At 37.3% G+C, this 115343-nt stretch carries 109 protein-coding genes, 1 pseudogene and 3 other annotated features (2 of these 113 only partly in view); of the genes and pseudogenes, 29 read left to right on the top strand and 81 right to left on the bottom strand.

Annotation, left to right across the window (positions count from 1 at the left end; genetic code table 11):
* The 8 genes from metG to IGL13_RS03405 all read right to left on the bottom strand — a co-directional run.
* Nucleotides 1–723, bottom strand: partial view of a methionine--tRNA ligase gene (gene metG, locus IGL13_RS03440; RefSeq protein WP_002373542.1) — the beginning only. 1287 nt of this gene lie to the left of the window's left edge; 723 of the gene's 2010 nt are visible here — the first part of the coding sequence; its start codon is at nucleotides 721–723; its stop codon lies beyond the left edge, outside the window.
* Nucleotides 724–910: 187 nt separating this feature from the next.
* Nucleotides 911–2302 carry an amino acid permease gene (locus IGL13_RS03435; RefSeq protein ID WP_002378102.1) on the bottom strand — a complete coding sequence of 464 codons (1392 nt, stop codon included), beginning with the start codon at nucleotides 2300–2302 and terminating at the stop codon, nucleotides 911–913.
* A gap of 40 nt (nucleotides 2303–2342) precedes the next feature.
* Nucleotides 2343–3206 (bottom strand): GRP family sugar transporter, encoded by an 864-nt coding sequence (locus IGL13_RS03430; RefSeq protein ID WP_002355811.1) that lies wholly within the window; start codon nucleotides 3204–3206, stop codon nucleotides 2343–2345.
* Between the two features lie 147 nt (nucleotides 3207–3353).
* Nucleotides 3354–4379, bottom strand: a complete 1026-nt coding sequence (gene sapS, locus IGL13_RS03425; RefSeq protein ID WP_002358842.1) for a two-component system sensor histidine kinase SapS — start codon at nucleotides 4377–4379, stop codon at nucleotides 3354–3356.
* Nucleotides 4380–4392: 13 nt separating this feature from the next.
* Nucleotides 4393–5067, bottom strand: coding sequence for a two-component system response regulator SapR (sapR, locus tag IGL13_RS03420; protein WP_002355809.1), 675 nt, complete (start codon nucleotides 5065–5067; stop codon nucleotides 4393–4395).
* A gap of 88 nt (nucleotides 5068–5155) precedes the next feature.
* Nucleotides 5156–5380: a hypothetical protein gene (locus IGL13_RS03415; RefSeq protein ID WP_002355808.1), complete on the bottom strand. Its 225-nt coding sequence runs from the start codon at nucleotides 5378–5380 to the stop codon at nucleotides 5156–5158.
* A gap of 274 nt (nucleotides 5381–5654) precedes the next feature.
* On the bottom strand, nucleotides 5655–6527 hold the full coding sequence (locus IGL13_RS03410) for a VOC family protein (protein WP_002378100.1): 873 nt from the start codon (nucleotides 6525–6527) through the stop codon (nucleotides 5655–5657).
* A 64-nt stretch (nucleotides 6528–6591) separates the two neighbouring features.
* Nucleotides 6592–7422 (bottom strand): LysR family transcriptional regulator, encoded by an 831-nt coding sequence (locus IGL13_RS03405; protein ID WP_002378099.1) that lies wholly within the window; start codon nucleotides 7420–7422, stop codon nucleotides 6592–6594.
* A 112-nt stretch (nucleotides 7423–7534) separates the two neighbouring features.
* On the opposite strand from IGL13_RS03405, the gene IGL13_RS03400 reads away from it, so the two are divergent.
* Both IGL13_RS03400 and IGL13_RS03395 read left to right on the top strand, forming a co-directional pair.
* A complete protein-coding gene (locus IGL13_RS03400; RefSeq protein ID WP_002378098.1) occupies nucleotides 7535–8563 on the top strand; it encodes a YeiH family protein in 1029 nt (342 codons plus the stop codon).
* A gap of 93 nt (nucleotides 8564–8656) precedes the next feature.
* Nucleotides 8657–9832, top strand: a complete 1176-nt coding sequence (locus tag IGL13_RS03395) for a SulP family inorganic anion transporter (RefSeq protein ID WP_002378096.1) — start codon at nucleotides 8657–8659, stop codon at nucleotides 9830–9832.
* Between the two features lie 15 nt (nucleotides 9833–9847).
* Here IGL13_RS03395 and IGL13_RS03390 read toward each other — a convergent pair whose 3' ends face one another.
* From IGL13_RS03390 to IGL13_RS03380, 3 genes are all read right to left on the bottom strand, one after another.
* Nucleotides 9848–10363, bottom strand: a complete 516-nt coding sequence (locus IGL13_RS03390) for a GrpB family protein (protein ID WP_002378095.1) — start codon at nucleotides 10361–10363, stop codon at nucleotides 9848–9850.
* Between the two features lie 17 nt (nucleotides 10364–10380).
* Nucleotides 10381–10875: a GNAT family N-acetyltransferase gene (locus IGL13_RS03385; RefSeq protein WP_002368164.1), complete on the bottom strand. Its 495-nt coding sequence runs from the start codon at nucleotides 10873–10875 to the stop codon at nucleotides 10381–10383.
* 67 nt (nucleotides 10876–10942) lie between these two features.
* Nucleotides 10943–11302 carry a DUF1304 domain-containing protein gene (locus IGL13_RS03380; RefSeq protein WP_002361363.1) on the bottom strand — a complete coding sequence of 120 codons (360 nt, stop codon included), beginning with the start codon at nucleotides 11300–11302 and terminating at the stop codon, nucleotides 10943–10945.
* A gap of 67 nt (nucleotides 11303–11369) precedes the next feature.
* Between IGL13_RS03380 and IGL13_RS03375 the strand changes: the two genes are divergently transcribed.
* Nucleotides 11370–11750, top strand: coding sequence for an MmcQ/YjbR family DNA-binding protein (locus tag IGL13_RS03375; protein ID WP_002393469.1), 381 nt, complete (start codon nucleotides 11370–11372; stop codon nucleotides 11748–11750).
* 46 nt (nucleotides 11751–11796) lie between these two features.
* Here IGL13_RS03375 and rplT read toward each other — a convergent pair whose 3' ends face one another.
* The 8 genes from rplT to opp1B all read right to left on the bottom strand — a co-directional run bounded on the left by rplT (nucleotide 11797) and on the right by opp1B (nucleotide 18580).
* Nucleotides 11797–12156 carry a 50S ribosomal protein L20 gene (gene rplT / locus IGL13_RS03370; RefSeq protein WP_002355799.1) on the bottom strand — a complete coding sequence of 120 codons (360 nt, stop codon included), beginning with the start codon at nucleotides 12154–12156 and terminating at the stop codon, nucleotides 11797–11799.
* A gap of 60 nt (nucleotides 12157–12216) precedes the next feature.
* Nucleotides 12217–12417, bottom strand: coding sequence for a 50S ribosomal protein L35 (gene rpmI / locus IGL13_RS03365; RefSeq protein ID WP_002355798.1), 201 nt, complete (start codon nucleotides 12415–12417; stop codon nucleotides 12217–12219).
* 113 nt (nucleotides 12418–12530) lie between these two features.
* Nucleotides 12531–13052 carry a translation initiation factor IF-3 gene (infC, locus tag IGL13_RS03360; RefSeq protein WP_002355797.1) on the bottom strand — a complete coding sequence of 174 codons (522 nt, stop codon included), beginning with the start codon at nucleotides 13050–13052 and terminating at the stop codon, nucleotides 12531–12533.
* 54 nt (nucleotides 13053–13106) lie between these two features.
* Nucleotides 13107–13238 (bottom strand) — a sequence feature (ribosomal protein L20 leader region).
* A 213-nt stretch (nucleotides 13239–13451) separates the two neighbouring features.
* Nucleotides 13452–14522, bottom strand: a complete 1071-nt coding sequence (locus tag IGL13_RS03355; RefSeq protein ID WP_194180220.1) for an RNA-guided endonuclease TnpB family protein — start codon at nucleotides 14520–14522, stop codon at nucleotides 13452–13454.
* Nucleotides 14523–14562: 40 nt separating this feature from the next.
* Nucleotides 14563–15519, bottom strand: a complete 957-nt coding sequence (gene opp1F / locus IGL13_RS03350) for an oligopeptide ABC transporter ATP-binding protein Opp1F (RefSeq protein WP_002361357.1) — start codon at nucleotides 15517–15519, stop codon at nucleotides 14563–14565.
* Nucleotides 15519–16577, bottom strand: coding sequence for an oligopeptide ABC transporter ATP-binding protein Opp1D (opp1D, locus tag IGL13_RS03345; RefSeq protein WP_002355794.1), 1059 nt, complete (start codon nucleotides 16575–16577; stop codon nucleotides 15519–15521). Before opp1D ends, opp1F begins: the two co-directional genes overlap by 1 nt.
* A gap of 9 nt (nucleotides 16578–16586) precedes the next feature.
* Nucleotides 16587–17639 (bottom strand): oligopeptide ABC transporter permease Opp1C, encoded by a 1053-nt coding sequence (gene opp1C, locus IGL13_RS03340; protein ID WP_002355787.1) that lies wholly within the window; start codon nucleotides 17637–17639, stop codon nucleotides 16587–16589.
* On the bottom strand, nucleotides 17639–18580 hold the full coding sequence (gene opp1B / locus IGL13_RS03335; RefSeq protein WP_002381304.1) for an oligopeptide ABC transporter permease Opp1B: 942 nt from the start codon (nucleotides 18578–18580) through the stop codon (nucleotides 17639–17641). The genes opp1C and opp1B overlap by 1 nt, the downstream gene beginning before the upstream one ends.
* Before the next feature lie 90 nt (nucleotides 18581–18670).
* Between opp1B and IGL13_RS03330 the strand changes: the two genes are divergently transcribed.
* A complete protein-coding gene (locus tag IGL13_RS03330) occupies nucleotides 18671–19021 on the top strand; it encodes a DUF3899 domain-containing protein (protein ID WP_002355784.1) in 351 nt (116 codons plus the stop codon).
* A gap of 78 nt (nucleotides 19022–19099) precedes the next feature.
* On the opposite strand, the gene opp1A is transcribed toward IGL13_RS03330, so the two are convergent.
* Entirely contained in the window at nucleotides 19100–20770 is a 1671-nt protein-coding gene (gene opp1A / locus IGL13_RS03325; RefSeq protein ID WP_002381303.1) for an oligopeptide ABC transporter substrate-binding protein Opp1A, read from the bottom strand.
* A 243-nt stretch (nucleotides 20771–21013) separates the two neighbouring features.
* Here opp1A and IGL13_RS03320 point away from each other — a divergent pair, with 243 nt between their 5' ends.
* The 6 genes from IGL13_RS03320 to fni all read left to right on the top strand — a co-directional run bounded on the left by IGL13_RS03320 (nucleotide 21014) and on the right by fni (nucleotide 27064).
* Entirely contained in the window at nucleotides 21014–22087 is a 1074-nt protein-coding gene (locus IGL13_RS03320; RefSeq protein ID WP_002370726.1) for an FUSC family protein, read from the top strand.
* Nucleotides 22084–22719: a pentapeptide repeat-containing protein gene (locus IGL13_RS03315; protein WP_002358824.1), complete on the top strand. Its 636-nt coding sequence runs from the start codon at nucleotides 22084–22086 to the stop codon at nucleotides 22717–22719. Before IGL13_RS03320 ends, IGL13_RS03315 begins: the two co-directional genes overlap by 4 nt.
* 269 nt (nucleotides 22720–22988) lie before the next feature.
* Entirely contained in the window at nucleotides 22989–23933 is a 945-nt protein-coding gene (mvk, locus tag IGL13_RS03310; protein WP_002355780.1) for a mevalonate kinase, read from the top strand.
* On the top strand, nucleotides 23933–24928 hold the full coding sequence (gene mvaD / locus IGL13_RS03305; protein ID WP_002355778.1) for a diphosphomevalonate decarboxylase: 996 nt from the start codon (nucleotides 23933–23935) through the stop codon (nucleotides 24926–24928). Before mvk ends, mvaD begins: the two co-directional genes overlap by 1 nt.
* A 2-nt stretch (nucleotides 24929–24930) precedes the next feature.
* A complete protein-coding gene (locus IGL13_RS03300; RefSeq protein ID WP_002355777.1) occupies nucleotides 24931–26037 on the top strand; it encodes a phosphomevalonate kinase in 1107 nt (368 codons plus the stop codon).
* Complete coding sequence (gene fni / locus IGL13_RS03295; RefSeq protein WP_002381302.1) at nucleotides 26021–27064, top strand: type 2 isopentenyl-diphosphate Delta-isomerase; 1044 nt, start codon at nucleotides 26021–26023, stop codon at nucleotides 27062–27064. The genes IGL13_RS03300 and fni overlap by 17 nt, the downstream gene beginning before the upstream one ends.
* A 44-nt stretch (nucleotides 27065–27108) precedes the next feature.
* Here the strand turns inward: fni and adhE are convergent, their stop codons facing one another.
* The 5 genes from adhE to IGL13_RS03270 all read right to left on the bottom strand — a co-directional run bounded on the left by adhE (nucleotide 27109) and on the right by IGL13_RS03270 (nucleotide 33299).
* The gene (adhE, locus tag IGL13_RS03290) at nucleotides 27109–29706 is read right to left on the bottom strand and encodes a bifunctional acetaldehyde-CoA/alcohol dehydrogenase (protein WP_010710153.1); all 2598 of its coding nucleotides are present in this window, start codon (nucleotides 29704–29706) and stop codon (nucleotides 27109–27111) included.
* A gap of 156 nt (nucleotides 29707–29862) precedes the next feature.
* Nucleotides 29863–30168 (bottom strand): post-transcriptional regulator, encoded by a 306-nt coding sequence (locus IGL13_RS03285; RefSeq protein ID WP_002355774.1) that lies wholly within the window; start codon nucleotides 30166–30168, stop codon nucleotides 29863–29865.
* A gap of 261 nt (nucleotides 30169–30429) precedes the next feature.
* Nucleotides 30430–30828 carry a preprotein translocase subunit YajC gene (gene yajC, locus IGL13_RS03280; RefSeq protein WP_002383336.1) on the bottom strand — a complete coding sequence of 133 codons (399 nt, stop codon included), beginning with the start codon at nucleotides 30826–30828 and terminating at the stop codon, nucleotides 30430–30432.
* Between the two features lie 60 nt (nucleotides 30829–30888).
* A complete protein-coding gene (tgt, locus tag IGL13_RS03275) occupies nucleotides 30889–32034 on the bottom strand; it encodes a tRNA guanosine(34) transglycosylase Tgt (RefSeq protein ID WP_002355772.1) in 1146 nt (381 codons plus the stop codon).
* Nucleotides 32035–32192: 158 nt separating this feature from the next.
* Entirely contained in the window at nucleotides 32193–33299 is a 1107-nt protein-coding gene (locus IGL13_RS03270; protein ID WP_002358821.1) for an iron-containing alcohol dehydrogenase family protein, read from the bottom strand.
* 170 nt (nucleotides 33300–33469) lie between these two features.
* Here IGL13_RS03270 and IGL13_RS03265 point away from each other — a divergent pair, with 170 nt between their 5' ends.
* The 3 genes from IGL13_RS03265 to IGL13_RS03255 are packed head-to-tail and all read left to right on the top strand — an operon-like array spanning nucleotide 33470 to nucleotide 36818.
* On the top strand, nucleotides 33470–34933 hold the full coding sequence (locus IGL13_RS03265; RefSeq protein ID WP_002358820.1) for an ABC transporter permease subunit: 1464 nt from the start codon (nucleotides 33470–33472) through the stop codon (nucleotides 34931–34933).
* Nucleotides 34926–35648, top strand: coding sequence for an amino acid ABC transporter ATP-binding protein (locus tag IGL13_RS03260; RefSeq protein WP_002355769.1), 723 nt, complete (start codon nucleotides 34926–34928; stop codon nucleotides 35646–35648). The genes IGL13_RS03265 and IGL13_RS03260 overlap by 8 nt, the downstream gene beginning before the upstream one ends.
* 15 nt (nucleotides 35649–35663) lie before the next feature.
* Entirely contained in the window at nucleotides 35664–36818 is a 1155-nt protein-coding gene (locus IGL13_RS03255; RefSeq protein ID WP_002355768.1) for a pyridoxal phosphate-dependent aminotransferase, read from the top strand.
* 47 nt (nucleotides 36819–36865) lie between these two features.
* On the opposite strand, the gene IGL13_RS03250 is transcribed toward IGL13_RS03255, so the two are convergent.
* The 16 genes and pseudogenes from IGL13_RS03250 to IGL13_RS03175 all read right to left on the bottom strand — a co-directional run bounded on the left by IGL13_RS03250 (nucleotide 36866) and on the right by IGL13_RS03175 (nucleotide 57842).
* Nucleotides 36866–37177, bottom strand: coding sequence for a hypothetical protein (locus IGL13_RS03250; RefSeq protein ID WP_002378091.1), 312 nt, complete (start codon nucleotides 37175–37177; stop codon nucleotides 36866–36868).
* Between the two features lie 15 nt (nucleotides 37178–37192).
* Complete coding sequence (locus tag IGL13_RS03245) at nucleotides 37193–38053, bottom strand: hypothetical protein (RefSeq protein WP_002385041.1); 861 nt, start codon at nucleotides 38051–38053, stop codon at nucleotides 37193–37195.
* A complete protein-coding gene (locus IGL13_RS03240; protein WP_016626968.1) occupies nucleotides 38043–40109 on the bottom strand; it encodes a cellulose biosynthesis cyclic di-GMP-binding regulatory protein BcsB in 2067 nt (688 codons plus the stop codon). The genes IGL13_RS03245 and IGL13_RS03240 overlap by 11 nt, the downstream gene beginning before the upstream one ends.
* A gap of 14 nt (nucleotides 40110–40123) precedes the next feature.
* Nucleotides 40124–41386, bottom strand: a pseudogene (locus IGL13_RS03235) (glycosyltransferase).
* The gene (locus tag IGL13_RS03230; protein ID WP_194180198.1) at nucleotides 41383–42966 is read right to left on the bottom strand and encodes a hypothetical protein; all 1584 of its coding nucleotides are present in this window, start codon (nucleotides 42964–42966) and stop codon (nucleotides 41383–41385) included. Before IGL13_RS03230 ends, IGL13_RS03235 begins: the two are co-directional and overlap by 4 nt.
* Nucleotides 42956–44476 (bottom strand): membrane protein, encoded by a 1521-nt coding sequence (locus tag IGL13_RS03225; RefSeq protein ID WP_002385037.1) that lies wholly within the window; start codon nucleotides 44474–44476, stop codon nucleotides 42956–42958. Before IGL13_RS03225 ends, IGL13_RS03230 begins: the two co-directional genes overlap by 11 nt.
* Before the next feature lie 13 nt (nucleotides 44477–44489).
* Nucleotides 44490–45698 (bottom strand): hypothetical protein, encoded by a 1209-nt coding sequence (locus IGL13_RS03220; protein WP_002385036.1) that lies wholly within the window; start codon nucleotides 45696–45698, stop codon nucleotides 44490–44492.
* 81 nt (nucleotides 45699–45779) lie between these two features.
* Complete coding sequence (dnaI, locus tag IGL13_RS03215) at nucleotides 45780–46709, bottom strand: primosomal protein DnaI (protein WP_002355760.1); 930 nt, start codon at nucleotides 46707–46709, stop codon at nucleotides 45780–45782.
* Nucleotides 46709–48118 carry a replication initiation and membrane attachment family protein gene (locus IGL13_RS03210; protein ID WP_010818291.1) on the bottom strand — a complete coding sequence of 470 codons (1410 nt, stop codon included), beginning with the start codon at nucleotides 48116–48118 and terminating at the stop codon, nucleotides 46709–46711. The genes dnaI and IGL13_RS03210 overlap by 1 nt, the downstream gene beginning before the upstream one ends.
* A gap of 15 nt (nucleotides 48119–48133) precedes the next feature.
* On the bottom strand, nucleotides 48134–48616 hold the full coding sequence (gene nrdR, locus IGL13_RS03205; protein ID WP_002381296.1) for a transcriptional regulator NrdR: 483 nt from the start codon (nucleotides 48614–48616) through the stop codon (nucleotides 48134–48136).
* A 179-nt stretch (nucleotides 48617–48795) separates the two neighbouring features.
* A complete protein-coding gene (gene coaE / locus IGL13_RS03200) occupies nucleotides 48796–49395 on the bottom strand; it encodes a dephospho-CoA kinase (RefSeq protein ID WP_010819276.1) in 600 nt (199 codons plus the stop codon).
* Complete coding sequence (gene mutM, locus IGL13_RS03195; RefSeq protein ID WP_002407686.1) at nucleotides 49392–50234, bottom strand: DNA-formamidopyrimidine glycosylase; 843 nt, start codon at nucleotides 50232–50234, stop codon at nucleotides 49392–49394. The genes coaE and mutM overlap by 4 nt, the downstream gene beginning before the upstream one ends.
* A gap of 99 nt (nucleotides 50235–50333) precedes the next feature.
* On the bottom strand, nucleotides 50334–52982 hold the full coding sequence (gene polA / locus IGL13_RS03190; protein WP_002355755.1) for a DNA polymerase I: 2649 nt from the start codon (nucleotides 52980–52982) through the stop codon (nucleotides 50334–50336).
* 187 nt (nucleotides 52983–53169) lie between these two features.
* On the bottom strand, nucleotides 53170–54081 hold the full coding sequence (locus IGL13_RS03185; RefSeq protein WP_002355754.1) for an aldo/keto reductase: 912 nt from the start codon (nucleotides 54079–54081) through the stop codon (nucleotides 53170–53172).
* Nucleotides 54082–54149: 68 nt separating this feature from the next.
* Nucleotides 54150–55574, bottom strand: a complete 1425-nt coding sequence (locus IGL13_RS03180; RefSeq protein ID WP_194180199.1) for a helix-turn-helix domain-containing protein — start codon at nucleotides 55572–55574, stop codon at nucleotides 54150–54152.
* A gap of 123 nt (nucleotides 55575–55697) precedes the next feature.
* Nucleotides 55698–57842, bottom strand: a complete 2145-nt coding sequence (locus IGL13_RS03175; protein ID WP_033592696.1) for a heavy metal translocating P-type ATPase — start codon at nucleotides 57840–57842, stop codon at nucleotides 55698–55700.
* Nucleotides 57843–57967: 125 nt separating this feature from the next.
* On the opposite strand from IGL13_RS03175, the gene IGL13_RS03170 reads away from it, so the two are divergent.
* Complete coding sequence (locus IGL13_RS03170) at nucleotides 57968–58666, top strand: helix-turn-helix domain-containing protein (RefSeq protein WP_002381295.1); 699 nt, start codon at nucleotides 57968–57970, stop codon at nucleotides 58664–58666.
* 69 nt (nucleotides 58667–58735) lie between these two features.
* On the opposite strand, the gene IGL13_RS03165 is transcribed toward IGL13_RS03170, so the two are convergent.
* Both IGL13_RS03165 and IGL13_RS03160 read right to left on the bottom strand, forming a co-directional pair.
* On the bottom strand, nucleotides 58736–60742 hold the full coding sequence (locus IGL13_RS03165; RefSeq protein WP_002381294.1) for a KUP/HAK/KT family potassium transporter: 2007 nt from the start codon (nucleotides 60740–60742) through the stop codon (nucleotides 58736–58738).
* A 333-nt stretch (nucleotides 60743–61075) separates the two neighbouring features.
* Complete coding sequence (locus IGL13_RS03160; protein WP_002355749.1) at nucleotides 61076–63721, bottom strand: calcium-translocating P-type ATPase, PMCA-type; 2646 nt, start codon at nucleotides 63719–63721, stop codon at nucleotides 61076–61078.
* 822 nt (nucleotides 63722–64543) lie between these two features.
* Between IGL13_RS03160 and IGL13_RS03155 the strand changes: the two genes are divergently transcribed.
* Nucleotides 64544–64849: a helix-turn-helix transcriptional regulator gene (locus IGL13_RS03155; RefSeq protein ID WP_002355748.1), complete on the top strand. Its 306-nt coding sequence runs from the start codon at nucleotides 64544–64546 to the stop codon at nucleotides 64847–64849.
* A gap of 345 nt (nucleotides 64850–65194) precedes the next feature.
* Here the strand turns inward: IGL13_RS03155 and queA are convergent, their stop codons facing one another.
* The gene (gene queA, locus IGL13_RS03150) at nucleotides 65195–66226 is read right to left on the bottom strand and encodes a tRNA preQ1(34) S-adenosylmethionine ribosyltransferase-isomerase QueA (RefSeq protein ID WP_002355747.1); all 1032 of its coding nucleotides are present in this window, start codon (nucleotides 66224–66226) and stop codon (nucleotides 65195–65197) included.
* Between the two features lie 165 nt (nucleotides 66227–66391).
* On the opposite strand from queA, the gene IGL13_RS03145 reads away from it, so the two are divergent.
* From IGL13_RS03145 to IGL13_RS03120, 6 genes are all read left to right on the top strand, one after another.
* Nucleotides 66392–67282 carry a ring-cleaving dioxygenase gene (locus tag IGL13_RS03145; RefSeq protein ID WP_002355746.1) on the top strand — a complete coding sequence of 297 codons (891 nt, stop codon included), beginning with the start codon at nucleotides 66392–66394 and terminating at the stop codon, nucleotides 67280–67282.
* Nucleotides 67283–67908: 626 nt separating this feature from the next.
* Nucleotides 67909–69102, top strand: a complete 1194-nt coding sequence (locus tag IGL13_RS03140; protein WP_002355745.1) for a betaine/proline/choline family ABC transporter ATP-binding protein — start codon at nucleotides 67909–67911, stop codon at nucleotides 69100–69102.
* Nucleotides 69103–69105: 3 nt separating this feature from the next.
* Nucleotides 69106–69741 (top strand): ABC transporter permease, encoded by a 636-nt coding sequence (locus IGL13_RS03135; RefSeq protein WP_002355744.1) that lies wholly within the window; start codon nucleotides 69106–69108, stop codon nucleotides 69739–69741.
* A gap of 2 nt (nucleotides 69742–69743) precedes the next feature.
* Entirely contained in the window at nucleotides 69744–70664 is a 921-nt protein-coding gene (locus IGL13_RS03130) for an osmoprotectant ABC transporter substrate-binding protein (RefSeq protein WP_002355743.1), read from the top strand.
* A gap of 3 nt (nucleotides 70665–70667) precedes the next feature.
* Nucleotides 70668–71330, top strand: a complete 663-nt coding sequence (locus IGL13_RS03125; protein ID WP_002363261.1) for an ABC transporter permease — start codon at nucleotides 70668–70670, stop codon at nucleotides 71328–71330.
* 71 nt (nucleotides 71331–71401) lie between these two features.
* Nucleotides 71402–71866 carry a GNAT family N-acetyltransferase gene (locus tag IGL13_RS03120; RefSeq protein WP_002378077.1) on the top strand — a complete coding sequence of 155 codons (465 nt, stop codon included), beginning with the start codon at nucleotides 71402–71404 and terminating at the stop codon, nucleotides 71864–71866.
* Nucleotides 71867–71901: 35 nt separating this feature from the next.
* Here the strand turns inward: IGL13_RS03120 and IGL13_RS03115 are convergent, their stop codons facing one another.
* The 5 genes from IGL13_RS03115 to IGL13_RS03095 form a co-directional block, all read right to left on the bottom strand.
* Nucleotides 71902–73725, bottom strand: coding sequence for an APC family permease (locus IGL13_RS03115; RefSeq protein ID WP_002379167.1), 1824 nt, complete (start codon nucleotides 73723–73725; stop codon nucleotides 71902–71904).
* A gap of 297 nt (nucleotides 73726–74022) precedes the next feature.
* Nucleotides 74023–75192: a cation diffusion facilitator family transporter gene (locus tag IGL13_RS03110; RefSeq protein WP_002401539.1), complete on the bottom strand. Its 1170-nt coding sequence runs from the start codon at nucleotides 75190–75192 to the stop codon at nucleotides 74023–74025.
* 220 nt (nucleotides 75193–75412) lie between these two features.
* Nucleotides 75413–78118 (bottom strand): YhgE/Pip domain-containing protein, encoded by a 2706-nt coding sequence (locus tag IGL13_RS03105; protein ID WP_002364738.1) that lies wholly within the window; start codon nucleotides 78116–78118, stop codon nucleotides 75413–75415.
* Between the two features lie 120 nt (nucleotides 78119–78238).
* A complete protein-coding gene (locus tag IGL13_RS03100) occupies nucleotides 78239–78469 on the bottom strand; it encodes a hypothetical protein (protein ID WP_002355737.1) in 231 nt (76 codons plus the stop codon).
* Nucleotides 78470–78547: 78 nt separating this feature from the next.
* Nucleotides 78548–79300, bottom strand: coding sequence for a tyrosine-protein phosphatase (locus tag IGL13_RS03095; RefSeq protein ID WP_002363253.1), 753 nt, complete (start codon nucleotides 79298–79300; stop codon nucleotides 78548–78550).
* Between the two features lie 173 nt (nucleotides 79301–79473).
* On the opposite strand from IGL13_RS03095, the gene IGL13_RS03090 reads away from it, so the two are divergent.
* Nucleotides 79474–80952: a helix-turn-helix domain-containing protein gene (locus IGL13_RS03090; protein WP_002355735.1), complete on the top strand. Its 1479-nt coding sequence runs from the start codon at nucleotides 79474–79476 to the stop codon at nucleotides 80950–80952.
* Nucleotides 80953–81006: 54 nt separating this feature from the next.
* On the opposite strand, the gene lepB is transcribed toward IGL13_RS03090, so the two are convergent.
* From lepB to acpS, 7 genes are all read right to left on the bottom strand, one after another.
* The gene (gene lepB / locus IGL13_RS03085) at nucleotides 81007–81756 is read right to left on the bottom strand and encodes a signal peptidase I (protein WP_002401538.1); all 750 of its coding nucleotides are present in this window, start codon (nucleotides 81754–81756) and stop codon (nucleotides 81007–81009) included.
* Between the two features lie 57 nt (nucleotides 81757–81813).
* On the bottom strand, nucleotides 81814–82140 hold the full coding sequence (locus IGL13_RS03080) for a hypothetical protein (RefSeq protein ID WP_002378073.1): 327 nt from the start codon (nucleotides 82138–82140) through the stop codon (nucleotides 81814–81816).
* Complete coding sequence (locus tag IGL13_RS03075) at nucleotides 82121–83416, bottom strand: hypothetical protein (RefSeq protein ID WP_002355731.1); 1296 nt, start codon at nucleotides 83414–83416, stop codon at nucleotides 82121–82123. Before IGL13_RS03075 ends, IGL13_RS03080 begins: the two co-directional genes overlap by 20 nt.
* A 24-nt stretch (nucleotides 83417–83440) precedes the next feature.
* The gene (locus IGL13_RS03070) at nucleotides 83441–84136 is read right to left on the bottom strand and encodes a hypothetical protein (RefSeq protein ID WP_002378072.1); all 696 of its coding nucleotides are present in this window, start codon (nucleotides 84134–84136) and stop codon (nucleotides 83441–83443) included.
* 318 nt (nucleotides 84137–84454) lie between these two features.
* The gene (locus IGL13_RS03065; RefSeq protein ID WP_002355729.1) at nucleotides 84455–84832 is read right to left on the bottom strand and encodes a type II toxin-antitoxin system PemK/MazF family toxin; all 378 of its coding nucleotides are present in this window, start codon (nucleotides 84830–84832) and stop codon (nucleotides 84455–84457) included.
* Between the two features lie 15 nt (nucleotides 84833–84847).
* Nucleotides 84848–85963: an alanine racemase gene (alr, locus tag IGL13_RS03060; protein WP_002355728.1), complete on the bottom strand. Its 1116-nt coding sequence runs from the start codon at nucleotides 85961–85963 to the stop codon at nucleotides 84848–84850.
* A gap of 29 nt (nucleotides 85964–85992) precedes the next feature.
* Nucleotides 85993–86346, bottom strand: a complete 354-nt coding sequence (gene acpS / locus IGL13_RS03055; RefSeq protein WP_002355727.1) for a holo-ACP synthase — start codon at nucleotides 86344–86346, stop codon at nucleotides 85993–85995.
* A gap of 303 nt (nucleotides 86347–86649) precedes the next feature.
* Here acpS and IGL13_RS03050 point away from each other — a divergent pair, with 303 nt between their 5' ends.
* Nucleotides 86650–86916: a hypothetical protein gene (locus tag IGL13_RS03050; RefSeq protein WP_002401537.1), complete on the top strand. Its 267-nt coding sequence runs from the start codon at nucleotides 86650–86652 to the stop codon at nucleotides 86914–86916.
* Between the two features lie 60 nt (nucleotides 86917–86976).
* On the opposite strand, the gene cshA is transcribed toward IGL13_RS03050, so the two are convergent.
* The 21 genes from cshA to udk form a co-directional block, all read right to left on the bottom strand.
* Nucleotides 86977–88524: a degradosome RNA helicase CshA gene (cshA, locus tag IGL13_RS03045; RefSeq protein ID WP_002355724.1), complete on the bottom strand. Its 1548-nt coding sequence runs from the start codon at nucleotides 88522–88524 to the stop codon at nucleotides 86977–86979.
* Between the two features lie 302 nt (nucleotides 88525–88826).
* Complete coding sequence (locus IGL13_RS03040) at nucleotides 88827–90200, bottom strand: UDP-N-acetylmuramoyl-tripeptide--D-alanyl-D-alanine ligase (protein WP_002355722.1); 1374 nt, start codon at nucleotides 90198–90200, stop codon at nucleotides 88827–88829.
* Nucleotides 90201–90278: 78 nt separating this feature from the next.
* The gene (locus tag IGL13_RS03035; RefSeq protein ID WP_002379157.1) at nucleotides 90279–91349 is read right to left on the bottom strand and encodes a D-alanine--D-alanine ligase; all 1071 of its coding nucleotides are present in this window, start codon (nucleotides 91347–91349) and stop codon (nucleotides 90279–90281) included.
* 140 nt (nucleotides 91350–91489) lie between these two features.
* The gene (locus IGL13_RS03030; RefSeq protein ID WP_010775653.1) at nucleotides 91490–91936 is read right to left on the bottom strand and encodes a YaiI/YqxD family protein; all 447 of its coding nucleotides are present in this window, start codon (nucleotides 91934–91936) and stop codon (nucleotides 91490–91492) included.
* Entirely contained in the window at nucleotides 91933–92961 is a 1029-nt protein-coding gene (locus IGL13_RS03025) for a hypothetical protein (protein ID WP_002378065.1), read from the bottom strand. The genes IGL13_RS03030 and IGL13_RS03025 overlap by 4 nt, the downstream gene beginning before the upstream one ends.
* Nucleotides 92962–93054: 93 nt before the next feature.
* Entirely contained in the window at nucleotides 93055–94065 is a 1011-nt protein-coding gene (locus IGL13_RS03020) for a sugar kinase (protein WP_430604621.1), read from the bottom strand.
* Between the two features lie 9 nt (nucleotides 94066–94074).
* Entirely contained in the window at nucleotides 94075–94818 is a 744-nt protein-coding gene (dagF, locus tag IGL13_RS03015) for a 2-dehydro-3-deoxy-phosphogluconate aldolase (RefSeq protein WP_002361094.1), read from the bottom strand.
* Nucleotides 94819–94821: 3 nt separating this feature from the next.
* Nucleotides 94822–95928, bottom strand: a complete 1107-nt coding sequence (locus IGL13_RS03010; RefSeq protein ID WP_194180202.1) for a DgaE family pyridoxal phosphate-dependent ammonia lyase — start codon at nucleotides 95926–95928, stop codon at nucleotides 94822–94824.
* Nucleotides 95918–97027 (bottom strand): amidohydrolase/deacetylase family metallohydrolase, encoded by a 1110-nt coding sequence (locus tag IGL13_RS03005; protein ID WP_002355715.1) that lies wholly within the window; start codon nucleotides 97025–97027, stop codon nucleotides 95918–95920. Before IGL13_RS03005 ends, IGL13_RS03010 begins: the two co-directional genes overlap by 11 nt.
* An 8-nt stretch (nucleotides 97028–97035) precedes the next feature.
* Nucleotides 97036–98124 carry a DUF871 domain-containing protein gene (locus tag IGL13_RS03000; RefSeq protein ID WP_194180203.1) on the bottom strand — a complete coding sequence of 363 codons (1089 nt, stop codon included), beginning with the start codon at nucleotides 98122–98124 and terminating at the stop codon, nucleotides 97036–97038.
* Nucleotides 98125–98132: 8 nt separating this feature from the next.
* Nucleotides 98133–98432: a hypothetical protein gene (locus tag IGL13_RS02995; protein ID WP_002363233.1), complete on the bottom strand. Its 300-nt coding sequence runs from the start codon at nucleotides 98430–98432 to the stop codon at nucleotides 98133–98135.
* 25 nt (nucleotides 98433–98457) lie between these two features.
* Entirely contained in the window at nucleotides 98458–99771 is a 1314-nt protein-coding gene (locus tag IGL13_RS02990; protein ID WP_002358780.1) for a PTS sugar transporter subunit IIC, read from the bottom strand.
* Nucleotides 99772–99901: 130 nt separating this feature from the next.
* Entirely contained in the window at nucleotides 99902–100597 is a 696-nt protein-coding gene (locus IGL13_RS02985) for a DUF4310 family protein (RefSeq protein WP_002361314.1), read from the bottom strand.
* Between the two features lie 19 nt (nucleotides 100598–100616).
* Nucleotides 100617–101396 carry a DUF4311 domain-containing protein gene (locus tag IGL13_RS02980; protein WP_002355709.1) on the bottom strand — a complete coding sequence of 260 codons (780 nt, stop codon included), beginning with the start codon at nucleotides 101394–101396 and terminating at the stop codon, nucleotides 100617–100619.
* Between the two features lie 15 nt (nucleotides 101397–101411).
* Nucleotides 101412–101768, bottom strand: coding sequence for a DUF4312 family protein (locus tag IGL13_RS02975; RefSeq protein ID WP_002355708.1), 357 nt, complete (start codon nucleotides 101766–101768; stop codon nucleotides 101412–101414).
* Between the two features lie 30 nt (nucleotides 101769–101798).
* On the bottom strand, nucleotides 101799–102155 hold the full coding sequence (locus IGL13_RS02970; protein ID WP_002355707.1) for a glycine-rich SFCGS family protein: 357 nt from the start codon (nucleotides 102153–102155) through the stop codon (nucleotides 101799–101801).
* 14 nt (nucleotides 102156–102169) lie between these two features.
* Nucleotides 102170–102493, bottom strand: coding sequence for a PRD domain-containing protein (locus tag IGL13_RS02965; protein WP_002386165.1), 324 nt, complete (start codon nucleotides 102491–102493; stop codon nucleotides 102170–102172).
* Nucleotides 102459–104378 (bottom strand): BglG family transcription antiterminator, encoded by a 1920-nt coding sequence (locus tag IGL13_RS02960; protein WP_002388793.1) that lies wholly within the window; start codon nucleotides 104376–104378, stop codon nucleotides 102459–102461. Before IGL13_RS02960 ends, IGL13_RS02965 begins: the two co-directional genes overlap by 35 nt.
* A 369-nt stretch (nucleotides 104379–104747) precedes the next feature.
* Nucleotides 104748–105713, bottom strand: coding sequence for a Gfo/Idh/MocA family protein (locus IGL13_RS02955; RefSeq protein WP_002364750.1), 966 nt, complete (start codon nucleotides 105711–105713; stop codon nucleotides 104748–104750).
* Between the two features lie 103 nt (nucleotides 105714–105816).
* Nucleotides 105817–106158, bottom strand: a complete 342-nt coding sequence (locus IGL13_RS02950; protein WP_002355703.1) for a type II toxin-antitoxin system PemK/MazF family toxin — start codon at nucleotides 106156–106158, stop codon at nucleotides 105817–105819.
* 168 nt (nucleotides 106159–106326) lie between these two features.
* Nucleotides 106327–106956 carry a uridine kinase gene (gene udk / locus IGL13_RS02945; RefSeq protein WP_002378058.1) on the bottom strand — a complete coding sequence of 210 codons (630 nt, stop codon included), beginning with the start codon at nucleotides 106954–106956 and terminating at the stop codon, nucleotides 106327–106329.
* A 174-nt stretch (nucleotides 106957–107130) separates the two neighbouring features.
* On the opposite strand from udk, the gene IGL13_RS02940 reads away from it, so the two are divergent.
* The gene (locus IGL13_RS02940) at nucleotides 107131–107586 is read left to right on the top strand and encodes a GNAT family N-acetyltransferase (RefSeq protein ID WP_002378057.1); all 456 of its coding nucleotides are present in this window, start codon (nucleotides 107131–107133) and stop codon (nucleotides 107584–107586) included.
* 34 nt (nucleotides 107587–107620) lie between these two features.
* Here the strand turns inward: IGL13_RS02940 and IGL13_RS02935 are convergent, their stop codons facing one another.
* A complete protein-coding gene (locus IGL13_RS02935; protein ID WP_002378056.1) occupies nucleotides 107621–108301 on the bottom strand; it encodes a YjjG family noncanonical pyrimidine nucleotidase in 681 nt (226 codons plus the stop codon).
* Complete coding sequence (locus IGL13_RS02930; RefSeq protein WP_002361308.1) at nucleotides 108298–109080, bottom strand: pseudouridine synthase; 783 nt, start codon at nucleotides 109078–109080, stop codon at nucleotides 108298–108300. Before IGL13_RS02930 ends, IGL13_RS02935 begins: the two co-directional genes overlap by 4 nt.
* A 330-nt stretch (nucleotides 109081–109410) precedes the next feature.
* Between IGL13_RS02930 and IGL13_RS02925 the strand changes: the two genes are divergently transcribed.
* Complete coding sequence (locus IGL13_RS02925) at nucleotides 109411–110019, top strand: 50S ribosomal protein L25/general stress protein Ctc (protein WP_002358773.1); 609 nt, start codon at nucleotides 109411–109413, stop codon at nucleotides 110017–110019.
* Nucleotides 110020–110270: 251 nt separating this feature from the next.
* On the top strand, nucleotides 110271–110594 hold the full coding sequence (locus IGL13_RS02920; protein WP_002355697.1) for a DUF960 domain-containing protein: 324 nt from the start codon (nucleotides 110271–110273) through the stop codon (nucleotides 110592–110594).
* A gap of 65 nt (nucleotides 110595–110659) precedes the next feature.
* Here IGL13_RS02920 and IGL13_RS02915 read toward each other — a convergent pair whose 3' ends face one another.
* Together IGL13_RS02915 and IGL13_RS02910 are read right to left on the bottom strand one after the other, a co-directional pair.
* Complete coding sequence (locus IGL13_RS02915; protein ID WP_002355684.1) at nucleotides 110660–110908, bottom strand: GlsB/YeaQ/YmgE family stress response membrane protein; 249 nt, start codon at nucleotides 110906–110908, stop codon at nucleotides 110660–110662.
* Between the two features lie 106 nt (nucleotides 110909–111014).
* Complete coding sequence (locus IGL13_RS02910; RefSeq protein ID WP_002401462.1) at nucleotides 111015–112646, bottom strand: peptide ABC transporter substrate-binding protein; 1632 nt, start codon at nucleotides 112644–112646, stop codon at nucleotides 111015–111017.
* A 147-nt stretch (nucleotides 112647–112793) separates the two neighbouring features.
* Nucleotides 112794–113026, top strand: a binding site (T-box leader).
* A 155-nt stretch (nucleotides 113027–113181) separates the two neighbouring features.
* Nucleotides 113182–113424, top strand: a binding site (T-box leader).
* Nucleotides 113425–113477: 53 nt separating this feature from the next.
* On the opposite strand from IGL13_RS02910, the gene IGL13_RS02905 reads away from it, so the two are divergent.
* The 3 genes in view from IGL13_RS02905 to IGL13_RS02895 are tightly spaced (at most 12 nt apart) and all read left to right on the top strand, a layout consistent with a single transcriptional unit that may run on beyond the window.
* Entirely contained in the window at nucleotides 113478–114122 is a 645-nt protein-coding gene (locus tag IGL13_RS02905; protein ID WP_002383057.1) for an amino acid ABC transporter permease, read from the top strand.
* A 12-nt stretch (nucleotides 114123–114134) separates the two neighbouring features.
* Nucleotides 114135–114770 (top strand): amino acid ABC transporter ATP-binding protein, encoded by a 636-nt coding sequence (locus IGL13_RS02900; protein ID WP_002358764.1) that lies wholly within the window; start codon nucleotides 114135–114137, stop codon nucleotides 114768–114770.
* Between the two features lie 10 nt (nucleotides 114771–114780).
* A protein-coding gene (locus tag IGL13_RS02895; RefSeq protein ID WP_002355679.1) for an amino acid ABC transporter substrate-binding protein crosses the window boundary here: on the top strand, nucleotides 114781–115343 show its 5' portion. The gene runs 271 nt beyond the window's last position; only the first 563 of its 834 coding nucleotides appear in the window; the start codon lies at nucleotides 114781–114783; its stop codon lies beyond the right edge, outside the window.

Genomic DNA, 115343 nt, shown 5'->3' with positions numbered 1-115343 from the left:
CGCATCAATCCATACGTAAACCACATGTTTTGGATCATTTTTTAATGGAATTCCCCAAGAGAAAGTCGTTCTTGAAACGGCTAAATCTTCCAATCCTGGTTTGATGAAGTTATTTAGCATCTCATTTTTACGAGATTCTGGTTGAATAAATTCTGGATGTTCTTCGTAATATTCTACCAAGCGATCCGCATATTTACTCATGCGGAAGAAGTAGGATTCTTCTTTAACTAATTCGACTTCGTGACCACTTGGTGCTTTCCCACCAATGACATTGCCTTCATCGTCACGATATACTTCAGCTAATTGTGTTTCAGTGAAAAATTCTTCATCAGAAACTGAATACCAACCTTCATATTCTCCAAGGTAGATATCTCCTTGTTCTACTAAACGATCAAAAATTTGTTGCACGGCTGCCATGTGATAATCATCCGTTGTCCGAATAAATTTATCATAGCTGATATCTAATGTTTTCCATAATTTTTGAACATCTGCTGCCATTTTATCAACGTACTCTTTTGGTGTCACATTCAACTCAGCAGCTTTTTTTTCAATTTTTTGGCCATGTTCATCCACACCTGTTAAATAAAATACATCAAAACCCATTAAACGCTTGTAACGGGCCATTGCATCGCAGGCGATTGTTGTATATGAATTCCCAATATGTAACTTCCCACTTGGGTAATAAATTGGGGTGGTAATATAAAATGTTTCTTTCTGTGACATACAGAAAAAACCTCCTTTAGTCATTTTCCTAAACCCTCAGGATTTACTCCTAAACAGTATACCATAATTAGACATTATTAAACTATATTTCTTGTCGGTTTTCTCTTGAAAATGAAGAAAATGCCAGAAAGAAAAGAGAGAAACACCTGTCTATTTGACAAGTATTCCTCTCTTTTTTCGTTCATTTTTATTCTTTTGTCTCGAAACGAACGATACTATGGTGTCGTCCATAAAAGAAATAAATAGCCAAACCAATCACTACGGCTACGCCAAATACTTGCCAAGTAGCTAAAGATAATTGGAACATCAAAGCCGCGCAAACCACGATTGAAATTAATGGTAGAACCGGCACAAGCGGCACTTTAAATTCACCTGCTTGCGGTTCTCCTTTCATTGTCCGTAATTTGATAATTCCTAAAGCGAGAAACATCAGATAAAAGAGTGTCACGATATTTGTAAGTTCAGCCAGCATCTCCATTGGAACAATCCCAGCAAAAACCATTGCTAAAAATCCAGCTACATAGGTTGCATTCTTAGGTGTGTGCCGCTTCTCATCGATTTTGCTCATAAACTGCGGCAATAATCCATCTTTACTAATCGCATAAATCACACGGGCTAAACTGTACATCATCGCAATCGTCACTGTTAATAAGGTTAAAATAGCACCAACTGAAATGATTGTCGCAATTGCGCCATGATTAATGAAGCGCATCGCAAAAGCCACCGGATCCTTGACCCCTAAATCCGTAAATGGAACAATTCCAGTTAAAACTAACGTAACAACAATATATAACAATGTTGAAATAACAATGGAACCAATAATCCCTTTTGGAATATCTTTTTTCGGATTCTTCACTTCCTCCGCGGCCATGCTGACCGCATCAAACCCTAGAAAGGCAAAGAAAACTAAAGCAGCACCACTGAAAACGCCTGAAAAACCATAAGGAATAAATGGTTGCCAGTTCGTTGGTTTTACATAAAAGATCCCAACGAGAACAAATAATAAAATAATCCCAAACTTCACGAAAACCATTAAGTTATTTAAACGTAACGCTGTTTTCGCTTCTAAGGATACCCAAAAAGTTACAGCTACAACGACCAACATGGCAATCAAATCAATATATGTACCATTTGTTGGATTATAAGCGCCACTTAACGCTTGCGGCAAAGAAAAACCTAAGCTATCCAAAAAGCCATGGACATAGCCTGACCAACCTGAAGCAACGGATGAAACCGCCAAGAAAAACTCACAAATAATCATCCAACCAGTCATCCAAGCCACAATTTCTCCAAAGACCACATACATGTAGGCATACGGCCCACCAATGACCGGAATACGTGATGCAAATTCTGCATAGCATAAACCAGATAAAATAATCGCGGCTGCTGCTACCAGAAATGATAAGACGAGCCCTGGACCTGCATAGCGTTCCGCTGCGACACCTGTCACAACAAAAATCCCTGTTCCTACTACAGCCCCAATTCCTAGAAAAATTAAGTCCATCGTCTTAAGATTTTTTTTCATCCCACCACTGTCATTGACAGGCACAGTGATTTCTTTTTTTCTGAAAATAGACATGTGTTTACCCCCGTAAAAAAAATAAGCGTAAATAAACTATTTACGCTTTCATATACCCTAAAAGAATACCACCTAGAATAACAAAAATGCAACCAAAAATAACATAAAACATTTCTTTTTTTGATTTTCTTTCGCCTAAAAGGAAGATGCCCCCAAGAGTCGAAATAATAATCCCCATTTGTGATAAAGAGAAGCTAATAGCTAAGCCAATTTCACGCATGGTTAATAACATACAAATATTTCCTAAGCCCCAAAGCAGACCCGTCGTCATATTCATCCAAACAAAACGATCAACTTTGACTTTTTTGAAGGCAAAGAAACTAGCCCCCACTAACATACCAATACTTTGTGGCAAAATAATTCCCCACGGATCTAAACCAGTGGCATTAATAATGATGGTATAGACGCCATACCCAACTGTTGAGAAAATCAAGGCCCGAATCCCTTTATTAAAATCTAACATACTGTTTGAGGTTTTCGGTTGACTGTCATCATCTTGTCGAGCTGTTAAATACACCCCAAAAACTAAAAAGGCCAAAGCGATAAAGCCCACAACAAAGTCTTTTGTTTTTGTCCATTCATGGAAAAAAACAGCCCCTGCAACGGTATTAACAACTAACTGCATCCCAGTTGAAATTGGTAAGCCAACTGAAACGCCCATATATTTCATGCTATGAAATTGTTGATTCTGTCCCAAACTCCAGAATAAACCAGATATAAATCCAACAATTAATGTGGCTGTCGTCAACGTAGGCTGGATGACAAAAAAGACAACAATTGAAAATAGTAATGCGCCGATTGTCATACCTAACGTTTGTTGATTGGCGCTTCCACCAATTTTACCGCTGACTAAACCAATACTGCCCCACGCAATCATGGGCACTAAAGCGATAAGTAAACTCATAATATTCTCCTAACAAATTTATTTCATTTCATTCTAACAATAAAAACGTTTTCTAAACAACTAAGAAGAGTAAGAGAAGTTAGCAAGAAAGTTTTAATAAATAAAAAAAGGCCTATCACCTCTTTAGTTTGCTGATAGACCTACTTTTTATTTCACTTCATTATAATAACTGAGGGAAGGGAAAAACAATGTCATCGTCGTACCTTGCCCTTCTGTCGATTCGACTGTTAAATCATGACCTAACTTTTTCGCTAAGCTATGGGCCAAATACAGGCCAAGACCAGTCGAATGCTGTTCACTTTTCCGCCCGTTTTCACCAGTAAATCCTTTATCGAAAATGCGTCGTTGATCTTGCATCGGAATGCCAATCCCAGAATCTTTTAAAGATAAATAAATACCTTGTTTATTTTTGGAAATTAGAACCGTAATCGTGCCGCCTTCTGGCGTATACTTGACTGCATTACTTAATAATTGGCGGAAAATAAAAATGACCCATTTTCGGTCGGTTAAAACCGCTTCATCTTCCCCTTCAATTGAGAATTGCAATCTTTTTTGGATAAAATAATTTGCTTGCGTACGAACAACAGATTGCACAATTTCTTTTAAAGAATATTCTTGGAGTAAATAATCTCGAGAAAAGCTGTCCAGTCTAGCATAATATAGGACTTGCTCGACATATTCATCAATTTTACCTAACTCATTTTCCAATAGATAATATTTTTTCTCAGGAATATCATCTTCGACAGATTGTACCAGTAACGTGATAGCCGCTAGGGGGACTTTGATTTCATGAACCCAAGAGTCAATGTAATCTTTTTGGTCCTGTTGGTTGTTAATTGCTTGCTGCATGGTTTGTTGGTGCTCTTGCAATAAACCGTTAATATACGTTTGGACAAGTAGTTCTTCTTCTTTTTCTGCTGTATTCAAATATTCTTGTAAAGAAGGCGGCTCTTTTTCCGTTGCCAACGAAAGCCACCACTTACGTTTTAAATAATAATCAATTGTTAAAAATAGCGATAAAAAAACACTTTGCAGTAAAAAGATATAGCCAACCACTGTCCAATCTAAGCGGACATTAGGAGCCAACCATAAAATAAAACAAGTTAAGAACAGAAAAAATAACCAACCAATTAGTAATAACCAGCGATCTTTTAAATACTTTAGAATGGTCATTGTCTACTCCTATCTAGGGCACCATATAACCGACGCCCACTTTGGTTTCAATATAGCCAGCAATGCCTGCTTGCTCAATTTTTTTTCGTAAACGATTGATATTTACCGTCAACGTATTGTCATCCACAAAACGTTCATCGTCCCATAAAGCGCGCAATAGTTTTTCACGTGTTAAAATTTTTCCGTGTTTTTTCATTAAAAGATACAGTAATCGGTATTCATTTTTACTTAAATCGATCATTTCGCCTTTGATTTCCATTCGTCCATTGTCCACATTTAAAGTAATGCCATTATGTGAAAGCACTTCACTATCCGTATCGGAATAGTTATAAGAGCGGCGCAACAAAGCATTGATTTTAGCAATTAAAACATCTATCTGGAACGGTTTTGTAACAAAATCATCCGCGCCCATGTTCATCGCCATAATCATATCCATATTGGTACTACGACTCGAAATAAAAATAATTGGTACTTTAGAAACTTCACGAATTTTTTGACACCAATAGTACCCATCGTACACAGGTAAATTAATATCCATCAAAACTAATTGGGGATTCTCCTCTTGAAAATCATCCAATACATCATTAAAATCGGTTGTTCCAATCGTTTCAAATTGCCATTTTTGTAATTCCTCGCTAATTAATTCTCGAATGGTTGTTTCATCTTCGACAATCATGATTTTAGCCATGCAATCCCACCTCTTTTATTTCTAAATTTTCATCTTTCTTATCCTAACAAACTTCATTCTTTTTGGATATAGGACTTTATGATGATTTTTACACTATTTCAAAAATAGGCGCTAATAATTCCCATTCTGATAACATGATGAATTTGCCAACGAAAGCAAAAATACCATCTAATAATAACACAGACATATTAATTCCTAATACAATAGAAGCTTTTTCGACAATTGGCATGGACTTTTTATTTTTCAAAATAAGATATAAAACAAAGTTCGTTCCATAAGTAAAAACTGTTAACAACACAATTAACTCAATCATTTTACCACTTCCTATTTTGGACTTTTCATTTTTCCTTCAATAATTTACTACTCTTAATTATAGCATAATCTTATAAAAAAATCGGCAGAGTCCTAACCCTTAAGGTAAACAACAAAATAGAAGTAGCCTCTTTGGAACTCGCAAGAATCGAGCCTTTTTTAAGAGTTGAAGGTCTTGATCCTTAAAAGACAAGCCCTTCAACTCTAGTATGTTCCATGTATTGGAATTGATACCAACGTAACGAAGTGTAGTCGATCAGACAACCTCAGTTTTTCTAATGATTATATTTGTCATACACTTCTTTTAACTGGTTTAAATCTATTTTTTTCATTTGGTACAATTTTTTGGTCACTTCATTTGCTCTAGCTGGATTTGAGTCAGATAAATAACGTTTCAGTTCAGGATTGCCTGTTTGCCAACTGACCCCAAATTGATCTTCCATCCAGCCACACGGCCATTCTTTCCCTTTAGCAGTCACTTGTTGCCATAGCCGATCTATTTCCTCCTGATTTTCACAATCAATATAAATGGAGAAGGCCATGGTAAAATCAAAGTCATGTTTATCTCGTGCATCCATTACTCGAAACGGTTGCTCCTGTAATGTGAAAAGCGCTTGCGCAATGTTCCCATCTTCATATTCAACTTTTTCAATTATTTCGCCTGGACCGAAAATCGCCAACCATTCTGATAGAGCTTTGGCTGCTTCGCCATATTTTTCATTAGCAAACATAAAGGTTGGTACAATTGTTTGTTCTTTTCCTGAAAAAGACACTTGCCAAGAGACACCAAATTTGTCCACTACCCAACCATATAAAGGACTAACAGGATATTCCCCAAAAGGCATCAATATCTGTCCATCTGTTGTTAAATTTTTCCACAACGTTTCTATTTGTGATAATGTTTTACATTCAACAAAAAATGAACTAGCTGGCGTAAAGGAAAATTCTGGTCCGCCATTTAAACCAATGATTGTTTGGTTCGCCAAGGTAAATTCAATGGTCATTAATGATGTTCCTTGAGGTTGATGCTCCTCATTAACGTAGTTCGTTTTACTTAGAATCGCACCTTTTTCAAAGATTGTTGTATAGAAGTTAGCAGCTTCTTCCGCTTGTGTGTCAAACCATAAACATGGTGAAAATTTAGGCATTGTGGTTCCCTCCTTCGTTTTCTTTAGTGTAGTCAAAGATTGATAAATAAACAAAGAGAACGTTTTAGTATTTATTCATTTCCGTCTGATAGAATCGATAAATTGCTTGTTTTACTTCTTGAAGCAAGGAGGATTTTAAATGTCCTCGTGTCAAAAAATAAAAGGAACGCCAATACTTTTCACCTAACGTTTGGAAGGGGATTTTTTCAGTAATTGCCTTTTTTGAAAGTAACGATTGCCCCATGCCCAATTCCAACATTTTAACAATCATTTCATTATTTTTAACCGTCATGAGTGTTGGGCTTTGATTACTTTCTTCTAAATACTGTTGGGTATAATGAAAGACCCCAGAATCCTTTTCACGTACCAACCAATTCTGATTGGCAGGGTCCCCAGCTAAAACCAATTGATCCTGAATAATTTCTTCACGAGAGGCGCCTTTCGTAATTAATGGTTTTTCGATAAAGCCAAAATCAACTTGATGTTTCTCAACTTTTTCCACTACTTCTTCTGAATTGTTCATTTCTAAAACAAAATTGATCGTTGCATACTGTGTCTGTAAATGCTGCATCAGTTGCGGCAAATAATAAACTGCAAAAGTATTAGACGCAGCAATTCGGCAAGTTTCTTTAGGTAATCTCGCCTGATGAAGAGCTGTTAATGTTTCTTGCCAATCATCAGCTAAATTTAGCAAACGATTATACAAGACTTCCGCTTGCCTAGTAGGGACTACATCTTGTCGACCATTTCTTAAAAACAATGAACAGCCTAATTCTTCTTCTAATTGTTTGATTTGATTAGAAACGGCTGGTTGTGAGATATATAGGCAGGTAGCTGCTTTGGAAAAGTTCATTTGCTCATACACAATTTGAAAAGTCTTTAATAATTTAAACATAGGCATCCTTTCGATAACTTTCTATTATAAATATTATTTTAACTATTTATTTCTCAAATGTAAAAAATTTCGTTATACTGGAAGTAATGAACAAGAAAGAGAGATTTTTTCAATGAAAAATTCAGAAAATGATTATATCCAATCTTTATTCCAAATTCTTCCCGGCTTGCTAACAGCTTTCCTTGTCGCCTGCCTTAGCAAGTTCCTTTCCATCTGGTTACCTAGCTTAGGCGCCGCAACGATAGCTATTTTACTAGGAATCTTTTTGGGAAATACCTTTGTTCGCGGTGCCAATTTAAATCGCGGAACCAAAGTAGCCGAAAGTAAATTACTAGAATTTTCTGTTGTTTTATTGGGAACCACTGTGACCTTTCAAACGATTGCCCAAATTGGCTTACAAGGTGTCGCATTTATTCTCATTCAAATGTCGCTGACCATTATTTTTGCCTATTTGATCGGTAAAAAACTGGCTTTTTCTGATAATATGTCTTTATTGATGGCTGGTGGTAATGCCGTTTGTGGATCCTCTGCTATTGCTTCGATTGCTCCAGCAATTCAAGCAGATGAGGAAGAAAAAGGCCAAATCATTACTTTAGTAAACTTATTAGGAACCGTTTTAATGTTGACCTTACCCATTTTAAGTGGGATTCTCTATGGTACCAATTTGTTGGCTCGTAGCGCACTAATCGGAGGAACTTTACAATCAGTTGGTCAGGTTGTCGCCAGTGCCAATATGGTCAATGAGAACGCAGTTCAACTAGCGATGCTCTTTAAAATTATGCGGATTGTCCTACTCGTAGCAGTTGTCTATTTATTTGGACGTTTCAAGCAAAGTAAGACGGCAGAATCAGAAGCTGAGTTGGTAGAAGTCACCAAAAAAAGCAGCGCCCTACCTTGGTATGTAGTTGGCTTTTTCATTGCCTGTGTCTTTAATAGTTTGATTCATTTCCCCGTCGTGATCAGTGAGACTGCTCATTTCTTTAGTTCTTGGTTTGAAATTACTGCCTTGGCAGCAATCGGGTTACGACTCGATTTTAAAAAGTTTTTCCAAGAAGGCAAACGTTTCTTAATCTATGGTTTATCAGTAGGAACTGTTCAAGTCGTCCTAGCCATTTTGTTGTTGGCACTGCTACAGTTCTAATAAAAAAGTTTGACGTTAACACGTCAAACTTTTTTATTTCAGCTTATTCATGCTATTATGAATAAGGTTTTATTAACTTAAAGGAGTTTTTCGATGTTATTTAGTATTAAAAAAAGCGAATGGTTAGGTAATGAACGAAATGATCTATTTGCGGGTCTCGTTTCTTCTGTCGCCATTTTACCAGAAGTAATCGGGTTTGCGATTATTGCTGGTGTTCACCCGCTTTCTGCAGTGTTTGCTTCAGCTGTTACTTTACTTGTGATTACTTTTACGGGCGGCCGTCCGGCAATGGTTTCGGCGTCTGCTGGCTCAATGGCCTTAGTCCTTGCAGGCTTAATTCAAGCACATGGTTTGTCATACATGCTTGCTGCGACTATTTTAACAGGCTTTCTACAATTTATTTTAGGTTATTTAGGTATCCATAAATTAATGCGCTTTATTCCCAAGACAGTGATGTACGGATTCGTCAATGCGTTAGCCATTTTAATTTTCATGGCGCAAGTACAACAATTGCCTCATCAAACACTGTGGTCCTACGGCATGATTATCTGTAGTATCTTACTTATTTATCTATTACCTAAGTTTATTACAATTGTGCCTCCTGCTTTAATTGTTATTTTATTCATGACTATCCTGTCCTATTTTTTAAAAGGTCATTTGCAAACGGTAGGTGATCTTGGTGAAATGAGTCAGTTTCATCCAGCGATCCGTTGGCCTAATGTACCCGTCAACTTAGAAACGTTGCGGATTATTTTACCTAGCTCTGTTGCCTTAGCAATGGTCGGGTTAATTGAATCTTTATTGACGATCCCCATTGTGGACAAAATGACAGCGAGCCAAAGTGATAGCCAACGAGAAGTTAAAGCACAAGGATTCGCTAATATAATTACCGGCTTTTTTGGTGGCCAAGCTGGCTGTGCGATGATTGGCCAAGCGGTCATTAATGTTAAATCTGGAGGACGAAAACGGCTTTCTACTTTGATTTCAGGTATTACCCTCCTTCTATTCATTTTTGTTTTTAAATCCGTGATGGTAGCCATTCCTACAGCTGCATTGATTGGGATCATGATGACAGTGGCAGTCGACACCTTTGATTGGGAAAGTTTGCAGCTTTTCCGAACTTTTGAAATTACTGAAATTGTTATTTTACTCGTGACAGTGGGTGTGATCGTCTATACGCATAATTTAGCGATTGGAATTATTCTAGGTGTTCTTTTAAGTGGTCTTCTTTATCATTTTTTCAAAAAAGAACCAAAAAAAAGTTGCTAGCTTTAGCAACTTTTTTTATTTTTCCCAATGTTTCTTCAACGCTTCTTTTTCTATTTTCTTAATGAACGCATCTTTGCCATCCATATATTTATCAATGCTATCGGGGTGTGCTTGGGCCAATTGCTTTTTTAATGTACCATAGGTTGTAGCAATTGCCGGATTTTCTCGTAAATAATTTCGAAAAGCAAGATGGCGCAAAATTTCTTGCGTATTGTCAAACTGATAAATATGCACATGATGTGTTCTTTTTATCGGGCCTTTTCGTAAATAACGACGTCCTGATAGCCCAAATTCCCCCATATATTCATAACCGATTCTTTCAAATTCCCCTTGTAACAGGTCTACTTTTTCAATTTCTTCAACAATGACCAAAAAATCAATAATTGGTTTGGCTGCTAAATTAGGCACAGATGTGCTACCGATATGTTCAACTTTAAGACAATTTTCCTTTAGAATCTGTTTCAACGCTTGGGCTTCTTCTTCAAACTGTTCCACCCAGGCTGGTTGGTATTCTGTAACGATTACTCGCATGGTTTCTCCCTTCTTTTCTATATCCGTTTCATATGTAAAATAGGAAACGGATTTCCTTGAGGATCTTCCTTTGATTCACCAATTACTTGAAATCCTTGAGATTGATAGAACTTCACTGCCCCTTCATTTTGTTTATTAGCATCAACAAAGACAATTGATTCTTGCTCTATTAACTTTTTGATAATTTCTCCACCATAGCCTTTACGAAAATAGACTGGGTCAATAAATAACATTTCCAACGTTTGTTGATTTGTTCCACTAAAGCCCACACATTTCTGTTCTTCATTTAACCACATACTTAATTGAACTTGTTGAAAATAATCAGGTAAAACCACTTCGATTTTATCAATATCTGCCTGACTCAAAAACAAATGGGTAGCTTCTACTGAAGAACGCCATAGAGAAATTAATTGAGGATAATCGGTTTTTTTTACTTCTTTTTGGTTCAGCATTTTTAATTCCTCCCTATCTAATAAACAAAGTATACCACATTTTGTCTCTCTCAATTCCATAAAAAATAGTCAAATCAACCGTGTTTTTTCTGTCGATTTGACTGTCTCTCTCTATTAACTCTGATGGCTAAACAAGTAAACTAATCAAAGCCACGATAGCTAAGCCGCCTTGTGTTAAAATGATTTTTTTATCACTAGTTAAGCTACCGTACGCCGCCACTAAAATAATATAAATCAATAAAAATTTTGTCATCTCCATCGTTGCTTGCGCAAAATAGACACTATAAATAAGTCCTGCACCGATTAGTCCATTATAGATTCCTTGATTTTTAAACAATGTAGTGACTGATTTTCTTTGTAACTCTTGCCTATCCATTTTAAAAACACGGCTTGTTGTCTCAGATGTTGGTACAATCGTTTCTAAATACATAATGTAGAAAAATTCTACAGCCACCAAGGTTACTAAAATTGTTGAAATTAATGTCATCTGCTCCCTCCTCCCATTCCTTTGAACGAAGTAATTTTATGTAATTTTTGCTATGATGTAAATAGATATGCCTAGCCTTAACGAAAGGAAGAAACCTATGACTTTTCAAGAAACTATTAGCGCCTATATCCAAGAACGTTATCAGATAACGCCCGATTTTCCTTTTGAAAAACACCCAGACTATCTCGTCTTTCGTCATCCTAGAAATGCAAAATGGTTTGCTTTAATTATGCCACTGGATGCACAACTGCTCGGCGCTACCGAGAATAAGCAGCTCACTATTTTAACCGTTAAACTTGCGCCTGAATTGATTGCCTTATTAAAGAACCAACCTGGCTATTTTCCTGCCTATCATATGAATAAAGAGCATTGGTTAAGTCTTTCTGAAGAAATTCCGCTCTCACAAGTTTTTTCATTTATAGATGAAAGTTACCAACGGAGTTATTAAAAAAAACACCCTACTCAAGGAGTAGGGTGTGAAAGATTGTTTAAGCTTATTTGCTTAAAGCGTCTTTTGCTTGTTCAGCTAACGCTGTAAATGCTGCTGCATCGTTAACGGCTAAGTCAGCTAACATTTTGCGGTTGATATCAATCTCTGCCAATTTCAAACCGTGCATTAATTTAGAATAGCTTAAGCCATTCATGCGAGCTGCCGCGTTGATACGTGCAATCCATAATTTACGGAAGTCACGTTTCTTTTGACGACGGTCTCTGAATGCATAGTAATAAGAGTTCATTACTTGTTCTTTTGCTGATTTAAATAAAGTATGTTTTGATCCGTAGTAGCCTTTCGCTAACTTAAGGACTTTTTTACGACGTTTACGGGTTACTGTTCCACCTTTAACACGTGCCATGTTGAATTCCTCCTAATATCTTGTTTCTCTTGACGGTAATCTAAAAGTCACCGAGTTGTTTTATTTCATTCTTGCTAATTGTTGGCGGATACGTTTGTAATCGCCTTTTGCAACCATGCTTGCTTTACGCAATTGACGGCGTTGTTTTTTAGTTTTACCGTGGAAACGGTGAGATGTAAAGGCACGGCCACGTTTTAAGCCGCCTCCACCAGTACGTTTTACACGTTTTGCTAATCCGCGGTGTGTTTTTTGTTTTGGCATGACTAATTTTCCTCCTCAAAATCTTTGCTTCAAGTGAAAGACTCTAACAGTCACAACTGTCGAATATCCTTCTTGTAGAAATTACCAAAAGTCCGAATGCTCGGTCTCTTCGTTTACTTGTCGTTTTTCGGTGCCAGCGTTAGAAACATGCTGCGTCCGTCCATTTTCGCTTTTTGTTCCACTGTGGCGATGTCCGCAGTTTCTTCAGCTAAGCGATCAAGAACTTTCTGACCAATCTCTTTATGGGTAATGGCACGGCCTTTGAAACGGATAGAAGCTTTCACTTTGTCTCCTTTTTCTAAGAACTTACGCGCATTACGAAGTTTTGTATTGAAGTCATTTACGTCAATTGTTGGACTTAAACGAACTTCTTTGACGTTGATCACTTTTTGTTTCTTGCGAGCTTCACGCTCTTTCTTTTGTTGTTCGAAACGGAATTTTCCATAATCCATAATTCGCGCAACTGGTGGTTTCGCTCCTGGCGCTACAAGTACTAAATCCAAGTTTGCAGATTCAGCGATTTGTAATGCTTCTGCTTTGGTTTTTACACCTAATTGTTCACCATCTTGTCCGATCAAACGTAACTCGCGTGCACGAATGCCGTCGTTAACCATCATATCCTTTGCTATGGTCATTCACCTCCAAAATTTTTAAGAGAAAATCCTAACGGAAGTCTGCTTTGTTTGCTAAATGCAATAAAAAAACAGGTTCCTATCCAGAACCCGCCAACAGTCTGCCTTACTTAAAAAAATAAGGAATACTTTATCTAGCCCAGCGATATACTCAACTAAGGCGAGAAGCGGGTGCTTCTGCTTTCATTTCTCAACTTCACTAGTTTACCTTAGTTTATCCTAGTTGTCAATATATTTCCTCAAAAAAAAACGAATCTAGCACTAGATTCGTTTGAACTCGTATTTTAATCATTAATAATTAGTGGACTGTCCCAATGTGACTTCCTAGAAACAAATGGTTCAACACATGGTGTACATTTTCTATCCCCTAGGCGATCCCTGTAGTCCCTACAGTTCTTCTATTTATAAGGTTTCTCGTTTAGACAAGCCACGTTCTAAGATTTTTTGGCTTCTAAGATACTCTGAATTTTCTGTACTTTCAGAAAAAGACAACTCTGTTTCTATCTCCTCTGACTCAATACAAATGAGTTCTTTGCCATACCATTGTGCTTTATACAACAGTTTAGCTAAAAATAAAGACCAAGCCAGTTCAGAACGATCATGTTTTGGCGGCTGTTCATTACTGTGATGGGCTTTTTCAATACAAATAACATCGTAACTTGAAACCAATTCCGTTGTAATTTTGTTTAAAATATCCGTTCGTTGGTTGGCTATTTTTTCGCGAATTTTTGCGACTTTTATTTTTTGTTTTTGATAATTTTTTGCTTGCGAAAGATCGACACCTTTTTCTAAAGCAATCATTTTACGCTTGTTTAATTTTCGTTCTTCTTGACGTAGTTTTTGCTTTAAATGCTTTGAACAATAGCTTTTTTCGAAGCTTTCACCATTCGAAAGCAGCGCAAATTTTTCCCTACTGCTACAAATTCCCACCATTTTTTGTTGCTTTGTTTTCGTTTCAATCGGCGCTTCACATAAAATGGAAACATAATAATTGTGACTCGCACTCATAGAAATAGTTACAGATTTTATCTCCCCCAGCGGTTGGCGGTGTACCTTCATTTTAATTAAAGATTTCAATTTAGGTACCTTCAAATAACGATTATCCAAAATTTTGACCGTGCCATGTTGATTGTTCGTAGTGTAGGAATGCACCGTTTCTTTCTTTTTCTTTTTTGGAAAGCCCATCCCTTTTTCCCGATAAAAATTTTTAAAGGCTCGATCCAAATAAACTTGTGCATTTGCCAAGGCTAAACTATCAACTTCTCTGAGGACAGGGTATTGTTTCTTATATTTAGCTGGCGTTGGCATTTTAAACGTTTGTTGAGGATTTTTTCGCATCTCTTTGTAGATATCAATCCGGTCTTGTAACATTAAATTATACACCAAGCGAACACAAGAAAATGTTTTTTGAATAAACTCTTCTTGTTTTGAGGTTGGATAAAGTCTGTATTTATAAGCTTTCAGAGCCTTCATCTCATAACCACCCTACCAAGATAGTTAGAAAAGAAGCTGGTTATAAACCAGCTTTTCTTTTCTTCTCTTCAATTTTTTCACGGTACATTGCAACTTCGTCTTCAGCACAATAAACATAGTGTCCATTGAGAATTTCACGGAGCTCACGATCTTTTCCATCTGCCGCTGCAGGCTGGTAAACGATCCGTTTACGTGTGCGTTCATAGTCTGGATCTGGTAATGGAATCGCAGAAAGTAAACTTTCTGTATAAGGATGAACGCCGAAATTATAGACATCATCACTTGTGCCCATTTCCAATAATTTCCCACTGTGCATTACGCCAATTCGGTCACTAATATGTTTTACCATCGATAAGTCATGTGCGATAAACAAGTAAGTTAAGCCTTGTTCTTTTTGTAAATCTTGTAATAAGTTTACTACTTGGGCTTGAATCGACACATCCAAAGCCGAAATCGGCTCATCACAGATAATGAAACGTGGATTAACCGCTAAAGCACGAGCAATCCCAATCCGTTGACGTTGCCCACCAGAAAACTCATGAGGATAACGCGTACTGTGACTTGGATTTAATCCCACCGTTTTTAAAAGTTCGTTGACTTTTTCTTCCCGCTCTTTTGGTGTTTTAGCTAATCCATTGACATCGATTCCTTCAGCAATAATATCATTGACTTTCATTCTTGGATTCAATGAAGCATATGGATCTTGGAAGATCATTTGAACATCGCGACGGAATGCTTGCATGTCCGCTTTTGATTTAATTTTGCTAATGTCTTTTCCATCGAAAAGAATTTCACCAGCAGTTGGATCATATAAACGAATGACACTGCGACCAGTTGTTGATTTTCCACTTCCTGATTCGCCAACTAATCCAAAGGTTTCGCCTTCAAAAATATGAAAACTAATGTCATCAATGGCTTTTACTTCGTCTTTACGACCAACATTGAAATACTGTTTCAAACCAGTGACTTCTAATAGGACTTTTTTCTCTTCTGCCATTAATTACTACCTCCTGGATTTTTTTGACGCTCTGCATAAATTGCCCAACGACGAACAATCTCTGCTGGAGGCGTAACTTTTGGTGCTTGTGGTGCTAATAACCACGTTGCTGCTTTGTGGGTTGGTGATACTTCAAAATAAGGTGGTTCTTTTTCTGTATCAATTTTTAAAGCAAACTCATTCCGTGGATAGAAGGCATCTCCAGTTGGTGGATCTAATAAATCTGGAGGTGAACCTGGAATCGCATAAAGTTTGTCTTCTGTTCCTTCCATCGTTGGCATTGACCCTAAAAGTCCCCAAGTATATGGATGTTGTGGATTATAGAAAATTTCTTCTGCTGTTCCCACTTCAACCAGACGTCCACCGTACATGACAGCGACACGGTCAGCCACGTTTGCTACTACCCCTAAATCATGGGTAATGAAAATAATCGAAGTGCTAATTTTTTCTTGTAAATCTTTTAATAACTCTAAAATTTGTGCTTGGATGGTTACATCCAACGCTGTAGTTGGTTCATCTGCAATTAGAACTTCTGGATAACAAATTAAAGCAATTGCAATGACAATCCGTTGACGTTGTCCACCAGAAAATTGGTGCGGATAATTTTTCAAACGTTTTTCAGCATTAGGAATGCCGACTAATTTTAGTAATTCTAATGCTTGCGCTAAGCCTTCTTTTTTTGAGACTTTATTATGTTTGATTAATGATTCCGCCACTTGTTTGCCAATTGGCATCGTTGGGTCTAATGAAGTCATCGGATCTTGGAAAATCATTGCGATTTCTTTACCACGAATGGCTTGCATTTGTTTTTCTGTTTTATGAACAATATCTTGCCCTTTAAACAAAATTTCCCCGTTATCAATATTGGCATTACTGCTCAACAAACGCATAATACTGCGGGTTGTAACAGATTTACCACTCCCTGATTCACCTACGATGGCTAACGTTTCACCTTTATAAAGATCAAAACTCACACCACGAATGGCGTTGACTTTACCTGCAAACGTATCAAAGGAGATTCTTAAGTCTTTAACTTCTAATACTTTTTCCATAGTCATTCACCACTCTTACTCTTTCATCTTAGGATCAAATGCGTCACGTAAACCATCAGCTAACAAGTTGAAACAAATCATGATAACTGAAAGTGTTGCCGCTGGAATCCACATTAAATATGGAAGGAAACGGAAAGTTTTGTATCCTTCGTTTAACAAGGTTCCTAAAGATGCGGTTGGTGGACGTAAGCCTAACCCAATAAAACTTAGGAACGCTTCAAAGAAAATTGCCGATGGGATACTGAACATCATTTGGACAATAATAACACTTGAGATATTCGGTAAAATATGTTTAATAGCAATTTTCCAACGAGATTCGCCCAATGTTTCTGCTGCCATGACAAACTCTTGGTCTTTTAGTTTCATGGTCTGGGCTCGCACAATCCTGGCCATTGATATCCAGTTTGTAATAACCATGGCCAAAACAATCGAAACAATCCCTGGATCAAAGACTGTTAGCATCAAGATCATAACAACTAAGTTAGGAATACCAGAAAGAACTTCTAAAATACGTTGCATTACTGTATCGACACGACCGCCGACTAATCCGGAAATCAGTCCATACGTTACCCCAATCGTAATATCTAGAATCGCCGCGATAAACGCAATTAATAAGGAAATACGTGTTCCCATAAATAAACGACTTAGGACATCACGACCTAAACCATCTGTTCCTAGATAAAAGTTTACGTTATCTGGAACGTTTGCTTGTGCATATTTATCAACTAATTGACCAGCAACTGTTGTTTTACCATTTAAACCATTCACGCTTTCCAAGCCAGGAATTCGTGGTGGTAAGTTAATGTAAGAAACATTTTGTTTCGTTGGGTTATGTGGTGAAACCCAAATGGTAATAATAGAGATAAAGATAATAACTGCTAAGAAACTCATTGAGATAACTGCAGCTTTATTCTTTTTCAAACGACGCCATGAGTCTTGTAAGAAACTTAAAGACGGTGTGGCAATACGCTCTCTTTCTTTTAGAGTTGAAGTGTTTAGAGGCTGAAACTCATCTGCCGGAATATCTTTAATCGCTTGTGGTAGATTATTTTTATTGACTGTTTCCATTAGCCTTTTGCACCTCCTGATACGCGAATTCTTGGATCAATTAAACCATAAAGTAAATCAACAATCAGAATTACAACAACTAACATTGTTGAATACAAAATAGTTACTGCCATAATTGTTGGATAGTCGTTTGTCATAATTGATTTTACAAACTGTTCCCCAATTCCAGGGATGGCAAAAATATTTTCTACTACTAAAGAACCTGTCATTAAACCAACGGCTAAAGGTCCTAATAAGGTAATCAATGGAATTAAACTGTTTCTTAACCCGTGGCGGAATGCAACTTGCCAGCGACTCAAGCCTTTTGCTTTGGCTAATTCGACATAATCACTATGCAAGACCTCTACCATCTCGGTTCGAATAAACCTAGCCGAATCGGCCATTGGACTCATTGCCAAGGCAATAGTTGGCAAGATTGTGTATGCAAAACCATTCCACATAGCAATTGGTAAGATTCTTAATTTCATTGCAAAAATGTATTGTAATAATACCGCGAAAACAAAGTTTGGAATAGAACGACCTAAAATGGCTAACAATGTTGCCAACGTATCTACCCAAGTATTTTGACGCATCGCTGCGATAATCCCCAATAAAATACCGACTAACGTACCAAAGATAATCGCTTGTCCACCCAGTTGAAGGGATGGTCCAATTCGACCAGCTAATAACTTAGCAACAGGTTGGTTTTTAAATTGGAATGAAATACCAAAGTCTCCCGTTACCAGGTTCTTTAAGTAAATTCCGTATTGAACAATCACTGGTTTATCTAAGCCAGATTGTTTATTCAACATAGCGATTGTTTCTGGACTAAGTTTTTCTTGGTTGGTATAAGGCGTACCTGGTAATAATTGCATTAAGAAAAACGTAATCGTTGCGATTAACCACAAAGTGATAATCATGAAAAAGATCCGTTTAAGAAAATATTTTCCAAAACTATTCAATAATGACACCTCCGAGATTTTTTTGACTTCCTCAGTTATTTTCGTTAAAGTAATGACTAGATAGACCACAATAATAGATAGGGTGAACACATGAAAACTTTTAAATGGCCAATTATTACAGCCGTTATTTCCAGTATCGGCATTTTTCTTTACTTATTAATAAGTAAAGAACCTATCACTACCTCCTCATTATCAGATACCTTCTTTATCGTTTCGCTTTTCTTTTTAATTATCGGCATTGCTTTATGGATTATGTCCTCTGGCTTTTTCGATAACTTTCAGCGCTCAATGAAAAACGCGTTTCGTTTTAAAAAGAAAAATGAACCGAAAGAGTTTATCCCGCTTTCAGTCATTGGCGATGCACATCGCTCTTTCTGGCTAAAAACTGGGGGCATCTTACTGATTCTGTCTTTAGGCTTTCTACTATTTTACTTGGTCTAAGACAAGATAGCAAGAGGACCGTTGCCTTTTATTCCATGGCAAAGGTCCTTTTTTGTTTGCTATCGATCTTTTGTCAGGTTATTCTGAAATGTATGCCCATTTGTAGTCATACGTTGCGCCAGCAGGATGAACTGCGACATCTTTGACTTTTTCAGCACGTAAATGCGCTTCTGATTTTTGGAATAATGGTACCACACCCATGTCTCCCATAATCGTTTTCTCTGCATTTAACATATCATCCCAACGTTTTTCAGGATCTGTCGCATCTGCACTACTTGCAGCTTTCACGAACTTGTCAAACTCTGGATTGTTATAACGTCCACGGTTATATGAGTTATCTGAAGCAAATAAGTCTAAGAAACTACTTGGATCAGCATAGTCAGCACTCCAACCACCGATTACTGCATCAAAGTCGCCTTTGTTTGAACGATCTAAACGAACGGAGAATGGAACCGGACTAACCGTTACCTTCACACCATCTAAAGCATCTTGAATTGACCCTTGAACAAATTCAACTGTTTTCTTAGAAGAATCTGCATCTGAAGAAAGAATATCCATTGTTAAGGTTGAAATCCCCAATTCTTTTTTCGCTTTTTCCCAGTATTCTTTAGCTTTTTTCGTATCATATTCAATTTGACTACCTGCTTCTTTAGCAAAGTCTTTGCCGCCACTTGGGTCTTTTGCCATATCTGCTGGTACTAAACCGTTTGGCTCGATAGAACCATCCCCTAAGATTGATTCAACTAACGCTTTACGGTCGATTGAGTAAGAAATTGCTTTACGTAAGTTCGCATTTCTAAATGGTGATTTTTCATCACGTTGATTTAGTTCCATATATTGTGTTGATGCTTCTTTTTGACTAACAAAAGCTGGGTCATTGGCCATTTGTTGAGCTAATTCACCAGAAAGAACGACATCGTCTGTTTGTCCATCTTGGAACAAGTTCAACGCGGTTGGTGATTCTTTCACAACATTCACATCTACTGAGTCCAGTTTCACTGTGTCTTTATCCCAATATTGATCGTTTTTCTTGAATGACCATTTTGTATCTGTACCAGGACCATCAAAGCCGTCTAAGACGAATGGCCCATTGTAGACAGCACTTTCGCTGTTTGATGCATAATTTTTACCATATTTTTCCACAATATCTTGACGTTGCGGGAAGAATGATGGGAAAGCTAATAAGTAATCAAAGTATGGTGTTGCTTTTTCTAAGGTGATTTCTAATTCTGTATCACTGACTGCTTTAATTCCTAATTCTGATTTATCTTTTTCCCCTTTAGCAATGGCATCACCATTTTTTACAGAGGCATACAGATAAGCATATTCAGAAGCTGTCGCTGGATCAACTGTTCGTTGCCATCCGTAAACATAGTCATTAGCAGTCACTGGTTTACCGTCTGACCATTTTGCATCTTTATTTAATTTAATTTTGTATGTTAGTCCATCTTCAGAAACTTCTGCTTTTTCCGCTGCACCTGCAGGTTGGACTTTGTTATCTTTGTCTAAACGATAAATTCCTTCATATACATTATTTAATGCAATAAAACTAATTCTGTCTGTTGCTAGTGATAAATCAGCTGTTGGCATTTCTTGTTGTTCTGTGACACGTAAAACTTGTTCGCCACTTGCCTTACCGCCACCAGACGCGCTTGAGCTATCTGACGTTCCGCCGCCTCCACAAGCCGCTAAAGTTGTTACGCTAAATAATGTAATCACACCGAATGTTAATGACTTTTTCAATTTCATAGTGTTGCCTCCTAAAATAATACAATCTGTATTTTCTGAAAAATCAGAATTTAATAATTATTTATTGCTATGGAATATATCTTACATTTTTCATATTAAAATTGCAAGTCAAAATGTTAACTTTTTTTAATTTTTCTTCTCTTCCTATCAGAAACCCCTCTTTTTCTTCCTGTCTTTTATTGCAATTCTTTTGTCAGTTTTCTAAACATTATGGTAAATTAGGAAGTAAAGGAGTGACAAAATATGAAAAATTCTACGTTTTTAAAGGATTTGTTTGCTATTGATAAAGCAAATGACGAATTATTTCGGTTAGTTGGTGTCGCAATTTGTATGGCAATTCCATTATTAATTGGTTATTTTTCCAATAATTTACTCATTGGGACCTTTGGCTCGATGGGCATTTATACGTTTATTTATTATCAGCCGCTTCCTTTGCCCCAATTATTGCGCAGACTGAATATTGTTGGCTTTTTTATTGTTCTGGGCAACAGCTTAGGAATGCTAAGTCACCATGTACCTTGGTTGATTCCCATTACAATTGCCATCGTCGCTTTTCTTGCACGCTTACTTTTTAGATTGTATGGCATTGAGAAGCCTGGTGCTTTGTTAGTTATCATGTCAACCGCAATGGGAACAAGCAACAATTTTCCTTTACATAAGATTCCCATCATGGCCAGTTTTGTTCTTTTAGGAGTAGTGACCGGCATTATCATGGGCATTGTGCTTCATTTCATCGACAAGCGCCCCTACGTTTTTCAAAAACGGATGTCTCTTCAAGAACGACTTTATATTGATCCCGCTTCTTTATTAGATGCTTTGCATTATGCGGCCATTTTATTTTTAGCGGCTTATTTAAGTCAATCGCTTCATTTAATCAACGCCTATTGGATGACGTTTACTTGCGCAGCCATTTTACAAGGGGAAAATTTACATTCTGTGATGCAGCGAAATGTTCAACGGATTCTAGGTACGAGTCTTGGTTTGTTGCTTTCTGCAATTTTATTAATGATTCCCTTTACACCTTTACAAACAATCGGTATCATTAGTATTCTGTATGCAGCTTTTGAAGGATTCATTAACAGAAACTATGCGATTGCCAGCTTTTTTATTACCCCGATGTCCTTATTATTATCAAATCTTGCACGACAGCAAGTCATTAGTAATCTTTTAAACTATCGATTAGTCGGGATTGTGTTAGGTAGTTTACTTGGTTTTGCCGGCGCTTATGTTTTCACAACTGCGCTACGTTTCTATAATCGGGCCTACTCAATTGATGAAACCTTTGAAAATCAACAAGAAGAAAGAGGCGTTTTATGAAAATAACTTATCCCTTGCCACCAAATCTGCCAGAACAACTTCCTCTATTAACGAACTGTCAATTAGAAGATGAGGCAATCTTAGAAAATCATTTGTATCAGCAGATTGATTTACCGAATCAAGAAATTCGTAACTTAGTATTTCGGGATGCTGTTTTCGATCATCTTTCATTAGCAAATGGCCAGTTTGCTTCTTTTGATTGTAGTAATGTGCGTTTTGAAGCTTGCGATTTTTCTAACGTCGAATGGCTGTCTGGCAGTTTTCATCGAGTGACTTTCCTTCGTTGCAATTTGACAGGAACGAATTTTGCAGATAGCTATTTAAAAGATTGTCTATTTGAAGATTGCAAAGCCGATTATGCTTCTTTTCGTTTTGCAAATTTTAATCTTGTTCACTTTAATCAGACACGTTTAGTCGAAAGTGAATTTTTCGAGGTCACCTGGAAGAAACTCCTGCTAGAAGCTTGCGATTTAACCGAAAGTAATTGGCTAAATACTTCTTTAAAAGGATTGGATTTTTCCCAAAACACCTTTGAACGCTTGACTTTCTCACCAAACTATTTATCAGGTCTTAAAGTCACCCCTGAACAAGCCATTTATTTGGCAAGTGCCCTTGGTTTGGTGATTACCTAAGAAAATTTTAAAAAAATAGCCGAATAACTGGTTCTGTCGGTTCTTTCTTATTAAATTGTTATTAATTTTTTGGAAAAACCAACGGAACCATTTTACTTGTGCCTTATTTTTAGGTAAACTATCTTAGGTTAAGCAATCTCTTTTTTTGGAACAAGAGAAACTTTTGGAATCATTTCCTATAAATCATGAAGAGATTATGACAAACGTTCTTCTAATCCAAGAACGTCTTTTGTCCTATACTCGATTCTACTCAAAAGGAATGTCAGTGAATGAATATAAAAAAACAAGGCCTCGGTCAAGCGACGGGAAAAATCATTTTAATGGGGGAACACGCCGTTGTTTACGGCGAACCAGCAATCGCCTTTCCTTTTCAAGCGACAGAAATCACAGCCGTCTTTACCCCAGCAAAAACTATGCAGATTGATTGTGCATATTTTACAGGATTGCTTGAAGACGTGCCCCAAGAGCTAGCAAATATCAAGGAAGTTGTTCAGCAAACCTTACATTTTTTAAAGGAAGATACGTTTAAAGGCACTTTGACCTTAACAAGTACGATTCCCGCTGAACGAGGAATGGGCTCAAGCGCAGCAACCGCTGTGGCCATCGTTCGAAGCCTTTTTGATTATTTTGATTACGCTTATACATATCAAGAATTGTTTGAGCTTGTTTCCTTAAGTGAGAAAATTGCTCATGGCAATCCTAGTGGTATCGATGCCGCAGCAACAAGCGGCGCTGATCCCTTATTTTTTACTAGAGGATTTCCGCCCACACATTTCTCGATGAATTTATCTAATGCCTACTTAGTAGTAGCTGATACGGGAATTAAAGGTCAAACACGTGAAGCAGTGAAAGACATTGCGCAGCTAGCTCAAAATAATCCCACAGCAATCGCTGAAACAATGAAACAATTAGGTTCTTTTACTAAAGAAGCAAAGCAGGCGATTTTACAAGATGATAAACAAAAATTAGGTCAGCTAATGACGTTAGCGCAAGAGCAACTCCAGCAATTAACCGTCAGCAACGATATGCTGGATCGACTAGTGGCTCTCTCTCTAGAACATGGCGCTCTAGGAGCAAAATTAACCGGCGGCGGTCGCGGTGGCTGTATGATTGCCTTAACAGATAATAAAAAGACCGCACAAACCATTGCACAGACTTTAGAAGAAAATGGAGCTGTTGCTACATGGATTCAATCATTAGAGGTGAAAAAGTAATGCTTTCAGGAAAAGCACGAGCGCATACAAATATTGCTCTGATTAAATATTGGGGAAAAGCCAATGAAGAATACATTTTACCAATGAATAGTAGTTTATCATTAACATTAGATGCCTTTTACACAGAAACAACTGTGACATTTGATGCCCATTATTCAGAAGATGTATTTATTTTAGATGGTATCTTGCAAAACGAAAAACAAACAAAAAAAGTCAAAGAATTTTTGAACCTTGTTCGTCAACAAGCCGATTGTACTTGGTTTGCAAAAGTGGAAAGTCAAAATTTTGTGCCTACTGCAGCTGGTTTGGCTTCTTCAGCGAGTGGTCTAGCTGCTTTAGCAGGGGCCTGTAACGTAGCCTTAGGATTAAATCTTTCAGCAAAAGACTTATCACGTTTAGCGCGACGTGGTTCAGGTTCTGCTTGTCGCAGCATTTTTGGTGGTTTTGCTCAATGGAACAAAGGCCACTCTGATGAAACGTCGTTTGCTGAAAATATTCCAGCCAATAATTGGGAAAACGAATTGGCCATGCTCTTTATCTTAATTAATGATGGCGAAAAAGATGTTTCCAGCCGTGATGGAATGAAACGAACAGTAGAAACTTCTAGCTTTTATCAAGGTTGGTTGGACAATGTGGAAAAAGATTTATCCCAAGTTCATGAAGCAATTAAAACAAAAGACTTCCCTCGTTTAGGAGAAATCATTGAAGCCAATGGGTTAAGGATGCATGGAACAACCTTAGGTGCTGTCCCTCCATTTACTTACTGGTCCCCAGGCAGTTTACAAGCGATGGCTTTAGTTCGCCAAGCACGGGCCAAAGGAATTCCTTGTTACTTTACAATGGATGCAGGTCCGAATGTCAAGGTCTTAGTCGAAAAGAAAAACTTAGAAGCATTAAAAACATTTTTAAGTGAACATTTTTCAAAAGAGCAGTTAGTCCCAGCTTTTGCTGGTCCCGGAATTGAATTGTTTGAAACGAAAGGAATGGATAAATAAGCATGATTGAAGTTACTACGCCAGGAAAGTTATTTATTGCAGGAGAATATGCCGTTGTTGAACCTGGCCACCCTGCCATTATCGTTGCTGTGGATCAATTCGTAACTGTAACTGTCGAAGAAACAACAGATGAAGGCAGTATTCAATCTGCACAATACAGCTCTTTACCTATTCGTTGGACACGCCGAAATGGTGAGCTTGTATTAGATATTCGCGAAAATCCTTTTCATTATGTTTTAGCGGCGATTCATCTAACTGAAAAATATGCGCAAGAGCAAAACAAAGAATTGTCATTTTATCATTTAAAAGTGACGAGTGAATTAGATAGTTCAAATGGACGAAAATATGGTCTTGGTTCAAGCGGTGCGGTAACCGTTGGAACTGTCAAAGCCTTGAATATTTTTTATGACTTAGGTTTGGAAAATGAGGAAATTTTCAAATTATCAGCATTAGCTCACTTAGCCGTTCAAGGAAATGGTTCTTGCGGAGATATCGCCGCCAGCTGTTACGGGGGCTGGATTGCCTTTTCAACCTTCGATCATGATTGGGTCAATCAAAAAGTAGCCACTGAAACATTAACTGATTTGTTAGCAATGGACTGGCCTGAATTAATGATTTTTCCGTTAAAAGTACCGAAACAACTACGTTTACTAATTGGTTGGACAGGTAGTCCTGCGTCCACTTCAGACTTAGTTGATCGAGTTCATCAATCAAAAGAAGAAAAACAAGCGGCTTATGAGCAGTTCTTAATGAAAAGTCGGCTTTGTGTCGAAACAATGATTAATGGCTTTAACACAGGAAAAATTTCTGTTATTCAAAAACAAATTACTAAAAATCGCCAATTACTCGCCGAATTATCTTCACTGACTGGTGTGGTAATCGAAACAGAAGCCTTGAAAAATCTTTGTGATTTGGCTGAATCTTATACAGGAGCTGCGAAATCTTCTGGCGCTGGCGGGGGCGATTGTGGGATTGTAATTTTCCGCCAAAAATCTGGGATTTTACCATTAATGACTGCTTGGGAAAAAGACGGAATTACCCCACTGCCACTTCACGTCTATACCTATGGTCAAAAGGAGTGTAAGGAGAAGCATGAATCGAAAAGATGAACATCTATCATTAGCTAAAGCGTTCCACAAAGAAAAAAGTAATGACTTTGATCGTGTGCGTTTTGTTCACCAATCGTTTGCTGAATCCGCTGTTAACGAAGTGGATATTTCCACTTCGTTTCTTTCTTTTCAGCTTCCCCAACCTTTTTATGTCAATGCAATGACAGGTGGTAGTCAGCGTGCAAAAGAAATTAATCAGCAATTAGGCATTATTGCCAAAGAAACTGGCCTTTTAGTTGCGACAGGATCTGTCTCGGCAGCGTTAAAAGATGCTAGTTTAGCGGATACGTATCAAATTATGCGAAAAGAAAACCCAGATGGACTCATTTTTGCCAATATTGGTGCAGGCTTGGGTGTGGAAGAAGCAAAGCGAGCGCTTGATTTATTTCAAGCGAATGCCTTACAAATCCATGTAAATGTGCCCCAAGAATTGGTCATGCCTGAAGGAGATCGTGATTTCACTAATTGGCTAACCAAGATTGAAGCTATCGTACAGGCCGTAGAAGTGCCTGTCATTGTCAAAGAGGTTGGCTTTGGCATGAGCCAAGAAACCTTAGAAAAACTTACCTCTATCGGCGTTCAAGCAGCGGATGTGAGCGGCCAAGGCGGAACGAGTTTTACACAAATTGAAAATGCCCGGCGGAAGAAACGAGAACTTTCTTTCTTAGATGATTGGGGGCAATCAACGGTCATCTCTCTTCTGGAATCACAAAATTGGCAAAAGAAACTAACTATTCTCGGCTCTGGCGGTGTGCGTAACTCTCTTGATATTGTCAAAGGACTCGCTTTAGGTGCCAAAAGCATGGGAGTTGCTGGGACTATCTTAGCTTCCCTTATGAGTAAAAATGGTTTAGAAAATACCCTAGCCCTTGTACAGCAATGGCAAGAAGAAGTGAAAATGCTTTATACTCTTTTAGGAAAAAAGACGACAGAAGAATTGACGAGTACCGCACTTATCCTCGATCCAGTTTTAGTTAATTGGTGTCATAACCGTGGTATCGACAGCACTGTTTTCGCAAAACGTTAAAGAGACCAGAACATTAATGTTCTGGTCTCTTTATTTGAGTTCTTTTATCCTACATAAGCATCTAAGATAATTTGTTTTAGTTCACTAATTAATGGTTCTTTCGGATTTGCAGTTGTACATTGGTCTTCATATGCAAGTTCTGCCATACGATCAACTGTTGTGTCTAATGTTTCTTGTGAGACACCTTGGGCTTTCAAGTTCATGTCAATTCCGACTGATTTACCTAAGTCTGCTACTGCTGTTGCTAAAGCTTCTACTAATTCTGCGGTAGTATTTCCTTTTAAGCCTAAGAATTTTGCAATGTCTGCATAATCAGTATCGGCGCGGAAGTAATCATATTTAGGGAACATTGCGTGTTTTGATGGATCTTTCGCATTGTAACGAATAATATGTGGTAATAAAATCGCATTTGTACGACCATGTGGAATGCCATATTCCCCACCAATTTTATGAGCAATAGAGTGACAAATACCTAAGAATGCATTGGCAAATGCCATCCCTGCCATGGTTGATGCATTATGCATTTTTTCACGAGATTCCATATCTGGACGTTTCACTGAATTTTCTAAATGATCGAAAACTAACTTGATTGCTTGTAAACTTAAACCACGTGTGTAATCTGAAGCCATCACGGAAACATAAGATTCAATAGCATGTGTTAAAACATCCATACCTGTATCTGCAGTGACTGAAGCTGGCACAGACATTACGAACTGTGGATCAACAATCGCTACATCTGGTGTTAACGCATAGTCTGCTAACGGATATTTCACGTGTGTTTCACTATCAGTAATAACGGCAAATGGTGTAACTTCTGAACCAGTTCCTGAAGTAGTTGGGATACAAACAAATTGTGTTTTTTCTGGTTTGGCAATTTTATATGTCCGTTTGCGGATATCTAAGAATTTTTGTTTTGCACCAAAGAACTCTGTATCTGGGTGTTCATAGAACATCCACATGCCTTTCGCCGCGTCCATTGCAGAACCGCCACCCAAGGCAATCACTGTATCTGGTTGGAAATCAACCATCATTTTGGTACCTGCATAAACAGTATTTGTTGATGGGTTTGGTTCAACATCAGAAAATACTTCGATTTTCACATCATTTTTACGTTTTTGTAGCTCTTTACGTACGATATCTGCATAGCCAAATTGAACCATACCTGGGTCACAAACTAACATGACACGTTCAACATTTTCCATTTTTTGTAGATATTGTAAAGAATTTTTTTCAAAGAAAATTTTTGGAGGTAATTTAAACCATTGCATATTATTTCTCCGTTTCGCTACCGTTTTAATATTAATTAAGTTAATGGATGATACGTTTTTAGAAACAGAGTTTTTCCCGTATGAACCACAACCAAGTGTTAAAGATGGAATCATTTCGTTATAAATGTTACCGATACCGCCTTCTGCTGATGGAGTATTCACTAAAATACGACAAGCTTTCATACGTAAACCAAAAGCAACTTGTAACTCTTCATCTTCTGTATGAATTACTGCTGTATGTCCTAAACCACCTAAGTTTAACATCGCTTCACATAGTTCAAAAGCATGCTCTGCATTGTTTGATTTCATCATTGCTAAAACTGGCGATAATTTTTCTCTTGATAATGGATATTCTGGACCTGCACCTTCTAATTCAGCGACTAAAATTTTTGTGCCTTTTGGTACGCTAATTCCTGCTAATTCAGCAATTTTTTCTGCAGAGTTACCGACAATCGCTGGATTTACTGCGTATTTGCCTTCATTCATCACTGCATCTTCTAGTTTTTGTAATTCATTCGGTTTCACGAAGTAAACATTGTGTGCTTCAAACTCAGCTTTGACAGAAGCATAAATTTCTTTATCCACAATGACCGCTTGCTCAGAAGCACAAATCATTCCATTATCAAATGATTTTGAAACAATTAAATCATTAACCGCACGTTTTACTTTAGCCGTTTTTTCAATATAAGCTGGTACGTTCCCAGGACCAACGCCTAGTGCTGGTTTACCTGTTGAGTACGCAGATTTTACCATGCCTGCGCCACCAGTTGCTAGAACAATGGCAATCCCTGGATGATTCATCAAAGCAGATGTTGCATCAATCGATGGTTGTTCAATCCATTGAATACAATTTTCTGGTGCACCTGCTGCAATCGCCGCATCCCGTACAATACGTGCCGCTTCTGCCGAACATTTTTGTGCGCTAGGATGGAAAGCAAAAACAATTGGATTTCTTGTTTTTAAGGCAATTAGTGATTTAAAAATAGTTGTTGACGTTGGGTTTGTTGTTGGTGTGACCCCACATACCACGCCAACTGGCTCAGCAATTTCCATTAAACCGGTTTGTTCGTCTTTGTTAATTACACCCACTGTTTTATCATGTTTAATATTATTCCAAATGTATTCAGATGCATACATATTTTTGATTGCTTTATCTTCATAGATTCCACGGCCAGTTTCTTCGACAGCCATTTTTGCTAAAGGCATATGTTGGTCTAACGCCGCCATCGCCATTTGATGGACAATGTGATCTACTTGTTCTTGTGTAAAATCTTCCATTGCTTTTAAAGCGACATTCGCTTTTGTTGCTAATTCATCAATCATTGATGAAACATCAACTGTTTCTGTCTTTTCTTTTTTTACTGTTTTAACCATGTTCATCCTCCTAAGAGTTTCATTTTAAAAAAACTTTGTTAACTATTTCACATTCACATCATACAACATAAAACGAATCTTGTAAATAGTTTTTGTGATATTTTTCACAACTATTTATAATTTTTTTATCTCAAAAAAAAAGACCTATTCTTTTTTCTAGAATAAGTCTTCAATATCATGCCAGTCCCTTAAAGGATTTTTTGATGTCTGTGCCAATAATTGTTGATAGTCAAAAAATTCATTCGGCTTAACCTTCTGAATGTCTTTGCGACAGTCTTTGACAGATAAATGGGTTTGTTTTTTCCAACGATAGGTGAGTAAATAAGTCAATAAATCTTCTTCGTTGATGGAAGAATAACCTAGTTCACGAAAATTTTGGCACTTCTTTTTAATACTTTTATTGAGCATTTTTTGTTGTAACCAACTTAATTTTTCCTTTGTCATGGGCTCTTCTCCTTCCAACCAAGCGAAAGATTGCTCACTTTTTAACTATCTTCCAACACTATAAAAAGGAACCTTTTTTGTAAACTTAATAGTTAAAAAGGACTTAGGACGTAAGTCCAAATGACCTACCTTCCTAGTCCTACATTTTAAGATAAACGACACGAGCGGAATAGGAATTATCTCTTCTTATTGGCTTTCTCGTGTGACTACTGGTCACAGTTTCGCCTTTGAAAAGCCTGTTCCGCTCTCTCTAACCATTAAATGAATTAGTTGATTCGTTTAGTCTTTCTTTTCTTTTGAAGGATCTGATGTTTCAGGAACTTCAGTTACTTCTTCTGTGACTGTCTCTTCAACTTCTGTGACTGGTACACTAGTTACTGCTGAATCATTTGTAACGGCAGTTCCAGGTGTTACAGTTCGAATTGCTGCACGGTCAAATTCTAAGACAATACCTTCGCAATCGATTAAAACTGTTTTTTCATTGATTTCACTTAAAACACCATGTAAACCACCAATTGTGACAACACTATCGCCAGTTTTCATTGCGTTTAGTTGTTTTTGACGTTCTTGCTGTTGTTTCTTTTGAGAACGTGTCATGAAAAACATCATTCCTCCTAAAAGGACTAATGTAAAAATCATTGTAAATCCGCCACCCATTTGTTTCACCTCACTCTGCATTATTCACACTACTAACTGTATCAAAAAAATGCTTGAAGAACTAGTTTTTTCCTCTAATTTTTAGAAACTTTTTGCATTCGCTTTATTAAAGCCATATTCTTCAAAAAACGCTTGTCGGAATTCTAATAAATTGTCGTCCATAATTGCTTGACGGACATTTTTCATTAAGTCTAACAAGAAGTATAAATTATGATACGATGTTAAACGGATTCCGAATGTTTCATCACATTTAATCAAATGACGAATATAGGCCCGCGTATAATTACGACAAACATAACAATCACATTTCTCATCAAGCGGACGAAAATCTCTTGCATATTGGGCATTTTTAACAACCAAGCGACCTTGTGAAGTCATACAAGTACCATTGCGCGCAATACGTGTTGGTAACACACAATCAAACATGTCAATCCCACGAATCACTCCATCAATTAATGAATCAGGGGCACCCACACCCATTAAGTAACGTGGTTTATTTTCAGGAATTAACGGTGTCGTAAAGTCTAAGACTCGGTTCATTTCTTCCTTAGACTCACCAACAGATAAGCCACCAATCGAATAGCCAGGAAAATCCATACTCACTAAATCTTTGGCACTTTGACGACGTAAATCTTCAAATCCCGCACCTTGAACAATACCGAATAATCCCTGTCTATCAGGATTCGCATGGGCTTTTAAGCCACGCTCAGCCCAACGAGAAGTCCGTTCAATCGAGCGTTTGACATACTCATAGCTTTCATCAAATGGTGGACATTCATCAAAGCTCATCATAATATCTGATCCTAATTTATTTTGAATATTGATCGCTTTTTCTGGAGAAAGGAACATTTTTGAACCATTTAAATGATTTCTAAAATGCACACCTTCTTCTTCGATTTTCCGCATATCACTTAATGAGAAGACTTGGAAGCCACCTGAATCAGTTAAAATAGGTTGATCCCAGTTCATAAATTTGTGTAAACCGCCTGCTTCTTCGACTAAATCTTCACCTGGGCGTAACCATAAATGGTAAGTATTACTTAAAATAACACCGGCACCCATTTCTTTTAATTCTTCTGGTGACATTGTTTTAACTGTCGCAAGTGTACCTACCGGCATAAACATTGGTGTTGGAAATGTGCCGTGAGGAGTAATTAATTCACCTAAACGCGCACCTGTGTGTTTATCTTTTTTGATTAAACGATAACGAATGGCTGGTTCCGTCATTCATTTCCCTACTTTCTACTATAATTTGTCCTCCCATCATCATACTTTTTTTTTATTGAATTTGCAAGGATTTCTCAAGGTTTCTTTTTTCAAAAAAGGATCCTTAAAAAACAGCAACTAGTTCAAATAATTCAAATGAGCTAGTTGCTGTTTGGCACTTATTTTGTCGCTGTATATTTTTCTAAATCTTGCATCGCTGTTTTCACAATTTCAGGGGTAATTTTTTGTTTCATATAATGAATCGTTTCGCCTTCTATACAAGCACGTTCTGCTACTTCTTGATACTCGGCTTCAGTTAAGTCCATCTCCATTTCTTTTAAAGAAATAGGCAAACCTAGTTGGTGATAGAAAGGAATCAATTCAGCGATTTCTTGCCATTTCTCTTCAATGGCTAATTGAACAAACACACCATACGCCACTTTGTTTCCATGCAATTGTCGATGGCTAGCTGGCAGCAAAGTTAGTGCATCATGAATGGAATGGGCACCTGCTGTCCGACCATAATCATCGCCAAAGCCACCCACCATTCCACCAATAATTAAATTCGTTTCGATGACATCAATAAACGATTGATTTAATTGTTGCTCTTCCATCGCTTTTAAAGCATTGATACTTTCATTTAACAAAATATCGCGGCATTTTTCCGCGGCAAAATGAGAAACTTGAATAGGTAACACTTGGACGTCTAACTGCGAAATAATCGCATCTGCTTCGTACCATTTAGCTAATGTATCCCCAATACCTGCCACCATTAAGGACCGAGGCGAATGCAATAACACTCTTGGTTCTACCAACACCAAAGCGTTTGCTTGCGGAAAAACGTCATACCGTTCCATTGCTCCATCTTCTCGATACATTACACTCAATGGCGTGCACGGTGCACAAGTAGCTGCTAAAGTGGGCAAAATAATTACCGGTAACGCCATTTTGTGTGCTAAGGCTTTGCCCAAGTCGGCCACTTTTCCTCCACCAACAGCGACGATGGCCTCTAAATGATTGTCCAGCACTTGCGCTTCTAACTCTTGTACACGTTGATCTGTACAAACACCTCCATAGTTTTCAAAAACAGCTGTTACTTTTTGAAACGTCGGAAAATACGGTTTTGCCGCTTGCCATGACTCAGTCCCGTGTAAAATGAATACACGATGAATATTTCTGCATAATAGTTGTCCTTCTAATAATTCCCACGAACCAATTTCGCAAAGATACTCTTGTGGTGTCCCTCTCACAATTAATGATTGTTCCATCTTGAAAATCCCCTTCATTTTTGACTTTTGAAAATTTTTTTGAAAAAGTTGTATTTTTTCAACTCTACTACTTTTCCTTTTACATATTCTATGATATGATAAACCACATCATAACACAATAAATTTTTATACATTTATTCGCTTTTTTTGAATATTTATAAAAATAATACAAAAAGGAGTTTACGCAAATGACCAAATGTAAAAAATGGCTACAGACGATTTTACCAATTTTATTCTTGTTGCTCTCATTATTACCTATTAAAGAAACTTTTGCAGCCGAAACCGATCCAGTCTATGACAAAATCATCCAAAAGGGAGAACTAGTTGTCGGCTTATCCGCAGACTATGCCCCTTATGAATTTCATGCAAAAGTAGATGGTGAAGATAAAATTGTCGGTTTTGATATTTCTATTGCTCAAAAAATTGCCGACGATTTAGGCGTTAAATTAAAAATCGAAGAACTAGGCTTTGATGCTCTGTTAGGGGCCTTAAAAACTGGCAAGATTGACATGGTCATCTCTGGCATGTCGCCAACGCCTGAACGATTAAAAGAAGTGGCTTTTTCTCAACCATATATGAACGTTCAACAAAGAGTCATTGTTCGGAAAGAAGACAAAGATAAATTTCATTCCACTAAAGATTTCGAAGGCGTTCGTGCAGGTGCCCAAAAGCAAACGACACAAGAAGAATTAATTAAAACCGAATTAACCGGTGCTGTCCCTACTTCTCTTCAAAAAATTCCAGATTTAATTATGAATCTAAAAAATAATAAATTAGATGCAGTCGTTATGGAAGAACCGGTTGGCGAAGCCTATGTTTCTCAAAATGAGGATTTAGCTTTTGCTGATGTTACCTTTGAAAAAGGCTCAAAAGATACTGCCGTTGCTTTTCCTAAAGATGCGCCTGTTTTGACGGAGAAAGTAAATGCCTCTATTAAACAAATTAATGATCAAAAATTAATGGACGGTTATAAAAAAGAAGCCAATCAATTAATGTTCCAAAAAGATCAAAGCTTTTTACAAAAGTATGGAAAGTTCTACCTTAACGGTGCGGGCTATACCATTTTCCTAGCTTTCATTGGTGTTTTGTTTGGTGCCATTTTAGGGGCATTACTTGCCTTAATGAAGTTAGCCAATTCCAAAATTTTACGTGGCATTGCCATTGCTTATATTGAATATGTTCGTGGCACTCCTTTGCTTGTTCAAATTTTTATTGTCTATTTCGGGACAGGCGTTCTTGGTTTAGACTTATCAAAAGTAGCAGCTGGTTGTATTGCCCTTTCTTTAAACAGTGGTGCATATGTAGCAGAAATTATTCGTGCTGGTATTCAGGCAGTTAATAAAGGACAACTGGAAGCTGCTCGTTCTTTGGGAATGAATCAAAACCAAGCAATGCGATACATCATTTTCCCACAAGCTATTAAAAATATTTTACCAGCGTTAGGCAATGAATTTGTTACAGTAATTAAAGAATCTTCCGTTGTTTCAGTCATTGGTGTTTCAGAACTAATTTTCCAAGCTGGCAACGTTCAAGGAGCAAGTTTTAAACCCTTCTTACCTTACTTAATTGTATCGTTAATTTATTTCGTCCTAACCTTTACTATCTCGCGTCTATTAGGTGTTGCTGAAAGGAGAATGAGTACTAGTGATTAACATTAAAAACTTACAGAAAACATTCGGAAAAAATGAAGTACTTAAAGGAATTGACTTAGAAATTGAAGCTGGTGAAGTTGTCGTAATTATTGGCCCTTCTGGTAGTGGTAAAAGTACTTTTTTACGCTGCTTGAACTTATTAGAAACACCAACTGGTGGCAGCGTTGAATTTGAAGGAAAAAATTTATTAGATAAAAATACCAACATTGATCAACTTCGTCAAAAAATGGGAATGGTATTCCAAAATTTCAATCTTTTCCCGCATAAAAATGTCTTGGAAAACTTAACGATTAGTCCTGTTAAAGTAAAAAAAGAAGCCGCTGCTGAAGCCACAGAACATGCTCTTTCTTTACTGGAACAAGTTGGTTTATCAGATAAAAAAGAAAATTATCCCGCTCAACTTTCTGGTGGGCAACAACAACGGGTAGCGATTGCTCGTGCTTTAGCCATGCGCCCTGACGTGATGCTGTTCGATGAACCAACTTCTGCCTTAGACCCTGAAATGGTGGGCGAAGTGCTATCCGTTATGAAAAATTTAGCTATTGAAGGGATGACAATGGTGGTGGTTACCCACGAAATGGGCTTCGCAAAAGAAGTCGCGGACCGTGTCATTTTTATGGATGCAGGAATTATTCAAGAAGAAGGCACACCTGAAGAAATTTTTGATGCGCCACAAAACCCAAGAACACAAGATTTTCTAAGAAAAGTTTTATAAAAAGGAGCACCTGGTATGGATCGCAAGAATATCGCAACACGTTACCAACAACCTACTGAAAATTTACTCATGGATATTGCAACATTGGCGAAAAAGACCCCAAATTTAATCGATTTATCGATTGGTGACCCTGACTTAATTACCGATGAGCGGATTATCGAACAAGCAGCTAACGATGCCAAAAATGGGCATACAAAATATACCGCTTCTGATGGTAGCGAGGCATTCATTGAGGCGGTCATTCAGTTTTATCAGTCACATTATCAATTATCTTTTCAACCGAATCAAGTCCGGGCCACAGTTGGCGCTCTGCACGGAATGTACCTTGCCTTACAAGTGATTCTAAATCCTGGAGATGAAGTGATTATTCATGAACCTTATTTCTCTCCTTATAAAGACCAAGTTCTTTTAGCAGATGGCGTTCCGGTCTTTTTGCCAACCTATGAAGAAGATGGTTTCCAAATTGATGTAGCTCTTTTGAAAGAAAAAATCACGCCTAAAACCAAAGCGATTATTCTTAATTCACCGAATAACCCGACAGGCGCTGTTTTCTCTGAAGAAACTTTCAGAGAAATTGCACAGGTAGCGATTGAACACAACTTATACATTCTTTCAGATGAAGTTTATGAAGCCTTTTGTTTCCAAGAAACGTTTACTCCCATGGCTACGTTTGCTCCAGAAAATACTATCACTTTTGGTAGCTTTTCAAAAGCCTTTGCAATGACTGGTTGGCGTATTGGTTATATGATTGCCCCAGACTATATTAACGAAGTAGCCAAATTAATTAATGAAGGCGTTACGTATTCTGCGCCTACGTTGTCACAGCAAGCAGGAATCTATGCGTTACAACATTTTGACGAATTTGTAGACCCAATCGTTGAAGTGTTCCAAACACGTTTAGAGTATGTGGCCCAGCGAGTAGCAAAGATTCCTTTCCTTTCGCTTCATCCAGTCAAAGGAAGTATTTACGCCTTCATTAATATTCAAAAAACTGGACTAACTTCCGTCCCTTTTGTGGAAAAGCTTTTAAAAGAGACACAAGTATTAGTGATTCCCGGAAAAGCATTTGGTGAAACAACGGGCGATGAGTACATTCGTTTAGCCGCAACACAAAATTTAGATTTATTAAAGGAAGCGTTCGATCGAATTGAAAGAATGACCTTTGAATAAAAAAAGCTTCTGCATTAGCTAATAATCATAGCTAATGCAGAAGCTTTTTAGATTTCTTCTATCAATTCAATCGCTTGCCCACCAACATGCGGTGGAATTGACATAGTCATCGGCGGCAAGCCCACGACTGTGAAACGGACTTTGGTCCCTTTTTTCAAGTGAGACAGTGGGATACTTTCCTCTAACTGTTCAACAAGTATGTTTAAAATTACCCCATGAGAAAATAAGGGAACAATGGATTCTGGATCACTTTCTGCTTGGATATTTTCTAAATGTAATCGCATTGACAATGGCTGCGTCTCATTTAACACACCAGCATCTGCTAATTTCCCTGTAAAAACAGCAAGTTTTTCAGTCATTTGTTTGCCTCCTTTTTAAACATCATATTGAAGAGAATTAATTCCATCCCCTAAAAATTCTGAAGCGTTGTTAAATTCGGCAGGATCATATTTGGTATAGGAAACTTGTAATGTCAAAGTAATATTCCTTAAGGTTTCAGAATGGGCAAATTTCTCTTGAGCTTGTTGTTTGAATTCTTTTCTAGTAGTGTATCCGTCATCCCCATCGCGGAAAATTAATAACGCCCAAGTCGGCGGTGTGCCGTCGATAAAGTATGGTAAGAAGCGATCATCCGTTGTCTCTTTAATCGCCGCTGTCACGATTTGTAGCAATTCATTCTTTTGTTCAGGACTTAATAAGTTACGAATACTTTCCCAATAGGCCACTCGGATCACGACTAAATATAACGGCGCTTCATAACGTGTAGAAATATCAGAAAATAAATCGAATCCTTCCTCGTACATTTTTGCTGTTCTTAAATTAGTTACTGCATCTAACGCATTTAACCGTGAAGTTTCTTTACGTAAGCGAATATTTTCTTCTTCAATCGTACGAATTTGATAAGTCACTGCATAGATTGTTAAACAGTAGAGCGGCGGCATGATTAGCCAAAATAATGAGCCATAGCTAAACAAATCATGATAGACATACTGATATACAACATAAGTCAATTGTAGAAAAATAAATATAAGCGAAAATGTTAACCCCGCTGTAATTCCTACAAAATAGGTAACGATAATTAAGATAACTGAAATTAATAGACAACTTAAGTCCACAAAGAAATCATTCGTTCCTAAGGCCATAAAGATGGTTGTGCCGACAACCAAAACAATTCCTACCAACAAAGTTAAATCCAAAAGTAAGGTCACTCGTTTTTGATTCACTCTATTCCCCACCTTTCAAATTCTTCTTCACGATGAAGAACGCACTTAATCCAATAATAGTCATACCAATTAAGAAGACAAATAGATAAATCATTAATTTATGATTATTGACAATTCGTTTACCTAATGATTCGTTGCTGACGTTGCTTACACGTTTTTTGAAACGATAATCATAGCGACGATAGTTCGGATCGACCACAATGGCATCTCCTTTGTACATAGAAGTATTCTTCTCTGTATTCACTTGTGTAGAGGCTAAAAAGACACCTTGTGATTTAGCTCCTGTTAAGATTAACGCCGCGGCTTTCGCATTATATGGAGAAAACATTAACTGCGCCGTACCGATTTGTTTACCATAATCTTTTTCAATGCTCAGTTTCTCGTTTGAAACAAAACGTGTGAAGTCCTTATCATAATGGAAATACAACTGATCGTTTAACTTACGAATCATCGGATTATCCTTAGGCGTACCAAAAATAATCAAGTTATGATTTTCTAATGCCGTATTTTTAGGCGCTTTTTTATAATACGTAATCTCACCGACATTACTTTCGGCATAATTACCAATTAAGTTAAATAAATTGGTCAACACTTTAAAATAGTTATCGTCCATTTTTTCTGGTAATAAAATCGCTAAATCAGCAAAAGAACGGCTTCTGATAAAAATGTTCGGATAGTTGTTAAATAATATGTCATTAAGTTCTTCTGTTTGAATAAACGCATTCGAATTATTTTCAATAAAGGCCCATGGAGTCTGACCATTTCGCAAAACTTCTGGTGATTTAACATTCAAATCAAAAGCAACTTTTAAAACAAAACTATCAGCAATTTCTAAGTTCTTTGGAAATTCGAGATTTAATTCATCACCGTTCGCACGAGCAGCGGTTAATTTCTTGCTGCCAATTGGTTTATCATTGGCATAGACCGTCACTAAAGAAGAATCAAAATCTAAGTTTTCAGCGTATTTAAAATGTAAATGCACGCGACTTCCATTGGCATTGTTTCGATCCACTGGTAAATTGACAAAGTACGTTTGTTCTTGGTGATAGGCCCCTTCTAGTTTGTCCCCCGTTGATGTTAATGGATAATTTCCATCAAATTCTAAAGTTGAACTAAACGTATCGGTATTCTCATCAACTGTTGTCTCTTCTTTATCTGTTTGGGTCATTAATTCATAATTGGCTAAATAACGTCCCGCACGAACAAGTAAGTCCTCATCTTTAGAAGTAGCTACTAAAACATGCTTATCTGGTTGATTGAAAAATTTTAAGACAGCCTGGTCCTCCACACGTTTGCTATCAATTTGACTTTTATACTGATCTGGTAATTTATCATAGCTGGCAATAATCAACTGATAGGGTGCTGACTGTTCTTTGTTCAAAGAAGCCATTGGCAACAATTCTTCTGAGGTAGTAATCAAACGAGCAGCACCAGCTAACGCATGGGTCGCTGCAGCTAATTCTTTTTCCGATGCATTTTCTGGTGTCAAAATAACACTGTGTTTATTCGCAATCGTGTCTGCTCCCACAAAATGATTATAAAAAGAATGAATTGTATTCTCTGGTAATTGTAAATCGTATTGGAAGTTTACGTTAGATCCTTCATACATCGTTAACCAATTTGCCGGAGTTTCAATTAAATTATACATGTCGTTTCCTGACTGATTAATAATTTGGCCTTCAACAGTCAATGTATTTGTCTCTTTAATCAGTTCCAAAGGGATTTCAATCGTCTTTTGTTGAATACCAGTCGTATTTTCAGGACGCCAAGAATAAAACTTCACACCATTAACTGCCACAGTTAAATCTGAGGTCTGATTATTTTTTAATTGTGTGATTTGGTAGGTCATATTGAATGATGCTTTTTTTACGTCCCAATAATCAATTTTTGTAAAATACATGGTGCTACGGACAGAAGTACCTGTTAAAGAGATTGTTTTATTTTGAAAAGGTTGTGTAAAGGTATGGTTGTCTTGTTCTTTGTTTTCGGCGTATACGGTCGGACTTGCGATACCAATCAGAATTACCAGAAAGAACAACCCTATTAAAGTGACTGTTTTTTGTTTCATTGCACGTTTCCTCCTTATTTAAATCGTTCAGTTTTGTACCATTTTGTTTGTGTTTGTTTATGAAAAACATTTTCTTTAATATACATCACCATGCCATAAGCGGCGACTACTAGCCACATCTGACTGTATGTAATATACATCAAGGCAATAATTAAGATATTCTCTAAAGTCATTTCGCCTTTTTCGGTTGTAATACTGACAAAAGTACTGAAAATAAATAACAAAATCGCTAACAACCACAAGGAATTGCTAAATCCTTGCAGGGTCGTTGTTAAGTAACCAGACATTGATAAAACTAACATGATGTCTGACAAAACGAGCGATGTCATTAAGAGAAAATAAATGGACAAGAAATATAAAATATCAAAACGGATCCGACTCGCTTTAGGATTAAACAATAATTTAGCATTTTTAACAATGACATAAATATTGCCTTTGACCCATCGCGTCCGTTGTCGGAACCAAACTGACAAAGTTTGTGGCTCTTGCTCCCACGTCACTGCTTTTGGTTAAAACTTAATTTTATAGCCCATCATATAGATGCGAAAGCTGATTTCTGTATCTTCGGCTAACGCTTTGTCATCCCAGCCGCCAATGGCTTCAATAATACTACGACGAACAATAAAATTTGTGCCAGGAATCGTGCATAACTTAAATAATTGAAAACGACCGGCTTGTGCCATCCATTGAAAGGCCAGTGTTTCGATATTAATAAAGCGTGTCAACAAGCTTGCATTGCGATTTCTCGTTCTAAATTTACCAATAACCGCGCCGTATTCCTCACTAGCGATTAACTCTCCAACTAAATAACGGAGTGCATTCGGTTCAGGTGTATTGTCCGCATCATAAATGGCAATCACGTCCCCCTTGGCTTGCTTGAAACCAATGTTTAAGGCATTAGACTTACCTTTACCACCTGTTATATTGTCTGTATTAATAATCTGCAAATTTCGATTAACCGCCTTTTTTTGGACGTTAGCTAAAAGCTCGGCACTATTATCACTTGAGTTGTCATTAATCACAATAATTTCATAGCGATCTTGCGGATAATTAAAATTCAATAACGCTTCAACTGTTCGCACAATGACAATTCCTTCATTATGGGCCGGCACCATAATTGAAACAAACGGCGCGTCTTCGTCCTCTACAGGTGGTGGTGCGACAGGATCTGTTTTTAAATAATAAACATAGCCAAAAATAACTAAGAGAATATTTACAATTAGTAGACTCCAAATAATGATAGTTGCTGTTAACATTACAATGTCAGCAATGGTCATTTGTCTTCCTCCTTATTAATATATTTCGACCGATAATTCTTTCGTCCAATCATAAACAAAATAATCAGGATGATTAAAGTCAGTGTAACAACGCCAACTAAAATATTATTTGTGATGCTAAAAAAGAATGAAAATAACCCTGTAAATCGTTGTTTTTCAACTGTTGAGGCCCCTGTATCAGCCAAACCATTGACAATTTGATTGTTTAAGAAGAACCGATTATTCCGAAATTCGATTTTCTGCGTTTGTGTTTGAACAGTGAAATGTTGATCCGCTTCTGAAACACTAAACACTATTGGTGCTTCCTTGACTTCTTGAATTAGATGATCCACTTCTTTTTTAGAATTTGGAAATGAAAAACTAATGGTAGTCGGCATTGGAAATCGATAGTCATTCGGATTATCTTTATCCGTCCATTCAATCCCCGATAAATAATCATACGGTAAATCAAACAAAGCATTCTTATAAGTGATTGATTCTCCCGTTTGGTTCCGATAAAAAACGCGTTCAATCGGCGGATTTTCTCTTAGAATCACTGTATCACTAATTGCTAGACCATCCTCTTGGTATTGAAGGTCTTGATTCCAGTATCCTGGAGCAGAAATGCCTACTGGATAGACATGTCTGTCGACCAATAAACTAATCTGCTGCTCCATCAATTGTTTCAAAGCACGTTGGTCATTTAAATCAACATTGTTAACGACCGGTGTTTCTAAGAAAATAACCCCCGTCGAAGCAAACGCACGTAACGCATTCGTAAATAGTTTATAAGGTAAAATCGTATTGTTTTGTGAAACGCTCGTACTGGATAAAATATAAGGATACGTGGTTTTAACTAATTCTTCTTGCAAATAGATTGCCACAGACATATCTCTTAACGGGTTAAAATCAGAAATCGTCAAAAACGGCCGTGACATTTTTTCACTTTCCAGCCATTGACTAATTACGTCTAAGCTTTCTAAAAAAACAGCGCCTTTGCGTTCAAACATTGGTAGAAAAGCATGCCCATTCTCAATTACACCAAATGGATATTCTTCTGGTGCTAATTCTTGTGTTTTTAATCGGCCAACCGTCTGACCTTGCGTATTTTCCAGCACAACTGATTGATCTTGAAAAGGCAATACTTGAGAAAAACGGTTTTTTTCATCTTCTAACCGATATTGACGATGACTTAATTCTTTCCACGTACCGCTAAAATATTGTTTTTCATCGTCACGCATGTTTCGACCAATGTGTAATTGTTTGCCTTTAAAATGAACTCGATCTGCTAGAAAATCAGAGGCAATAACGCCGGCTTGTTCAGGCCAATTCACCATAGAAATCAAACTGTCATAGCCATCATTTAGCAATTCGCCAGGTACATAATCTGATACCGCCACACTCTGAACTTCTACTCCAAAACTCGTCAACACTCGTTGTAAAGCATCCACATCATTTTCTTTTTTCCCAGCAATATTCAAGCTGTCATAGACAAGTAAGACATGTTTACTTGGTGCAGCCAGCGCCGGTTTGGCAAAGCCACAAAAAACGAAAAAGAGTAAGAAACACACCCAGCCAATAAGATATTGTTTATTTTTCAATTCCCTCTACCTCCCCAATGACTTGTGGTGTTGTATCTTGCCACATTCGTTTACCAATAACATCAGAAACAATTTGTAACAAGAGAAAATCTAAAAATACTGAGACTAAAAACAAATGACGTACTAAGTCACTATCCCCATCAATAATAATTGTTGAAATGAAAACAACTAATAAATTTAGATAAATTCCTGTCATTAAAAAGAAGCGAAAAACTAATCTGGGTTCGTTTCTCTTGAGTCCTCTGTATAAACCAACGCCATATAAACCAAACAGAATCACGCCTAATAATAGATAGAAAGCAAAGTTTTTAGGGAAAAAACTGGCTTTAATACGGTTATACACCATAAAAAATTTAGATTGTTCCAGCGGTGCACGCCCCGTCGTTTTCTCAAAATTCCCCACATTATTCGGCTTTACTAAGTAAACATTTGGGACCGCTGAATTCAGTCCTTGCCATAATTCAGATGGATAATTTAAATAATTCAATAACACCCATCCAAAACTCGTTTTATCAAAAAAATCTTTTTTCATTTGTTCAGAAGTTGGTGATACAGGACTGTATTCTTCAAAGTAGGAACGTCCCTTTTGCAACCCATATTGCGGGTTGATTCCGCCCTCTGACATCCGTTTATCTGGAACCTTACTATCCTTCATTACACCGCGCGTCATACTGTGGTAGACATCACGTTCATAGATATCGTTAGGAACGATAAAAGCCGCTAACGTTGTAAAACCAATCAACGCAATTAAAAAGGCCGTCATTGACAATCGTTGGTAACGTTGTGACAAGTAGACAAAAAATCCTAATCCAGCAATAATTACGCCAATAATCAGCAAATATTCTTGGCGTGTTGTCCCTATTAAAAGTACTACTGCTTGTGCCAAGATAACCAAAACTATTCTTCTGAGCCAAGTTCGTGGTTTCGTCACCCGATAAAAATAGACTGAAAATGCTAAGACACTCACAGAAAGTAAAAAACTCGTCGCTTCTGTATAAAAGGAATTAAAATAAATCGTATAGGAGGTATCCCCCAAGATGAAAATAACCAACAAGGAGATAAGATAACTTTTTTTCAAAGATACGCCTTCGGTTAAGCCTCGTACCAGAATATAAATTGACACTAAAAAACAACTAAGATAAACGAAACCTAAGAAACGAATATCGAAAAGTGTTTGACTATAAAAAAGTTTATTAAGCCAAATGGCAATGGTGATGAAAAATTGTTGAGTGGAAACAAAGTGCGTCGTTGTTTCATTAAAATAACGCATAATTGAAAAGTCCTTAACAAAATAGGCCACATTGTCGTAGCTATCACCATTGACACGATAAAGACTATTTGAATTTAACACACGAAAATACTCGCCATTATCTCCCAAGCCATTAATCGGATAAACGAATAACAAAATGCTTGTCACTAACCCAATCCCTAAAACGGCCAAAAGACTTGGAGAAATATAACGACTCAACCATTCAAAAGCCGAGTTCATGTATTTTTTGATCTTTTCCATGCTTTCACCTCATCTAGAAATCATAGGCCAAAAGAGCCATTAAGTTATTATAGGAATAGACTTGTTTCGTAACTTTATCACCAAATCCTCCATAAATCGGACTGCTTGAATCCATAATTTGAAAATTATTAAGTACTGTAATTGCCGCACGATACAACTCTTTGTCATTTTCGGCAACACCAATTAAAGCCGCTATCGCATAACTAGCTGCAGATTGATTTTTATCCACGGGCGATCCATTTAAATCATACGAGTTAAAAAGCGTTCCTTGCTGAACTTGTTTTCGCACAAAATCAATACTAGTCTGCTTCGCCATACCCACTTCACTTAAATGGACAATCGTTAATAAAGATTCAATAATATTAAGTGTTCCGTTGTTTTCGTATTTATTTGTTTGATGATTAAACTTCGTTTGATAAAGAGGTAAATCATCAGAAATATAGCCATCATCTATTAATTGGTAATGATACTGCAAGTAGTCTGCTGAAATCCCAAATTCTTTGTATAGATAACCCAGCGTAATTAAGTCAATATAAAACAAAGAAGTTTCTGAAGACTGTTGTTTTGATTTACTATCGTAAAAATCAATTAGAATATTATCTTTCATAGAGGTTTTCATAAAACTCTTGCCTAATTTTTTAATTTCTTGATCGTACTGATCTGTTTTAAAATGCCCCCCTGCTTCAATTAATGAACGAATGATCCGTAAATCATCAATCGAGGCATTGACATTGTACTTATTGCCTTGCTCGTCAATTCGGTAACTAAATTGGACGCCGTCGTAAAAGGTGTCTTTCGTCTGCTTGTAAAAATTATCAAAACGTCCCTGCGTATCAAAAGCTAAATTACGCAAATATAGACCCGAAGACTCACTTAGCAACTCATGTCCTGTGGCGACATCTTTGCGTTCAGCATCTGGTAAATAGTTGGTTAAAAAACCGCCGTCTGTTTTGAGCCGGGTTTCAATAAAAAACTTCAACAAATCTTTGCGTTCAGCGGTTTCTTTTGTGTGAAATTCATGTTTTGTTAAAAAATGTTGTTTGTCTGTCGACATTAAGCGTTGAATTTTTGGATTCACTTTTTCCACCTCTACTTTATAGGATTTTTCTCTAAACAAAAGAAAATATCCTCCCAGAAGCACCACGAATACCCCAATAAAAATCCAAAGTTTTCTCTTCATTGTTACGCCTCTTTTCCTCACTTCTTTATTGTCAGTGTACACAAAAGTACTTGTTTTTGCGAAACTTACGCTACATCTTCAAGCGCAAGAAAAAAAGCAATCCATAAAAATAAAAGGATTGCTTTAACCGTTTCGTCGATCATTTCCTGTCATCGTAATCTCTTTTGACAGATAACGCACACGTTCCATAATTCGTCTGGCTTTTAGCGGCTCTTGTTCTCCTCGTTGCGTCACGGTTAAATGCTCTTCTAAAGCTTTTAAATCTAGATTGGAAGAGAAAAAAGTAACTAATTGTTCTTGCATTCGGTATTGCAAGATTACGCTTAAAACGTCGTCACGAATCCAACTAGTCATGGATTCCGCACCAATGTCATCAATCATTAATATAGGGGATTTTTTTACTGCATCGAGCTTTTCACCAACTTGATCGCGACCAATGGCTTGCTTCATTTCTACTGTAAATGTTGGAAAATGAACAATTGTCGTAGTAAATCCACGTTCTGCTAAAGCATTAGCCATCGCACCTAATAAGAAAGATTTTCCTACACCGAAGGGGCCTTGTAAATAGAGCCCTTTATGAAATTCTTTTGGTGTCGCAGGATATTCTCTTAAAAATTGCATTGCTTCTGCTAACGCTTTGGCTCGACCTTGAGAAGATGGATCGAAATCTCGTAAATTTGCTTCTCGGACATCTTTTGGCATGTCCATTGCCCTTACTCGATTACGAATTTCTTCTTCCTTCTGACGGGCGATTAAATCAGCCGTTGGGACATACGTTACATCAATGTAATGAAAATTCAACATTAATCTTGGCTCATAGCCGGGGGCAATCATTGCTGGATCGTTTAATTGAAATTTCTTTTTTTCTTGAACAAATTCATACAGCTTAGCATAACTTTTACGAATATCTTCATCGGTTAAACGCTCTCGGTTTGCTTGTATAAAGGCTTGAACATCTTGATCTTTCAATACTTCGTTAACCAGCTCTTCATATCGTTCATTGATGTCACGCTTCTGGATAATTTTTGACATTTCTTTTCCTACGTCTTCCATCATTGGTCACCTCCTTGGTTTAAAAATTCTTGAATTTGTCGATCTAACTCGGCTTGTTCTTCTGGGGAAAGTTTTGTTTCATCGTTTGGCTGATCTGCCCATTCTGGCAATCGCTCTTGTCGAACAGTTTGGCGTTTCCCTGAATAATTTTGTTGTCGCTGTTTTTGTTTGGTTTGGCTTTGTTTTGCCAATTCTCTGACATGTTCAATTGCTTTTTCTGGTGAATGAATGCCACTTTGTCCCCATTCATTCGCAATTCGATTCACATACTCCGCTTTTAAAGTCGGTTGTTGTTGAATATTGTAAACATAGTTAATCAAAATATTAATCACACTAGTCGGTAAGCCTGATTTGGCAACCAAATATTTCACTAATGAACGTTCTTGTGGTGTCGTATAGCCGCCTCGACTATTTTTTAAAGCTTCTAAATATTGAATAGGCGGATTCTTTTCACTATCCATAATCATTTGAATATCCAGTTCAGAAAAACCATTCATTTTTAATGCGTTATATCGATACGTTTGTTGCTCTTCCACCGTCAATTGTACTTGCTTGTTTGTCACTACGTTTGTTGGTTGTGGTTTTTTATCAGGATCAAACGCTTGATGAATCGTTCGCACTAATTCCTTAGGCAAAATTCGACTTGTATAATAGTCAAATGATTTCGAAGCAAAGTCTACCATATCTAACTCATTGATGCCATATAATTGATGAAAAACATAGACTTCTTCTTGAAAACTAGCCTCATCTTCAGGCAGTTGTAAACCTAAACGGTGCAAACCTTCCACAAAATAGTGCCAATCAAAAGAATCCGTTGATACAGAAATTTTCTTCGATTTTTCTTGTTGAGAAAAAGTTTCTTGAATCGTTGTCAATCGGTTCGCTTCGGAAACAATTTGTTCTTCTTTAAAGGCATAAACCTCTTGAAAGCTAGCGGAAACATTTTGATAGCCCTCTGTTTTAGTAGGATGCGGTTGGAACTTTTGCACTAATTGATCAAATTTCCGTTGTCCAACCCGATTAAATAACACTAAAGCTAACACTTCATCTTTAAAAAAACGAGCGGCTGTTTCAGGTGCTTTTAAATAATATAAATAACAATCTCCTAATTCCCGATCTGTTTTTTTATACGTTTCTAGCAACCCAATGCCTTCTAATTTGTAGCAAGCTTCTTCTAATTGTTGACAACTCAAGTCCAGCAAACTAATTAAATCTGCATGAAACAGCGAGCCATTCTCCTCTGAGTCTGTTGTTTCAGATAACAAAAGCCAATATAAACTAAACGCATTGGCGCCGACAATTGGTTGATATAAAAAGGTTAAAACCTCTTTCTCTTGATCAGAAAGCGGTGAATCAATAACCGCTTGAAAAATATTTTTTGGTTGGATTCTTTGCCGATTTCCTTTCAAAGAAAGACCTCCTTTTTAATTTTCTGAGTCAGGAGAAGAAGATTTTGCTTTGTCGACAATGTCCTGTAACTCTTTCAAAAACACGCTCATATCTTTGAATTGTCGATAAACACTCGCAAAGCGGATGTAGGCAATTTCATCTAGATTGACTAAATCTTCCATCACATATTCACCGATAAGCGTTGTAGAGACTTCATTTTCCCCTAAACTACGCACTCGATTTTCAACATTATCGACAATTTGAACCATTTGTTCCATAGCAACGGGTCTTTTTTCCGCAGAGCGAATGAGCCCACGCAAAATTTTATCACGATTAAATTCTTCACGATCCCCATTTTTCTTGATTACAAGTAATGGCGCCGCTTCAATTCTTTCAAATGTAGTGAACCGATAACTGCAATTTTCACATTCACGACGACGGCGAATTGCACGTCCATCATCTGCTTGACGGCTATCAATAACACGGGAATTATTATGATGACATCTTGGACAACGCATAACGTTCACCTCTTCTATTCTGTATAATTTTTGTTGCCTATATTATAACATGAAATTGCGCTATTACTAGGTCTTTAGAACTGGTTCTTAGTTGAATCTTTGCCATTCTTTAATAAAAACAAAGACTTTCACTGTTTTTTCTGAAATTTTCAAAACATTTTACGCCATAAAAAAAATATTCACTTCTTTCCAGTTTGTTCCTCTAGCCACTTCTTCACTTGTTGTTCCGTTTCTTCTCTAGTTCCTTGATTATCAAACACGATATCTGCTCGTTCTTTTTTCATTTCAATCGGCCATTGGCTAGCAATTCGTTGTTGCGCTTCTTCTTCTGTTAATTGGTTTCGGGCCATCAGACGCTCTTTTTGAATCTTTTCTGGTACATATACCACAGCAACTTGATCCATGATCGCCTCATAATGAGCTTCATAAAGCAGAGGAATATCAACAATAACAAGGGCGGCTTTCTTTTTAGCTTCTTCAATTTGACGTAAAATTTCTTTTCTTAAAAAAGGTTTCAACGTTTCATTTAATAGCTCTCTTTTTTGAGGATTAGCGAAAATTAATTGTCCTAATTTTTTCCGATCCAATTCACCAGTTGTTAATACTATTTCTGGTCCGAAAGTTTCAACGATTGCGGCTAAGGCTGGTTGCCCTTTTGCAACAATTTCGCGGGCGATAATGTCGCCGTCAACAATTGGATAACCCGCTTTTTTAAAAAGAGCAACAACCGTACTTTTACCTGTCGCAATCCCTCCTGTAATGCCTAAAACTTTTGTCATTTCAATCGACGACCTTTCAATTGTTGGCATTGTGGACAATAATGCGTACCACGTTGTGCCACTTTTGTTTTAACAATTGGCGTACCACAACGATTGCAAGGTAAGCCTGTTTGCCCATAGACATTCAACGCTACTTGAAAAGTCCCTGCTTCTCCTAACGCGTTTAGATAGGTGCGGATGGTGGTTCCACCTGCTTCAACAGCGCGTGCCAAGACGTCAATAATTGCTTGATACAACGTAGCAACTTCCGCAGGTTTTAAGGAATCTGCTGGTTGTTCTGGATGGATTTGCGCGTGCCAAAGTGCTTCATCTACATAAATATTCCCCAAGCCCGTCACTAGCTTTTGATCTAACAGCAATGGCTTAATTGCTTTATGATGCTTTTTCAAGCCTTGTTGAAAAGAAGCTAATTGGAAAACGTCTGGTGTTGGCTCTGGCCCCAAAGCTAAAATCCCTTTATATTGATGACCTTGATTCTTAGGAACCAATGTCATACGCCCAAATTTCCGTACATCTAAATAACGTAATTGCGTGCCATCTGTAAAAGTAAACATTACATGGGTATGTTTGGCAATTTCATCATCAGCCTGATGAAACTCATATTTTCCTTCCATCCGTAAGTGAGAAATCATATCATTATCAGACAATTTAAAAATCAGAAATTTTCCTCTTCGCTCAATCCCTTCAATCGTTTGACCAGCTAATTGACCTTGAAATACATCAACTTCTGGTGATTCAATAATTCTTGGCCAAAAAACAATGACTTCTTGAATGGTTTTTCCTACAACAAGTTTTTCAAGTCCTTTTCGCACTGTTTCTACTTCTGGTAATTCTGGCATTATTTTTGCTCCTTTATATAAAGAGGTCTGAACGCTTAGATATCAACGTCCAGATCCTACTTATCCTTATTTTATTCATCGTTCTTAATGGGTAAGCTATTATTTTGCTTCATACCATGTTTTTCCCCAACTGCTATCGGTGATAAGTGGCACATGTAAGGAAACTGCGTGCTCCATCACTTCTTTGACGAGTTGATTTAATTGTTCTAATTCTGATTCTGGTACTTCAAAAACTAATTCATCGTGCACTTGTAATAACATTGTCGCTTGTAATTTTTCTTCTTTTAAACGACGCGCCATTTCAATCATCGCAATTTTTAAAATATCTGCGGCACTTCCCTGAATCGGTGTATTAATCGCTGTACGTTCAGCGAACGAACGTAGATTAAAGTTTCTTGAATTAATATCACTTAAATAACGACGGCGATGATACAATGTTTCCACATAGCCTTTGTCTTTGGCATCGCGGACTATCTCTTCCATATACTGCTTCACGCCTGGATATTTTTCAAAATAGGTGTCAATATATTGTTGCGCTTGCTTTCTAGTAATGCCTAAGTTTTGAGACAAGCCATAATCACTGATACCATAGACAATTCCAAAATTCACCGCTTTAGCTTGACGACGCATGTTAGGTGTGACATCTTCTGCTTTTTCAACACCGAAAACTCGCATTGCAGTGCTGGCATGGATATCTTGCCCTTCCACAAACGCTTCTTTTAAATGCTCATCATTAGAAATATGCGCGAGCACACGTAACTCAATTTGAGAGTAATCAGAAGAGAAAATCAACCAATTATCCTCTCTTGGTACGAACGCTTCTCTAATTTTTCGGCCTTCTTCTAAACGGATAGGAATGTTTTGTAAATTAGGATCTACTGAGCTTAATCGTCCTGTTTGTGTCAGTGTTTGTACATACCGAGTATGAATTTTATTATCTGGCTGAATTACTTTTAAGAGTCCTTCAACATAGGTCGATTGAATTTTGGCAATTTGACGATAAGTTAAAATATCTGCCACAATTGGTGCTTGTTCTTTTAGTTGTTCTAAAACATCTACCGCTGTTGAATAGCCAGTTTTCGTCTTTTTGATCACAGGTAAGCCCATTTTTTCAAATAAAATAACGCCTAATTGTTTAGGTGAATTCAAATTAAATTCTTCGCCAGCTTCTGCATAGATTTTTTCTTCGATTTCTTTCAAGCGTTCTGAAAATTCTACTTGCATTTCTTTTAAGCGTGTGGCATCAACACGGATACCAGTTATTTCCATATCGCCTAAAATACGAGAAAGTGGTAATTCCATTTTATAGAATAAATCAGCTTGATTTTTTTCTGTTAATTCGCTATCTAATTTGCTTGTTAAAAATTGAATTGCTTTAATCTTACGTGCTAAATGACCAAAGAAAACTTCTTCGTCCTCTGGCAAGCCTTTTTTGGCCCCTTTTCCATAAATGGCTTCATCAGATTGAATCGCATCATATCCGTAATGTTGTGCTACACCTTCAATATCAGCGTTATTGTCATTGGTATCAAGTAAATAAGCAGCCAATAAAACATCAAAGGCAATCCCTGTCATTTTTCCTACATAGCGATTTAGTGCAACGTACGTCCGTTTTGCATCGTAGACATTTTTTTTACGTGTCTCATCCATCAACCAGTCAATAAATGGCTGACTTTCAAAAACAGCTAAATTATTCGTGGTATAAATCTTCTTGTTGTTGCCCCAAGCAAGGCCGACAATCGGTGACGTATGATAGTTATCTTCCATCATCTCAACATAAAGAGCCATATCGTCTGTAAACATTTCATTGGTTAACTGATCTTCGACTACTTCAAATAAAATATCTTCCATTTCAACAGGTTCTTCTGTAATGTCCAACTTAGCTAAAAATTGTTTAAAGTCCATTTCTTTATAAAAAGGAACCAATTTTTCTAAGTTTTTCCCTTCATATGCCAAGTCTTCCACATTGACTTCGACTGGTGCATTGACTTCAATTGTCGCTAAACGTTTAGAAAGAAAGGCTTGCTCTTTATCATTAATCAAGTTTTCTTTCATTTTGCTTTTTTTCATTTCATCGATATTCTCATAAACCCCTTCAACTGAGCCATATTGTTTTAACAGCTTAATCGCGGTTTTCTCACCGATTTTCGTTACACCTGGAATGTTATCCGACGTGTCGCCAGCCAACCCTTTCATATCAATAATTTGCTTAGGCGTTAACCCATCATATTTTTCAGCAATATGCTCAGGCGTATATGATTCAATATCGCTAACTCCTTTAACAGTGATATCTACTTTGACAGTGTCCGTCGCTAATTGTGTCAAATCTCGGTCCCCTGATAACACAACAACATCAAATTCATCTTTATCAACTTTGTTGGCTAATGTACCAATAATATCATCCGCTTCATAGTTAGGTAGTTCATAATATTTTACACCTAAACCTTCTAAAAGTTCACGAATATACGGCATTTGTTCTTTAAATTCCCCCGGTGTTTTTGAACGTCCGGCTTTATATTCTGAATAAAATTCTGTTCTGAATGTGGTTTTCCCTGCATCAAAAGCGACTAAAACATGAGTAGGCATTTCTTTTTGCATTACATTTTCAAACATATTGTTAAACGCATAAATAGCATTTGTATGCAAGCCGTTCTTATTTTTGAATCGTTCTAATGAGTTATGTAGCGCAAAAAATGCACGAAAGGCTACACTGTTTCCATCAACGAGTAATAATTTTTTTTTGGTCATTTTTTTCCCCTCATCTTTAGCAAACTAGTTTCCTTTCTATTTTAACAAAAAACTACAGAATTTGCAGTAGACGGCGATTGCAGAATGAAAGAAAAAGGTATTTGACATAGTTCCTTAGTGACAACTATATCAAATACCAAAATCAATCAGCAATACACGCTGAATCTTCACAAGTATGAGAATCTTTTTACGGCAAAACATTTCCCGCTGCACGATAAATATCGTACCAATCTTCGCGACTAATCACAATGTCTGCTGCTTTAGCAATTTCTTCAATTCTACCAAGATTCATACTTCCTGCGATGACTTGCATATTAGCAGGGTGGCGCAGAATCCAGCTGCTGGCTAAGCCAGTTGGCGTTGTTTGATATTTTTCAGCCAATTCGCTTAATTTTTGATTTAACTCAGGGAATTTTTCATTTCCAATAAAGACACCTTCAAAATAACCATATTGGTACGGTGACCATGCTTGAATAGTCATTTGTTTCAACCGTGAATAATCTAAAATACCATGATCATAATCAATGCTTCCTGATATTTCCATATTTGTTTGTAAGCCTTGATCCACCATGCCAGTATGCTTGATGCCAAATTGTAATTGATTGGCTAATAACGGTTGTTTAACAGCTGTTTTTAAAAGTTCAATTTGTCCTGGCGTTTGGTTACTTACACCAAAATAGCGAACTTTCCCTTGTTTTTCTAATAAATGAAAAGCTTCAGCTACTTCTTCTGGTTCCACTAAAGTATCTGGACGATGCAACAATAATGCATCGACTGAATCTACACCTAAACGCTGTAAACTCCCTTCGACCGCTTCTAAAATATGTGCTTTTGAAAAGTCAAAAAAGCCCTGACGAATCCCACATTTCGTTTGTATAAAAATATCTTCACGACGAATGGTACTTTCTTTTAAGGCCTTACCAAAAATGGTTTCGCAGTCGCCGCCACCATAAATGTCGGCGTGATCAAAAAATGTAATGCCATGATCATAAGCAGTTTCAATTACCTGTTGAGGATTTTCAGCACCATTTAAGCGCATACATCCTAAGATAACCGAAGAAACTGTTTCGTCACTTGTACCAAATTGTAGTTGTTTCATTTTAATATCCTCCTCATCCATTCCTCTTACTTCTTCATTTTAACACTATTTAGACAAATTTGGACTTCTTACGATAGATTCGCTTCGACTTTTTCAAAAAAAGCAGGAGATAATTCCTCTGGCAAATAAACAACTGTCTCAGAAGAAAGCGCTACGTTCATCTGAAACAAATGATTGACAATTAAGAGGTGTGCTTGGTGAAGTTGATACGCTGGTTTTCCATGAATAATTGTAATATTCTTTTTTTCACTGAAATAGCTTTTTATAGATTGCCCCAACGCTTGTTCCTTTTCTGGAGGAAAGTCCGTCAATAGGCAAATAATATATTTTTTTTCATATAAAATCGGGTTAAATAAATCTAGGATGTGATAAAAATAGCAACTCGTCAATTCCCGTTCTTTTACTGAAGTAAAGACTGGATATAGGCGTTTTAAAAGCCTAATAAGTTTTTGTAATCTGTGCCAGGTTTGTTGATAACGAGCAGCGAGTGTTTGTTCCTGTTTATGAGCTGGCAACCATGCTTGTCCGTCTAATAAACTATTCATATGCGTACTTAAAAATCGACATAAATGAATTTCTTGATAATTAAAATGATGTTGTGTAAAATTTCTCCTAATTTCTTTCATAATAAAAATAGCTGTTTTTAAGCATAAACTTTCTATTTTCATTTGCTCATGAATAAAATACTTTCGCGCTCTCTTGCCAAAACAACCACCAAAATGTGCTTCAAGAATCACAAATAACGCTTTTTGTTCTTTAAGAGACATAAAAGAAGTGCTCAACACTTCCACACGAAATAAATAAAAAAAAGCACTTGTTTGTTGAAATAAATTAGCATTTGGCACTGAAATTTCATGCCCGCCTCTATATCGTTTCTCCCAAATATAAATTAGCCAACTAAGATGATTCTGTTGTGCTACATTTAAATCCAACTCAAAAAAGGTAATGATTTTCCGAGTCATTTCTCTGTTTTCTTCTAGACAGCTTTCTTGAAAAAACAAATAAAAACAAAGGATTAACTGTCGAATTTGCCATTCATTGCCAGTTAAATCGTAATGTTTTTGACGTACAATAATATCAAAATTAACTAGCCAACGTCGAATATTAGAAAGTTTCTTCCGAAGAGTTGATTCCTGTAATCCCAATACCTGGGTCAATTGCGCATAATTGATTCGCTCTTCAATTAGACAACGTAAAATATAAAATTCGGGAATAAAATAACAAAATTTTTGTCTAAATCGAGCCAAGCCACAAACGCATAATTCACGATATTTTACAATTCCTTTGGTCGTTGTATAAATCTTACAAAGCCCTTCTATCTTAAACGTTTCCTGCTTTTTTTCAAAACGTTGAATGTAACAATGGATGGTTTTGTCGCTCACCTTTAGTTTTTCTGCAGCCATCAAAACAGAAAATGTCTGCTCTTGTTGCAGTAAATCCAACAATTCCAACATATTTTTATGTTCAAAAGACAATAATTCCTTGAAATCCATATATCGTCCCCTTTCACTCCCTTGTTATAAGAATACGTCAAATAAGGCAAAAATTTTTTTAAGAAGAAAAAAATAGAGAACAAAAAGTATTGATTACTTTCCGCTCTCTACAATTATATCGAATTATTTTTTTGAAATATGCAGTGTCATAGCATTTGCTGCTACAATAATTGTACTTAATGACATCAACACAGCACCTACAGCTGGATTTAAAACAATCCCAATTGGTGCAAGAACCCCAGCCGCTAAAGGAATGGCGACAATATTGTACCCAGCTCCCCACCAAAGATTTTGGATCATTTTACGTCGTGTTTGTTTGGCTAAATCTAAGAACCTTAAAATATCTTTAGGATCACTATCCGTCAGTACAACATCTGCCGAATCAATTGCTACATCTGTACCAGCGCCTATCGCAATGCCGATTGAAGCACGGGCTAAACTTGGTGCATCGTTAATACCGTCTCCTACCATCATGACCTGATGTCCCTCAGTAAGATATTGTTGCACAATTTTTTCTTTATCTTCTGGTAAGAGCTCTGCGTAGTATTCCTTCATTCCTAAATAATTAGCAACTGCACTGGCGGCTGTTTGATTATCCCCTGTTAACAGGACTGGCGTAATTCCTTGCGCTTGTAACTCTGCAATAAATGTTTTAGCTTCTGGTTTGACTTTATCTCCTAAAGCAAGCAGTGCGACTAATTGACCAGCGATGATTAAATAGCTCAAGGTATTTCCTTGCTCTTGATAGTTTGTTTTAATTGTTTCATCGAAGGTTAACTGTAACCGTGCAACTTCTTTTTCATTGACTATTTTGACTTCTTGGTTTTGAACAGTAGCAACCAGTCCTACGCCTGATAAAGCTTGCAGATTATGGGCTTCATAAGGTTGAACGGCTTGTTTATTTAAATAGTTCATGATCCCAATTGCCAACGGATGATTTGCATTTTTTTCCAATGCCCCAATATATTTAAGTGCTTCTTCTCTAGTAAACTGCTTACTCATTAATTCTAAGCCAGTAACTGTAAATTGTCCTTCTGTTAAAGTACCAGTTTTATCCAGCAACACATATTCAACCTTATTGGCTTGTTCTAATGCATTCCGATTTTTTAAAAGTAAGCCATTTTTAGCAGCAATGGAGGTACTTCTAGCAATCACTAAAGGAATTGCTAAGCCTAACGCATGGGGACAGGCAATAATAAAAACTGTAACCATTCGTTCAAATGCTAGAGACAAATCTTTCGTTACGAGTAACCAACCGATAAATGCTAACACACCTACGAATAAGGCAATATAGAATAACCACTTGGCTACACGGTCTGAAATGGATTCTAGTTTTGATTTTTCCGATTGCGCTTGTTTAACCATCTCCATAACTTTTGACAGGTAACTATTTTCACCCGTGCCAGTTACCGAAATTTCAATCATTCCGTTGCCATTGACAGCTCCACCAATCACGGAGTCACCAATGTTTTTTTCTACTGTTTTTGATTCCCCTGTAACCATCGATTCGTCGACTGTTGTGCTTCCTTTCAAAATTTTACCATCTGTCGGAATTTTATCTCCCGAACGGACAATCAAGCGATCGCCTTCTTGGACATCTTGCAAAGGAATTTCTTCTTCCCCATGTTCAGTCATTCGCTTGACTGTGTCAGGCAACAGTTCAGCCATTTTTTTCAAGGCATCACCAGCATTAGAAATAGCATTCATTTCAATCCAATGGCCTAAAAGCATAATAACAATCAGAGTGGCTAATTCCCAGAAAAAGTCCATCACGTGGGCCTGATTCGTAAAATGATTCATGTAAAACGCATATAAGCTGTAAAAATATGATACCGAAATCCCCATCGCAATTAACGTCATCATTGCTGGACTCTTTTGCTGTAATTCCATTCTAGCGCCACTTAAAAATGGTTGTCCACCATAAAAAAATAGCACAGTTGCTAAAATTAAGACCAACCAATCAGAACCTGGAAAAGTAAATTGAAAAGGTAATTGAAAACCCATCATTGGTGAAAGAACAATAATCGGAATAGCTAAAATCAATGACAGCCAGAATTTTTGTTTAAAATTCCCCATATGCATTGAATGATCCATTCCCTTCATTCCTTCATGTTGGTGTGACATAGCCATTTGTTCATGCGCCATGTCATGATTCATGTGATTCATTTTATCGTGGGACATTGTTGGCTGTTTTTCCTGGTGTTGTTCATGATTATGTTTTGCTGACATATGATCCCTTCTCTTCTTAAGTATTTTCATCTTAAGCATAGCACAAGATGAAAATTGTTAGAAATAATTACTTTTTTTAGTTTAGAAAAAAAAAGAGCCGAATTTTGCGTATGTATATTTTAAGAACACCTTATCCTCATATTTATTACAAAAGGAGTGTTTCAATGAAAATTACTACAAAGCAAGTCGGGGCGCGCATGCGTGAAGCTCGAAAAAAGAAGAAGTACACTTTACGTTATTTAGCCAATAAAATTGGTTTATCTAGTGGAAGTACAATTAGTAACTGGGAATTAGGTTTGAATTTACCCAATAAACGATACTTAAAAAAAATCGCTAAAGCCTGCGATACAACAGTAGATTGGCTACTTTATGGTGATTTTGATCGATTTGTGCGCCAGCTATTAAAAGAAAATTTTCAAAATAAACAACTGCTAAAACCACCTTTTTTTACTCAGTTGATGGGACGTTTATCTGAAGAACAGCTATCCTATCACGATTCCTTAAAAATTATGATTCAAGCGCAAAAGTTACAGCAGTCCTTTTATGCTTTTCCTTTAACAGTAGAAGCCCCCTCTCATTCCCAAGAGAGTATTTCTATTTATGAACCAACAACTGCAGAAGAACAGTCTGACCAATCTTATTATCATCCGTTTATTTTGTCAGAACTCCATGAATTATTTACACATTCTCAAAATCCAGAATTGGATTATTCTCTGATTATCGCTTTTCTTCCTTTGTTAAAAGTAGATCAATTAACTGAGCCACAAAAAGAAGTCTTACTGGCCATCTTTAAGCGGATGAATTCCTTTAAAGACCAAACGCTTTTAAATGAATTCTTTGTGGAATTACAGTATTTACTCTGATTCTACAAAAAAGATTGAGCCATGTATCTCAAGGACTTAGGCTCAATCTTTTAGTTAAATTTCTTCTATTTATGAACGATTCTTTCGTTCGACTAAGTGCGTTTTCCGTTGTGGACCAATGATTAAAGGAACGGATTCATATTTGACTTCACTGTATTCCAAGCCAAACCAACTTTCAGGAGAGGTAGTTAAGTTTTTGATAGCTAATTTTGCCTGCATAATTTGTCGATCCCATTTTTTCAGTTCAGAAACGTTAGATAATTCTTCTTGAATTAATACAAATTGGAAATCGCCAACTTCTCTCCCTGGCGTTAATGAATAACGTTGCGGCTGTTTTGGCAAGCGGCCTGTTTTCATCAAGTCATGAACAATTTGTCTTAAATATACATTCACTTCTTGAGAAATATGGAAGCCTAAATATAGCTGAACTTGCACAATAAAATCAGTCCCTAACATATCAACAGAATACTCTTGAGTAAAGGGTTCATCTGTTACCTGAACATTAACAAACCAATAAACATTCGCTCGTTTTGGCTGTTTGTCCAAAATCGAATAAATAATATTACGATTAATTTCGCCGTCCACTCGATCGGAGGTTAAAAAGACCACGTTGGTTTGATACATTGGTACAGATGTATCTTCTTTCAAAGCTTTAAGTTGTGGTACATATTTTTCCAACGACACTTGTTCCGCCGTCGCTTCCTTAATCTCGTTGCCGCGTTCCCAAATAATCATGATGCATAACAAGAAGACTGCCATTCCCACAGCAACATATCCACCATGGAAAAACTTCGCAGCACTTGAAAAGAAAAAGACAACTTCAATGGCAGCAAAGAACAAGGAAATTAGATACGCAGACCAAGCTGGAATTTTATCCAAAAGATAAAACAACAATAAAATGGTTGTCATTAACATCGTAATCGTAATCGATAGACCATACGCAGCTTCCATGTGTGTCGATGTTCTAAAAGCCAGCACGATTGCTGAACAAGCTAGCCACAAAATTAAATTTACCGCTGGAATATACATTTGACCGATATTGCTCCCAGGATAAATAATTTTAAGTCTTGGTAATAACTTCAATTTAATCGCTTCAGAAACTAAAGTATACGAACCTGATATTAACGCTTGCGAAGCAATCACTGCGGCGATTGTTGCAAAAACAACGCCAAATACGAGAATACCTCGTGGAATCATTTGGAAAAATGGGTTAATTTCAGCTAATGCCTGCATTTCAGGGTTTTCTTTGACCGTTAACAACCACGCAGCTTGCCCTAAATAATTAAGAATCAAACAAATCTTAATATACGGCCAGCTAATGCGGATATTCATTTTTCCTACATGCCCTAAATCAGAATATAAAGCTTCAGCACCAGTTGTAGCCAAGAAAATATTCCCTAAAATAAATAGACCTAATTTATTTTCTGGACTGACTAGTAATTGCAAAGCATAATATGGATTTAATGCACGAATAACCGTCCAATCTTGGCTAAAATTCATTAAACCAATGATGCCTAAAAAAGTAAACCACAAGAACATAATCGGCCCAAAAGCTTTCCCGACCAATTCTGTTCCAAATCGTTGAACAGAAAAAAGAATTAAAATAATCGTCAACGTAATAACCACTATAATCGTTTGGTCATTGCCAAAACGTTCAAAAAATGCTGGAATCCCCCGTAAGCCTTCGATCGCTGTCGTCACTGTCACAGCTGGGGTCAAAACGCCATCAGCCAGTAAAGCGGCACCGCCAATCATTGCGGGAATAATCAAATACTTACTTTTTTTACGAACCAATGTATAAAGAGAGAAAATCCCACCTTCTCCATGGTTATCAGCATTTAAAGCAATAACTACATATTTAATCGTGGTTAAGATAGTCAATGTCCAAAAAATTAATGAGACCGAACCTAAAATAAACGATTCAGAGACCCGTGCCAAGCCACCATTATCTCCTACAATGGCTTTCATTACATATAAAGGGCTCGTTCCAATATCTCCATAGACAACGCCCATGGCAACTAAGATCCCTGCCATCGTAAATTTCCGACGATCAAACCCCTCTGCTTTGTGTAACACAATACTTTCCTCCTACAAAAGAAATGACTTCGTTTAGTTTAACCAACAGCTCCATAAAAACTTTTAAAACTCTTTATTATATAACGTTTTATATATCTTTTTCATTAGTCAAAAAGCGCTTTTTGACTAACGATGCTACTCACTATAATACGTTTTAAATCGTTTAGCAAGTCTTTTTATTAGAGAATATTCATCTTAGATAAGAAACCCACCTATTTTGAAAAAAGGAAAATCAAAAATAAGTGGGGCAGCAGTCGAAACGACTGCTGCCCCACTTGCTAACTATTAAGATAATTTTCTGAACAAAAGTAGCTTCTTTTATTCCTGTTAAATTTAAATCACTTCTTCTTCCTCTTCAACTTCAGAGAAATGGAACTTAATCATTTCATTGACGAAAATTGGCACAAAGGATAGGAAAATTGCTAACATCCAATGATTTAAACTAATATGCACTAATCCAAATAGTTCTTGTGTGAATGGTAATAAAGCAATGGTTGTGGTAATTAGTAATGCTAAAACGACCATTTCAAAGAGCGACTTGTTGCTTGATAATTTTACACGGAAAACAGAGTTCGCACTACGAACATTAAAGACATGTAAGATAGAGGAATAAGCTAAGATTAAAAATGCCACTGTTTGTCCAACTTCATAGCTGTTTGAAACATAGGCTGAAACACCTGGTACAAAGGCACCTAGGTAAAAACCAAACAAAGTAATGACTGTGAACACTGCTGCATTAATCCCAATCTTTTGCCATAAGCCTCGTGCAAAAATCCCTTCGTTTTTAGGGATTGGTGCCTCATCCATAATTCCTTTTTCCGCTGGTTCTTTTCCTAATGCAAAACCAGGTAACCCATCCGCGACCACGTTAACAAACAACAGTTGAACTGCAGTAAATGGCGCACCCCAACCAAGTAACATGGCAATTAAAACAATAAAAATCTCAGAAATATTACAGCTTAATAAGAAGTTAATGGCTTTACGAATATTTCGGTACACGGCACGTCCTTGCGCCACTGCATCAACAATAGTTGCAAAGTTATCGTCCGTCAAAATCATATCTGAAGCACCTTGGGCCACATCTGTTCCAGTAATCCCCATTGCGCAACCGACATCACTAGCTTTCAAGGCTGGCGCATCATTCACGCCATCTCCGGTCATTGCTACAACAGCGCCAGAACGTTGCCATGATTGAACAATTCGAATTTTATCTTCAGGGGTTACACGTGCATAAACGGATAAATCTTTAACCCGTTTATCTAATTCTTCATCACTCATTTTTTTCAGTTCTGAACCAGATAAGGCTTCACTTTTATCTTTTAAAATTCCTAATTCTTTAGCAATTGCACTGGCTGTTACCACGTGATCACCAGTAATCATGACTGTTTTAATTCCAGCTTTTTTCGCACGAGCAATGGCGCCCTTACTTTCTGGACGTGGTGGATCAATCATGCCAATTAAGCCTAACAAGCGAAGATTTTTTTCTAAAGCCTCTGATGTAATTTCCTTGGGTGGTTCATCATATACGGCATAACCGACAGCAATAACTCGTAACGCTCGTTTTCCGAAACGATCATTAACAATAGCCGCTTGATCGACATCTCCGAAACCAAAACGAGGTAGTAACACATCAAAGGCTCCTTTAGTAATTGAGATGTACTTTTTCCCCCATTGATGGACCGTAGTCATCATTTTTCGTTCTGAATCAAAGGGAATTTCACCAATACGAGGATATTTTTCTTCAAGTTCTTCTTTAGTATGATAATTTTCTTCGACAGCACGAACAATTGCCGCTTCTGTCGGATTCCCTGTAACAGTTAATTCATCGCCTTCTTTTTCCACAATGACATCTGTACATAAAGCAGCCATTTTCAGTACTTCCATGGCTTCATCGGTCATGGCATCTTCCGTATCCGTTACTTCATCACCACGATGCCATACTCGGCGGACGCGCATTTTATTTTGTGTCAGTGTTCCTGTCTTATCAGAACAGATAACATTCGCAGTTCCTAGCGTTTCTACTGCTGGCAATCGACGAATAATCGCATGTTTCTTAGCCATTTTTTGAACACCATATGCTAAGGTTAATGTTACAATCACGGTTAGTGTTTCTGGTACAGCTGCCACCGCTAAGGAAACGGCTGTCATAAACATTTCAAGAAGCGGTTCTCCTTGCAGTTCACCAATAATGAAAACAATTGCTGCAGCCCCTAAGGCTAACAAACTAATACGTTTGCCTAATTGATTCAAGCGTTTTTGTAATGGTGTTTTTTGCTGATCGCTGTTATTCAGTAACCCAGCAATTTTACCCATTTCCGTATTCATTCCTGTTGCAGTTACTACTGCTCGTCCGCGGCCATTCACAACGGTACAGCCTTTGAAAATCATATTTATTTGATCTCCTAAGCCATCATCGTCATGCCCCACGTATGTAGGATCTTTTTCAACAGGTTCACTTTCACCTGTTAGTGCTGACTCTTCTACGCGCATTTGAGAAGCTTGAATAAGTCGTGCATCGGCTGTAATCATTGAACCAGCTTCAAGAACTAGAACATCTCCTACTACTAGTTCTTCAGCATCGACTTCGATTACCTTGCCATCTCGTAAGACTGCACTACTTTGCTTGTTCATGTCTTGTAAAGCCGCCAGAGATTTTTCAGCATTTCCTTCTTGAACAATGGCCAAAACAGCATTGATAATCACAATTGCAATAATTAAGATTCCTTCAAAATATTCGCCATGTTCTGTTACGATTGCTGTATAAAACGAAATTGCCGCAGCAACTAATAAAATAATCGTTGTAAAATCAGATAAACTGTGAATAAATTTCTTTAACACAGAATCCTTCTTAGCCTCTTCAAATTGATTGCGGCCATTTTCTTTCAGCCGTTGTTGGGCCTCTTGTTGTGTTAAACCAGTTTCAGTATTGACTGAAACTTCTTTTGTGACAGTATCGACAGATTGCTTGTAAGCTTCCATCCTATTCCCCCTCTAATTTTTTCTTCCTATATAATAGTGTCTCTATTAAATATAACATGATTTTTTTTGAACACGCAACTTTTTTCATCTTTGGCTTAGCGTTCTCTCATATATCCAGAAAAAACTGGTATTTTCGTTGTTGCTACAGCAATGTTTCTATTTGATTATGGGAATTTTATGAAAAAGGAAACGAATTCAGCCAAAAAGCAATGGACATTTTTTTCATTTTGTCTGATAAAAAAATAGTTTATTTCTATATATTCAACACAAAAACAACAAAAAATACAATGTTATTTAGTTCGCACAATTATTTATTTTACATGTTATAAAATAACCAGAAAAATATTATATTTAATCTTATTAATAAGAGTTATAACTTGCAAACGCTTCCAAAAAGTGCTATTCTTTAAGTGTAAGGAGGACATGCAAATCAATTGGTTGAAGATTTTCTCAGTAGATAAAAATCGGTAAACTCAAAGTTGTTAGAATTGCAAGATTCACCTGTAAACAATACGTGTAGAGTAATTGTTAGTGATAACTCGTATCGGAAAATAGGGAAAGGTTATAGAAGGATGGAGTTTCTATAAAGCATTTACCCTATCTGTTATCACCTAACGCAAGTTATCCACCATCCAAGCGTCGAAACTGTATGAAAACAAGGTTTTAGTTTCACCACATCACGTTCACCTTTTGCTTTACATGTATCGCGAAATGTAAACACTTATTCAACCAATTGATGTCTTCCCGTTAACAAGGCCGAGCTTAAATTTAAGCTCGGTTTTTTCTTTTAGGCAATAAAATATATTTGTATCAAATAATCATATGTGTTATATTCAAGGTGCACATTCTATTTTATCTTCTTTTAAAGGAGGGAATGCTATGCGAAAAAAGAAAAAATCTTCGTTTGAAAGTTCAATTCATGTTTATCGTGCTATGGCTCGTATGACCCAGCAAGATTTGGCCAATCGAGTCGGTGTCTCTCGACAAACAATTATTCAACTGGAACGAAACAAGTACAATCCTTCATTACTTCTTGCGCATGACATCGCGAACGTCTTTGGCGTAACCATTGATGATGTGTTCACCTTCAAAGAAACACTGAATGACGATGTAGAACAAGAAGCCTAAACAGTATAAGCTGTACTTAACAAGACAATTTTTCTGATTGTACTTGGAGTTGCCGAGGTACAACTTAGTACCGGCAATACGAAGAAAGCACTTCTTCGTATTGTTGTTTCAATAATTAATCTTTTCTTACATAAAAAAAAGAACGGCGCAACCGTGGTTGCGCTGTTCTTTTTATTCTAAGATTGTCTACTAAGCATTTTCGTCCTAGTAGCGTTTTGGTTTCTAACTTTATTATTTACAGGGGAAGAAAAAATAAAGCACACCTTTACTGTGATTCCAAAAATCACGTGTTTATCATAATATATTTTTGTTTCAATCCCAAGTATTCTGCTCACAAAGTGTCGCTTATTTAATAAACATTGCATCGCCAAAACTAAAGAAACGATATTTTTCCTCAATTGCATGTTGGTAAGCAGCCAATGTTAAGTCTTTTCCTGCAAAGGCACTCACAAGCATCACTAACGTAGATTTTGGTAAATGGAAGTTCGTTGAAAAAGCCTCTACGACTTTAAATTGATACCCTGGTGTGATAAAAATATCGGTCCAGCCACTGTCAGCCTGGATTTCACCATTAAATTTTGTGCCAATTGTTTCCAACGTACGAATAGAAGTTGTTCCAACCGCAACAATCCGACCGCCTGCTTGGCGTACTTCATTTAGTTGCTTAGCCGCTTCTTCAGTTAAACGATAGAATTCGCTATGCATATGATGTTCTTCTATATTATCAACGCTCACGGGACGGAATGTTCCTAAACCGACATGTAAAGTTAAATAAACGAGATGAACACCTTTTGCTTTGATCTCTTCTAATAGTTCTTTTGTAAAATGCAAACCCGCTGTTGGTGCTGCAGCTGAACCATTTTCTTCAGCATAAACCGTTTGATAACGATCTGGGTCATCTAGACGTTCTTTGATATATGGCGGCAATGGCATTTCTCCTAACGATTCTAAAATTTCTAAGAAAATACCATCATATTTAAATTCAATGATTCGACCACCATGTTCCAACTCTTCTTTAACCACCGCTTTTAGGCGACCATCGCCAAATTGAATTTCCGTGCCGACTTTTGCACGTTTCGCGGGTTTAATCAAGGTTTCCCATGTATCGCCTTCTGTATTTGTTAAAAGTAAAACTTCCAAATGACCGCCTGTTTCAGGTTTTTCTCCATATAAACGGGCCGGTAGTACCCGTGTGTTATTCATGACTAATGCATCCCCAGGCTGTAATTCATCAAGAATATCATGGAAATGTTTATCCTCCATGTCCCCTGTTTCTTTATTTACAACTAATAATCGTGAACTAGCGCGATCTTTTAGTGGGGTTTGAGCAATTAATTCTTCTGGTAAATCAAAATCAAAATCTTCTGTACTTAGCATTTCCGTCACTCTTTCTACTAGTTTTTATCTTGGTTATTCTAACACTTTTTCTTGTTTCTGGCTATGTCAGCCTTCTGAATCAAACTAAATAGTTGTCAAAAAATGTCAGAAGCACTATACTTACTTTAAGTAAGTGTGCATAGTTATTTAGAGGAGGAACTCAAAATGCATGCTCAATTTCATCATGTTTCACTATTAGCGCGTCATGGTCAAGAAAACCAATCATTCTATACAAAATTGTTAGGCTTACGCTTTGTCAAAAATACCGTAAATCAAGACAACAATCGCATGCCTCATTATTTTTATGGCGATTATCAAGGCACACCGGGAAGCTTAGTAACTTTTTTTATCGTGCCCTTATTAGGCAACCGCTATGAAGAAAAAAATTATTTAGCCACGATTGGCTTAAAAATTCCCCAAAACAGCCTTTCCTTTTGGGAACAACGTTTAACAGAAAACAAAATTCCATTTAACAAAAAAGAAAAGAGCCTACATTTCAGTGATCCAGATGATACGCATATTATCCTGACAGAAGTTCCTGAAAATCCATTAAAAGAAACACTCGTTGTTTCTAACGACATTCCAGCAGCGGTTCAAATTATCGGTTTGGCCTCTACTGAATTTCATGTGCCAGATTCTGAAAAAACCTTGGCCTTTTTTGAAACATTTCTTGGTTGGCAAGCAGTTGGCAATACGATTATTTTAAGTGAGACGGAAAGCTTTTCTGTTCATCAAACAACGTCGGATAAAACAAGCCGAATGGGGCGTGGCAGTATGGATCATATTGCTTTTTCTGTGGCTGATGATGAAGCATTACAAGAACTACACACGCGCGCTTTAGCGCAAGGCTGGGAAATTGAAATGTATGTAAGTCGTGGATATTTTAAAAGTTTATACATTCGTGAACCAGGCGGGAATCGGGTTGAATTTGCTACTTTGACTCCTGGTTTTACATTGGATGAGCCTCTGGAACATTTAGGGGAAACATTGGCTTTACCGCCTTTTTTAGAACCAAAACGGACTGCAATTGAAGCCAACCTCTACAAAGACATGTAACCAACGCTTTAGAAAACAACGGAAGACGGACGTAATAATCGGTGACAAAATTACGTCCGTCTCTCTTCCCCTATGTTTGAATGTTTGAACAAGAGAATAAAAAATGACCTTCAGATTTTTCTGAACGTCATTGCACATTCCATAAAAAGCATCCTTCGTTCTTCCACTTCTTACTTCTTAAAAAAACTGGTAATTTTTTCAAAAATTCAGTAAAATAAAAGTGATCAATGGTTTCCATTGATTGAACGGGCAACTTGATGGTCCACTTGCACAGGTGACTATTCAAGGCTTCGTGATTTAGTTGCCGCTAAATCATGAAGCGCCTTTTTTTATTTTATTCCCTTGTTCTCTTTCCATTCTAATGAAAAACTCAGCTCCCGTCAACTTGCTACAAAGGACACTTTTCTTTGTTATAGCGGCTTTTCTTCCTTCTCAGAATACTCTTTTTAACATCTTGTTTCGTTCAGATAACTTTTACTAAACAATAGTTATCTTTTCTTTTTTTTAGAACGAATTAAAAAAATTTTACCGCCTTCTTTTTCCCATTAAAAATAGATTACATTTGTCGAAATCGCATTTTTATAGCATACTAGTAATAAGATACATTTTCAAAATATTTAGTTGAGGTGAGTAAGTTGATAGAATTTCAGCATGTATCAAAATTTTATAAAGGCGGAAAAGTCGCCGTTGATGACATTAATTTGTCTTTCGATAAAGGTGAATTTATCTGCTTCATCGGAACAAGTGGTAGTGGAAAAACAACATCAATGCGGATGCTTAACCGCATGACCGACCCTTCAAAAGGAAAAATTTTAATTGATGGCCAAGATATTCAAAAAATCAATCCTGTAGAGCTACGTCGCCAAATTGGCTATGTCATTCAAAATATCGGCTTGATGCCTCACATGACCATTCGTGAAAATATCGTTTTAGTGCCTAAATTATTAAAAGTACCTGTGGAAGAACGCAATAAGATAGCCGAAAAAATGATTGATTTGGTTGAGTTACCACGAGAAATGTTGGACCGCTATCCCAATGAACTTTCTGGGGGACAACAACAAAGAATCGGCGTTGTGCGGGCTTTAGCTGCCAATCAAGATATTATTCTAATGGATGAACCTTTTGGTGCTTTAGATCCTATCACCCGTGATTCATTACAAGATTTAGTGAAAGATTTGCAAGAACGTTTAGGAAAAACTATTGTCTTTGTTACCCATGATATGGATGAAGCGTTGAAATTAGCAAATAAAATTGCCATTATGAGCGAAGGCAAAGTAATTCAATTTGACACACCAGATAATATTTTACGTCATCCAGCCAATGAATTTGTAGAAGAACTCATCGGAGAAGATCGCTTATTACAAGCCAAACCTGATTTCACCACTGTTGATGAAGTCATGTTAAATTCAGCTATTACTATCACGCCGGAAAAATCTTTACAAGAAGCGATTAAATTGATGCGTGAAAAACGGGTTGATACCTTATTAGTTGTTGATAATTCCCATGTGCTTAAAGGCTTTATCGATGTTGAAACATTAGATCAGCAACGTGGCAAAGCTTCTAGTGTTGGTGATATCTTGAATAAAGATGTCTTCTTTGTTCAAAAAACCGCTCTTTTACGTGATGCTTTACAAAGAATCTTAAAACGCGGCTTAAAATATGTGCCAGTCGTTGATGAACAAAAACGAGTGGTGGGCATCTTAACACGTGCTTCCCTTGTTGACATTGTTTATGATGTTATCTGGGGCGATGAAACAACGATTAGTGAAGCTGTAGAAGCAAAACAAAGCGAGTCCGAAACTGATAAAGAGGAGGCGTAAGCAATGAGTAGCTTCTTTCAAGAATATGGATCAGAAATGATTTCAAAAAGTATTGAACATATTTATATTTCATTCTTTGCACTTTTATTAGGGGTCGCTATCGCTGTGCCCGTTGGCGTTTGGTTAACACGTTTGCCCAAAGTAGCCAATATTGTCATTGGTTTAACAAGTGCCTTACAAACGGTTCCTTCGTTGGCTTTATTAGCTTTGATGATTCCAATTTTTGGTGTCGGCAAAACACCCGCTATTATCGCGCTATTCATCTATTCCCTTCTACCTATTTTAAGAAACACGTATATCGGAATGAAAAATGTCGATGAAAATTACCGAGATGTTGCTAAAGGCATGGGCATGACCAATTTACAGTCTATTTTTAGTGTTGAATTACCTATTGCCATGCCAACAATTATGGCCGGCATTCGTTTAGCTGCTGTCTATGTCATTGCTTGGGCTACACTGGCTTCTTATATTGGTGCAGGTGGTCTTGGTGATATGATTTTCAGTGGATTAAATAACTATCAGCCAGAATTAATCTTTGGCGGGACTATTCCGGTAACTATTTTAGCGCTTTTAGCAGATGTTCTTCTTGGATTATTAGAAAATCGTTTAACGCCAAAAGCTTTAAGGGAGGGCGAATAATGATGAAAAAGAAACTCAAGTTAAGCTTACTCTTCTTAAGCAGTTTACTTTTATTGGCAGGTTGTTCTTTACCTGGTCTCGCTTCAACTTCTGATGATAACACTGTCGCCATTACAGGTGGGATTACTTCAGAAGCGCAGATTTTAGGGAGCATTGTAGCGGATATGGTTGAGCATTACACAGATAAAAAAACAAATGTGATTAACAACTTAGCCACTACTACCATCAATCACCAAGCAATGTTAAACGGAGATGCCTCAATTTCTGCAGCTCGTTATACTGGTACTGACGTGACTACTACGCTGGGCTTACCAGCGGAAAAAGACCCTAAAAAAGCGTTTAACCTAGTTCAATCAGAATTTGAAAAACGTTATCAACAAACTTGGTTCCCTTCATATGGATTTGAAAATACTTATGTATTCTTAGTTACAAAAGAAACGGCTGAGAAATACAATTTAAAAACAGTCAGTGATTTAGGGAAAGTCGCAGACAAATTAGTTGCTGGTGTCGATACTGCGTGGATCACACGTGAAGGCGACGGTTATGAAGGCTTTAAAAAGGAATACAACTTCCAATTTAAATCTATTTTACCAATGCAAATTGGCTTGGTGTACGATGCAGTCAACGCTGGAAAAATGGACGTCATCTTAGGTTACTCAACAGATGGCCGGATTGGTAGTTACGATTTAGTCATGTTAAAAGATGACAAGCGCTTCTTCCCGCCTTATGATGCCGCTCCTGTGGTTAGTGACAAATTATTAAAAGAAACGCCGGAAATTAAAGATGTCTTAAATCGCTTAGATGGTAAAATTTCTACCAAAAAAATGCAAGAATTGAACTATCAAGCAGATAATGATTTAATTGAACCTGCTGTCGTAGCCGAACGTTTCTTAAAAGAAAATAACTATTTTGAGGGGGAGTAACAGATGAATAATATGAATTTATTCCAACAATTTATCTACTATTTCCAACAAAATGGCGGCTACGTCTTTCAACAATTTTTACGTCACTTTTTAATTTCGATTTATGGCGTAATCTTTGCTGCAATTGTCGGGATTCCTATTGGGATTATGATTTCACGTAAACGTAGCTTAGCCAACTGGATTATCCGTTTAGCGAACATTATCCAAACAGTACCAGCTTTGGCAATGCTTTCGATTTTAATGTTGGGAATGGGCTTAGGCGTCAACACGGTGGTTGTAACGGTCTTCCTTTATTCTCTCCTACCAATCATCAAGAATACGTACACTGGCATGATTCAAGTGGATCGCAATATTTTAGATGTTGGTAAAGGAATGGGTATGACAAAAGTACAACTTCTTTATATGGTCGAGTTACCTTTATCTGTTTCAGTAATCATGGCAGGTATTCGAAATGCGTTAGTCGTCGCAATCGGGATTACTGCGATTGGCGCTTTCGTTGGTGCTGGTGGTTTAGGGGATATTATTATTCGTGGAACCAATGCCACAGATGGTGCTTCTATCATTTTAGTCGGTGCCTTACCAACAGCCTTTATGGCGATTATCACAGATTGGGTTCTAGGGATTATTGAACGTCGTTTAGACCCAGCTAGCAAACATTCCAATTAATAAAAAATACAGAGCAGATCCAACATTGTTTCTTTTCAATGGGATCTGTTCTTTTATCTAGGAGATTAATAATGTCTAACTATACTATTATCGATTTAAACCAACAACCACACTTAATTCCGGCAGCTGCTCAATGGTTTAGCCAAAAGTGGCAAATCCCCGCTGAAGCGTATCAAGCAAGTATGCAGGAAATGCTAACTAGCGAAAACCACGTACCACATTGGTGGGTCTGCTTGAATAAACAGCAGGACATCGTTGCAGGCGTGGGCGTAATTGATAATGACTTCCACAATCGTGCAGACCTTACGCCAAACCTTTGTGCATTGTATGTCGAACCAACATTTCGTCACCAAGGCTTAGCAGGAATTCTTTTAACAACAGTTGGTGATTTTCTTGCTAATTCTGGATTTAAAAAGCTTTATCTGCTTACAGACCATACTACTTTTTATGAAAGATATGACTGGGAATTTTTGACAATGGTAACCACTGAAGAGCAGTCTTGCGCTAGAATTTATCAAAAACAATTACGTCAATAAAAAAATCTGCCATCAAAAGATGGCAGACTTTTTTTTTATTTTTTCAAGTGATAACTATAGGTAGCCACAATAATATTTTCCCGCCACGCTAAACGAATCCGCAAGCGTAAACTTGTTTGGTTATGCAAAATATTTTGCCAACGTTTATTTGGTACAAATTGTGGTACTAAAACTGTTGTACTGTAGTTATGCTTCGTGGCATTTTTACTAACCAAATCAACATAACGTAAGATAGGATTTTGCAGTGAACGATACGAAGAATGGACAATTGATAGACGAACGTCCGGGAAGTGTTTTTTAAACTCTTCCTGAATTTCTTTTTCCTTCTCAACATTTTCATCCATTGAGACATGCATAGCAACAACATAATCACCAATGGAACGCGCATAGTTCAAGGCGCCGACATTTGCCTTGGTTACGTTCCCTACTAAAACAATAACTGTATTCCCGTCAAACTCATGCAACTGTGCCCCATCTTCTAAACGTAGCTGTTCCGCCACATTTTTATAGTGAGTATTGACCCGATAAAATGCATAAATCAACACCGGCATAATAATAAAGAACGGCCAGATGTCCCCTAATCGATAAATAAACAAAATGGCGATAATCGCGAAAGAGATAAAGGCGCCGACAATATTAGCAATTGATTTTGGCAACCAATTTTTAGTTTCTTTTCGCCATTTTACAACCATCCCCGATTGAGACAAAGCAAACGGAATAAACACACCAATGGAATACAATGGGATTAAACGTTCTGTGGAACCTTGGAAAATCAATAATAAAACAATGGAACCAGCAGCTAAAGTTAAAATACCATTTGAATAGCCCAAACGGTCGCCACGATCCATATACATATGCGGCATAAACTTATCTTTGGCTAAGTTATAAGCCAAAACTGGAAAGGCTGAGAATCCTGTGTTAGCGGCAACCGCTAAAATTAAGGCTGTCGCAAACTGTAATAAATAATATAAAATATTTTGACCAAAGACCGCTTTCCCAATTTGTGAAAGAACTGTCACTTCTTCTTTGGGCACAATCCCATACCAATAGTTAATAAACGTAATCCCCACGAAGAAGAACCCTAAAATCGTTGCCATTAACGCTAACGTCCCAGCAGCATTTTTTGCTCGTGGTTTCTTAAAGAATGGCACTGCATTACTGATTGCTTCAACCCCTGTTAAGGAAGAAGAACCAGATGAAAACGCCCGTAAAACTAAGGCAATAGAAATTCCTGGAACCACGGCTCCTGGTAAAGCTGTCGCATTCAATGGCTGTGCGCCAGTCACAATTTTAAATAGCCCAACAACAATCAGTAATGTAATAATTGCGATAAAACTATACACTGGCAACATTAAGAACGAGGCAGATTCTCGCAGGCCTCTCAAGTTCATTAAGGTAATCAATATCACAATCCCAATAGAAATTGCTACTTGATGACCATATAACGCTGGAATCGCCGATATAATCGCCTCTGCACCCGCTGAAACTGAAACGGCTACTGTTAGCATATAATCGACTAACAACGAACCACCAGCCAATAAACCGGCATTTCTGCCGAGGTTTTCACTACTAACAACGTATGCGCCGCCGCCATGCGGATACGCATGAATAATTTGTCGGTACGACAATGTTAAAGAAATAAGTAAAATAATAACAAATGCAGCAATTGGTAATGAATACCAAATCGCAGCCGCCGACAAAGTAACCAGAACCACCACTATTTGTTCTGTACCATACGCAATGGATGAAAGTGCATCAGAAGATAACAACGCAAGCGCTGCAAATCTGCTTAATTTATGTTCATCATTTTCGGCTGATTTCAATGGTTTCCCAATGAACAGTCGTTTTAAATCCGCCATTTTTTTCTACTCCTTTTCTCTAGAGTGACCCGCTCACTTTTTTCATTATTTTTTATCAAACAAATCCATATGCTACGCTTCTCACAATGAAAAGTCAATTGATTTTTGTTACTGAAAAAGATAAAAAAATCACCATCTTTTTTTAATCAGACACTCATTTAAAGTCCCCCGCTTCCTTTATCTTATCAAGAGAATCCAGATAACAAAAGGATTTGCATTCTCTAAACAAAAAAGCGAGAGCTAAAAGTCTATTTGACCTTTTGGCTCTCGCTTAAAAACTTAGTTAATTATTCCCTTTTATTGTAACAAGTACGTATGATCGAAGGTAATTTCCACTTTATAACGACCAATTTTTTCATAAACTTGCCGCTGAATTTCCACACCTAGTTCAAATTCAGATAATTTTGATTCTGTAGGTAAAACCAAGTCGAACAAAATCTTCGGTTCTTCACCATGGGTAACTAAGCGGATATCATGGACTTTTAAAGACGCATCAAAAGAACGAATAATCTTTTTGATTGTTTGATGAACAAATTGTTGTGTTGGGTCATACAAATTTACTGGATCAATATGACAAACAAGGTTAACATCTAATTCTTCTTTAAACTTCGCTTCAATCGCATCGATTGTCTGATGGGCTTTATTTAAATCCCAGCGATCATCAATTTCAATGTGAACAGACGCAAACGTTTGGCTGGGACCATAATTATGAATCAGCAAATCGTGATATCCTACAATTGTTTCTATTTTTGATAAGACATTCTTCATTTCATCAATTTCTGTTTGGCTCGGACGCATGCCCATCAACTCATTAATAAATTCGCGAATTAACTGCAGCCCACTATAAATAATATATGCAGCAATTAAAAAACCAATATATCCATCAATGCGCAAACCAGTGACGCCTTCAATAAATGCAGAAATCAAAACAGCTAATGTAGTATAAACATCATTAAAGCTATCCTTAGCAGAAGCAACTAATGCTTGAGAATCAATTTTTGCTGATACTTTTTTGTAAAACAGCCCTTGCCAAATTTTAATCCCAATTGATAAAGCTAAAACAGCAAATAAAATGGGTGTCACCTTGATTGATTCTGGATGCAGGATGCGATCCACGGAGGTCGTTAGAAACTCAAACCCAATAAACGTAATCACTAATGATACAAGCATTCCACTAATATATTCAAAACGTTCATGGCCATAGGGATGTTCTTTATCCGCTGGCTTACCAGCAATATAAAAACCGACTAATGTTAAAACTGAAGAAATAGTATCGGACAAGCTATTAATGGCATCTGCCATGATTGAAACACTACCTGAAAGCAAGCCAATCATAAATTTACTAACGAATAAAAATAAATTAGAAACAAGCCCAATCCGCCCGGCAAAAGCACCGAATGCTGTTCGTTTTTCCAATTTACGACGTTCAATTTTTTTCTCATATCGTTGAAGCAATGCTTGAATCATTTTACAACCCCTACCCACTTTTTATTTCTTAAAAAAATACTATAAAACCTTTTTATGTATTTGTACACAAAAAACCTCACTTTCTGAGGGAGATTTTATTATTTAGCATTGCCAAAAAGTCAAAAGCAAGAGCCCCCAAAACTTCTTTGTTAGGGTTGCCTTGAAAATAAAGAAAAATAAAAAGCCGAAAACGCTAGAGACGTTTTCAGCTTTTTGTTTTTTAATGGAATAAATGGCTCTTTTGCGCTAAAGCCGCAAATTTTTTCGATCTGTGTTCCAGATGTGGATAAAGAATTGCGCCGCCAATACTAAAGACGACTGAAATCCCCACCATAATCCAAATTGCAAACCAAGCATTTGGCCAGTAAATGCCTCCTGCTGATTCCCTTAGCAAGTTTACGGCATGCGTAAACGGCAAGAACGGATTAATCATTTGGAAGAATTTACCTGAGACTTGAATTGGGTAGTTCCCACCCCCACCAGAGATGGATAGTACCAAGATTATTATCGCAATTCCTTTCCCTACATTGCCAAAGAGAGCAACGAGCACATAAACCATTATCATAAACGTAATGGCAATCAATACCGCAAACCAGACGCTATACGCTGGATTACGAACATCTACGCCTAACGCAAAGTAATTACCTAAGGTTACAATCAGTGCTTGACCAATCCCCATGACAATGAAAGTAAACATCCGTGCTGAAAATTGTTCCCGTTTAGAAAAGCGTTTTTTATCTTTTCCTTCAAGATAAACATCCGTTGTCGCAACACTTGAGAATAATACAGCACCAACCCATAAACACAAAGCTGTATAGAATGGCGTACTTGCCGAACCATTATTAGCAATCGGATAAACAGCATGTTCTTTGACTTCAACTGGTTGTGTAAAGAAGTCACTTTCTTTATTGGCATCTAATTTTAGTAATTTAAGAATTTCACCTAAATCAACTTCTTTTTCACCTTTACGGATTGCATTCGCTGCTTTGTGTAATCCTGTTTTGATATTTGGCCAATCATTAATAATTAGTTCGTTGGCTTTGTCTAAGGCCGCTTCAACATCTGGCATTTTCTCATTGACTGTTTTCAAGGTATTCGTTAAATCTTTTCGGATACCTGGATAGTCATTTTGCATAAAGGCTGCCGCTTTGCTGACTTTGTCTTGAATGACTGGTAAATCGTTTTTATACAAATCAGCACCACGATTAATGCCATTGACAATGGTTTCCATATTACCATTCAACATCGTATTCGCATCATGAATTTCTTGTTTAATTGCCGGCATTTCGGCTTGATATTTTTCTAATAAAGAAATCGCATTAGTGACCGTTTGACTTGTTGAGCTCAATAATCCTTCAAAGTCAATTTGTTGCGCTTTGTTTAGTTGGCCTTGAGCGTTTTGGATGGTACTAATTAGTTTGTTTAAAATGGTTGAAACGGTATTACTAATTCCGTTTACATCAACACTGCCCACAATACTAGAAATATTAGTTGCCATTTCGTCAATCTCATTTAAATAATTTTGTACTCCAGAGATATCACCCGCTTGGACTAAAGCATTTAATTGATTCAAGCGATTGCTAAAATCTGTTAATAAATCATTTACATGGCTTAATTGAGCAATCGCACCATCTAAGTCATGATTACCAGCATTTTCTTGGAGTTGTTTCATAAACGCAATAATGTCGTTAATTGCTTGCTGTTGCCGTTGGATATTAGTTGTGAAATCTTGTACTACTTCATTAATATGTTGTTTTTCTTCTGGCGTTAACTGTCCATCATCTAACGCTTGACGAATAGTCGCGACTACAGAAGTTGTTGTTGTAGCAACTTGCTGGATAGATTTCAAAGTCACTTCAACGCTATTCGTAATGCTTGGTAACGCCTTTTCCAATTGAGTGGCGCCATCTAATGTGACATTCCCTAAATCATTGGCTTGATCACCTAGTTTACGAATATCTGGTAACGCCGTTTGAACTTGTTGAATGATTTCTAATCCTTGTTTTGCTTCTTGGATTCCTTCGCTCATTGTTTGTTCCACAGAGGCAAAGTCTTCATCAATCATAGCAATTTGTCGGCCAGCGTTTTGAATTTCTGGAATTTTTTCTTGTAACGTCAAAATAACACTAGCTTGTTCTTTGATGCTTGGCATTTTGCCATTTAGCTCAACAATCTTCTCTCCTAAAGCATCAACTTCAGGTAAATATTTCATCGCATCGTTGGCTTTCGCTAATTTTTCTTTTAGCTCAGGCATCTTACCATGTAAGTCTGTGACTTGTTTCGCGTACGTGTCAATGGTTCCAATGTTGGCATCTGTATCTAAAATCATGCTCTTAACTTTTTGAATGCTAACCATGTTTTTATCAATATCATAGCCAATATCATTGAATGTTTTGATTAACGTACTACTTGCCGTTTTAATGAATTCTTCCGAAATTTGTGACTGAATGGAAGAAGCGCCTTTTGACGTAATTTTCGGCGCAATTGCATTAATTTTTTCGTTAATTGAGTATTCAATTTTAGGTTTATTGATATCACCAGAAGTAAAACTTAGCAAATCTTTGGAAAAATCTTTAGGTAAATAAATCCCGGCAAAATATTTTCCTGATTGGACCCCTTTGTCTAATTCCTTTTTCGAATCAACAAAACGCCAACCTAATTGCTTGTTTTTCTTCAAGTTTTTCAAGACTTCATCACCAATATTGACCGATTTATCTTGAAAAGTTGCTGTTTGGTCATCACTATAGACCGCTATTGGTAACTCTCCTGTATTTGAATACGGATCCCATAGTGCTTTAATGTTAAACCATGCATATAATGATGGAATAATCATTAAGGCAACAATCAAAAATGTTGCTACTGGGTTTTTAAAAATTCTTTTCCAATCTAAAATAAATAGTTCCCATGTATTTTTTATATGTTTCATAAAATCACCTGCTTTTTTTTGTGCCTGAATAACTTTAGCATAAAATACAAGAGAATAACAAACAAAAGCTTGAATGTTACGACACATTTTTAAAATGTCGTAAGTTCAAGCTAAGATTGTTTATTTCATATTTTTAGAAAATTCCGAAACGACTTGTTTAACTTCATCAATGGCTTCTGGTTTTAAATAAGCCAAAAGTTTTGGTGCTTTTGTCATCAAGTACATTTTATCTAATTTGCCTGTTTGTTGGCGTTCAAACATTTCTGCAAGTAGCGCTTGCATTTTTTCTTTTTTATCTTCTTTTGTTCGATCTAGTATGAACGTTAAGAATTGTTCTTGTCCTTCTTTCATTCCCTATCCCTCCTTACAAACAGATTCTTTTCTATTATAAAACTTCTTTTTTAGAAAGGATAGTCCTTTTTTTAGGATCTATGATTTTGTGTACAGACTTAGCATGTCTTTTTTGGCGGATAAAGGTAAGCCGAGTCCCTCTTTTAAATAGCCCTCTACCGAACCAAATTCTTTTTCAATCGCCTGTAAAGCGGTCGCTAAGTACTCTTTTTTCACATAAAGTAGCGTTTCTAATTGTTGAATTTCTGCTGGAGGCGTTCCATTTGCTTGATATTGCGCAATAATTTGCTCGTTAGCGGTTTTTCTTTGCTCATTCGTCTTTAAATAATCTTCTAAAATATAAGAATGTTCCACACCTAAAGCACTTAATATCAAGGCTGCGCCGATTCCTGTTCGATCTTTTCCTGCGAAACAATGAAATAAAATAGCTTCCTGTGGATAACTTAAAAAGTTTTCAAAAAATGTTTGGTAACCTTTGCGGCCCGAATTGGAAAGAACCATTTCCTTATAAGCCATGTCCATTGCTTCATCGGGTGAACCAACCGTTTTAAGCATTCCTTCTAATGAAGCAGTCTGCGCCTGAATATCGGCCAAAATATCTATATGTAGATAGTTGGTTCCTTGAATTGAATCATCTGGTCGTTCTTGCGTTTCCGCTGCACTTCTAAAATCATAGATTCGTTTAATTTGATAGTCCTCTACCAGTTTCTGTTGATCCGCTTGTGCAATATTGACGAGTTCACCACTCCGAAAAAAATGCCCTGTCTTGACAACTGTGCCTTGTTGCGTTGGAAATCCTCCAATATCTCTAAAGTTCACCACGCTGTTCATGTTCTATCGCTCCTTCATTTTAATTATTTTGTTATCATTTAAATACTTTGTTTTTTCTTTTTATTTCTTTTTCTCAACAATAATAAAAAACACCTCAAAAAACAATCTTTTTATCAGTTGTTTATTGCCATTTTATCATAGATACAGTATTCTTAAAAGAGAGGTGAGTAACGATGCTAAAACGAGATTTTTTAGAAAAGCCTTATGATTATATGAATGATATTTTATTGTTCCTATATAATAATAAAGGCCAAGCGACACGAAATGAATTAGTAGATTTTTTCAATATTAGTTTACCAACATTGAATGAGTATCTTTCTTTTTTAGAGCAATTTTTGAAAGAAGAGCAACTTCAAGAAAACCTCACCTTAACAGTATTAGGTGACACTCTATATCTAAATAAAGCGCCTACCTTTTCCATGAAAGCAATGATCATGTTGTTCTTAGATAAATCTATTAAGTTTCACATGGTCCAGCAACTCTTCCATAAAAATGAAATAAATGGCGGGTATTTCCAACAGAATTATGCCATTAGCTCTGCTACCTATTATCGAAAAATTGTTGAATTAAATGACTTACTCAATGAGTTTAATTTACGTATCAAACGAGGAAAACTTGTCGGCGAAGAAAAACAAATTCGCTTTTTCTTTTTTAATTTTTTCTGGTTTATCTTTGAAGAAAAAACAGATTTAGAAAAAGAACTGGCCAATCAATACCTAGGATTAATCGAGATATTACAAGAAATCCCCAGAATTACCTTTGACCATACAGAAATTCTCCAAATTAAACTTTGGATGAAAATTTCTTTTCGTCGCATGGTTTTAGAACCCCTGCCAACGATTAGTCCACATGATGTCCAACTCGATCGACCTTTATTTGAAGAAATTAATTTATCTATACATACATATATGAAAAGAATCGACCGTCCATATACAATCAACGAAGCCTATATGTTTTATGACTTTTTTTGTTCCATGCATAATTATTCTGCGAATGCTGCTTTCGCCTTTCGTTTAGCAAAACAACAACGAATTGAAAAAACGTATCTTAACGAAATGAACCGGGTCATTTTAACGTACCTTAAAGCACGTGGTTATTTATCCCATTACGTGCTGCCTATTCGGCTACTTTATATTGAAAATTTACTTTTCCAATTACATGCGCAACTCTATTATTTTTCAGGATTTATTTTACCCTTTGATTATTGGACAATTCAGTCACTTTTGAAAGTCTTACGTCATCCTTTTAGCGAAAGTGAAGTTTACGAATTAGTGGAGATCGCTACAACGAACTTTGCCACAAAAGTCACTGCTTCTAAGTACCAAAATCAATTTACTGAAATTAATTATACACTTATTTTGAATCACATTGCTGAATTAAATGAAAAAAAAATAACGATTGGTGTTTATCACTCACTGAGCAGTGCTTATAGCGAGTTGGTAGCACAAAAAATACAACAGAGTATCGCTGGAAAATATCCGCTGAAAATTGAGCCTTACAACGCAGAAAACCATTATGATTTGCTTTTAATGAATACCAATAATGAACAGCTCGTTGCCCAGTATGACCATTACTATATTTTTTCAGATATTAGTAATCGTTACGACCTACAATCAATTGAAAAAATCATTCAATTGTTATTGGGCAAATAATCTCTAAAAAGAAAAGCTTAAGTGCCCTACTCTTAAATGGCTGACTTAAGCTTTTTATTTTACTTTCCCTATTTCCTTAAACGGCGCAATTTTAAATACCACGATTCCTTCAATCGCTTGTATCTCGACAAAGCCGAACGTACGACTATCACTTGAATGCGTACGATTGTCCCCTAAGACAAAGTAATGACCAGCTGGAATCTTCTGAAACAGGCGAAGTTGGGCTGCCGCTTCTTCTGATAAGTCAAAACGACTGGCATTCTCAGGTAATGCCTCATTATCACTTGCTATAGGTTCTTCTGAAAGATAAAGTTTTGTCTCGTTTACCCAAATTCGATCACCAGGAACCCCGATAATTCGCTTGACGTACGTACCTTTGCTAGCTAGCGGTGCTTTAAATGCAATCACATCGTACCTTGCTACTTGCTTCGTCCGTTGTACTAAGACTCGTTCCCCTGCGTTAAGTGTCGGCTTCATGGATTGCCCAGCAATTGGGTAGCTAGATGTCTTTAACACAAAAAAGAACACAAAAATGGCGAAAAGAATAGCTGGCATAAAAAATTTAACGACTTGGACGCGTTGTTTCTTTTGGTAGGCTTGCCGCTTTTTTTTAATCTCTTCAGCGGTCATTTTTCTTTTCGGTCCTCTTATTGATTGATGGTTATCTGTTTGCTCAAGCAAATATTCCATTGCTGTGTTAGCCTTTTGCTTTTTTAGCTGATATGTCGCAGGCAACTTTTGCTTCAAGAAGGCGCGCTTAATGTGGCGAATTGTTCGCATAACGGGCTTTATCCATTCTTCCATCGTTTTCTTAAAAGGAAAAGCTTCTTAAATAAACTTTTCCTTTCTTGCTCCTTTTTTCTATTTAACTAATTGCGTTCCTTTTTTTATATAACTACTACGTAACTGGTTTTCCTTCATAAACTGATTCAATGGTTTCTGCGCATCTTGTGCCAGCTCCCAAATACTTTGATTTGCTTCTACAAGATATTCGCTCTTCTCTGTTACTATGTTTTTCCTGATAAGCGGTTGCCTTAGCGACTGCTCTTCCTTTGAGACAGCAGCAGCCTGTAATCTTTCTGCGGAGCTACTTAATGTAACAGCTAAAAAAATGACCCCAAGACAATGTAGTTTCCTTGCTCCCATTAACTTTTTACTGACCATTTTATTAATAGTTATCTTGTTCAAGACGTGTCAGTTTAGTTAAACGTTCCTCTAATTCGCGATAAATCTCAAGTACTTCTACTTTTGATGCTTCGACTTCATTCGAAATACTTTTCGCTCGGTTACCAATATTTAACATTTCTAATTCTGCAGAATTGATTAGATGTTTTGCTTCTACTTTCGCTTCATTAACAATCCGATTGGCTTCTTTTTTGGCAGAAACCATCACTTCGCCAATTTCTTGTTGCGATTTTAAAGCCTCTTCTTGTAATTGCTGATTTTTCATTAATAAATCGTTAATTTGCTGTTTTGCGCGTAGCAGTTCTGTTAACTGCTCACTACTCGGTTCAATATTTTTTGAAACGGCTTGTAGTGTCTTCAATTCTTTTTGAACTTGTTCTAAATTGTCTTCTTTGGCCTCTACTTCTTTTCTTAGAGCAGCTAATTCTCCTTCGTAAACTTGCTTTTCAGCAAGATGTTTGTCATTGACACCTTGTAGTCGACCTAGTTTTACTTCTGCTTCATTTTTTTGCTGTAAACTATTTTGAAGCTCATTCTTTAACTCCTCCATGCGTTGTTTCACAATCACTTCTTGTTGGACAGCCTCTTGTAAGGCTTGTTTTTCGGCTTCTACTTTTTGTAATTGTACAGTTAGTTTTTCAATTTGTTCCTGCAATGCTTGTTGAGTCGTTGTGCTTTCTTCTAATTCTGTCGTTAACGTTTCTACTTGCTTTTCCATTCCTGTAATATCTCCTTTTTTCTCCAACTTTCCTTTTTCTTCTGCTAACTGGTTGTGTAATGTCTGGATATGTTGTTGCTGTTCAGCCGATTCTTTTTCTAATTCTGCCACTTGCTGCGTTAATTCACTTTCTAAACGTTCCATTTGATTATGTACAGTGGTTAATTGTTTTTCTGCATTTTGCAGATTTGTTTGAAGAGTGGTAGCCTCTGTCGTGGTTTCACTGTTTGTTTCCAGTTGCTCTTCCAATTCAAAAATTTCATGTTCCTTTTGATTTAGTATTTCAAGTAATGACTGATTTTTTTCTTCTAATGCTTGTTTTTCCGTTTCTTGTTGGTTCTTTAATTGCTCATTTTCTTCTTGAAGTTTTTTAAAGGCTGTTTCTTTTTTCTGATAGTAGGCGAGCCTTTCTCTTAACGTCGCCATTTCTTTTTCCTGTTGTTCTGGTTTGATTCCGCTAATTATTTTTTCTGGTTCGAATCCTGGCTGAAAAAAGACTTCTTTTTCAAGCGTATCATCCGAAATATCTTTAATTTTTTTGATTAAACGTCTTTTTGTCATCTATATGTCCTTTCTCTCGTCCTTTTAACTAATCACGACAGGCTCCAAATTTGTTTCAAGCGTCTCACGAGCATACGTATCAATGGATTTGACAAGGGTTTGCTCTTGATCTCGATAAGTAAAATTAAAATCAATCATGGTAATTTCTTTGACTGAATTCAACGCTGCAATAAGTGCTACAATATTGTCTTGGCCTGTTTGAAATTCATGGTAACTTAAGCCAACTGAAAAAACAGACAGTGTCAAGGTTTGTGTTTTTTCACTTCTAATCATTGTGATACTCGTCTCTCCGAGGTAAGGACGCCATTCACGCGCTAATTGTAATTCATAATTAGTCAAGACAGCGGCCGATTCTGCCGAAACAGCTTGCTTCCAGGGAAACTGATTTAAGGCTGTTTTTTTAATCGCTTGTTTTTTTATTTTGTCACCTTGAGTAGCTTGGCCTTGTGCCAAACGCTCGATCCGTTGTTCCATGCGGATATTTCGTTGATTTAATTGATAATATGTATAAACAATTCCTAACAATAATACGCTAAGTAGACAAACACTAAACAATAAATAAATCATTAAACGACTATTTTTCTGATACTTATAGAAATTTATTTTCCTCTTTAATGTCCGGTCCTCTGAATCCAGTTTTTCGACAAGTAATCGCAAATACAATTGATAGCTTACAAATAAAAATAAGCAACTACTCATTAAAAGTACAACAATCATCATACAAATATAATCTCCTTTATGTCATCGCTCGACAATCAAAACTTGTAAAATCACCTGTTACGCTCTTTAAAAACTCTATATAGTATTGATTGTAACATTCCGTTTGAGCCTTGCCAACAACTTTATTTAAAATACAATGATAAAATTTTATATTTTATATTTATATTTTAATTTTTAAAATATAAAACAAAAAAAGAGAGATGCCACTTAGCCATCTCTCTCGCTTTTACTCAAACTATGTTTAGCGAACCGAACTAGATCAGTCGCTTTTAAAAAAATCCAATTAGTCTTTGTTGATTTCATAGTAGCTATCGTTCTTTATGTAGCTGAATTTGCTTTTGCTGGGGCTGAATCGCTACTAAGTCCAACACTGATGCCTAAGGCACGATCAACTTCTTCCATAATATCAAGTCTCAAATGACAAACTTTTTCTTTCAAGCGACCCTTATCGATTGTTCGAATCTGCTCTAAAAGAATCACTGAATCTTTTTCAATGCCCGTTTCATCAGAATTAATCCCGATATGTGTTGGCAATTTTGGCTTTGCCATTTTGGCTGTGATCGCCGCAACGATAATCGTTGGGCTAAAATGATTACCTAAGTTATTTTGGACAACAAGGACAGGTCTGACGCCACCTTGTTCCGAGCCCACTACTGGGGAAAGGTCTGCAAAATAAATATCTCCGCGTTTGACCATAGTGGAACCTCCTATCTAGTTATATTCTCTGGGGATTCTTTGTGAGAAAGTACATGCAACTTCATAATGAATGGTTTCTAATTTTTCGGCTACCATTTGTAACGTATTTTCTTCATTGCCATCTTTTCCAACTAATGTAACGACTGAGCCGACAGGAACTTCTTCTGCTAAACGAATCATACATTGATCCATACACACTCGTCCGACGATTTCGCAACGCTTACCATTCACGAGCACTGTAAATCCTTGGAGATGACGCAACCAGCCATCTGCATAGCCGATTGGCACTGTCCCAATCCATTCTTCAGCTTCAGTTACATAGGTTTCGCCATAGCCAATCCCTTCACCAGCCGCTAAGCGTTTTACATGGATAAGTTCACTGGTCAACCGTAAGGCCGGCTTTAACGCATAGCTTGGGGCCAGCTTATTACCTGAAGGGTTCAATCCATACATGGCTACCCCATAGCGAATCATGTTTCCTGGCACATCAGGATGCCATAACGCTGTCGCACTATTGCTAACATGGACATACCGAGGTAACTCTTCTAAAACTGCTAGAACAGCCTTAAAACGCCCTGCTTGTTTTTCAAAATAGCTTGTATCGATTTCATCAGCTGTTGAAAAATGAGTAAAAATCCCTTCCCATAAAAATTCTTTGTGGGATTGAACAAACCGCACTGCTTGCTTAGTCTCTTCTGGGGTTAAAAAGCCAATCCGTCCCATGCCAGTATCGACTTTTAAGTGAACACGTAATGGCGTGTTACTCTCAGGCGTTAGTTGTTGAAGAGCAGCTTCTAACCATTCTTGTGTAGCTACCGTTACAGACAAATCATATTGAATCAACAAAGGCACATAAGCTAAGTCTACCACACTCAAAATTAAAATGGGGTCCTGAACACCTGCTTCTCTCAATTCAATTGCTTCATCCAATAAGGCGACACAAAAACCTGTCGCGCCACCTTTTTTCGCCGCTTTGGCGGATTCTACGGCGCCATGCCCATAGCCGTTCGCTTTTACAACCGCAAATAAAGCGGTTCCTTCTGGCAAACGTTGACATTCCTTTTGGACATTTTCAGTAATTGCTTGCGTATCGATATGTAACCGTGTAGGACGATGCCATCCAACGACCATTGTACATCCTTCTTTCTTCGTTGCTTCTATTATTCGCTTTCTAAAACAATTTGTGCAATCGCCATAGTATCTGTGTGCGTAATCGAGACAAACACTTTACCATTATGGGGCGAGTTTGCTACGTATGGTGCACCTGTTTTTTCAGTCAGCACCTCAATATCTTGTAAACCAACTTTACCAATCCCTGTGCCCCATGCTTTAGAGAACGCTTCTTTACAAGCAAAACGACCAGCTAAAAATTCTATTTGACGTTTTGTAGATAACTTTTCAAAAAGGGTCAATTCGTTAGGTGTTAAAACCCGTTGAATAAATGATCCTTGTTTTTCAACAATCGGTTTTATCCGACTTAATTCTACTGCGTCAATACCAATTCCCTTTATCATTTTCCGCCTTACTTCCTATTTAATATAGTTACTCCGAATTACCTTTCATTTTAACAAAATTTCAAAATTTTTCCACTGATTCGCTAAAAAAATAAAGAATGTTTTACAAGATCTCACACAAATTGAAGTACCATACGTTTTCTTCCTATTTACATTTTTATAAAATTTTTCTGAATTTTTATAAAAGTAAGATAACAACTAAGAAGCATCGGAAAAAAATCAGAAAACTAAGTGGATGTTCTGATTTTTTATAGAAAATTTTGGCTACTTATGGGAGAATAAAAAGAAAAAGGAGAAAAACGTATGACTTTAACTTCTCGGCAAAAAAAGTTACTTCGTTGCGCCCTATTTATTTTTACTTTGTTGCTCTACATATTTCCAATCTTCTTAAAAAATCCCAGCCTATTTTTTCTCTTGCAACTGGTTTGGATTATAACCATTCATTTGCTACAACAAAAAATGAAACTCTTCAATCTAACTTCCCCGTTGAAAACTTGGATAATTTTGGCGTTTTTCTTTTTCTATATCATTTTGATGCCTTTTTTACTTTTTTTAAGTTTTTCTATTTAACGATTATCTACCAAAAAAGAGCGAGTGTTCCGTTCATAGACGGAACACTCGCTCTTTTGATTATTTGGCGTTTTCTCGAATGACGAAACCACGTTTTTTATCGTTATGACGTTTGCCGCCACGTTGATCTTTATTTTTGCGGTCGCTATTTTTGTAATTACGGTCGCCATCTTTATGGTTTTTGTTGCCACGATAGCTGCCACCTTTACCATTGCCACCACGGTTGCGATTACGGTTGTTCCCACCGCCACCACCACGGCCATTTTTGTTAAAGCCTTTTTTATTTGAAGGCAATGGTCGTTCTGGGGTAATTTTTACAGGAACCGCATCTGCTGGATCTTTCGCTACTGTTTTTAATAATAACGCAGCTAAGTCTGTCGCTGAATATTTTTCTAATAACGCTTCAGCAGATTCTAGATATTTGTCTAAACCATTTTCTTCTAGATCACTTTCGATGGTTTCAACAGCTGCACTTAATTGTCCTTTAAATGCTTCTTTTTCGGTTGGTGGACGTAATGGTGTCATCCGTTTTTTCGTTAGGTTTTCGATGACATGTAAGTAACCCATTTCGTTTGGTGTTACAAACGTCACAGACATACCACCTTTACCAGCACGACCTGTCCGACCAATACGGTGAACATAACTTTCTGGATCTTGTGGAATATCGTAGTTATAGACATGGGTGACACCTGAAATATCTAACCCACGTGCTGCTACATCTGTTGCCACTAAGATATCTAAGTTACCATTTTTGAATGAACGTAAAACGCTCATCCGTTTTTGTTGTGATAGGTCGCCATGGATGCCTTCTGCTTTGTAACCACGCGCTTCTAACCCGCGGGCAAGTTCATCAACACGGCGTTTTGTCCGACCAAAGACAATGGTCAATTCTGGGGTTTGCACGTCTAGTAAACGTGTCATAATGTCAAATTTTTCAAAGTCTTTTGAACGTACATAATATTGATCAATTAAATCAGCCGTCATTTCTTTGGCTTTAATCTTCACATGTTCTGGTTGTTTCATGAATTTCACGCCAATATTCTTGATTGCTGGCGGCATAGTTGCTGAAAATAGAAGTGTTTGACGTTGTTCTGGCACTTGTGAGATGATTTTTTCAATGTCTTCCAAGAAGCCCATGTTTAACATTTCATCTGCTTCGTCTAAAACTAATGTTTCAACAGTTTCTAATTTCAAGGTACGACGGTTGATATGGTCTAGTAAACGTCCTGGTGTACCTACAACGATATGTGGACGATCTTTTAGTCCACGGATTTGGCGACCGATATCAGCCCCACCGTAAACGGCTTGGACGCGAATCTTTTTATCGCGGCCTAAACGGAATAACTCTTCTTGTGTTTGGATAGCCAACTCACGGGTTGGTGCAATGACTAATCCTTGAATAACGCGGTTGTCTGCGTCAATTTTGTTAAGCATTGGTAAGCCAAAAGCAGCGGTTTTCCCTGTTCCTGTTTGTGCTTGTCCGATTACGTCTTTTCCTGCTAACGCTAACGGAATTGTTTCTGATTGAATAGGGGTTGCTTCCTCGAAACCTGCGCGTTCTACCGCTGATAATAATTCTGGCGCTAAACCAAGTTCTTTAAATTTCAAATGATATCCTCCTAGATTTTGTTTCGGAAAGAACGATTTCTTCCTAGTTTCAGGTGTCTTCACTTTCAGTTGTTAAAAAGAAATCCATTATAGTGTGCCAACTATTTCTTCTTTCCTGATTTCACCGAAAAATTCACCTTATGGCATTAGAAAAGCCAAACGTGGTCGTTCAGCTTCACATTTATTATTAAACATAGAAATAGATCTATTTTATTTACTACGATTCAATTTTTCTCGTCATCTTCCGGCAATAGGTCATTCTATCATAGAATCCTATTTTCAGCAAGTTTTATGAAACTTATTTACTTTTCCAAAAGTGCATCGATGACTTCACGAAGTCCCATCCCGTTACTTCCCTTTAAAACCACCATGTCTTCTGGCTGTAAGACTTTTTTGACAGCTTCAATCAACTCATTTTTTTCTTCTTTTTTAAAAGAATGAATGTTAGCTGGTGCATAGGTTTCTTGCAATTTATCAGCTAAATAAGCCATTTCAGAACCATATAAAAAGACTTCTTCAATCGCATCTGGGGCTAAATGCTGCGCCATTGCTTGATGCATGGCAGCAGAATCAGGACCTAATTCCAGCATGTCTCCTAAAACAGCAATTCGTTTTCCTACTTTGGACATTTTGCTAAAACTGTCCAGAACAAGACCCATAGCTGTCGGATTGGCATTGTACACATCACTTAAAATTTCGGCCCCATTCGCTGCTTTCAACCATTCTGTCCGATTCTTTGTTAGTTCCGCTGTAGCCAACCCTTTTTGAATCTCACTATCCGTTAATTGGAAATACCGACCAATGCCAATTGCGATTAATGCATTGGTGACATTATAGGTTCCTGGCACTGGAATCGTAAACGTCATTTGTGTATCACTGATTTTGAATGAGGTTTGCTCTTTGGCTTCATTTGTGACGATTCCTTGAAGTTGACTTTCCTGGCTAAAACCAAAAGTAATCACTTGTTGCGTGACTTTTTCCACCAATGGTTCTAGCAAAGGTTCATCGCTTGGCACAAATAAACTACCGTCTTTGGCTAAACCATCTACGATTTCCATTTTTGCTTGTGCAATGCCTGCTCGTGAGCCTAAATTTTCCACATGGGCTTCGCCAATCATTGTGATGGCGGCAACTTCTGGCTGAGCCAGATTGGAAAGGAAAGAAATTTCCTGAGCGTGATCCATACCCATTTCTAAAATCAGTTTTTCTGTTTCATCAGGCATGTGTAAAATAGTATAGGGTAAGCCAATTTGATTATTGTAATTGCCTTGCGTTTTGTAAGTCACAAACTTTTCAGATAACACAGCAGCAATCAAATCTTTAGTGGTGGTTTTTCCATTACTGCCAGTCACAGCGATGACATTCGGTTGCATTTTATTTAAATAATAGGTAGCTAATTTTTGCATAGCAACCAGTGGATCAGTAACATGCAAAACAGGCAATTGTTGCGGTGCATCGACTAAATCCTGTCCCCAAAAAGCGGCTTGACAGCCATTAGCCATGGCACTCTCAATAAAACGATGACCATCATTTTCACCTTGTAAAGGAACAAAGAGATTTCCTTTCACAATTTTACGACTATCAAATTCAATGCCTGTTAAAGGAAAATCAGGCCATTGTTGCCAATCATTACTGGCTTCAACCGCTTGCGCTACTTCCCAGAAGGTTAATTTCATTATGTTTTGCTCCTCTGACACAGGGACTGGGACATGCCAAAGTCTTGTCATGTCCCAGTCTTGTGTGATTTTTTCTTCTTAGTTATTATAAAATTCTTGGCGTTGTTTAAAACGATTCAAAGCTAACTGAATCAGTTCCTCAATTAAATCACTGTATTTCAAGCCCATATTTTCCCACAGTAAAGGATACATACTAAAGTCAGTAAAACCAGGCATGGTGTTCAATTCATTCAGGAATAATTCGTTTTTGCTTGTTAAGAAGAAATCACAGCGACTTAAGCCACTTCCATCTAACATAATATACGCTTTTTTAGCGTATTCTTGCGCTTGATGAGCTACTTCTTCTGGAACATGCGCTGGGATTTGCATTTCAATCGTGTTATTGATGTATTTTGCATCATAATCATAGAAAGCGACATCTTTCACCACTTCACCAGGTAAAGTCGTACGGACATCTTCATTTCCTAAAATGGCTACTTCAATTTCACGTGCTTCGATCCCTTGTTCAACAATTGCTCGGGCATCATAACGGAAAGCTTCTTCCAATGCTTCTTGCAATTCTTCACGATTTTCCACTTTGCTAATTCCGACACTAGAACCCATATTGGCAGGTTTAACAAAGACTGGATAAATTAAAGAACCTTCACATTTTTCAAAGACTTCTTTTGGATTTCCTTTCCAGTCACTTCTTAAAACTGGCACGAATGGTACTTGTGGAATGCCAACAGTTTGTAAAAGATATTTCGTCATGATTTTGTCCATTGCGTTAGCACTAGCTAAGACACCCGCGCCTACATAAGGCATATTAATGGTTTCCATGAATCCTTGAATTGTTCCATCTTCACCATTTGGCCCATGTAAAACAGGGAAAACAATCGCTTCTTCTTCATAAATTTCCGAAGGACTGATTCGTTTTCCTGAAAATTCGCCTGTTTCTTCAGGTGTTTGTGCCCAAGTTAAATGTAAAACTTCTTTATTTTGTGGTCGTTCAGATAAGAGAGGGCCTTTTACCCATTGACCGTCTTTACTAATAAAGACTAACTGTACTTGATAATATTTATAATAGATTGCATTTAAAACGGAATATGCAGACAAAACAGACACATCGTGCTCTTCACTTCTGCCGCCATACAACAAAATAATCTTCAAATGCTTGTCCTCCTAGTTTCTTTCCTGTCTTTTAGAAAAAATTATTTTTCAAATTATCCTTACTTATTTTAGCATAAAACCCAGTTTCATAATAGAAGCAAATTTAGTGAAGGAAAAATTCTTTGCTTGCCTTTTCCTTGCTAAAGACTCCGTTCCACCAGCTCAATAAGGGCTTGTTTAAACGTTGTTCTATCTTTGTCTGTAAAAGGTTTAGGTCCTTTCGTTCGGCCACCTTTTCGCCGAATTTGGCCACTAAAATAGCGTTGTTCTAACAAGCCATCAATATTTTCTTTCGTATATTGATAACCCAGTTGATGTAAAACCGACACTCCTTTTGGCAAAACCAAGGAAGCTAAGCCATAATCTTGTGTAATTAAAAGATCCCCTTTTTTTATTAACTGCACAATTTTAAAATCAGCAGCATCCGCTCCTTTATCAACATACACAAAAGAGACATTTTCTGGATAATCTTTTAAGGAATAATGATCTACACTAGTAACAATCACCACATCCAAAGCTTTCTCTACAGCGACTTCAATAACCGTCTCTTTCACAGGTGAACCATCGCCATCGACAAAAATTTTCATTCATTTCCCTCGATTCTTCCTTGCTCTAACCATTTGGGATGACGTTGAAAGTAGTGTTGTAATTCGTCAAAAACGACTTCTTTAACCGCTTCATATAACTCTGTATTTCTTAAAATGGTTTTCGTTGCATCAGTGTAGCGGGGCTTTGGTATCGTAATGGCTAAAACAAAATCAAATTCTGCTAAAAAACTATCTGCTGTCACAGATAATGAGTAATGTTGCTCCTCTAAAAATTGATTAAAGGCGGCCACTACGCCATCAAGAAAGCCCTCATAGTGGGTTCCGCCAAGACTGGGATAATGCCCATTAACAAATGTTTTTTGCACTTGCGGCGCATGATTTTTACTCAAAATAAATTGAACAAGGGCCAATTCTGTTTGCTTGGCTTGAATAATCGGTGCAGCTTTTCTAGTTAATGGGTTATCTTTTTCAAATAAATAATTACTTAAACCTTTAGGGTAATAACAAAGATTTTTTTGTTCCTCTTCTTGTGTTAAGAGAATCTTTAAGCCTGGATTCAACATGGCAATCTGTTGACATTGTTGTAAAACACGCATATAAGAAAGTGATTCTGTACCAAAAATTTGCGTATCTGGCCAAAATAAGACTTCAATTCGTTCCTGGGTTTCTTCAATAGGTAATAATAATCGTTTTTTCAATTGCCCTTGATGGTAAATAAAAATAGTTCGCTGTTTTTCTTGATCGATACTGATTCCTACTTGTTTTGAGAAGGCTTGTAAAACAGATAAATACAGAAAAGGTGGTTCTAAATCGACTTGCTTTTGTTCAAAAACAAGCGGTCGTGTGGAAGATACCTGAAAAGAGATTTGTTGACGCGATAACTGTATAGCAATTTTCCCTTGATTCTTTTCAATGAAAAACTCTAATAAACCGTTAATTGTCTGAACAAGTAAATTCTCTAAGCCGACTAAGCCAGTCGTTCCAATGAACGCTTCTGGTCGTTTTTGAATCCGTTCAATAAATTCATCATTTTCTAAAACTGTTAAAAGATGTGCAACACTCATCCTGCTGCCTCCTTTGCAATCTGTTTCTTTTAATTATAATGAAAAAAAGACCAGAAGAAAAGCCACACACGACTTTTCTTCTGGTTTTCTTCTTTAACGAATTAAATCAAGATTCGGATGCTCAAGAACGTGATTCACTTGTTTGACCGTTGTCAAAGGAATATCTCCTTGAATCGTATGTGCAAGGACCCCATTGACTGTGGCAAAGGTAACTGCCTTTTCTAACGACCAATTTTGGCTATAGCCATATAAAATCCCCGCCGCATAAGCATCACCAGCACCAATTCGATCAAGATTAAGAAGCGGTCTTTTTTCACTCTGTTGGTACTCATTTTGGGTATATAAATACCCACTTAAGTAGTTTTGATTTTGGGAATGACTTCTCGTTGTCCCAGCAAACCATTCCAAATTGTATTGAGACATGAAACGCTGAATCAGTTCAGTTTCTTGTGCCTCACCTTCTAAATCTTCTCGCGGAATGAAACCCAATAGCTCGACCAAATCACGTCGACTGCCAAAAACAATATCACAATAAGGTAAAATGCGTTCGTACTGTTGACGCATAAAGAGTGCGCTATTTGCTGTATTTAAACTAGGTCGATAATTAAAATCAAAACAAACTTTCTTTTGACAGGCATGCGCCTTTTGAGCAAGTATCAAAGCAGCATCACGAGTTTTTTCAGTTAAACTTAACGAAATACCACAAATATGCACCATACCTACTTCCGCTAAAAAGGCCTCAAAATCGTAGTCCTTCGCCTCGCTGCTGCCAAAAGCACTCTGATGGCGATTTTGATAAGTTACTTGTGTGGGTCGGATTCCATAACCCATTTCTGCAAAAAAACTACCAATATGATCGCCCTTTTCTCCTACCCATTGATCTGAAATTCCTAACTTCCTTAACGCTGCTTTGCCAGCTTCACCAAGACGATTGGCGGGTAATTTCGTAATCAATGCTGTTTCTAGTTGAAAATGAGCCAAATTTGCTAAGAGATTTACGCCAGTCCCTACAAAGTTCATTCTTAACTGCTCTGTTTGTTCTAACATTAGATACTCTGGCGGAGTGAAACGAAGCATGACTTCACCAAACGCAGCAATTTTCATCTTTGCCACCTACTTATTCAATGTGTTTTTCATCATGGTTAGTAACGTTTTCACGTCTTCTGTTCTAGTGTCCCCTGTTTCTTGATCGATAATTGAGCTGTAGACATGAGGAATGATTTTTTTAACGCCGGCATCCACCGCAATTTGAACAATTTCTTCAAAGTTTTCTAAATCAATGCCCCCTGTTGGTTCTAAATAAAAGTCATACTTGGCACAAGCTGCTGCTACTGCTTGGTATTCTTCTTTGTGAGCCAAGCCTTTCATCGGGAAATATTTAATGGAACTGCCCCCCATGTCTTTCAACAATTTGATGGCGGTTTCGATAGGCACTTCCGCCGCTGGCGCACCCGAGCTTAACGGACCTGTCGCAATGTTGACATAGCCAACTTTGCCTGTGGGTGAAACCAAGCCATTAATCACTGTTTCGTCTTGACGAAGTAAGGCCCGCGAAGCGCCGACACCTGTGAAGACTTGGTTCACGTGTTGCGGTTGTAGAACTTCTGATAAGCGAGCCACCATTTGACTTTGATTAGGATCGCCAGCCCCTAAGCCGACAGATAAAGCGTTGTTGGTTGCTGCTTGGTATTTTTTCATATCGTCAATGGCTGCTTCATCGGTTTCATAGTTTTTTGAAAGGACGCCTAACACAACATGCCCTTCTGCTGCTTCATAACAGGCTTGGGCATTTTCTACTGAATTGGCTAAGACGTTTAAACAAATGCGTTCTTCTAAATAATTAGGTTTTAATGACATGGCTTATTTCTCCTTTGTGTCCATAATTTCTTGTAATCGTTGCACGATTTTGTTCATTTCTTCTTGATTGACAGAACGAATGTCAAATTCAATGATGCCATTGTTGGCTTGATATTCTCGCGTATAAATGGCTGGACTTTCTGCTTTTAACGCTTGGATGACTTCCTTGGCGGTTTTTCTGCCGTCCACTTTGACACTGGCGCGATAAATGTCTCGGCCAGCGCCATCTTGGACGATTTTAGCGGTTAAATCTGACAGGTTGTTGATGGCTTCAACAAACGGTTTTAAGCGCTCTTGCATCGAAGCCCCTGATTCACTGCCATGTGCCAAGTATTCTTCCACTGCTTGCGTAAAGCCCAAGATATTGTCTTTGCCAATTTTCATTGCTCGACCAATGCCTTTGCCTTGTAGGCGCACCCAGTCAATGTATTCTTTTTTCCCGACCACTAAACCGGCACTTGGCCCTTCAATGGCTTTGGCGCCGCTGTAAATCACCAAATCAGCGCCTGCTTCGGTGTATTTGAAAAGATCTTCTTCTGCTGCCGCGTCAACAATTAGCGGCACCTTGTGGCGTTGCGCCACTTTGGCCGCTTCGGCCACCGTCAGCATACTTTTTTGCACGGTATGGTGGCTTTTGATGTATAGAATGGCCGCTGTTTTTTCAGAAATCATCATTTCCACGTGTTCTGGACTGCACATGTTGGCGTAGCCAGCTTCCACCACTTGGCCGCCGCCTTGCGCTACCATGACTTCTACAGGCGTGCCGTAGTCCACGTTGTGCCCTTTAGGTAAAACAATCTCCCGTTGTTCGATCTTTTCTGTATAGGGATGATATGCGTGGTACAAGCTGCCTTTTCCAATCAAGGCAGCCACCGATTGGGCAATCCCCGCCGAAGCCGAGGAAACGATTTGGGCATCTTCTACCTTCAACAATTTGGCTAAAAAAGCTCCTGTTTGCACACTAAGTTCACTCATTTCAAAGAAATGTTCGCCGCCGAATCGTTGAGCCGCTAGGACTGCCTCCGAAACTTTGGAGACACCTAGAATGGTCATTTTCCCAGAAGCGTTGATGACTTCTTTTAAGTGGAATTTTTCGTAACTAATTGTCATAGATTTGTCCTCCAATAATTGTTTTGATTGGGCGAATTTGCTCTTTGGCTACTCGTGTCAATCCATTAGAATCAGTCAATGTTTTTTCTTCTGCTTGAATCGTGAAAATCGTTAAATCAGCATCTTTACCTATTTCCAACGTGCCTTTTTGCGTTAAATGGAAATTCTCAGCAGGGGCCTTGGTTACCTTTTCAATAATTTCTGGCCAATCATAGCCGACCACACGGAGTTTTTCCATCGTTGTGGCTAAATCATAAACAGGACCATTTTCTCGGTTACGGATGTAGATATCTGTGCTAATTGATGCAGCTTTCATTCCCTCGCGCAACGCTGTTTCAGCTACGTGAAAATTGAAACTATCCGTACCATGCCCGATATCAAATACGACTCCTTTGTTGTACGCTTGCCAAGCGAAATCTTTTATTTTATCCGTTGCTTGGTCTAAGATGCCATTTTCTTTCCCATTAAAACAATGGGTTAGGACATCCCCTTTTTCCATCAAGGCTAAAATTTCATCTAAATGAGGCGGTGCTGATCCAATGTGAACCATTAAGGGAATTTCTTGGTTTTCTTGCTGAATCTGTTTGGCCAATTCTAAAGGCGTAATGCCGTTATCGCCAATAACGGTCCTACTCATACGGGCTTTAATCCCTACAACAAAATCTGGTAATTCTTGAATCGCTTTTTTGACTAAACTCGCTTGTACTTTACTTAAATCTGCGAGTTCGTCCTGAGCAACGATGCCCCATTTAGAAATATTGACTAATCCAAAAACATTTGTTTTTGCTTGTTGCGCTAAGTCATAAAATTCATGAATGTTTTCAGCACCTGTTGTCCCAGCATCGATCACTGTCGTAACACCCTTTTTGACCCCAATTTCATCTGGATAATCATAATAAAGAGCCATTTTTTCAAAACAATGAACGTGATCATCTATCCAGCCTGCGGATACATAAGTACCTGGTTCTAAGTGGATAGTTTCTTTTGCAGAACCTGAAATAGTTGCTGCAACAGCAGCTATTTTTTCCTCTTTAATTGCAATTTCAACAGGCATACCATCTACTGTCTGTCCATTTTTTATAAGTAAATCGTAGTCCATATTCTTCCCTACTTTTCTATAAATCTAAATTTTGTCCAAGGCTTAATGAATTCTAATAATACAAGTTCTTCTTCTATAATACGCCCTACTCGATTTTTGCGTGAGTCTTGATGTGGTTCTAAAACGACTTGTAATTCATTTTTGTATTTTCCAAATGCATCATTTCCCACAACAACATCTCCAGGTTGTAGCATTGCTTGATTATCATGTGGGGGATTAGCTTCATTTTTATATTTTTTACGCACTTCTGTGGAACGAATCATCTGCTGAGTGATATCTCCACGGCGAAAATGTTGATTTTTTGTTACGATTTCTTTTTCAATTTCAGAAGTCGCTTCTTCAAAAACAATGGTCAATTCTGTTTGATAACGATTCAACTGACCCAATGCTTCTAATTCTTCGTTGGAAGCATAAGCATTTCCAATAACAACATCATCAATTAAATTTGTTGCAAATAAATGTTTAGCTTGAACAGTGACTGGCAACTGTCTATGCATTTCTAAAGTAGGTAGCCCATCATTCACATCCCAAGGACCAATTTCACCTACCTGTGATGAAATAAAAGCAGCTGTCCGAATACCTTCCTTTTTAAAACGGATGCTACATTTTTCAAAGAAATCATACGGCAATGCAGTTCCCGCTTGTGGATAAAAGTTATGACAACCATATAAGAAAGGTCGATTCGCTTCATACGTCAAAATGTTATCAAGATAAGCGACATCATTACTCATATTCAACTCAATAGCCACGCCGAATGGATTAAACGTCAACATGGCTTCTTTATTTCCATCAAACCCTGTATCCAACCGAATCCCATCAGCTCCTAATTCGCTGAAAAAAGTCAAATCATCATATGAAATTTCCAATTCATCAAAGATACTTGGAACGACATCTAAAATTGTTTCAAATCCTAAATTTTTCGCATAACTAATTAATTCTTTAAATTTTTTCTGAATCGCTTCTTTGCCATCGGTCACTTCTAACATACTCATAAAAATTCGAGTAAACCCACATTCGCTGGCTTTTTTTAAATACGCTTTATCTTGATTGATATCACTATGATCTGGATAAACTGATACACCTAATGCTCTTTTCATCTTCGTTCTCACACTCCGCTATTTTCAAATTTATTTCGAAATTTCCAAGCAATCACCGAGCTACACAAGATTGTTGTAGAGCCAACGAGCAATACTGGTTGATTTAGAAATCCGCCAATTATCATGGAAAGAGTAATACAAACTGCCGTAAAAACCAACGTCTTTACCAAACCAAATTGATAAACAACAGTAGGCAACTGCCCTTTTTCTATAATAATTTGACTAACGATAAAAAAGAAAATGAACCAAATAATCATCTTATACGCTCCTGACTTTCTTCTCTGACTTAGAAGGGGCAGGATATTCATATCAGAACACCCGCCCTAACATTTTTTAATTTTTTGCTGCTTGTTCAGCTGCTAATTCTTCTGCTTCTTTATCCAATTGTTGTTTTTCATAAACTTTGAAAAATGGATAGTAGATAGCCATTGTAATTAAGAAGTTAACAATCACTAATACTGCGGCCGAGAAACTCCAATTGGTACTCATCCAAGCAGCAATTGGTGCTGGAATTGCAAACGCTAAGCGTGCAGCCATCATCGGAATTATATTAGCGACTGTTAAGAAATAAGATAACGTTGTTGTAATTAACGGTGCCACGATAAACGGAATACCTAAAATAGGATTCATTACGATCGGCGTTCCGAAAATAACTGGTTCATTAATATTAAACAAGCCTGGTAAGAACGATAAACGGCCAAGACTTTTCAGATACGTTGATTTAGAAAACATCATTAAAACAACTAAAGAAAGCGTAGTTCCAGCGCCACCAATCCAGATAAACCATTGTAAAAACTGTTCTGTAAAAATATTAGGTAACTGATGAACGTTTGCACCATTGGTAAAAGCTTCAAGGTTTTCTGCAATCGACATATCCCAGAAAGGACGAATAACTGGGCCCATAATCGCTGGACCATGAATCCCTAAAACCCAGAAGAAACAGATTAAGAAGACTGTTAGTAAGCCGCCAAATAAACTGTTACCAGCAAGGATACCTTTAAGTGGCATTAATAACGTACTCAAGAAACCATTCAAATCAAAACCAATTACGTGGCGAATAACCCAGAATAATAAAAGAATAACTGCTCCTGGAATTAACGCAATAAATGAATTTGACACTTCAGGCGGTACGCCATCTGGCATCTTAATCATAATATCTTTTTCAATAAAGAAGCGATAAATTTCAACAGATAACAGCGCTGTTACAATCGCACCAAATAAAGAAGCTGAACCTAAATTTGCTAAATTAATATAGCGCCCTGCTGTAATGACGTTGTCAACATCTTCAAAGACACGTGTTGGTGGTGCCGCTGTTACTAAAAAGGCCATTAATGCTAAAATTCCGCACGTCAAAGAGTCAAGCTTATAACTTTTGGCCAATGATGAAGCAATCCCAAATGTTGCATAAAGTGCAAGTAACCCCATCGTATAGCGGGAAGGAATATCTAAAATTGCTTGATAAGGTTCAATCAATTTCGTGTATGCCTCAATTGGAATATTTTGAAAAATTGTAAAGAATGAGCCCACAATTGTTAAAGGCATCGTTGCAATTAATCCTTTTCTAATCGCTGTCATATGGCGTTGCGAACCAAATTTATTCGCAATCGGCATTAACTTAACTTCCATCCACTGTACAAAACCATTCATTTGTTAATTCCTCCGTTCAACTAATAAAAATAATAATTATTTCGCATTTATAATAACATAGTAACATTATAATGTAAACGCTTATTCTTATTCATGACAGAGAAAGTGCAAAACAAAAGGCTTTTTCTTATTATAAAGAAACCGGGAATATTGCACCAAAAATCATTGCGCCTAAAATTGCGCCCCCAGCGATTGGTTTTTTCCAAATGTAAAAACCTAAAGCTCCTAATGTGGCACCAATCCCAATAGGAATCGAAGCACCCGCCGCACTCAAAATAATTAACGGGCCTAAGAAACGTCCTGAGGCATTACCAGCACCCATCATCACATCCGCACCAAAAGTGGAATTTCCTTGATTGATAGTAAATTTCCGAATCAACACAATTACGCCACCAACTGCTAACCCTAGTAGCGCACCTGTTAAAAGTGCTAAGCCAAAGTTTTCTACAGGTGCTTTAATACCCATGCTGAGGAAAATTGCAGGTACGCCAATCCCGATCCCCGTTAAAATTGAGCCACCTAAATCTAAAATCCCGACTAAAGAACCTTCTAAAATTCGTGCAAACAGGAAACTTGCACCAAATGCTGCGGCAGCGCCATAAGAACCACCATCTAAACCAGCTTTTAGCATCGCAACAATTGAAACTTCATTAAAGGCGCCCACACCATAAACTACATACATATGTGTTCCTGCAAAAATTGCCGCTGACATAATCCCGACTAAAATGGGAAAGCCCCAATCAGCATACCAAAAACTTTTGCCTTTTAAACCTTCTTGAATTTCTTGTTCTTGTTGTGCCCATTCATTTTTTTCTTGCTGTTCCATCTATGAGACCTCCTTTTTTCTATTTAACGGTGAAGACATTGTGTAAATTATTTAACCATTGAGGAATAGACAAGCGGAAACTTTCGATCATTTCTAAGTCGAACCCTCGGAAGAAGCCACTTAAAATAAATAATAAGATAATGGCACCAAGCATGCCGCGTGTCATTCGGGTCCACCCTAAATCATCGACACCTTTACCGATTAAGATCCCTAATACAACTCCTGGGACAGCATTACCCATGACTAATTGAGATAATCCGCCAAACAATGTTCCCCAGAAACCCGTCCGTTTTCCTGCATCTAAAGCCGCTAGCCAGAATAAAACAGGCATCACAGTATTGATTAAAATCGTTGCTGCAGGTACCAACACCGCAACTGCTGTTACTTGTAGCGATTCTGGAATTGCTGCAGCTGTACTATTTAAGAAAGCCACAGTCGCCATTCCTACAAAGGCCCCGACAATCCCCATTTTTTTGGGATTATGCATCGTTTTAGTGACATCTTTATCCTTTACCAATAAAATTGCTGCAGCCCAGTTAGGCACAATCCGGTGGGTCACATCTTGTGTAAAGGCCCCTGCTCCGACGGCCGAAGCCCAAGCATTAAAGAAAAAACCTAAACCAAAAGAAAAGTGTGATGCTGGATCTCCTTGTGCCGCGTTCATTTCTCCTAATGTTCTAAATGCCCCTAACCCTTGCGTTTGTGGTGCATGAAACATCCGAGCAGCGCCTGCGCCAGCTGCAAAACCTAGTAAACCACCAATAAGCAATGACTTCAGCAAAATGATTACAAATTCCATTCCTTCTTCCTCCCTTTATACGCCTCTTTTTGAAAGAAACGGAACTACTACTGCGTTCGGTTCTTTAATTGTTTCCGTTAAAAAATCAACTTCTTCGACTGCAATGGCTTGGATTTCCACTTCTACAGCTAGTTCGACATGATAAATCACTCTCTTTCTAGGAAAGAAGAAGAACAGAAATTTTTCTGTATAAACTTGTTCTTTTGCCTGACGAATAGTTACTTCTTTCGGTTCAATCCGGATGAGGACCTCTGTTGTTTCTTTTAATACTTTTTTTGAAACATCATTCAATGCACTTGCAAAAGCTTCATTCTTCTTATTACCTTTTCCAGAAACAATCACGGTTTGTGTTGACCGTTTTGTGGCATCCATAATTACCGCTCCTTTCTAAGTTACTACTTTCTATGCTCCGTGTTTCTTAATAAATGCTTCAGTTACTCGTTTACCAAGTTCTTCCTGATCCATAAAACCAAATCCAAGAACAGTTTTCCCATCGTTAATTGCTGTTACCCCTTCTTCGATTGATCGCATGCCATGTCTTTCGGGATACCCGTATTTAGTAGCAGCCGTTAACGCCCCTGCACCACCACTGCCACAGAAAGAAATGCCTAAATCAGCCTTTTCTTGTTGCATCACATCTCCTAAACGCATATCAGCGCCCATTCCTGGAACAACAACCGCGCGACCACCGGCTTGCTCCACTCCTTTTGCAACATTTTGTCCTTTTCCTAAACGATCTGCGATAACTACTGTAATCATAACTTTTCCTCCTATTAATTGTTTTGTTTAGCAACTTCAAAATGAACAGCTAAAACATACCATTCATCTTCTGATAACTGACCAATTGCTTCTGTTGTTTCTTGTGCAATTTTCAACGTTTCTGGTGTTAGTTCCGTAAATAACGTCCGATCAACACCAGCTAATGTCGTTCCTTCTCTTGAACGATTCAGCATCTCATTGAGATGGTTAATCAAAATCGTCCACTGTAATTCCGTTGGTTCAATTTGTGCTTCTGCTAATCGCGCACTGGTTTGTTTGATAATCGATTGTAGCTTTTCTGGTTCAGCACTTTGTCGAATGATCTCCTGTGCTTCCATTGCTAGTTCCATCCTCTTCCTCCTTTGGTTGTTCTAAATAATTAAGTAATGCTGAAATTTCAGCATGATTGACAGGTAACTCATTTTTAGCAAATAAACATTCAATTTGCCGAATTTCTTCTTGCCGTTCATGAGATACTTCTCTATTACAAGGAATCTCTTCGTATTGTTTATTAAACGTAATCCGATGTGTCATTAATAAAACGTGAAGTAAAAAGGCTTCTTGATATTCGCTCAGTAACTTTGTTTGAAACATTCGTTTTAACTCTTCATAAATAATATACGCTTTTACTAATAAATCTTGGCTTTGTATCCGTTCATTTTTTTCAATTACATCAGATTTCGTGGAGCGAGCGGTACCTTTTCCTTGACGTTTCCCTAATAAAATTTTATCGACCTCTTCCCGAATCAAACTTAAGTCTGTGTCCGTCAACAATGGACTAACTTTAATAAATGGGTATGTCATTTCTTCAATTGGGAAAATACTCAATACCAAATCGGGCTTTTCTGCTTGAATCACTTCAGTTGCATTTAAAACAGAAGCAAATCCTGCGAGTTCAACGTTTGGTACTTCCTCTAAAATTTTTTGTTCAATTAAACTGGTCACACCTAAGCCCGTCGAGCAAACATACACAATCCTAACAACTTTAGCTTCCTGCTGTTGTCGTTCCTGAGCTGCCAAAAAATGCAACGCAATATATGCGCAGAAAGAATCGTTGACTAACAAAACAGAACGTTGAATTAATTGTTTACAGGCACTTTGAATAGCTAAAAATAACGCTGGGTGTTTTCCTTTGATTTCTTCAGAAAACGGATTGTATTCATTAATAAATAAATGTTTCTTTGTAAAACGTAAGGACAGGTGTGCAAACAAGTTCGTAAATAATTGGCGATCATTTACAAAAGGATAATTCAGCTCTTTTGAAACGCTTTCAATCACTTGCTTTGTTAATTGAACCATATCTTGCCGTTGATGGGTTCCGAATAAATCACTATAAATATAAAAATATTCATCCGCTAATAAAGGCAAGTCATACCGTTCAAACACCTCTTGTAAAAGTAAAAGTGGTACTTCGTTCCGTTGTTCAAAGCGTGTTTTTTGCGATAACACTCGGTAAGTCCCAATTGTATGCGCCATCTGCATACGTGCTGCGGCAATTGCCACTCTCAACGTAATAGATAATATTTCGGCATAATCAAATTGATTTTGATCGAGTGGATTAATTAAATTTCGCATTTTTTTCAATGCACTACGATAACAACCTTGAAACAATGTCCCTGACCCAAATTTAATTTTAGGGATTTTTTCAGCCCCTTTTGTCTTTGTCACATAGTTCATAATTTGGTAAATATCGTATTCTGTAAGTTCTTTTTGAGTGATAAATTCCATCAGTAAGCGTACATTGCTTTCTTCACCACTGATTGTAAACCCTTGCCGTGCTTGGCGAATTAAGGTTAAATCATATGCTTGCAGCAACCGTTCGACCTGTTCCAAATCACTGACAATTGTGTTTCGACTCACTAATAATTCATCTGCTAGCTGCTGTGCCGTTAAGTACCCTTTGACTGACAATAACTGAAAAATCAATACATTGACTCGTCTTTTTTGATCAGGATAGGTTTCAAATCGATCGACATCGATAATTTCATTTTTTAACAGTAAGCGTTTAGAGTCAGGTAAATCTAGCCAGATTCCCTTATTTCGTTTTGAATAAAGTGTCTCATCGTGCTGTTCAAACCAAGCACGAATATCTTCTAAATCATACTTAATTGTTCGAACGCTGACAGTAAAGTTCTCAGCTAATTCTTGCGTGGTAATACTCCCTTCCAAATCCAAAAGCATCAATAAAATATTTATCGCTCTTTTGGACAACAACACGGTCATGCCTTGTCACCTCTTTTCTTTTCCCTTTACACTTAAAACTATAGCGTTATTTTATCTGTTCCACAACACAAAAAAGTTGCACTTATAAAAGTGCAACACTTCTCTTTTCATACAAAAAAATCCCTTAACAGTTACTACTGTTAAGGGATACCACACTATTTATTTGCATAAATAGACAGAAACCTTCTCCACAAAAGTATTCTGTCCGACACGTTACAAATCCGGTAACTGATAGCCGTACTATCTGGTGTCGTTGTGTTTGACAATCACTAGCCGTCAAAACGGAATAGCCGAAGCTATCTGATTGAGTCAACTCGTCGCATAAAACACACTTTAACACAGAATAGTTTGGATAGCAAGTGATGGTAATTATTCGTTATCGAACCATTCTTGATAAAAACTTTCAACAATTTTAACGGTTGCTATCGTTAATTCTTTCGTCATTACGGGGCTAGTTAACTTTTTGTCTTGTAAACATTGATTCACATGATTGATTTCATAGGTAAATTCACTAGTGAATTGTTCAGACCATTTGACAGTGTTGCCTTGAGCATCTGTATAATAAGCACAATCTGTTTTCCAGAAATTAGGAATAACGATTTGCCCTTTTGTCCCACAGATGGTCATTTCACTAGGTATCTTTAAACCAACATTAATAAAAATATTTCCCAGCGTCCCTTCAGCAAATTTCAAAGCTAAATTACATTGACTATCCGTCGCCCCTTGCTGATACGTTGCGGTTCCCGTAACAGTTTGAATCTCTTTCCCTAATACGTATTGTAAGTATTGTAATGGATAACTTCCTGAGCCATGAAGCGCTCCACCACCCGCTTCTCTCGAGTAAAACCAGGGAATATGGTCCACATTGGGATAGGCAGTAACTGACTGAACCCATAAAATCTCTCCCAATCTCCCTTCTTGAATTGTCGCCTTTACTTTTTGGGTAATTGGTAAAAAGACAGACTTCTGAGCTTCCATTAGAAAAACCCCTTGCTCCTGTGCGATTGCGAAGAGTTCTTCTGCTTCAGCAGTATTTAATGTAAATGGTTTTTCCAGTAGGACGGGTTTTCCTTGTGATAACGCAAGCTTAGCTGCTGAGTAATGTCCTTGATTGTAGGTGGGAATATAAATAATATCAATTGTTTCATCCTTACATAACTCTTCATAACTGCCATAAGCCACCGGAATCGCTAATTCTTTAGCCATTTTTTGAGCATTCTCTAAACGCCTTGATGCAATCCCGCGCACTTCAGCTTGCGCGCTTTCTCGAAGCCCTGCTACAAATCTTGGGACAATTTGGGCAGTACTCATAATTCCATAACGAATTTTATCCATGTGATCGCCTCCTCTTTCACTATACGAGAAAAACGAATATTTGGAAACCATTTCAACAAAAAAAAAGAAACCGTTTCCCCAAAACGATTTCTTTATATGTAAATTAACGGATACCAACGCTAACTTTTAAAGCTTGATTGACCTGTTCCATCTCTTCACGAGAAAGTTGACAAACCTTGTGTAGCATTCGTTCTTTATCCAATGTTCGAATTTGTTCTAACAAAATAAGTGATGGCGTCCTGCACTCGTTATGGGGAATTTCGATGAGGACTTGCGTTGGTTGCAGCCGCTTGCTTACGTTACGGGTAATCGGTGCAACAATCAACGTTGGACTAAATAAGTTACCTTTGTTATTTTGAATAATCAGGACAGGTCGAATCCCACCTTGTTCAGAACCAACAACTGGTGAGAGATTCGCATAAAAAACCTCACCTCTTTTTATCATTCAGATTCCCTTCCCTCCTTTTCCTTTAAAAAATTATAGCATATTGTTTCTTGCAATATTTTCAACTTTTTAGCTATCCCTTAAAATATTTGATAAAACCACCCTTTAAAAGTCAAAAAAAGCTTAAACAGTCGACTCTGATATAGAGACGGCTATTTAAGCTAACTATTACATTTTTGTTAAAATACTATCCACTTTTGTATTAATTAAATCAATAGCGACGTGGTTTTCGCCACCTTCTGGCACAATGATATCTGCATAACGTTTCGTAGGTTCAATAAATTGGTGATACATGGGCTTGACGACTGTCAAATATTGTTCAATCACAGAATCCAACGTACGGCCACGTTCTTCCATATCACGCTTGATTCGACGAATAATACGGATGTCATCATCTGTATCCACATACACTTTAATATCCATTAAATCCCTTAAGCGGCGATCTTCTAAAATTAAAATCCCTTCAAGAATAATTACTTCTTTCGGTTCTTGGATCACCGTTTCTGTACTTCTTGTATGCGCAACGTAGTCATAAACTGGCTTTTCAATGGCTTGATAATTTAACAGTTGTTCAACATGTTGAATCAATAAATCTGTATCAAACGCAAAAGGATGATCATAATTGGTATTTAAACGTTCTTCAAACCTCAAATGGCTCTGATCTTTATAATAAGAATCCTGTTCTAACATCATAATTGAATGATCGGGAAAATTATTAAAAATCGCACGGCTAACACTGGTTTTTCCGCTTCCTGATCCGCCAGTAACACCAATGATAATTGGCTGACTATCTTTCATGTATAAACCTCTTTCTTTTCAAAAACTTCATTGTCTTTTACTATTATAATGAAAACTCTGAAGAATGCCAGACCTTTTCCAAGACTTTTCATGTGATTTTTATCTTCTTATGAAAAATCTGCCCACACTTCTTTCAATTACAGTATACTTATCAATAAAAGGAGAATCCTACCTATGATTAAAAAAGTCAAAAAAGAAGCACTTACAACTGCGCATTACGCTCTTCTTTATGAGGCAGATCCCTCAAAAAAAATGGTGGAAGATTACATTACCCGCGGCATTTGCTTTGACTATCAGACTGAAGAACTTCAAGGAATTTTAGTCCTGTTGCCGACTCACCCACGGACATTGGAAATCGTAAACATCGCTGTCTCAGAAGAAAGCCGAGGGCGGGGCATCGGACAAGAGTTATTACATTTTGCCATTGATTTTGCCAAAAAAGAAAAGTATGATTACTTGGAGATTGGGACTGGGAGCACAGGCTTTCAACAGCTATATCTCTACCAAAAAGTCGGTTTTCGAATGACACATATTGAACCAGATTTTTTTATCCATCATTATGATGAGCCCATTACGGAAAACGGCTTGCCTTTAAAAGATATGGTTCGCTTACGGTTACATTTAAGTTAAAAAACAACATTTCCTGTACAGGAAATGTTGTTTTTTAATGCCCAAGAATTGGTAACAACTCATCTAGCTGTTGAATCGTATAATTGGGTTGAATGGTTGGTGTTGCTGGAGCGGAGGTCGGATTGAGCCAAACAGTTTGAATTTTCGCTTGTTGGCCTCCTTGAATATCTGAATGCAAAGAATCGCCAATAATCATTGTTTTTTCTCTACTAAAATTAGGAATCCGTTCAAAAACAAAATCAAAATACTCTTTCATCGGTTTTTGATAACCCACTTCTTCTGAAACAAAAATATCTTTAAAATAAGGCATTAATTTCGAATCTTCCAACCGACGATACTGTGTTTTTGCCACTCCGTTTGTCACAATATATAAATCATAATGGGGTGCTAATTTTTCCAAGATACGTTGACTATTGCCAAGCAAGTCATGTCCTTGACTTAAATATTCTCGGTAGTTTTCTCCCATTCTAACGCTATCAACTTCTCGATTAAACGCGTCAAACAATAAACCAAACCGTGTATCAAGGAGAACATCTTTTGTTATTTTTCCTTCTTCAAATGAACGCCATAATCCTTGATTAATTCGGTGGTATGTTGACTCGACTTCAGATGTAAATGGTACATTTTCTTCTTCAAATAAGGCATGGAGCGCCTTCTTTTCAGCCAATTTAAAATCTAACAATGTATCATCAACATCAAAAAGCAATGTTTTCATTTCCGTTCCTCTTCTCTTTTCAAATTACTCGGTAACGCTTTGCTTGTTTGTTGTTTTTCAATAAAAAAATAAGGCAATAGCAATTGTAACTCTTCTCTTGTTAATGAACGATAAGCACCTAAAGGTAATTGCGGATCTAGCCGCAACGGCCCCATAGTTTGACGTTTTAAAGCAGTCACTTTTTTCCCCACAGATAAAAACATTTTTTTCACTTGGTGAAATTTTCCTTCTTGAATAGTCAGGAAAACATGACTCTCCGTTTCAGTCGCTGCAAGAACAGTTATTTTTGCTGGCTTACATTGAATGCCTCCTTGCAAAACAATCCCATCTTTAAATTTAGCACAATCTTCTGCAGAGACCAAACCATTGACTTTCACTTCATAACATTTCGCTACTTCTTTATTTGGCCGAATTAATTGATACCCTAATTGTCCATTATCTGTTAATAGAAGTAACCCTTCCGTATCGCCATCGAGTCTGCCCACTGGATAAAGACCAGGGCGTCTGTCTTGTGGCGCAATCAAATCAATAACTGTTTTTTTAGATGCATCTGAGACAGCGCTAACCACACCTTTTGGCTTATTCAACATATAGTACACATGGGTCTTATGCGAAATTAATTGTCCTTTTACTTTAATCATTTGTAATTGCGCATCGACATTTTGGCTTTCATTTAAAGTCACGATGCCATCCACAGTGACCTGCTTGCCTTTGATTAATCGTTTCACCGTTTTGCGTGATCCAAACTGAAGTTCTTCTAGTAATTTATCTAATCGCATTGTTCAGCTCCATTCTGGTATAAGTATAGTGGAATCCGTTAAAGATGAAAAGTGGAAAAAGGTAATTCCTTGACGTATAAAAATATAAGTGTTACGGTTAATAAGTAAAGTAAATAAAGGTTTCTCAAAAACAGCGTAATGACCTGGGAGAGAACAACGATAACAATGAACCATTCCCATGAGTGTTGCCTGGCAATATTTGTGGGGATTTTTTGATTATTGTTAGCATTTTTCTAGACAAGAACAACTGAAAAAAGAGTTTCTTTTTTCCATTATGTTTTGTTTCTGAGTTTAACCAAATCACTCATTATTTCAAGGAGGAATTAGGTTATGTCAGTACAATTAGAAGTTAAAGAAAGAGCTATCCGTCCACGTTCACTAAGAAATCAGCTACGTCACGAAGGGAAAGTACCTGCCATTGTTTACGGTTACCAAATTGAAAGTACACCAATCTATTTTGAAGAAAAAGACTTATCAAAAATTTTACGCGAACATGGTGCTAACACCGTTATTAAAATGACAGTTGATGGCAAAAACATCAACACATTAATGTCGAAAGCACAATTAGATACCTTTACTGGTCAAATGCTTCATGTTGAATTCTTATCTGTAAATATGAAAGAAACAACAGAAGTCGAAGCAGAAGTTCAATTAATTGGTGAATCTGCGGGTGTGAAAGCTGGGGGTACCTTAGCTCAAAACTTGTACACTGTTTTAGTGGCAGCCACACCAGATAAATTGCCAGAATCAATTGAAGTAGATATTACAAACTTAGAAATTGGTGATGCTCTTACAATCGCTGATTTACCTGAACACAAAGACTATGAAATTTTAACTGATCCAGAAGAACAACTAGTTGCTATTGTTGAAGCACAAACTGCTCCTGAAGAAGAAGAAGGAACAGCTGCTGAAACGACTGAACCAGAATTAGCCGAATAAAGAGTACACTTTTGTTCAGCTGATTCTCTTAAGTTTTAGAAATGGGGTGTACGTTGAAACAACGTACATCCCATTTTCTTTTTACTGCATGTCTTGATTTCTTTATATAAATGATGACACCTGCAAAGTTAGGAAGCTACAGAGGAATATTAAATTTTTGCTAATCTACGCAATATTTTCAAACGAAACAATTTCTTTTTTTTAAATTTGCAGTATACTAAAAGTAAGTAAACAAAAAGGAGGTCATCCATATGTTTGAACGTTTTGATAGTGACCGTAGCCGCTATGCTTCATTAGGTGTTGTTTCCAGCTTACCTAGTGGCTTAATTGATAGTATTTGGTTGATTATTGACTTAAATCTAAAAGGGGTTATCCCTTTAAACGACTTACTTCACTTTGATTTGTTGAACAATAATGGCAAGGTGACTGTCCATTTTTCTCAAGAAAATAGTTCAGTAGAAATGGCCATCGACTTACCATTTAGTTATTCTACGGCATATCCGTCGCGAATTTTTGCTTTTGATGATGGCCATCGTGAAACGATTTTATTACCTGCAGAAATGTTAGAATCTTAAATAATTTCAACAAACAAAAATACCACCGAATGAAACACTCGGTGGTATTTTTTAATTTTAAAATTTTACGCCTTACGGTTTACAATAAAAGAGTAAATAGCGATACAGATAATCGCTCCTAGCAACGCTGAGATAATCGGAAAACCGCCGATGACTGGTCCTAAAGAAGGCAACAAGAGTGATGCTACCCAACTTCCTAAAAAGCCCACGATAATATTTCCAATAATGCCACCTGGCACGTCTTTTCCTAAAATTGCGCCAGCAATTGCGCCAATAATTCCTCCGACAATTAATGCCCATAGAAAGCTAAACATTTGAAAAACCTACCTTTCATAGTTGATTTTTTTAGTTAATTTTCCTACTTTAAGGATAAAACAGAAAGCAGACTTTTTCAAAAGATAGGACTTTTCAGAAGTCAATTTATTCTTCTACATAAGCTAAACGATAGGATACTGTGCGACCAAAAGAAAATACTTGCAAACCTTGTAAGCGATCTGATTTCAAGTAACCAATGGCTCCTTGGAATAAGGGTAAAACACCGGCATCTTTTTCAATTAATGTTTTTTCTAAACTTAGTAATTCATTCCAGCGTTTTTCAGGTTCATTGGCGTAATCTTTTCTAACTTTTTGGAGACCTGCATCATACGCTGAATCGTTATAACCAGAAGTATTTAAGCCACTTTTTGAGTCATAAAATTCTAAAAAATTAATGGGGTCAGCATAGTCAGGTGTCCATGTTCCAAAGGCTAAATCGTAATTACCTGCTGTTTGTAAATCCAAACGATTTTGCAAAGGCAATGATTTTAATTTGATTGTTAAACCTGGTAAATTTTGTTGCAATTGCCCTTGAACAAATTCAATGGTTTTCTTGGCAATCGCTGAGTCCGCTGAGATTAGTTCCAATTCAATTTTATCTTTGCCCAACTCTTCTTTCGCTTTGGTCCAGTTAGCTTGGGCTTCTTTAATATTATATGGCAACAAATCACCATTTTCTTTGCGGAAATCTTCACCTGTGTCTGGATTTTTTGCAAAATTAGCTGGTACAAAACCATTTAAAGCTGTCGAGCCATCTCCTAAAATTTCTTTTGCAAAAGTTTCTTTGTCAATCGCTTGTAAAAAAGCTTTTCGAACATGTTCGTTGCCGGTAATTTCACGGCGATGATTGGGGCTTAAATAACCCACCATGGCTTTAGGTACAAAATGCGCTTGTTTTGACTCTTTATACTGAAGTGCATAAGTATCTGCTAAAACAGTGTAATCTAAGTCGCCATTATCAAAAAGATTGGCTCCTGTGCCAATTTCTTTCACTACTTGAACATCAATTTCATTCAATTTTACGTGTTCTTTATCCCAATAATGATCATTCTTCTTCAATTTCCAAGTTTCGGAATTGCCATCCCAGCCTGAAATTACAAACGGCCCATTGCCAACAAAATTATCTGCAGAAGTCCCATAGGCAGTACCTTTTTCTTTGGCAAAGGCTTCATTTTTAGGCATAAAAGGTGTTCCAACTAAGACTTGGGCTAAATAAGGAATTGGATTTTCCAATGTTAGTTCTAGTGTCTGGTCATCGATTGCTTTGACACCAAATTCTTCCATCGTGGCTTGTCCTTCCCGCACCGCACGCCCATTTTTAAAAATATCCATTTGATTACTGCTACTTGAACCATACGCTGGATCGACCACGTTTCTAAACGCAAATACAAAATCCCCTGCTTTAACTGGATCCCCGTTTGTCCATTTTGCTTCTCGTAACTTGAATGTATAGACTAACCCGTCTTCACTAACTTGTGGCTCTGCTTTCGCCATAGCTAGCTCAGGATCTCCGTTTTTATCTTGTCGATACAAGCCTTCAACTACTTGACCAATCATATCGGAACTATAGACATCTGTATAATGAGCGCTGTCTAATGTCGAGAGTTCACCACCAGATGCGACGTTAATTTTCTGTGTAGCTGGTTCCTTTGAGGTCGTTTTCGAACCGCCACTTCCACATGCTGCTAAAACCAAGCCCAGTGCAACAAGTCCGATTAACCACTTTTTCTGTTTCATACCAAAACTCCTCCTTCTGTTCAAACAACTTACCTACATTTTACATGATTTTCCATACATTTGTCCTTTTTCAGCACTTACTTTTTGAAAGAAAAATATTTTTTTAAGAATAAGAGTTGACAGATATTTTTTCTGGTGGTACAGTATTGAAAAACAGAGAACAGAAGAGTAACTGTTTCCTTTAGTGAAGAGAGTCTTTGGTTGGTGGAAAAAGACGTAAAGAAACAGCGAACCACATCTGGGAGTTGACTTTTTGAACCCTTAGTAGGAAAGTCCGGGACCACTCGTTAACAGGCGAAGTTATGAACTTCATAAGGTTCGTGTTGCGAAACACGAATAAACTAAGGTGGAACCACGATAATTGATTATTCGTCCTTTGGCTATTCAGCCAAAGGACTTTTTTGTTTTTTTAGATGCGCTTTTCAACCTGAGAGAGTGCCTCAACTGCTCAAGTCTGTTGTCCTCTTTTCCATATGCTTAATGGGATACGCTAGAAAAGCAACAGGTTTTCTGTTCCGTTCGAACAATTTCATACTTGCAATCAAGGCTTAGGACATAGTAATTTAGCTCTTCCTTTACAGAGACTTTTTCATTGGCTGAAAGAAAAAGATGGATTCTTCTTTACTCACACCTAAAAGATGTTTTTCTGAATCCTTTAGTAAGAAAAACCGGTGACTCTATCGTTAACAGAGAGTAGTTGTCAACGCAACTACATAAGGCTTATCTTGTGAAAGATAAGTAAATTGAGGTGGCACCACGAACGCGATTCGTCCTCTTGGCTCACAGCCAAGAGGCTTTTTTGTTTTTTAATAAAAATTGTTGGAGGAAAAAATGATGGATTATATTTTAGAAATTTTACCTGCTTTAGTTAGCGGAGCTGGCATGACACTGAAAGTCTTTTTCTTTACACTCCTTGGCTCGATTCCACTGGGGATCATCATTGCCTTTATTTTACAAAGTTCGTTTAAACCTTTACGTTACTTAATTAACCTCTACATTTGGTTAATGCGCGGCACTCCGCTATTGTTACAATTAATTTTTGTTTTTTACGGCTTACCATTAATTGGTATTGTCTTTGAACGTTACGATGCAGCCTTATTCGCATTTATTTTAAATTATGCTGCGTACTTTGCTGAAATTTTTCGCGGGGGGATTCAAGCAATTCCCCAAGGTCAATATGAAGCTGCTAAGGTTTTACGTTTAACACGTTTTCAAACAGTCACGCGGATTATTTTGCCACAAGTTGTTAAAATCGTGCTGCCTTCCGTAGGAAATGAAATTATCAATTTGGTCAAGGATACTTCTCTTATTTATGTACTTGGCTTAGGCGATCTTTTACGTGCTGGTAAAATTGCGATGAGCCGCGATGTTACATTAGTGCCATTAGCTTTAGTGGGAGTGATTTATTTACTCTTTACGGCAATTTTGACTGTTGCTTCTAAGAAAATTGAAAAATTCTATCAATATTATAAATAGGAGGACTCTACCATGTTAACTATTAAAAATTTAACCAAACATTTTGACAACCGGACCATTATTGATCACTTAAATTTAGAAATTCCAGATGGTAAAATTTTAACGATTGTTGGTCCTTCAGGCGGCGGAAAAACCACTTTACTTCGTTGTTTGGCTGGTTTAGAAACCATTGATTCTGGTGAGCTTTTGTTGGATGGTGTTCCTTTCAATCCTGCTGAAATGGACAATGCCGATCAAGTGGTTGGGGTCGTTTTCCAGGATTTCCAACTTTTCCCTCACTTATCAGTTTTAGAAAACATTACCTTAGCACCTACATTAGTACTAAAAGAAGAAAAAGCAAAAAGTCAGCAAGAAGCTTTAGAATTACTGGAAAAATTGGGCTTGGCTGGTAAAGAAAAACTCTATCCGTACCAACTTTCCGGTGGACAAAAACAACGAGTTGCACTTGCTCGTGCCTTAGCAATGAAGCCAAAAGTTCTTGGGTACGATGAACCAACGAGCGCGCTAGATCCAGCTTTACGCCAACAAGTGGAAGAAGTTATTTTAGATTTACGGAAACAAGGCATGACACAGATTGTCGTGACCCACGATATGGCTTTCGCTGAAAAAATTGCAGACAATCTTTTGACGGTTGCCCCCGTCCAATAGAAAGGAGTTTATGATGAAAAAGAAATATTCTTTAGCCTTGCTGGTTATCTGTTGTAGTTTACTCCTATTTGCAGGTTGTGGTAAAAGAAAAAGCAACGAAGATCAATGGACACGGATTAACGAAGAAAAACGGATTATTATTGGCTTAGATGACTCCTTTGTGCCCATGGGTTTTCAAGATAAATCAGGCAAAATTGTCGGCTTTGATGTCGACTTAGCCAAAGCGGTTTTTAAACTTTATGGCATTTCCGTTGACTTCCAACCGATTGATTGGTCTATGAAAGAAACAGAATTACAAAATCAAACCATTGATCTTATTTGGAACGGCTACACTAAAACGAGCGAGCGGGCCGAAAAAGTTCAATTCACACAACCTTACATGACGAACGACCAAGTACTTGTTTCTTTAAAAGAAAAAAACATTGCAACAGCGAGCGACATGCAAGGCAAAATTTTAGGGGTTCAAAACGGCTCTTCTGGCTATGATGGCTTCGAAAGTCAGCCTGACGTTTTGAAAAAATTTGTTAAAGACCAAACACCTATTTTATATGACGGCTTTAATGAAGCTTTCTT

Source organism: Enterococcus sp. DIV1937, assembly GCF_050535975.1.
GTDB classification, from domain to species: Bacteria; Bacillota; Bacilli; order Lactobacillales; family Enterococcaceae; genus Enterococcus; species Enterococcus faecalis.
The sequence above is the reverse complement of the archived record's forward strand: the minus strand, read 5'-3'. Positions and strand labels throughout refer to the sequence as shown.

Coding starts and splice junctions, on each gene's coding strand:
- IGL13_RS03435 (WP_002378102.1), bottom strand. CDS start 2,302: ATGTCTATTTTCAGAAAAAAAGAAATCACTGTGCCTGTCAATGACAGT.
- IGL13_RS03430 (WP_002355811.1), bottom strand. CDS start 3,206: ATGAGTTTACTTATCGCTTTAGTGCCCATGATTGCGTGGGGCAGTATT.
- sapS (WP_002358842.1), bottom strand. CDS start 4,379: ATGACCATTCTAAAGTATTTAAAAGATCGCTGGTTATTACTAATTGGT.
- sapR (WP_002355809.1), bottom strand. CDS start 5,067: ATGGCTAAAATCATGATTGTCGAAGATGAAACAACCATTCGAGAATTA.
- IGL13_RS03415 (WP_002355808.1), bottom strand. CDS start 5,380: ATGATTGAGTTAATTGTGTTGTTAACAGTTTTTACTTATGGAACGAAC.
- IGL13_RS03410 (WP_002378100.1), bottom strand. CDS start 6,527: ATGCCTAAATTTTCACCATGTTTATGGTTTGACACACAAGCGGAAGAA.
- IGL13_RS03405 (WP_002378099.1), bottom strand. CDS start 7,422: ATGTTTAAATTATTAAAGACTTTTCAAATTGTGTATGAGCAAATGAAC.
- IGL13_RS03400 (WP_002378098.1), top strand. CDS start 7,535: ATGAAAAATTCAGAAAATGATTATATCCAATCTTTATTCCAAATTCTT.
- IGL13_RS03395 (WP_002378096.1), top strand. CDS start 8,657: ATGTTATTTAGTATTAAAAAAAGCGAATGGTTAGGTAATGAACGAAAT.
- IGL13_RS03390 (WP_002378095.1), bottom strand. CDS start 10,363: ATGCGAGTAATCGTTACAGAATACCAACCAGCCTGGGTGGAACAGTTT.
- IGL13_RS03385 (WP_002368164.1), bottom strand. CDS start 10,875: ATGGAATTGAGAGAGACAAAATGTGGTATACTTTGTTTATTAGATAGG.
- IGL13_RS03380 (WP_002361363.1), bottom strand. CDS start 11,302: ATGACATTAATTTCAACAATTTTAGTAACCTTGGTGGCTGTAGAATTT.
- IGL13_RS03375 (WP_002393469.1), top strand. CDS start 11,370: ATGCCTAGCCTTAACGAAAGGAAGAAACCTATGACTTTTCAAGAAACT.
- rplT (WP_002355799.1), bottom strand. CDS start 12,156: ATGGCACGTGTTAAAGGTGGAACAGTAACCCGTAAACGTCGTAAAAAA.
- rpmI (WP_002355798.1), bottom strand. CDS start 12,417: ATGCCAAAACAAAAAACACACCGCGGATTAGCAAAACGTGTAAAACGT.
- infC (WP_002355797.1), bottom strand. CDS start 13,052: ATGACCATAGCAAAGGATATGATGGTTAACGACGGCATTCGTGCACGC.
- IGL13_RS03355 (WP_194180220.1), bottom strand. CDS start 14,522: ATGAAGGCTCTGAAAGCTTATAAATACAGACTTTATCCAACCTCAAAA.
- opp1F (WP_002361357.1), bottom strand. CDS start 15,519: ATGGCAGAAGAGAAAAAAGTCCTATTAGAAGTCACTGGTTTGAAACAG.
- opp1D (WP_002355794.1), bottom strand. CDS start 16,577: ATGACTATGGAAAAAGTATTAGAAGTTAAAGACTTAAGAATCTCCTTT.
- opp1C (WP_002355787.1), bottom strand. CDS start 17,639: ATGGAAACAGTCAATAAAAATAATCTACCACAAGCGATTAAAGATATT.
- IGL13_RS03330 (WP_002355784.1), top strand. CDS start 18,671: ATGAAAACTTTTAAATGGCCAATTATTACAGCCGTTATTTCCAGTATC.
- opp1A (WP_002381303.1), bottom strand. CDS start 20,770: ATGAAATTGAAAAAGTCATTAACATTCGGTGTGATTACATTATTTAGC.
- IGL13_RS03320 (WP_002370726.1), top strand. CDS start 21,014: ATGAAAAATTCTACGTTTTTAAAGGATTTGTTTGCTATTGATAAAGCA.
- IGL13_RS03315 (WP_002358824.1), top strand. CDS start 22,084: ATGAAAATAACTTATCCCTTGCCACCAAATCTGCCAGAACAACTTCCT.
- mvk (WP_002355780.1), top strand. CDS start 22,989: ATGAATATAAAAAAACAAGGCCTCGGTCAAGCGACGGGAAAAATCATT.
- mvaD (WP_002355778.1), top strand. CDS start 23,933: ATGCTTTCAGGAAAAGCACGAGCGCATACAAATATTGCTCTGATTAAA.
- IGL13_RS03300 (WP_002355777.1), top strand. CDS start 24,931: ATGATTGAAGTTACTACGCCAGGAAAGTTATTTATTGCAGGAGAATAT.
- fni (WP_002381302.1), top strand. CDS start 26,021: ATGAATCGAAAAGATGAACATCTATCATTAGCTAAAGCGTTCCACAAA.
- adhE (WP_010710153.1), bottom strand. CDS start 29,706: ATGGTTAAAACAGTAAAAAAAGAAAAGACAGAAACAGTTGATGTTTCA.
- yajC (WP_002383336.1), bottom strand. CDS start 30,828: ATGCAGAGTGAGGTGAAACAAATGGGTGGCGGATTTACAATGATTTTT.
- tgt (WP_002355772.1), bottom strand. CDS start 32,034: ATGACGGAACCAGCCATTCGTTATCGTTTAATCAAAAAAGATAAACAC.
- IGL13_RS03270 (WP_002358821.1), bottom strand. CDS start 33,299: ATGAAGGGGATTTTCAAGATGGAACAATCATTAATTGTGAGAGGGACA.
- IGL13_RS03265 (WP_002358820.1), top strand. CDS start 33,470: ATGACCAAATGTAAAAAATGGCTACAGACGATTTTACCAATTTTATTC.
- IGL13_RS03255 (WP_002355768.1), top strand. CDS start 35,664: ATGGATCGCAAGAATATCGCAACACGTTACCAACAACCTACTGAAAAT.
- IGL13_RS03250 (WP_002378091.1), bottom strand. CDS start 37,177: ATGACTGAAAAACTTGCTGTTTTTACAGGGAAATTAGCAGATGCTGGT.
- IGL13_RS03240 (WP_016626968.1), bottom strand. CDS start 40,109: ATGAAACAAAAAACAGTCACTTTAATAGGGTTGTTCTTTCTGGTAATT.
- IGL13_RS03225 (WP_002385037.1), bottom strand. CDS start 44,476: ATGGAAAAGATCAAAAAATACATGAACTCGGCTTTTGAATGGTTGAGT.
- dnaI (WP_002355760.1), bottom strand. CDS start 46,709: ATGGAAGACGTAGGAAAAGAAATGTCAAAAATTATCCAGAAGCGTGAC.
- nrdR (WP_002381296.1), bottom strand. CDS start 48,616: ATGCGTTGTCCAAGATGTCATCATAATAATTCCCGTGTTATTGATAGC.
- coaE (WP_010819276.1), bottom strand. CDS start 49,395: ATGACAAAAGTTTTAGGCATTACAGGAGGGATTGCGACAGGTAAAAGT.
- mutM (WP_002407686.1), bottom strand. CDS start 50,234: ATGCCAGAATTACCAGAAGTAGAAACAGTGCGAAAAGGACTTGAAAAA.
- polA (WP_002355755.1), bottom strand. CDS start 52,982: ATGACCAAAAAAAAATTATTACTCGTTGATGGAAACAGTGTAGCCTTT.
- IGL13_RS03185 (WP_002355754.1), bottom strand. CDS start 54,081: ATGAAACAACTACAATTTGGTACAAGTGACGAAACAGTTTCTTCGGTT.
- IGL13_RS03180 (WP_194180199.1), bottom strand. CDS start 55,574: ATGGATTTCAAGGAATTATTGTCTTTTGAACATAAAAATATGTTGGAA.
- IGL13_RS03175 (WP_033592696.1), bottom strand. CDS start 57,842: ATGCTTAAGATGAAAATACTTAAGAAGAGAAGGGATCATATGTCAGCA.
- IGL13_RS03170 (WP_002381295.1), top strand. CDS start 57,968: ATGAAAATTACTACAAAGCAAGTCGGGGCGCGCATGCGTGAAGCTCGA.
- IGL13_RS03160 (WP_002355749.1), bottom strand. CDS start 63,721: ATGGAAGCTTACAAGCAATCTGTCGATACTGTCACAAAAGAAGTTTCA.
- IGL13_RS03155 (WP_002355748.1), top strand. CDS start 64,544: ATGTGTTATATTCAAGGTGCACATTCTATTTTATCTTCTTTTAAAGGA.
- queA (WP_002355747.1), bottom strand. CDS start 66,226: ATGCTAAGTACAGAAGATTTTGATTTTGATTTACCAGAAGAATTAATT.
- IGL13_RS03145 (WP_002355746.1), top strand. CDS start 66,392: ATGCATGCTCAATTTCATCATGTTTCACTATTAGCGCGTCATGGTCAA.
- IGL13_RS03135 (WP_002355744.1), top strand. CDS start 69,106: ATGAGTAGCTTCTTTCAAGAATATGGATCAGAAATGATTTCAAAAAGT.
- IGL13_RS03130 (WP_002355743.1), top strand. CDS start 69,744: ATGAAAAAGAAACTCAAGTTAAGCTTACTCTTCTTAAGCAGTTTACTT.
- IGL13_RS03125 (WP_002363261.1), top strand. CDS start 70,668: ATGAATAATATGAATTTATTCCAACAATTTATCTACTATTTCCAACAA.
- IGL13_RS03120 (WP_002378077.1), top strand. CDS start 71,402: ATGTCTAACTATACTATTATCGATTTAAACCAACAACCACACTTAATT.
- IGL13_RS03115 (WP_002379167.1), bottom strand. CDS start 73,725: ATGGCGGATTTAAAACGACTGTTCATTGGGAAACCATTGAAATCAGCC.
- IGL13_RS03110 (WP_002401539.1), bottom strand. CDS start 75,192: ATGATTCAAGCATTGCTTCAACGATATGAGAAAAAAATTGAACGTCGT.
- IGL13_RS03105 (WP_002364738.1), bottom strand. CDS start 78,118: ATGAAACATATAAAAAATACATGGGAACTATTTATTTTAGATTGGAAA.
- IGL13_RS03100 (WP_002355737.1), bottom strand. CDS start 78,469: ATGAAAGAAGGACAAGAACAATTCTTAACGTTCATACTAGATCGAACA.
- IGL13_RS03095 (WP_002363253.1), bottom strand. CDS start 79,300: ATGAACAGCGTGGTGAACTTTAGAGATATTGGAGGATTTCCAACGCAA.
- IGL13_RS03090 (WP_002355735.1), top strand. CDS start 79,474: ATGCTAAAACGAGATTTTTTAGAAAAGCCTTATGATTATATGAATGAT.
- lepB (WP_002401538.1), bottom strand. CDS start 81,756: ATGGAAGAATGGATAAAGCCCGTTATGCGAACAATTCGCCACATTAAG.
- IGL13_RS03075 (WP_002355731.1), bottom strand. CDS start 83,416: ATGACAAAAAGACGTTTAATCAAAAAAATTAAAGATATTTCGGATGAT.
- IGL13_RS03070 (WP_002378072.1), bottom strand. CDS start 84,136: ATGATGATTGTTGTACTTTTAATGAGTAGTTGCTTATTTTTATTTGTA.
- IGL13_RS03065 (WP_002355729.1), bottom strand. CDS start 84,832: ATGGTCAAACGCGGAGATATTTATTTTGCAGACCTTTCCCCAGTAGTG.
- alr (WP_002355728.1), bottom strand. CDS start 85,963: ATGGTCGTTGGATGGCATCGTCCTACACGGTTACATATCGATACGCAA.
- acpS (WP_002355727.1), bottom strand. CDS start 86,346: ATGATAAAGGGAATTGGTATTGACGCAGTAGAATTAAGTCGGATAAAA.
- IGL13_RS03050 (WP_002401537.1), top strand. CDS start 86,650: ATGACTTTAACTTCTCGGCAAAAAAAGTTACTTCGTTGCGCCCTATTT.
- IGL13_RS03040 (WP_002355722.1), bottom strand. CDS start 90,200: ATGAAATTAACCTTCTGGGAAGTAGCGCAAGCGGTTGAAGCCAGTAAT.
- IGL13_RS03030 (WP_010775653.1), bottom strand. CDS start 91,936: ATGAAAATTTTTGTCGATGGCGATGGTTCACCTGTGAAAGAGACGGTT.
- IGL13_RS03025 (WP_002378065.1), bottom strand. CDS start 92,961: ATGAGTGTTGCACATCTTTTAACAGTTTTAGAAAATGATGAATTTATT.
- IGL13_RS03020 (WP_430604621.1), bottom strand. CDS start 94,065: ATGAAAATTGCTGCGTTTGGTGAAGTCATGCTTCGTTTCACTCCGCCA.
- dagF (WP_002361094.1), bottom strand. CDS start 94,818: ATGTCATTAAAACCTAATTATTTAGAAGAACGCATTTGTTTAAACGTC.
- IGL13_RS03010 (WP_194180202.1), bottom strand. CDS start 95,928: ATGACAATTAGTTACGAAAAATTCCACTTAAAAGAAGTCATCAACGCT.
- IGL13_RS03005 (WP_002355715.1), bottom strand. CDS start 97,027: ATGGACTACGATTTACTTATAAAAAATGGACAGACAGTAGATGGTATG.
- IGL13_RS03000 (WP_194180203.1), bottom strand. CDS start 98,124: ATGAAAAGAGCATTAGGTGTATCAGTTTATCCAGATCATAGTGATATC.
- IGL13_RS02995 (WP_002363233.1), bottom strand. CDS start 98,432: ATGAATATCCTGCCCCTTCTAAGTCAGAGAAGAAAGTCAGGAGCGTAT.
- IGL13_RS02990 (WP_002358780.1), bottom strand. CDS start 99,771: ATGAATGGTTTTGTACAGTGGATGGAAGTTAAGTTAATGCCGATTGCG.
- IGL13_RS02985 (WP_002361314.1), bottom strand. CDS start 100,597: ATGGAACAGCAAGAAAAAAATGAATGGGCACAACAAGAACAAGAAATT.
- IGL13_RS02980 (WP_002355709.1), bottom strand. CDS start 101,396: ATGGAATTTGTAATCATTTTGCTGAAGTCATTGCTTATTGGTGGTTTA.
- IGL13_RS02975 (WP_002355708.1), bottom strand. CDS start 101,768: ATGGATGCCACAAAACGGTCAACACAAACCGTGATTGTTTCTGGAAAA.
- IGL13_RS02970 (WP_002355707.1), bottom strand. CDS start 102,155: ATGATTACAGTAGTTATCGCAGATCGTTTAGGAAAAGGACAAAATGTT.
- IGL13_RS02965 (WP_002386165.1), bottom strand. CDS start 102,493: ATGGAAGCACAGGAGATCATTCGACAAAGTGCTGAACCAGAAAAGCTA.
- IGL13_RS02960 (WP_002388793.1), bottom strand. CDS start 104,378: ATGACCGTGTTGTTGTCCAAAAGAGCGATAAATATTTTATTGATGCTT.
- IGL13_RS02955 (WP_002364750.1), bottom strand. CDS start 105,713: ATGGATAAAATTCGTTATGGAATTATGAGTACTGCCCAAATTGTCCCA.
- IGL13_RS02950 (WP_002355703.1), bottom strand. CDS start 106,158: ATGATAAAAAGAGGTGAGGTTTTTTATGCGAATCTCTCACCAGTTGTT.
- udk (WP_002378058.1), bottom strand. CDS start 106,956: ATGAAAGATAGTCAGCCAATTATCATTGGTGTTACTGGCGGATCAGGA.
- IGL13_RS02940 (WP_002378057.1), top strand. CDS start 107,131: ATGATTAAAAAAGTCAAAAAAGAAGCACTTACAACTGCGCATTACGCT.
- IGL13_RS02935 (WP_002378056.1), bottom strand. CDS start 108,301: ATGAAAACATTGCTTTTTGATGTTGATGATACATTGTTAGATTTTAAA.
- IGL13_RS02930 (WP_002361308.1), bottom strand. CDS start 109,080: ATGCGATTAGATAAATTACTAGAAGAACTTCAGTTTGGATCACGCAAA.
- IGL13_RS02925 (WP_002358773.1), top strand. CDS start 109,411: ATGTCAGTACAATTAGAAGTTAAAGAAAGAGCTATCCGTCCACGTTCA.
- IGL13_RS02920 (WP_002355697.1), top strand. CDS start 110,271: ATGTTTGAACGTTTTGATAGTGACCGTAGCCGCTATGCTTCATTAGGT.
- IGL13_RS02915 (WP_002355684.1), bottom strand. CDS start 110,908: ATGTTTAGCTTTCTATGGGCATTAATTGTCGGAGGAATTATTGGCGCA.
- IGL13_RS02910 (WP_002401462.1), bottom strand. CDS start 112,646: ATGAAACAGAAAAAGTGGTTAATCGGACTTGTTGCACTGGGCTTGGTT.
- IGL13_RS02905 (WP_002383057.1), top strand. CDS start 113,478: ATGATGGATTATATTTTAGAAATTTTACCTGCTTTAGTTAGCGGAGCT.
- IGL13_RS02900 (WP_002358764.1), top strand. CDS start 114,135: ATGTTAACTATTAAAAATTTAACCAAACATTTTGACAACCGGACCATT.